Below are 115,343 nucleotides of genomic sequence, written 5' to 3' on the forward strand. Positions count from 1 at the left end.
CCGGATGGTCATTTTTTACCCGCTATGCAAATGAACTGTGTAGAAAAAGATGTATCTGATCGTATCAAGAAGCATTATAACAATACACGTCACATGATTATTGGGCGTTCGGCTAATTTAACGGCACCGATACCAGGACGTACGCAATGTCAGTTCCGTAACCGTTGCTGGGAAGGATGCCCTTTTGGCGGATACTTTAGCACGCAATCATCTACCTTGCCTGCAGCAATGGCAACAGGAAATTTAACTGTGAGACCGTTCTCTATCGTTACTAAAATACTATATGATAAGAATACTCAAAAGGCTACCGGAGTAGAGATATTAGATGCCGAAACAAATCAAACTTATGAGTATCATGCTAAAGTTGTGTTCGTAAACGCTTCGGCATTGAATAGTGCCTGGGTGTTGATGAATTCAGCCACCGATATCTGGCCTGATGGTTTAGGAAGCAGCAGTGGCGAATTGGGCCATAATATTATGGATCATCATTATAACCTTGGTGCATCCGGCAGGGTGGAAGGTTACGAGGATAAATATTATTTCGGAAGAAGGCCAAATGGAATCTACATACCCCGGTTTACCAACCTGTTTGGTGATAAACGGGATTATATGCGTGGGTTTGGATACCAGGGGGCTGCAGGTCGTGATGGATGGAGCCGCAATATAGCCGAATTGAGCATCGGTGGTAAATTTAAAGATGAACTTAGCGAACCAGGCGAATGGTCTGTAGGTATAGGGGGATTTGGTGAATTACTGCCATATCATGAAAACAAGATCACCCTTGATCATAACAGAAAAGACAAATGGGGACTACCTGTTTTGGCCATGGACGCCGAAATAAAGGACAATGAGAAAAAGATGCGTATCGATATTGTAGCCGAAGCAAAAGCCATGCTGGAAATTGCAGGAGTCAAAGATGTAAAAACGCACGATTTTGGTCACCATGTTGGCGATGGCATACACGAAATGGGAAGTGCACGTATGGGTCGCGACCCTAAAACATCGGTGCTAAATATGCATAACCAGGTTTGGGATGCCAAAAATGTGTTTGTTACTGATGGGGCAATGATGGCTTCATCAGCCTGTCAAAACCCTTCATTAACTTATATGGCAATGACGGCGCGCGCGGCAAATTTCGCTGCGGATGAATTAAAGAAAGGGAATATTTAAATTTAGTTGATTAGGTGAGTGGTTGATTAAGTTTATTCGTTACATCATCAGTCATAATAACTTAATCAACTAACTTAACTTAATCTAACTCAATCAACTTAAATAATATGAAAAACCTATCTAACTACTTTAAAGTAATAATTGTACTGGTTGTATTGGTACAATTCCCGTTCAGCCGTCTATTGGCCAAGCCTAAAGTTTTGATCTTCAGCAAAACGGCTGGATTTCATCATAATTCTATCGCTGTGGGTATACCTGCTATTATTAAATTAGGGCAGGAGAATAATTTTGATGTAGATACAACTACTAATTCAGCCAAATTTACCACGGAAAACCTAAAACAATATGCTGCTGTGATCTTCCTGAGCACTACAGGCGATGTGCTTAACGATGAACAACAAAAAGCTTTTGAACAATATATTCATTCAGGTGGTGGGTTTGTAGGCGTACACGCCGCAACGGATACGGAGTACGGCTGGCCATGGTATGGTGATTTGGTTGGTGCCTATTTCAAAAGTCACCCCAAACAACAGGAGGCAACACTGCATGTTGTTGACCGCAAGTTTATTGCGACCAAACATTTACCTGAAGAATGGAAACGTTTTGACGAATGGTACAATTATAAATACATCGCAAAAGGTTTGCATGTGCTCGTCACTATCGATGAAAAAAGCTATACCGGCGGAGAAAATGGAGACAATCATCCAATGGCTTGGTATCATGAATATGATGGTGGCAGGGCATTTTATACCGAGTTAGGGCATACAAATGAATCTTATGCTGATCCGCTTTATTTGAAACATCTGCTTGGCGGTATTCAGTACGCAATTGGTGATCACAAGTAAAAGATTTAAAATATTTTTAAAAAGTTTGTTACACTTATCTAAAATATTTTGTTTCTCGCTTTAAAATATTAATTTGCGGACTAAACACCAACTATAAATCTTTTCAAACTTAGTCCACAATGAAGAAACTTTTAGGATTGCTATGCTTAAGCTTCATCGCTTTGCATTCACTCGGCCAAAGCCACAGGGATGGCAATATTGCTATTATCCCTGAACCAGTATCGCTCACACAAAAAGAAGGGGAGTTTACCTTACCCAAAAGAGTGATTATTGAAACCAGCACCAGCCCCGAAATGAAGCAGGTGATTACCACGCTTCGTCAGCGGTTTTCGGTACCTACAGGATCAAAAGTAGTTATTTTAGGCAGTTCGCCAACCGCAACTATAAAGCTGATTTTAAATAAAAAGGCAGATGAAGCATTAGGTAAAGAGGGATACAATTTAGCTGTTACTCCTAAGGGTATATTCATAAAAGCTAACGGGCCTGTAGGTTTGTTCTATGGCGTTCAAACTTTGGTGCAATTGTTTCCTAAAGAGATTGTTAGCGAAAAGTATGAAGCTAATATAAAATGGGTATCACCATGTGTTGAAATTACCGATTATCCCCGCTTTAAATGGAGAGGGCTTATGTTTGATGTATCACGCCATTTCTTTACCAAAGCTGAAGTGGAAGAGTACATCGACAACATGGCAAAATATAAATTCAACCTGCTGCACATGCATTTGACAGATGATGAGGGCTGGCGCATTGAGATAAAAAGCCTGCCACGTTTAACTACTGTTGGCGCTTACAACGTAAAGAAGGTTGGTTATTTTGGATCATTCACGCCTCCAGGCCCTGATGAGCCGCGTGATTATGGAGGTTTTTACACACAGAACGATATAAGAGAGATAGTTAAGTATGCTAAAGACAGGTTTGTAGACATCCTTCCCGAAATAGATGTGCCCGGCCACAGTTTGGCTGCGGTTGTAGCCTATCCCGAATTGTCATGCACACCAGGTGCCGATAAATACCAGGTAAGATCAGGCGAGCATTTTATGAACTTTACTAAAGAGGGCATCAAAGCGGGTATTGATAATACACTGTGCCCCGCAAACGAAAAGGTTTATGATTTTTTGGATAAAGTGCTGACCGAAGTAGCTCAATTATTCCCATTCGGTTATATCCACATGGGTGGTGACGAATGTGCTAAAAACTTTTGGGAGCAAAGTGATGCTGTAAAGGCCCTTATGCAAAAAGAAGGATTGAAAACACAGGAAGAAGTGCAAAGCTATTTTGAGAAACGTGTTGAAAAAATTGTTGAATCAAAGGGGAAGAAATTTTTAGGCTGGGACGAGATATTGGAAGGCGGGTTGGCTCCTGATGCTATTGTTATGAGTTGGCGCGGAATGAAGGGCGGTATCCAGGCAGCGAAAATGGGTCATGAGGTAGTAATGAGTCCAACCACATTTGCTTACCTGGATTATATGAATGGTGATCCGGCAATTGAGCCACGTGTTTATTCTACTTTGCGTTTAAGTAAAGCTTATCAATTTGACCCGGCACCAGACAGTGTCGATTCTAAACTTATTATTGGCGGTCAGGCAAACTTGTGGACCGAACAGGTTTACAATGTCCGTCACCTTGAGTATATGACCTGGCCACGGGCGCTTGCCATTGCAGAAGCAGTATGGTCACCTAAATCAGTACGCGATTTTGATGACTTCTTCAGCAGGGTTGAAAAGCATTTTGACAGGTTTGATGAAGCGGAGATCAAATACGCGCCAAGTGTATATGACCCGATATTTACTGCAAAAACTTCCACAGATACTACAAAAATAGAAGTGGAACTAGCAACAGAAGTGAAGGGACTGGACATCCGCTATACCTTTGATAATTCGTTCCCCGATCAGTTTTATCCAAAATATACCGCACCGCTACTCATACCGACGGACGCGGCAATGCTACGCGTAATTACTTACAAAGGTGATAAACCGGTTGGACGCATGATAACCTTAACCGTTGATGAGTTGAAGAAACGGGCAATACGTAAGCGAAATTATCCGAATAATGATGATTAAATTCAAAAGCCCCATAGCAAGAAACGAGGCCACTGAAAAAGTGTCTCTTTAATTAGGAACATTTAAGGAGGCTGTATTATAAATAAAATCGACGCTCTGAGAATCGTCTATACGAAAACGCTCTCCACCAGGAATCCGAACAGAGCAAAGAAAAAGAGGCTGATCATGATCTATGATACAGCCTCTTTTTTATTCTTTAGACTTTTTCAGTGCCCTCGCAAGAAACTATGGGGCTTTCTTTTTAACTTTTATTTTTACTTTTTGTCTTTCGGACTGTCTCATTAAAACTGGGTCAATTGCCAGCGCAACTGGTCTATCTGGTTACCTATAAGTTGAACATTTTCGGCAGTAAGTTCGGCTTTTGAATATTCTTCCAGTTGCCAGCCGCCACTTACCTTGCGGATGTAGCCGATAAATGAATGATCGAGACTTACCCGGTAATAGTCTTTTTCTATCTGTTTTACTTTCATCAGTTTATTGCTGCTAAAAGGTATGATATGTTCATCCATCGATTATTCTATTACCAGGTTATATTTTATCAAAAGGCCGCTTAAAGCGTCAGCACTAAACTTTGCTTTTGTTATTGTATTATTTTCCGGGTCGATATTAAAATTATAAGCTGTTCGCATATCAACCCCTTTAAGTATAGTGCGGTTAAAGATTGTCCGGTTTAAATTGCATTTTTCAAATACAGCGTTTGTAAAATCAGTTTCACTAAAATCTGCTTCCTCAAAAGAACACTCATTAAATACAACTCCTTTTAGTTTCTTTTTGTGCCATACCGTGTAATCGAGCACGCATTTGGTAAAACTTACTTCGAGCGAGAAATTACTACTCTCACCAAAATTCACTCCTGTTATTTTGCAATCTTTAAAATCAACACTTTGCAACCCGGTATCTGTAATTTTCACAAGCGACAGGTTGCAGGTATCCATCACACAATTAATAAAGGTAAAATGAGATAAGTTGGCGTATGACAGATCACAGTTGATAAACTGACAACCCTCAAAAATGCGTTCATGCCCGGCAAGGTCTGCAGCTTTTATATTTTTGTAAGTTGTATTCTCGTCGAATTTTTGTTCCATTGTAGTTATCGGACTCATCCAAATAGTGTGTCGAAAATAGGAAAAGTATGCATGTTATCTCTCATCAAAAAATAATATATCCTGTCTGATTTCTTATCCTACATTAAGTGTCCGCGCTCATTTAAGCGGTAACTTTGAGTAACAAATCACAAACAAAACAATTTTAATTACTGATTTAAAACTTATAAAAATGAACGATACAATAAAAGGCATACATCATATTACTGCGATAGCCGGCAATGCAAAAAAGAACTATGATTTTTACACACGGGTACTTGGCTTACGCCTTGTAAAGAAAACCGTAAATTTTGATGATCCGCATACTTACCATTTTTACTATGGTGATAAAGTTGGTACACCGGGTACCATTCTGACTTTCTTCCCATGGGAAGGAATAACTACAGGCCGTAGGGGCGCACGCCAGGTAACAGAAATAGGATATTCGGTACCTGAAGGTAGTCTGGATTTCTGGTTAAAAAGATTTGACGACAATAATGTGATCTATAATAAACCGGCCGAAAAGTTTGGTGAACAATATCTTTCTTTTCTTGACCCTGACGGGTTGAAAATAGAATTGACTGTACCAAAAAATGCTGATAAAAGAGAGCCATGGACTACAAGCGAAGTTAGTGCGGATAATGCAACCAGGGGATTTCATCACATTACTATCACTTCAAACAAAATTGAAGCAACTGCTAAAATACTGACCGATGTATTTGGTTATAAATTATTAGAGCAGCACGTGAACCGTTATCGTTTTATAACTGACGCTGTTGATAACGCAGCTATTGTTGACCTTGTTGAGATACCAGCAGAAATTGCAGGCCATGTGGCAGGTGGATCAGTTCACCATGTGGCTTTCAGGGTAGAGAGCGAAGAAGTATTGATGCAATACCGTGAAAAAATAGTGAACCTGGGTTTACATATCACCGAGAAGATCGACCGTAATTATTTCTATTCACTATATTTCCGGGAACCCGGAGGCGTGTTGTTTGAATTAGCTACAGAAAATCCTGGTTTTGCAACCGATGAAACGGTAGAGCAATTGGGCAGCGGTTTAAAACTACCTGCACAATATGAATCCATCCGTGGTGAAATTGAAGAAAGTCTTCCAAAATTAAGTTAATAATGTACACACATAGTAAACAAATAATAACCGCAGGCACACCAATAGCACAAGCAAAAAAAGCACTTATAATGCTACATGGGAGAGGGGCATCGGCAAACAGCATTATATCGCTATCCGGTCATCTGACGTTGCCAGAGACGGCAATTATAGCACCGCAGGCTAACCAACATAGCTGGTATCCATATAGTTTTATGGCTCCTGTTGAGAATAATGAGCCTGCGTTGAGTTCGGCCCTGGCAGTAATTGATGAAGTGGTGAATGATATTGCAACACAGGGTATTGAAAAGAAGAATATTTATTTTTTAGGCTTTTCACAGGGTGCCTGTTTAACATTGGAATATGTGGCACGTCATGGCGATACTTATGGCGGCGTTATTGCACTTACAGGCGGACTTATAGGTGAGGAATTGGATATTGCAAATTATTCAGGTGATTTGGCAGGTACACCTATATTGATCTCTACCGGAGATCCTGATCCGCATGTTCCATTGAGTCGGGTTGAGGAAAGCGTCGCTCAGCTAAAAACGATGAATGCCAATGTGCTCTTAAAAGTTTATAAAGGCCGTCCGCATACTATAACTGAAGAAGAACTGGAACTGGCCGAACAGTATGTATTGAAATAAAGGGAATAATAATTTTGATTAGAATTCTATAGCGATGGTTTGAACCATCGCTATTTTTTTTTGGCTACGGTTTAAGGTTATCTTTACACCATGGAGGCAAACGATCTTATTTTAAATAACATTTCGGGCTATATCCACCTTAATGAAAAGGAAAAAGAATTCTTTGTTTCCTTATTAAGACCCATGAAACTGAAACGCAGGCAAATGTTGTTAAAAGAAGGCGAGATATGCCGTTATTCATCATTTGTTACCAGTGGTTGCCTCAGGGGATATTCTGTTGATGAGAATGGATTTGAGCATGTGCTCAATTTTGCCCCCCAGAATTGGTGGATTGCCGATATGTACAGCCTGATAACCCAAAAACCGGGTGTATTAAATATTGAAGCGCTTGAGGATACCGAAATATTAACTCTATCCAAAGTAAACCAGGAAGAATTATATGTGAAAGTGCCTGTGTTTGAACGGTTCTTTCGGATCATCATTGAAAATTCGCTGGTTACCTATCAGCAACGCATACTCGATAATCTGAGTCTTACTGCTGAGGAACGTTATAACAATTTCTGCAAACGATATCCTACACTTATTACAAGTCTGCCCTCCAAACAAATTGCTGCTTATATCGGCGTTACGCCTGAGTTTTTTAGCAAGATGAAGCATCACATGCTGATGAAAAAGACTTAGCGGGAAAAACTTTACATATCTATGGTTCTAATCTTAAAGCAGAAATTCATATTTGGCTGAAAATTTTAGAAATCTATTATGAGCACAATTACAACCAATACCGAAAAAGAGCTGTTTATAAAAATGGTTCTGTCAAACTGGGAGCTACAAATAAGCCGGATGAATAATTTACTCGGCAAACTTAGCGATGAAGAATTATCCGCACAAACCGCACCTGACCGTAACACGGGAGTTTATCTGTTAGGGCATCTGGCTGCGGTAAGCGATGGCCTATTTATTTTTCTTGGTCTTGGCGAAAAACTTAACCCTGCAACGGATGACATATTTCTTCGTAATCCCGATAATTCAGGCATTGAAAAACCTTCCATTGCTGAATTGAAGGAATATTGGAATAAAGTAAATGCATTACTCGCAGATAAGATCAGTCAAATTCAATCAGATGAATGGTTTACCCGGCATACTGCGGTATCAGAAGAAGATTTTGCAAAAGAACCGCATCGCAATAAATTGAATATTATCATCAACAGAACCAATCATCTGAGTTATCATTTAGGTCAGTTAGCTTACCTGGATAAGAAATAAATTTTAATGCTGATAATTAATTAGTTGTCAGCACGTTATTCGGGTATAAAACCTATCACAATGAAGCCACCATTACCCGTATTGTTTATTTTGGCGTGCCTAGTATGTTTTTGTGGTTGTAGCCGCACAATTCATACGCAACAAGTTTTGCAAAGTCCGCATACAAAGGATGATGTACTTAAACAATTCGGCCCTCCGGATGAGCGAAAACAAGGTGATGGGATTGAAGAATGGGTTTACACAAGGTATCCTGTTTCTGCATCAAAGAAACAGGATGCTATAAATAGCCAACGCGAAAATAGCAGTGCCGATTCGTTAAAGATTAATCCAACCGGCCCAAATAACAAGTATTTCAAATTTATTATTGATACTAACAACAATGTGGTAGGCTATAAAAATAATGGCGTTGACTTAACCAAAAAGGTAAAACAAAATCCGGCGGTGGCCACATTAAAATTTCTGGGCCAGTTGGTGATAGTTACAATTATAATCGGTTTATACCTCGGTGTTGAAGATTATATAACTTTCTGAGTAATTTATCAGCTGTTGATTGGTAAACAAATTGGTACATTGGTAGCCAATTTATTTTACATACTTAGGCTCTATAATATTCATGAAAAAAGCGTTACGCAGCTCGCTGATACTTACGGCAATAATTTCTTTCTGCGGTTGTACTCAAACCTTATATACTAAAGATGTTGCTAAAAGCTGTCAGACGAAAGACCAGCTTATGAAACAATTTGGTATCCCGGACATCAGAAGAAAAGTGGGTGCTGATGAAGAGTGGATATACAATCGTGATACACTGGCTTCTGTAAAGCAAATAAAAAGAGACACCATAAATAAAATAGCTGATTCTTTAAGGATTGGCCAAAATACCGATCAGAGCAAGTATATCAAATTTATTGTCGACACAAACAATAATGTGATAGGGTACAAAATGAATGGCATTAATACATCCAAAAAGGTAAAAATGTCTGCCGGTACTGTTATCCTAAAAATTCTGGGCAGCGAAATAGTGGTGTCACTTTTGGTTGGAGTTGCTATCGCCTTAACATCCAAAAGCTGATCTGTTTATTCTTCTTTAACATTCCGCATATAAGACAATGCACCGGATGGACATTGTTTAACCTGGTTAACAATAGTTTCAGAATCAGCCCCATCAATGTTTATCCAGGGTTTTGATGCAGTGTTAAATACAGCAGGAAGTCCTTTAACGCACCGGGCAGAATGGATGCATAAACCAGGCTGCCAAACTATCGTTATTTCACCATTATCATATTTCTTGGTAATGTCTTCCATATCAGCTAAATTACAGCATTAAATCCAATATAAACATAGCTGGCATGCCCAATTTTTTTGTCGATCCTGATATTTCTGTGGCTAAAACCCTTAATACCGATTTTTATACCAGCGCAGATGTATTTGAACAATGCAGGGAGAAGATATTTGCACCCTCATGGCAATTTATTGGAAATGAAGAATTGACAAATGATAATGGCGAAGTTTATCCTTTTACTTTATTACCGGGTTATCTTGATGAACCATTGTTGTTAACAAAGGATAAAGAAGGCGAGTTAAACGTTTTATCTAATGTTTGTACACACAGGGGCAATATAGTAGCTGAAAAAGCCTGTAAACAAGCAAATTTAAGATGCCGTTATCATGGCAGGCTATTTAATCTTGATGGAAAATTTGTTTCTATGCCAGAGTTTAAAGAGGTTAAGAATTTTCCTTCCAAAGAAGATGATCTTCCGAAACTAAGACTGTTTAAATGGAGCAAATGGCTGTTCACAGCAGTTAACACGGTATATCCGCACGATCTATATTTCAGAGACATGATAGAACGGGTAAGCTGGATGCCTTTGGATGAGTTTAAATTTCAACCTGAATTATCGAGAACGTTCCATATAAAAGCAAATTGGGCTTTATACTGTGAAAATTATTTAGAAGGCTTTCACATACCATTTGTTCACGCAGGATTAAATTCAGTAATCGATTTCGGCGAATATGCCACTGAATTGTTTTTTCCTTACTCAAGCCTGCAATTGGGGCTATCGAAGACCGATAAAGATTGTTTTGATCTTCCAGTTGATTCACCAGATCATGGAAAAAATGTGGCTGCTTATTATTTCTGGGTGTTTCCTAATATGATGTTCAATTTTTATCCCTGGGGTTTATCGGTTAATGTGGTTGAACCGGTATTAGTTGGAGAATGCCGCGTTAGGTTTTTATCCTATGTGTGGGATGAATCAAAACTCGACAAAGGTGCAGGATCGGGACTCGACAAAGTAGAGCAGGAGGACGAGGAAATAGTAGAAAATGTGCAGCGTGGCGTTCGCTCCAGATTTTATAAACATGGGCGTTATTCCGTAACCCGCGAGCAGGGTACCCATCACTTTCACAGCATTCTTTCAGGATTTATGAATAAACCCTAATGGCGCAACTACAACGTAAGCTGGGTTTATGGGCATCGGTCTCCATTGTAATAGGGGCAGTAATAGGTAGCAGTATCTTTATGAAGCCTGCCACCATGGCTGCTCAACTAAGTTCGCCTTTGTTGTTACTAATGGTTTGGATAGTAGCCGGAGTCGTTTCCTTATTTGGCGGGATGATCAACGCTGAGATTGGTTGTGTACTACCGGAATCCGGCGGGCAATACGTTTATTTCAGACATATGTATGGTAATTTCTTTGCTTACTTGTTTGGCTGGTCGTGCTTTGTAGTAATAAATACTGCATCTATTTCTGGTGTGGCATTCGTATTTGCCGACTATTTAGGGTATTTTTTTAAGTTACCGCATTTTTCGCCAGTGGTTGAACATTCTATTTCAGTGGTAATTCCATTTATCGGGAAGTTTTATTTATTAGCGGATATAGGTGTAAAATTTGTTGCTGTTTTACTGATCATTGCTTTTACATGGATCAATGTACAGAGTTTAAAAGCAGCTGGTGTTGTACAAGTATTTTTTTCAGTATTGAAGGTGGCTGCTCTACTTTTTCTGATTGGAGCTATCTTTTTTTCCGGCAAAGGCAATGTGCTCAATTTAACCCAGGACTCTCCTATATTTGATCATTCCTTATGGAAAATTCTGCCGGCTTTTATTGCAGCAACAACTGGTGCCCTGGCCGCTTATGATGGTTGGAACAACCTTGGATTTGTATCAGGTGAGATCAAAGATCCCCAGAAAAATATCCCACGCGGACTGATCATTGGATTAACCACCTGCATCTTCATCTATGCACTTACAAATGAAGCTTATTTGTATATGCTGCCTATAGATACCATTAAACATTCCTCATTGGTAGCGTCAGATGCTTTATATAAAATAATGGGTGTGGCAGGTGGTGGTTTTGTGGCATTATTGGTATTATTATCAACTGCAGATGCTACCAACGGCAACATACTCCCATCATCCAGGGTGATTTATGCGATGGGTGAAGAACAGAACTTTTTCTCGTTTACGGGTAAGGTAAGCTCAAAATACCACACACCTATAAATGCATTGTTATTACAGGGCATTTGGGCTATAATATTGGTATTTATTGGCTCGTTTGATATGTTGATGGATATGTTTGTTTTCATATCCTGGATATTTTACGGTTTCGCGGCCTATGGGATTTTCATTCTTCGTAAAAATATGCCAACGGTATACCGCCCTTATAAATTAAAAGGGTATCCATATTTGCCTATTATTTTTATCTTTTTCTCAATGCTGTATGTGGGTATTACTTTATACAACGATATAAATGGATACCTTGCCGGCAAAAGCCCGATCATTAATTCAGTATTTGGGTTAGTGCTGGTTGCAATAGGTATACCGTTATACTGGCTATTTAAAAGGAAAGAAGCTGAACAATAATTTATACCATAATTTACTTTAATTTTGAAATATGAAAGTAAATGTGTTGGCGTTTGGTATAGCAAAGGATATTTTTGGTGGGTCATCTGTGGATGTTGAATTGCCGGAATATGGCACTACTCTTAACTTGAAACAATCATTAGAAGATAAATACCCACGCCTAAAACACCTGGTATCGTACATGGTAGCTATCAATAATGAATACGCTTCTGATGAAGGCATACTGACCGAACGTGACGAGATAGCGATTATCCCACCAGTAAGCGGGGGGTGACCGCTTAAATTTTTTATGATTTTAAGATTTCGTTGATTGAACACTCAAATAGAAATATTAGCTCAGCCTTTAAATATTCAATCTTGTATTGATTGGGTAATGTCGCCGCAATCAGGTGGGATAGATGTATTTATCGGAACGGTACGTGATGCAACTAAAGGAAAACCTGTAGTACGTTTGGAATTTGAGGCTTATGAACCCATGGCGCTCAAAGAAATGCACAAAATTGCAGAACAGGCATTCGAAAAATGGCCGGTGCAGAAACTATTGATCCATCATCGTACAGGGGTATTAGAAGTAGGAGAGGTCCCGGTAATTATTGCGGTATCCTGTGCGCATCGTGATGCTGCTTTTGAAGCTTGCAGGTATATAATAGATACGTTAAAGCAAACTGTACCTATCTGGAAAAAGGAGATATTTGAAAATGGAGAAGTTTGGGTAGCAGCTCATCCGTGACCGCTGATTTTTTTGATTAGGTGATTGCGTTGATTAAGATTATTGATCCCAAGCTATTAGTCCACCATCAAGAGAGAAAACATTTGCATCCGGGTACGTTTGTTTGATCACTTTAACTGCATCTGCACTTCTTTTGCCTGTAGCGCAATACAAAACTTTTGTCCCGTTACCTGAAAAATAATCTAAATGATCCTCCAGTTCGATCAAAGGGATATATGTTCCGCCGATATCAAATTCGTCTCTTTCACGCTCCGTTCTTACATCGATCAATTCAAATAAATTTTCCTTTATACCCTTTTTTAGCTCAGCTACGCTGATTGTAGGTGTATTTATGGTCTCCTTTAACCTGGATATCTTAATTTTTGTAACACTGCCTATTTTTATGATCCTGCTTTGTAAAGTTTGGGCATCAAGTATTAATATTTTACCTGATAATAACTCACCCGTTTGGGTGATGTATTTTATCGCTTCATTGGCCTGCATACAGCCAATTATACCCGCAAGTGTAGGAATAACTCCGCCTTCGGCGCAGTTGGGTATTTGCGTTGCGTCTACTTCAGGGAACAGGTCACGATAGTTAGGGGAGAAAGCACCATCTGTATTCCTTACATTCCAGACTGCAACTTGCCCCTCGAACTGGTAAATAGCGCCATAGACCAATGGTTTTCCTAAAAGTACTGCAGCATCATTCAATAAGTAGCGGGTTTCAAAATTATCGGTGCCATCTAATACTAAATCATACTGCTGCAGAATGTCTATTACATTGTCAGATGTGATCTTAATATCATACGGCACCAGTTTTATGTCCGGGTTTTGCTTATGAAGACGTTCACAAGCTATGGCTACTTTCTTTAAACCGGCATCCGCTGGGGTATATAACACCTGTCTGTGTAAATTACTGATTGATATGGTATCAAAATCAGCAATTCCCAAAGTTCCGACACCCGCAGCCGCCATGTATTGTGCTGCCGGGCAACCCAATCCGCCTGCACCTACTATAAGCACTTTTGATTGCTGTAACAGCTTTTGGGTGGATTCGCTGAATCCAGGCAAGGCGATCTGGCAGCTATACCGTGTAAAATCCGCAGACATCAGGCGTTAGCGATCTTTTGATGAATAGTTCTTTTGGCCTTTTCAAGTTCTTCGGGCGTATTCACATTAGTTAATGCATCCGGATTGGAAATCTGCAGTAGATTTACATCACTATTAATCAACACTTTTCGTGGACATGAATAACCCTGAGCTAAAAATGCCAGTAATACCGGATAGCTTTTAGGCTCCCATATAGTGATCAATGGTTCAGGAAATTCATTATCAGGACTATTAAACGCCGTAGCTATTGATGAAACATTCCGCTGACTAACAAGCGATTTAAATGTGTCCGTTTCCAGTAAAGGCAGATCACAAGCTACTACCAGCCATGCCTTATCCGGTTGTTCTCTAAAAGCTGAAAGAATTGCGCCAAAAGGGCCAAGGCCGGTAAAAGTATCTTCCAATACATTGTAATTGATATCGATCTGCGGCTTTTGCTCTGCACGGCAGGATATAAATATCTCCTGGCAAAATGGCTTTAACATATCCGCTACGTGGTAGCGTTGCTCTTTGCCAAACCAACTTACCGCACCCTTATCAAATCCCATTCTCATGCTTTTCCCTCCGGCCAGTACCAATCCATTTAAAATGGGTTTCGCTTGTTGCATTTTGGCTTCAAAAAAGGCGATGATCTTATGGGTTTCGTCCAACTGGTAAATCGGAATATTTTGCCAGTTTGGTAGACCTTCTTTTATAAAATCAAAAACATCATCCACATTTTCGGCTAACAGGATCAGTTCAACATTCGTTAATTGCTTAAGTCTCTTTTGTAATGATGCTTCCTTGTTGCTATAAATGATCACCACCTGAGCTTTTGCCTGTTGATGGTTGCCGTTTACCAATACCAGGTCAGCTTCGCTAAATTGCTGCCTTAGCTTAAATGGGGTTGGAGCATTATTATAATTAAATTGCTGATAATTGATCTGGTCGGTATAATCCAAAACTGCCCCACTGGCAAGTCGACCTGGCGCCAATATGATCTCGTCATTATGCGAAGTATCGGCATAAGCACATTTATAGGTAGCAGATAAAGCACCAATAACTTTGTCGGCTAAAGCTTTTATATACATACAGGGTGCGCCGACAATTGCCCATTCATTACGGCCATAGTTGCCTAACGCGGGCCTCACCAGGTCGGTGTGCTTTTTATGCTCTTTTGAAGTCACGTTTACCTCCCGTTTTTTCTATCAGTTTTGTCTCTTTGATAACGATATCATGGCTCAAAGCTTTGCACATATCATAAACTGTTAATGCTGCTATAGATGCACCTACCAAAGCCTCCATTTCAACACCGGTTTTGGCTGTGATACTTGCCGTGCAGTCGATCACAACTTCTTGATTATCATTTAACAGAATATTTATCTGACAATTGTCTAAACCTAATGGATGACAAAGTGGTATCAGGTCCCCTGTTTTTTTAGCAGCCATTATCCCGGCAATAATCGCTATTTGAAATACTGAACCCTTTTTGGTTTGAATATCGCCATTACTCAATTGCTCTAACACTTCGGATGGTAAGGATACAATACTTCGGGCAGTTGCCGTACGTTGCGAAACTTGCTTTTCGCTAACGTCAACCATGGTGGCCTGGTCTTGTTCATTCAGATGAGAAAAAGTCATATCATAAATTGTTTAAACGGCCATATCCTGAACACTTCACCTTTTTTAAATTCCTCTCTTTGCATGGGTAGTTCAATAAAGGCATCCGTATCTGCTAAGTTAGCAAAATCGCCTGAACCATTTCCTTCAATTGGGTTGGCTAATATTTGTCCTTGTTCACTAAAACTTAATTTTATCTGTAAAAAGTATTGCAGATCGGGTTTAAAAATAAAATCCTGCTCTAAAACAGCATAAACGGATGGCTTTTGACGAAAGCCTTGTGTTGCATTTAACCAGGGCAAAAAATACCTGTGCAGGCACATAAATGTAGCAACTGGGTTGCCGGGAAAAGCAAAAACTAAAGCTTCGTTTTCATGTTTTCCAAACCAAAACGGCTTACCGGGGCGTTGACTTACTTTATGGAATATGGCCTTTACACCCGTTTCCTCTAGTGCTTTGGGTATATAATCAAATTTTCCCATGCTGATACCACCGGTCATTAAAATGACATCGTAATTCTTAATGCAATCACTTATTTTCTGTTTGGTGATGATTGGATCATCAGGAATATGTAGTAAATCAGCCTTTAATTTATATTGGGATAGTACCGCCTTAATAGTATGGCTATTGGATTTCCTGATTTGGGTAGGCGAGGGCTCCTGGTCAACATCTACTAATTCGTCGCCCGAGGAAATAATAACCACACGGGGTAATTTTTTTACTAATAACTCAGCTTTACCGACTGATGCAGCTAAACTAATAATTGCGGGAGTAATAAGCTGGGCTTTCATTGCCATAACTTCACCCTTATGTTTATCCGCCCCTTTTAAATGCAGATTTTGTCCTTTATTTATGCCGGATATAAGGAGTATAGCTACACTATCGTTAATATCAATATCCTCATAACGGATAATTGTATCTACTGATCCAGGCAAGGCTGCGCCTGTCATAATTTCTATACATTCATCGGGATTATCAATGTCAATAGGCTGATCACCTGCGGCTTGTGTAGCCTTGATTTTGAAAGATCGAATTCCTTTTTCCAAAGCAGAATAACTTACCGCAATACCATCCATTGTAACGCGGTTAAATGGTGGTAAATCCCGATCGGCAATAATATCTTCGGCCAGTACGCGACCTAAAGCTAATTCAAAAGCTATGTATTCGGTACCGAAGTTCCGTAATTGTAACTTTATCAATTTTTCGGCTTGTTCAACCGTTATCATATCTGTTTATTTTGGTCATCCGCCAATCGTTGCCATTGATTCATGTGCCGGATGATTCACATTACGATTATGCTCTGCTTCCCATCCGTCTTTCGGTCTGTGAGTAAAGGCATCAATCAGTTTAACCTGCAAGTCCTCATTGCTTATACCCTTACGCATTAAATCCTTAATATTTAATACTCCTGCATCATACAAACAGGTTTTTAATTCTCCTTCTGGCGTTACGCGGATGCGGTTACATGTTCCACAAAAAGTGCGCGAATAGGCTGCTATAATACCTACACTTCCCTTATGACCGGGTATTTGGTAGTTATAGGAAGTAGAGTAAGCTCCATCGGTCAGCTTCTGCATATTTGGAAATTCATGTTTGATCTCATCCAAAATGCGAACATAATCCCACTTTAATCCATCGTAAATATGTCCATCGCCATTAAAAGGCATCTCTTCTATAAACCTTACACTTACAGGCAATTCTTTGGTTAATTGAACCAATGGAACAATATCTTGTGTATTTTTCCCATCCATTACCACTGCGTTGATCTTTACTTCAACATCGTATTTTAGCAATTGCTCCAAAGTTTCCATCACTTTGTGAAATTCATCCCGTTTAGTTATCGAGAAAAAACGATTAGCATCCAACGTATCCAGGCTCAAATTAACCGAATGAACGCCCAACTTTTTTAGCTCGGGTACTAATGGAGCAGTCAGTACGCCGTTGGTAGTTATAGTCAGTTCATTTAATCCTTTCAATTTTGATAAAGAAGAAAGCAATTGCATGATATCCTTGCGTACAAATGGTTCGCCGCCTGTAATGCGTATTTTATCTATACCCATTTTAACCAGCAAGGTACAGGTCTGAAGCATTTCCTCGTAAGTCATTAACTCAGCACGCGAAAGCCAGTTTAGGCCTTCCTCGGGCATACAATAGAAGCAACGCAAGTTACAACGATCGGTTACTGCGAGACGTAAATAATTGATCTTTCTGCCGTGGTTGTCTGTTAACAATGTAATGCTATAATGAACTGTAAATGTAAATATTTCGAATCAGTAGAATGTTTTTTAAATGTCGTTTTTATCTGCACAAAAAATCCTGTTAATTGATAACTAACAGGATTTGAAATACGAGTATGATGTCTTTACTTCGTTTTAAATTTATAGATTGACTGTGTTTTGTAAACCTGTCCGGGTTTTAAAACGGTCGAAGGAAATTGCGGCTGATTTGGCGAATCAGGATAGTGTTGGGTTTCCATGGCAAAAGCCGTACGGTAATCATCTTTCTCACCATATTTCATGGTATTTTTCCCTTGCATAAAGTTTCCGCTATAGAATTGAAGTGCAGGTTCCTCCGTAAATATTTCCATTATGATGCCCGTTTTATCACCCTTCACTAAAGCAATCGGGAGTGTTATATCATGTTTATCCAGCACAAAATTATGGTCGTAACCTTTGCCATTTTTTATTTGTTCATTGGCGTCATTGATCCTTGCACCGATTGTAGTTGGTGCGGCAAAATCAAAAGGCGTTCCTTTTACTGATTCAATTTTACCTGTCGGGATCAATGTGGAATCAACTGGTGTATAATGGCCTGCCCTTAGCTGTACCGAATGGTTAAGTATAGTACCGCTGCCTTCACCATTCAGATTAAAATAGGCATGATTGGTGAGGTTAACAACTGTGGTTTTATCGGTAGTAGCTTCATACTCGCATTTAAATGAGTTGTCGTCTGTTATCGTATAAATTACCTTGATGCTCAAATTGCCGGGAAAACCTTCTTCCATATCTTTCGAAAGATAGGTCAGCTCTAATGTCTGGTCATTAATCTTTTTTGCATCCCAAACTACATCCTGATAGCCTTTTTTGCCACCATGCAATGTATTGGGTGGATTATTGGTAACTAATGTATATTGTTTGCCTTCCAGCGTAAAATGGCCTTTAGCTATACGGTTACCATATCTTCCGATTGTGGCACCATAATAAGGCTCAGTCGATTTTATGTAACCGTCCACACTTCCAATTCCAACAGCTACATCGATCATTTTACCAATACTGTCTGGTACTAACAATGCCACCAAACGACCACCATAATTGGTAATTGCGGCTTCCATGCCATTTTTGTTCTTTAAAATATATAAGTGCGTTTGCTTGCCGTCTACTGTTTTTTCAAATGCTGAATCAGCCGGAAGCTTTCCATAGGTAATAGTGTCTTTCATTGTGGTTGATGTACTTGTTTTATTGTTAGATTGATTGCAGGCCCCAAGTATTGCTATGCAAGCCGATAAAGCGCCCAAAGATAAATTCCTTAAATTCATAATGCTACTATTTTTGTAATTGGTTTTAAGTGCTTTGTCTATTGTTTGTTATTTAATTGCTTGATCAGGTTTACTTCATCCTGTTTATAGGGCGTTCCATCTTTCCTGAAAACATCATGAAACCAAACTTTAGGATCATCACCATTAGGCATAGGAGTATCCCAGGCATAGATCGTATTTGTTTTACCCGAAACCAGTCCCCAGTTAATAGCACCAACATTTTCCTTTTTTAGTATAGGCATGGTGTTTTCGAACGTACTATTACGTAAACGGGCCATATATTCGGTACAGATAACTGGTCGCCCGTTAGCTTTAAGGATTTGCACTACGCGCTCATGTTTGTCCGGATCTTCATAATCATGATAAGTAATTACATCTGAGTGTGTCAGTTGGAAAGTATTCAGTTTCTCCAGGCTCCAATCCCATAAACCAGCACTTATGGGTTGATCTGGATTAACAGTTCGTGCCCATGAAAATATTTGAGTTAACAGGTGTAAGGAAGCATCATTTTTTGAACTATTGCCGGGTTCATTGAAGAGGTCCCATAATAAAATTCGCTTATCATGTTTAAATGTGGTTAAAACATCAGTAACATACTTTTGAAGTAAAGCCACCTCACCAGCATCTTTTATCCGGTTACCAGGGTCCTGCAGCCAACCCGAATTATGTATCCCTGTTTTCGGTTCGGGTTGTTTACCTGGTTTTGCATCAGGGTTCCAGCAATCATCGAAGAACACAAATATGGTTTGGATATGGTGTTTGTCAGCGATGGAAAGATAGCTGCTTACACGTTGTTTAAATCCTTTTGGGTCTTGTTGCCAGGCCATACTATGCAGGAAAACACGCATGGCGTTGAATCCGATGCCCTCAGCATATCCTAATTCACGGTCAATAGTTTTCGGGGCAAAAGTATCGGCTTGCCACATCTCCAATTGATTTATGGCTGTGCTTGGAGTAAAATTTGCACCGTTTATCCATTTATGCTGTGCATACCACGCATTGGCTTTCTCTGCCGACCAAACTCCGGATTTTGTTGTTTGGGCACGGGAAAAAGAAGATAGCAGAAATAATAAAGCAATAATTAACAGGCTTTTTATTTTCATAGTATTAGGTTATTACCGGGTGGTTAAGTTCCGGCGAATGCTAAGATGATAAAAAATGTAATAAATACATTAATTTATTCGATCAAATATGGGCATCAGTTAAAGATTTGAGATTGAATAAATATAGTAAAAGTGCGTCAGGATTCACCGTTTGTTAGAAATCAAGTCCACTTAGGTCTACTACTGCTGAATCGCAAATGTAAGTAGGCATAATACCAGCGGCAGTTATACGCGTTTCATAATCTTTTGCCAGTGTATTGCCTGTTAGTACTAATACGGTATCTAATCCGAATTTATTTCCGCCTAAAATGTCTGTATTCAGGGTATCACCAACCATCACAATATCGCTTTTGCTTATCTGGCGATATTCGCGTATAAGATCATAAGCAAACATGAACATTTGCGAATCAGGTTTACCAAACCGGATAAATTGTTTCCCTACAACGCTTTCAATCATAGCGGCAATACCGCCGATTGCAATAGAAACATTATTGCCTGAAAGGGGATAAGCGCGGTCAGTATTAGCCACAATTGCCGGAATTGTTTTTTTGCGTAAAAGGTTTACTGTCTTATTCAAATCATCGCACCAATCAAAGCCTTCATCATCCAGGAAAATCAGCGCGCTCACTTTATCCATATTACTTTCATTGATCTCGCTCATAGGCAAGGTTTTCAGTCCCGATCTTTCGATGTAATGTGCTGAGTTAGGTGTACCCAGGTAAGCCACAATACCCTCTTCAACTTTAAGATCCAGGTACTCTTTAGTAAGCATACCTGATGAAACAATACGATCGGCAGTTATCGCAGTTAGTCCCATCCGGTGATAAGATTCGGCTAATTGCACCGGGCTGCGGGAGGCATCATTGGTAACTATGTAATATTCCTTCTTTTCACTTTCCAGGTAGGCAAACGTTTTCTCAATACCATGTACTAACCCCGAATAGGTTTTAATAACTCCAAAGGCATCAAAAAAAACGATCTTATATTTATCAATGATGGATTTAAAATTATCTATTCGTTTCATTTACAATTATTTGAGTATACTATACTAAAGTTTTACTTTCTTCTAATTTTAGCGCTTCTATAATGCCATCTGCATTAAAATCACGATCGACAGATGGCAGATAAAGATCAAAAGCCTCTGCCTGTAATTTTTTGGCATACTGCTCATTAAAGAAATACTTGCCATCCTTGATCACGTAATTTAAAATAAAAAAACGATAAGCTTCCTTCATAAAGCGGATCTCATTAGCGGTTAAAGGATTTACTTTATGATATTCTTGTAAAAACAAAATAAAGCGTTCCTCCATTAGGGTATTGATGCCATAGCTGAACACAGTACGATCACCTATATCTGATACTACCCGACTAAAAAAATAAAAATCCAACACACGGTAACTCATCCTGAACCAATCGTAATCCCACCTTGAATAAAGTTCCAGATCTTTAGTGACTGAAAAGTTGCCGATATTCCAATCGATAAAAACGGGTATGATCTCGAAAGAGTTCATATTATATTTCGAGCGATTTTTCAGGAACAAGTCACAATGGTATTTCAGAAAATCGACCTGCATTGCTGAGCCGAATTGCCTTTCGTTTTTCTCTAATTGCTGCTGGAGCGCATAAATATCCGTCCGCAGTGTTTTGGACGATTTAGGCAGAACATTTTTAGCCCGTGAACAGGCTTTATGAAATTTACCGATCTGCTGGCCCAGTTTAATAATGTGATGCTCATCCAAACGACGCGGCATTCTCTCGGCTATGCGTGTAGGATTATAAAAGACCACCCAGGCATCGGCTTTACCGTGTTTGTAACGATAAATATAAACCCGGTTGTTTTTTAGTAATGATTTTGATAATACGTTCTCAAAAGGATAAAGCAGGTTATTGCACAAGCTATGGATGATACGGTGATCTTCCTTAAAGTATTCATATTTACCAAAGTGCGATAGCTTTGCGATAATAATATCCTCGTCATCAAATGTTATTTTAAATACGTGGTTGGTAGATACCATCGCACTGATATCCTCAATATCACGTATCGTTTTCGAAGCATCATAGCCTTCCCAGGCTTTTTTTAGTATAATAGAGTAGTCCATTAAATTATCTCAAAATATCTCTTCAATTCCCAATCGGTTACACTTTTAGCAAATTGCTTGCACTCCCATAAACGCGTTTGAACAAAGTGTTCCACAAAATCATCCCCAAATAACTCTTTAGCTACTTTAGACTCCTTCATAATATTTGCTGCATCAAAAAGATTAGCCGATATTTTTCCATTTTTATCGTCATGATAGCCATTGCCTGATGTGGCAGGTATGTTTAACGATAGCTTGTTTTTTATACCGTATAAACCAGAGGCAAGTGCCGCAGCCATAGCCAGGTAGGGGTTAGTATCGGAACCTGGTATGCGTGTCTCAAGTCGTGTATAGGCTGGCGAGGTGTTGATCACGCGGAATGCAGTTGTCCTGTTTTCAACAGCCCAGGTAATTGTTGTTGGTGCCCATGCACCCTCAACCAAACGTTTATAACTATTGATAGTAGGAGCGTACATTGGTAATATATGCGGCAGGCAATATAATTGACCGGCGAGATATTGCTTGTGTGTTTCACTCATTTTATTGGCATCATTTGCATCATAAAACAGATTTTCAGAGTTGTCCTTATTCCACAAACTTTGATGTACGTGGCCACCGCAACCTGGCAACTTTTCGTTCCATTTCGCCATAAAACTTGCCATGATACCATGTTTATAAGCGATCTCTTTTACAGCGGTTTTTAATAATACAGCCCTATCAGCAGCTTCTAAAACATGATCATGTAAGATAGCTGCCTCATATACTCCCGGACCTGTTTCAGCATGTAAACCTTCAACCGGCACGTTAAATTTCATGAGCAGATCAAAAAGATCGTAGTAAAAATCGCCATTTTCTGAGGTGCGCAGTATGGAATAACCAAACATGCCCGGTGTTAAAGACTCTAAATTTGTAAAGCTTTTTTCCTGTAGGGATTGTGGTGTTTCTCTAAAGTTGAACCATTCAAATTCCTGAGCAAACTCAGGATGGAATCCCATTGATTCACATTCCTTTGCTATTCGTTTTAACAAACTGCGCGGACAAGCGGGCAGGTCATTGCCATCTGCTTTGCTGAAATCAGCCAAAAAGAATGGGATATCATCCTGCCATGGTATTGTGCGAAAAGTAGACAGGTCAATACGGCAAAGTTGATCCGGGTAACCTGTATGCCAGCCTGTAAGCTTGATATTTTCATTACATACATCGCTGCTATCCCAGCCAAAAACAACATCGCAAAAGCCATAGCCGGATTCTAGTCCGTCAGCAAATTTTTTATGATGGATCACTTTGCCCCGCAATACACCATCGATGTCTGCAAAAGCAAATTTTACTTTATCTATGCCTTTTTCTTTTAGGTAGGATAAGATCTGTTGTTTATTCATAATAAGTAATACGAAGAAAACCAGGGCAAGTTAGGGATAATATCGGTTATTAATAAGTATAATTATGAGTGAAATTGTTTGAATTGTTATATTATTGGAGTTATGAATAACCTGCTTTTTGTATATGGAACATTACTTAATGAAGATAATGAATATGCTGTTTATCTGAAAAACAATAGCAGGTTTTATTCCTATGGAAAAATAAATGGCAAACTGTATGATATCGGTGAGTATCCTGGAGCAATATTATCTTCAAAAGATAGAGATTATATTTATGGCACCATCCTCGAATTGGCTCATCCTGAAAGTGTATTTCCTGTGATTGATGATTATGAGGGATATGGAAACGATCAACCTATGCCTAATGAGTTTATCAGGTTAATAGCACCTGTTGAAACCTCATCAACGCTGATTAGTTGCTGGATATATGTTTACAATTTGCCGACTGTGATGCTTAAACTGATAAAAAGTGGCAGATATTTAAAGTAAAAAGCCTCACGGAAACAGATCCGTGAGGCCATATTAAATTAATTAGGGATTAGTTAAAGTTTTACTGATTTTACAGTTTTAATGATACGTGCTGCTACTTTGTATGGATCGGCAGCTGAATTTGGACGACGATCTTCTAAATAACCGCTCCAGCCTTTTTGTACGGTGTACAAAGGGATACGGATAGAAGCGCCACGATCAGATACACCATAGCTATAATCGTTAATTGAAGCAGTTTCGTGCTTGCCTGTTAAACGCAGGTGGTTATCAGCACCATAAACAGCTATATGCTCTTTAACAACCGGGCGGAAAGCTTCAAGAACTTTAGTATAGGTTTCCTGGCTTGCTGCAGTTCTTAATAAAGTATTAGAGAAGTTAGCATGCATACCTGAACCGTTCCAGTCAAGGGCACCTAACGGTTTGCAATGCCAGTTGATAGCAACACCATAGCTTTCGCCAATTCTTTCTAATAAATAACGGGCAACCCAAATTTGATCACCAGCTTCTTTAGCACCTTTAGCGAAAATCTGAAATTCCCATTGACCGGCAGCAACCTCAGCGTTGATACCTTCTACATTCAGGCCGGCATCCAAACAAACATCTAAATGCTCTTCTACTATTTCTCTGCCGTATGCATTTTTAGCACCAACTGAACAATAGTACGGGCCTTGTGGAGCCGGATATCCATTTATAGGGAAGCCTAATGGTTTGTCAGTTTCTGTATCCCACAAAAAGTACTCCTGCTCAAATCCAAACCAAAAATCATTGTCATCATCTTCAATTAAAGCACGGCCGTTAGATTCGTGTGCTTTGCCTGTTGAATCAAGCACTTCGCACATTACCAGGTAAGCATCTTTTCTTTGAGGATCAGGACAAATAAAAACAGGCTTTAAAATGCAATCAGAAGAACCACCTGGTGCCTGCTCAGTTGAAGAACCATCAAAGCTCCAGTTTGGACAATCTTCTAATTTACCGCTGAAATCAGCTTCAATTTTTGTTTTGCTGCGAAGGCTTTGTGTTGGTTTGTAGCCATCAAGCCAAATGTACTCTAGTTTTGCCATTGTTTAGTTGTTTTTGGAATTTGGATCAAGTATTAGTTTTATAACGTGAGTTTAAATTTCAAAGGCGAATTTAAATAATTTTTACAATTTTCATTATAATTGTTAGAAAAAATTAAAAATATTTTCAAAAACAGACATTTTATCTGCCTAAATGAGCAAAATTCATTACAAAAACGATCTGAAATGATAATTCAACTGATTTTTTATAAAAATAGTATCGATAATTAGACATAATGATACAATTTGACCAATACATGCTCTTTTTATTGATTAATTACAGTCATTTTAATAATTCAATAAAAAACAAACTTATTTATGAGTTAAAAAAATGAAAATTGTAAAAATGCAACTAATGTTAGCCTCTTGTTATATTTTCAATTAATTAAAGCCGCTCTTGTAAAATTTTCTTAAAATTGCCTCAATTTTTCCGGTTGGGATTACTTCCTATATATTGATCTCCAACTTAAACAAAAACAATGTTTCCTTCTATAAATTAAATACATTATGAAACCACCAATGAGCAGCCAAAACAAAAAACATAAGTTCATGGTAGCTTCATTACCTTTTAAAAACAAATTAAGAAAATGAAAATTACAGTTGTTGGTGCCGGGGCTGTTGGCGCTACTTGTGCGGATAACATCGCAAGAAAAGAATTAGCCGAAGAATTGATTTTATTAGACATCAGGGAAGGTTTTGCTGAAGGCAAGGCTATTGACATGATGCAAACCTCGGCGTTGCTGGGTTTCGATACCAAAATAAAGGGTGTTACCAATGATTATGCAGCTACTGCTGGTTCAGAAGTTGTGGTAATTACTTCAGGCTTACCACGTAAACCCGGTATGACCCGCGAGGAATTGATAGGCACCAACGCCGGTATTGTAAAAAGCGTTACGGAAAGTATATTAAAACATTCTCCGAACACGATCATAATCGTAGTATCTAATCCGATGGATACTATGAACTACCTTACACTGAAAAGTTCAGGCCTGCCTAAGAATAAAATATTAGGTATGGGTGGAGCTTTGGATTCATCAAGGTTTAAATATTACCTGAGTGTTGAATTAGGCTGTTCACCTGCTGATCTGAATGCTGTAGTTATAGGTGGTCACGGTGATACCACAATGATCCCATTGATCAACCATGCTACATGGAACAGTATCCCTGTAACACAATTATTAAGCAAAGAACAACAGGACAAAGTAGTTGCGGCAACAATGGTTGGTGGTGCTACTTTAACTAAACTGATCGGAACATCAGCATGGTATGCACCGGGTGCAGGTACAGCAGCAATGGTTGAAAGCATTGTACGTGATGAGAAAAAACTGATCAGCTGCGGTGTTGCGTTGGATGGCGAATATGGCCAGAAAGATATTTCACTGGTTGTACCTGTTATAATTGGTAAAAACGGATGGGAAAAGATCCTTGACTTTAAATTGAGCGATGCTGAGCAGGCTGAATTTAACAAGAGCGCTGATGCGGTACGTAATATGAACCAGGTATTGGTTGACAGCAAAATTATATAGTTATTTTCTGTCGATGAGTTTAAAGCTCATCAGCATAATTAATATTAAAATGGCTTCTCTAATTCAGGGAAGCTATTTTTTTGTTTAAACTTTTCGTTTATTCGGGCGTTTGTAGAGCAGGTGTTATTTAAGTTTCATTGTATATTTGAGTATGTCAGCAAATGCTATCGCACATCTGTCGGTTGTAAGAGTGACCGATGACGAAGACCAGAAAACAACTGATGCCCTTGCTATTGAAGAGCCGCTTGAGATACGCTTGGAATATGGCCCTGCCGGTGATCGCAAAAGCCAGAATATTTCTGTCACTATGCGTACGCCCGGTAATGATGCGGAATTAGCATTGGGTTTTCTGTTTACTGAAGGTATTATCAAACACCAATCGGATACGGATTTAATAGCGCATTGCTTTATTGCCTGTGCTGAGAATAAGGAAAATGTGATACAAGTGAATCTTAAAGAAGGTGTAACTCCGATCTTAAATAACACTGAACGTAACTTTTACACCACATCAAGCTGTGGTGTTTGTGGTAAAGCATCTATTAACGCCATTAAAACAGTAAGTGCATTTGAGAACAGCCAAAATGTAAAAAATCATATCAGCGCTGATATGATTTACCTGTTGCCAGCTATTTTGCAAAAGCACCAGGAAGTATTCTCGTATACTGGCGGTTTACATGCTTCGGCATTATTTGACTCTACAGGCGAGTTGATATTGGTAAGAGAGGATATTGGAAGACATAATGCATTGGATAAGTTAATTGGTGTAGCCTTGAACAATGAAATGCTGCCACTAAATCAACACGTGCTATTATTAAGCGGACGGGCAAGTTTTGAGCTAGTGCAAAAAGCAGCTATGGCAGGCATCAATATTATAGCTGCTGTTGGTGCGCCATCAAGCCTGGCTGTGCAGTTGGCTGAAGAATTTAACATTACGCTTGTCGGCTTTTTACGTGGCAGACGATTTAACATTTATACACACCCCAACCGTATTTTATTATCTAAACATGAAGATTCGTATTAAAGGCAATTCGTTACGTTACCGTTTAACCAAAAGTGATATGTACCGCTTATCGCGTGAAGGTTACCTGGAGGATAAAACCGACTTCGGCGACAGGCAATTGGTATATGTAATCCAAAAGACGAATGATAAGGAATTATCGGCTTTCTTTAACGAAAACGTGATTTGCCTGCAAGTACCCGGTAAAATGATCAGCGAACTGGATAGCACTGATCGTACAGGTTTTGATGGTAAACAGGGAGACCTGTATTTATTAGTAGAAAAAGACTTTACCTGCCTTGATAATGTGGACGAAGACCAGAGCGATAATTATCCAAACCCCTTAGCTGAGAAATTGAAATGAGTGAGAAAGAAGAGCAGCCATCAGCTGAAAACCCGGAAGAATTATTAGACCTGAAGGTAACTGAGCCTAAAAACTGGGCGGCAGGTATTCCTGCTGTTTATGAAGCTTTCAAAGATATTTTACATGAAACAGGTCCTTTACGCGGCATGGGGGCATTACTTAAAATGAACCAGAAGGGAGGATTCGACTGCTCAAGCTGTGCCTGGCCCGACCCGGATGATGACCGTTCGCCAATTGCTGAGTATTGTGAAAATGGCGCCAAAGCTTTAGCCGAAGAAGCAACCACTAAAAAATTGACAGGCGAGTTTTTTGAACAGAATTCAGTTGCCGACCTGGCAAAACTTAACGATTATGAAATTGGGAAAAAAGGACGAATAGCACAACCAGTTTATCTCCCGGCAGATGCCACACATTATCAAACTATTAGCTGGGAGGATGCTTTTAAAAAGATTACTGACCAATTGAATAGTCTTAAGTCGCCCAATGAAGCTGCGTTTTATACATCCGGCCGTACAAGCAATGAGGCATCATTTGTTTACCAACTATTTGTGCGGGAGTTTGGTACTAATAATATGCCTGATTGTTCCAATATGTGTCATGAATCAAGCGGAACAGCTCTTACTGAGGTAATTGGGATAGGTAAGGGAACAGTGACTCTTAATGATTTTTACGATACAGATGTCATCATCATTATGGGGCAAAACCCAGGTACAAACCACCCGCGAATGCTTACCTCACTGGAAAAAGCAAAAAAGAATGGTTCAAAAATCATAGCTATTAATCCTTTGCATGAAGCGGGCTTAACAGGATTTAAAGATCCTCAAACAGTAAAAGGCTTTTTAGGCATCAGTGTTAAACTGGCCGATTTATACCTGCAGGTCAATATTAATGGTGACATGGCTTTGTTAAAGGCTATTGAAAAACTACTGCTGGATGCTGAAAAAGAACAACCTGGAAAAATATTCGACCAGGAATTTATAAAAGAATCTACTGTTGGTTATGATACGTTGATTAAAGATCTGGAAATGCAGGATGTCAACAAGCTTTGCGAAGCAGCCGGTGTTCCATTTAAACAGGTGCAGGAAGCTGCTGAATTATTGAAAGATAAAAGCAGAATCATTGTGTGCTGGGCAATGGGTATTACACAACAACTGAATGGTGTGGATACAATTAAGGAGATAGCCAATCTTGTTTTATTAAAGGGCAGTATTGGCAAACCAGGGGCTGGCTTGTGCCCTGTACGCGGGCATAGTAATGTTCAAGGTAACCGTACCATGTTGATTTGGGAAAAGCTAAAAGATGAACCGGCTAAAAAAATAAAAGAGGTTTATGGCTTTGATCCGCCCAAAGAAAATGGATTAGATACTGTTGAATCGATAAAAGCAATGCACGAAGGCAAGCTGAAGTTTTTCTTTGCCATGGGTGGAAATTTTATTTCAGCTACGCCTGATACAAATTATACTGCTGATGCCTTAAGAAAAATGGATATGACGGTGCATGTATCTACCAAGCTCAACCGTAGTCACTTAGTACATGGTAAAGAGGCATTGATCTTACCAACCTATGCACGCAGTGATAAGGATATTATTAATGGAGTAGAACAAATTGTGAGCTGTGAGAATTCGATGGGGGTGATACAGATGTCGAAAGGGGTATTAAAACCTATATCTGATCAATACCTGAGTGAAACACAAATAATTTGCAGGCTGGCCAAAGAAACGATGAAGGATAGAACTGTGGTGGATTGGGATAAATATGCATCAAATTATGATCACATCAGGGATGCTATTGAGAAGGTTATACCGGGTTTTGAAGATTATAATAAAAGAATCCGTATGCCCGGAGGGTTTTACCTGCCCAATGCTCCGCGTGAGAGAAAATTCCAAACAGAGAAATACGGCGATAAAGCTGCATTTTCCGTTACTAAATTGCCGGATAATAAACTCTCTGATGACGAATATATGATGGCAACTATCCGCAGTCATGATCAGTTTAATACAACCATCTACGGTCTTGAGGATCGTTATCGGGGAATCCATAATGAGCGCCGGGTGATATTTATGAACCAGAAAGATATTGATAAAGAAGGCTTCAAAGCAGGGGATAAGGTGGATCTTTATAATTATGGTGATGGAATAAAAAGAGTTGCGAAGCTATTTGTGATCGTACCTTATAACATTCCTGAACGCAATACGGCAACTTATTATCCCGAAACCAATGTGCTGGTGCCGATCAATAGCGTAGCCATAGGAAGTAATACGCCAATATCAAAACGTGTCATCATTAAAATAAAAAAGCACTCAGCTTAAATAACACACCTCTCTTTAATCGAATTTTAAGATTGTTTTTGCATGTCTTTTGGCAACAAATTTTATAGAATTTCTTTTTTCTCACATTTTACAAATCTGTTTTCAGTCTGTCTCTTGAGTTATTTGTGAATAACCTTAATGTTAATAAAGCAATCATAAAACCGCGGTAATCGTTTTAATATCATACAGATGAAAGATAAAGCTTGTTTAAAACTGATTACTTTTTTGTTAAGAAACTGTTTATAAAAAATAAAAAAAACACTTGACAGATATACTTATATACACTATCTTAGATAACATCAAGAACGACGTACTTTGATAACCTTACAGGACGACGGAAAGTGAATCGAGCGAATCTTCGGATGAACTAAAGAACACTGGAAGTCCCTGAGTAACACCAAAGAAGAAAGACGAAAGTCTGAAAAAACTGGGTGTAACTAAAGCAACTGGAAACCAAAATGGCGAAAGCTAAAGAAAACAGAAGAAGCTGAAGGAGGTATTGGGATGATGCGATATTTTACGGAATAACGCATAGAGAACAATGATAAACAAACAGTCAATATTCGCAAGAGTAATGACGAGAGTTGATCGGTCAATTTACACAAAACTTGATGCTTCTGTGTAACTACGGTTAAACAGAAGACAGGAAACGGAAGTCATTCGAAAGAGTGTGCTTCCGTTTTCGCTTTTAGCACCCTTACTATAGTCTCGCGGAAAGGCATCAATGAAAAATTGAAAGATCAGGGATCTTACCATATCAGCTTCAATCCTGCTGATTTATATTGTAAAATATTTTTATCCTTACTTATCAAAATCAATTCCTGTTGGATAGCTTGCCAGATAAGCATTCTATCAAATGGGTCTTTATGCAGTCCGATTGCAGGAAGGTGATGATAGGAGGCACTTTCTACCGGCAAAAGCGGTATTAAATTAAACCCACTTTTTATGGATAATCCAGGCAGATCTTCGGGTAGAAATCCGCTTATATCTAATTTGTTAATAGAGAACTTTAGGGTAATTTCCCAAAAACTAATAGCACTAACCAGGATTGTATTATCGGTATTCTCAATTGTTTTACGCGCTACTGAGGACAGTTTTCCCTTTTCAGTAATGGCCCAGATAAGCGTATGAGTATCCAATAAATAATTCATAGCCCCAAAAACTCTTCTTCAGTTATTTTGAAATTTGAATGAAAATCAACCGATGCTTTTCCCTCTAAAATGCCTAGCTTACGTTTGCCTTTAGGTTCCGGCAGTTCGGGAAGAAAATAGCCTACAACTTGCTTTTTTTTACCGAAAGTAACTGCTATTTTCTCTCCTGACTTTACCTGTTCAATCACATCTGAGAAATGAGTTTTAAATTCGCCCACAGTCATTGTCTTCATTTATCTTAAATTTATCTATATCAAAGATAAATTTTATTTGTCAAGTTGTCAACAATTAATGAAATAAAGTACATATCCCAACAACCTTACAACTTTTCAACCTACTAACCTTACAACAACTAAAAAAATAGCTAAATTTAACCCCTATGGCTGGTAATAAAGCAAACGGGAGAGAAAAGATATTTGTATTAGATACTTCGGTGATCCTTTACGATCACAATGCCTTTGAAAATTTTCAGGAACATGACGTAGCACTGCCCATCCAGGTGTTAGAAGAGCTGGATAATATGAAAAGCGGTAATGATACGCGAAATTTCGAAGCACGTAGCTTTATCCGGTTAATGGATGATATTTCCCGCAAGAGTCTGTTGAATACATGGATACCGCTTAAAGGAAAAGAAAAAGGCAGTTTTAAAGTAGTAATGGACATCAAAACTGCATCAACAGATGCAGAAGCAGTATTTGGAAGTGATAAAATAGATAACCGTATACTGAACGCTGCACTTGGATTAAAGGACGAGTATCCTGAAAAAAAGATCATTCTTGTTTCAAAAGATATTTGCCTCCGGTTAAAAGCTAAGGCACTCGATCTTTATGCAGAAGACTACGAGACAGGTAAGATCAAAAACCTGGACGAGCTTTATACAGGCGAATCGGTTTTAAATAACGTACCTGATAAACTAATTTCACAACTCAATAAACAGGGGACATTAAGTGCTGAGGCGTTTGCCCTAAAACCGCATTCTAATAATCATTTTTACCATCTTAATGGGAAAAAGTTGTCCGCTTCAGGTTTTTACAATAACCAAACCGGTAAACTAGAAGTTATCACTGAACAACCAGTCTTTAATATCCAACCCAAAAACCTGGAACAGGCATTTGCGATACACGCTTTACTGCATCCGGATATTAAATTGGTAACTATACAAGGTAATGCAGGTACTGGCAAAACTTTGCTGGCGCTTGCAGGTGCATTGGAACAGCGCAAATATTACCGGCAGATCTATGTAACTCGTCCTATCGTCCCATTAAGTAATAAAGATATTGGATTTTTACCCGGCGATATTAAATCAAAGATCGACCCTTATATGGCGCCAATATGGGATAATTTGAAATTCATAAAAGATCAGTTTGGTGATGATGAAAAGATGCAGGCTAAAATTGATGAGCTGGTTGACAACGATAAAATATCAATAGCCCCGCTGGCTTTTATACGTGGCCGCACACTCACAAAAATATTTTTTATTGTGGATGAGGCCCAGAATCTGACACCACACGAGATCAAAACCATTATTTCCCGTGCAGGCGAGAACAGCAAATTTGTGTTTACTGGTGATATTTACCAAATAGATACTCCTTATTTGGATGCTGAAAGTAATGGATTGTCTTATTTGATAGATAAAGCAAAAGGACATCCCTTATATGCTCACATTACGCTGCAAAAAGGAGAGCGGAGTGAGTTGGCTAATTTGGCCACGGAGTTATTGTAACGTAAATATGAAGTGATACTTTTATAATTCTTTGATAAATATCTTTTTTAAATTTCGTAATAAATGCTTAAAATGAGAATATGATTGCTTTACCGCTAAAACTAACAACTTTTATTACCGAGTTATATTTGGAAGAAACACCCGTTTCCCAGCTTTTCAAAAAGGAACCTAAATTTATAGACGATTGTTTTACTGATATTCCATGGTTTTTTTTTGAAAATAATGATATTTCAAAACTCGAAAAGGAAAACGAAAACTACACTTTAAGTAGTAGCGCAAAACGCTGGAATGAGATTAAATTAGATATTTATTATTGTTTTTTTTATCAACAAGATATTTTTCGACAAACTGTACTCGGAAAGAGAAATGAACCAACTAAATCGGATTGGGAATACTTTATTCATTTTAATACTAAACAGAGTAAAAAAGCTGATTTATGGACAAATCGTGGTTACCCAAGATCATACAATAGTGATACATATTGGATAGATAAGGAAGTTCAGAATATTTTTTTTGGTGAGTATAATAAAACCATTGATGAGGCATTTATTAATGAACCCAATACAATAGAACGATTACTCTGTTTTGATAAGGACTTCTTTTTTGATGAAGAAAATCTATTTAAATTAATTAATTCTAATCCAAACTATAAATTATCTAATCGTGCGATACTTTGGAATAGTGAAAAGTATAATTGTTGGTTAGAACAAAAAAAAGAAGAAGAAAGACAATCAATGCTGGACTGGGAAAGTAGAAGAGATGCGGAAGAATTACAATACAGACAAGCTGACGAACCCAATAATTATTTAGATGATGAAAATTACTTTAATTTCATGACCGATGGACAGCTTGGTAATTTTCATGACTTCCCTGGAACTATTGATGACATAGATGATTGGGCGGGTCGTTAATTCTCTATAAATTTAAGTCAAACCACCTTTTATTTTTTTCAACTCAGTATATTCTCAGTTACCTTAGCAATATCATAACTGATCTTATTCACAAAGCCCAGCTGTTCATTAAGCAAAGCTTCATCAGTTTTCAAAGGCTGTTTTTGTTCCGGGGCTTCTATTTTTTCAACAGTAAATTCAACCGGGTTGCCGCCAAGTTTTTTGGTGCTATCGTTCAGTATGGCTATACTTTTTCTTAACAGTTTTAAATTTTCGGGCTGGGTTTTATGAAGATTTTTTTCAGATACGCCCGAAGCCAGGTTAGCCAGATAAGAGGAAAGGATATGACTCAACACCACAAACTTATGGATATCTTTTATTTTACGCTGTTTGCTTTTAGGTTCGGATGTCATCCGTTCAAAAGCAGCTGATAAGTTGGCTGATTTTACATAAATATCCTTTCGCGCCAGTTTGTATTCAGTTGTGCTTACTGATCTGCCGGTTATTGTTTCGGCTATTTTTACAAGATAATTTACATTGGCATGGACCACATCGCGAAGATTTTCCTGCACCTGATCAAACTCCCAAGTCGGGAAGATCAGATAAGTGGCAATAAAGGCGATTGATGAACCGATGGCAGTATCAATAATTCGCTCCTCAGCAAGATTTAAATGTCCTACACCCAAAAATTTGAATAGGATTAGCACGTAGGGCGTCATGAAAATAACGCTTACCACATAGTTTAGCCGGGTGAAACTATAAGTACCCAGCATAAATATAATAAAGAAGGCAAATTGTGCGTCGATATTATGTATTAATGTTAACACCAATATACCGATCAAGCCGCCGACAATAGTTCCAATCAGGCGCTGGTAATTACGTTGTTTGGATAAGCTAAAACCGGGTTTAAGAATGACAATAATGGTAAGTAACACCCAATAGCTGTGATGGCCCAGGGCAAATAGTTTTGCTATGGTAAACCCGACAACGCAAACCAGTGATACCCTTAAAGCGTGCTTAAATGAGCCTGATGACAAAGAAAAGTTATCAAAAAATATCCGTGGTGCGTAATCCTGGTGAGTTACAAATTTAGAATACTCTACATCCAGAGGATTTTCGATCAGAGTTTTAGAAGAACGGGAGTTATAATAACTAAAAATATTATGAATGTTTTTATTCAGATCGCGCAAATTGATTAATATTTTTTTTAAAACCAGGTTACTTGTGGCGGATTCAGTCGTGGTTATTTCATCGATTTTCCGTTTTAAATGTTCCAATTCGGCATTAAAATCGTGCGAATGATTATAACGTCTGTTAGATAATACTGCATAACCAATATTTTCGAGTTCATGCGCCATCTGGTATAATACGCGGGCTATTTCGTCCAAAATACCAGTATTGTCAAATCTTTCCCTTACTTGCTTATAATCATAATGGGTGGCTAATATTTGCTCGTACAGGTCAACCAGGTCAATAAAAATAAGTACCAATACCATGCTGGCATTTGTTGATTCCCTAACCATTACTCGGGTTTTAAAAAGCAATTCTCGTATAGTATCCTGATGTTGGCTCACCCGAATTTGATGCGATACTAGCTTACGGTAGTTCTCATCAATATTTGTATCATGTAGGTAAAAATCTGCCTTTATCTTTAGGAATTTCACTATATCCAAAATACTTTCACCTAAAGCCTGCTGTGCCGCACGGTACGGCCTGATGGTAAAAAATAACACACTGAACAGCATATACCATATTCCGCCGGCAGTAACGGTGAGGCTATAACCCAATACCTGATCAGGCGTCGAAGCTTTTTCGATCATGAATACCATCATCAGTAAAGACCCTGTGCCTACTGCGGCTGCACGAGTGCCATATACTGTCAGCATAGAAAAAAGAAAGCTACAGATCGCAATCCAGATACCTAACGTAACTACATTTAATCGCGCAAATCCCGTAGCAATGGCTACTAGAAAAATACATAGGTTACATATCGCCATAGCGTTACGCTTGTGCGATATGGGCCCGGGGATATCCACTACTGATACACACAAAGCCCCGAGTGAAAGCGTTATTCCTAAGTCGAACCTATTTAAATAGTTGAATACGAGGGCGGGCAATAGTATGCCTATACTGGTACGTAAACCGTCAGAAAAATACTGGCTGTAAAAAAAACTTTTTATTTCTCTGGAAGATATTTTCATTATCGGAATAAAACAGGAAAAATGCGTATGCAAATTTACAAAAATTAAATCTTTCCCGTTTGTTTTAACAATTATTGCATTAATACCGATTTAATATTATTAAATATTCAGTTTAAAATGGATTTTATCATTAATATGATTAAATTCACAGCGTTATTTTATAAACCCTTACACCAAGCATCTAAATTTATGTCTTCACCTGTAAAACTCAGTTATAGAGAAACAACTTTTAACCAGGAAGTTGTGACCCGTTTTGAGTTGTATAACAGTTTATTTCAAACATTGCCTTTTTACCAGGTAAAGGACACCGGTATATTATTACCATTTTTTAGTTCGCATTGTGAAAAGGAGACTGCTGCAAATTCATCTCCAACCGAAATTATAGAATCTTTCTTTAAAAAATATGTTCCGGGTATTGATCACCAGGAGCAGATCAACCGCATGTTCCGGTTTATACAGTACATCGAAAGACAGGTAGTATTGTTTGATGCCGTTGAAGATTCATCATTTAATAAAATTGGTCGCACGGATGATAGCGGTTCATTACAAAGCCTTTTGCAATTAGCAGCTCAAAGCGATAAGGTAAGAGATGACATCAGTGATAAATTAAAGAAATTCTCATTACGTCTTGTGCTCACCGCGCATCCTACACAATTTTACCCGGGTACAGTTTTAGGGATCATTACTGATCTGATCGAGGCTTTAAAGCATAACGACCTGAATAATATTGATGTGTTGCTACAACAATTGGGCAAAACACCATTCTTTAATAAAACATCACCTACTCCTGTTGACGAAGCAGCGAGTTTGGTTTGGTTTTTAGAGAATACTTTTTATCATGCGATATCTGCCATTCAATCAAAACTTGAAGAAGAATTCGATATTGATTATGCAAATGACCACCAGATATTGGAATTAGGTTTCTGGCCGGGAGGTGATCGTGATGGTAATCCAAATGTTACTACTGAAACAACAGTTTCGGTTGCCAGCCTGTTGAGGCAGATTATTTTCCGTTGTTATTATCGAGATTTCCGGGTATTGAAACGTCGCATTACCTTCAGAGGTATTGAAAAAACGATCTCAAGGCTCGAAAAGTTGCTTTATCATAACGCTTTTAATAACCAATCTAATCCAAAGGATCTGCAGAGCGAGTTATTATCGCTGCTTAACTCTGTAAAACAAACCCTGATCACAGATCACGATAGTTTGTTTGTGAATATTGTTGATGGGCTTTTGCAAAAGGTACGCTTGTTTGGGTGTTATTTTGCTACGCTGGATATCAGGCAGGATAGCCGTGTATTGCGCAGTGTGTTTACATATTGCACACAGCAATCTCAAATAAAATCGGGGTTGGCAAAAGAGTATGAGGATTTAAGTGAAGAAGAAAAACTAACGACCATACCATTTAACGAGGCTGATTTTCATTGTGATGAAGATGCTGACGATATGACTAAGGATACGCTGAATACCATAAGGCTGATGCAACAAATCCAGTATTCGAACGGAGAAAAAGCCTGTCAGCGTTTTATTATCAGTAATTGCCAGCGTTCATCAGATATTTTGCAGCTGATCAACTTGTTTTTATGGAGCGGGTGGAAAAAGGAATCGCTGAGTGTTGATTTTATGCCATTGTTTGAAACGGTAAACGACCTGACCCATGCTGCACAGGTTATGGAAAGCCTATATGTTCATCCATTTTATAAAGAGCATTTGAAAAGACGCGACAACCGTCAGTCTATTATGCTTGGATTTTCGGACAGTACAAAGGATGGTGGTTATTTGATGGCCAACTGGTCTATCTATAAAGCCAAGGTGGAACTTACTGCAATGGCGAGAAAATACGGCATTGATCTTGCTTTCTTTGATGGACGAGGCGGCCCCCCAGCACGTGGTGGTGGTAAAACACATCGTTTCTATGCTTCAATGGGCACGGAGATCGCAAATGAGCATATACAGCTTACAATTCAGGGACAAACTGTAAGCTCCCAATATGGATCGGTTGAAACTGCACGGTTTAATGTGGAGCAACTGATCAATGCGGGCATTGTGTCTTCATTAAAACCTAATGAAAGCGACTTATTAAACAAAAACAGCAAGGCGCTGATATCAGAAATGGCTGATGAAAGCTATAACCTGTTTATGGCTTTACGGCAGCATCCTTTGTTTGTAGAATACCTTGAGAAATACAGTCCGCTTAAATTGCTTTCTAAAATCAACATCAGCAGCAGACCAACTAAGCGTAATGCCGATGCACAACTTAAACTGGAAGACCTGCGCGCCATCAGTTTTGTTACCTCCTGGAGCCAATTGAAGCAAAATATACCTGGTTTTTATGGAGTAGGAACCTCTTTAAAAAAGGTGAAGGATGAAGGTAAATGGGAAGAGGTAAAACAGTTATACCAGAGTTCTGGTTTTTTTAAGACTATGCTGGATAACTGCAGTATGTCCATGTCCAAATCGGATTTTAGGGTGACGGCTTATCTGGAGCATGATAAAAAATTCGCTGCTTTCTGGAAAATGCTAAAGGCCGAATATGACCTGACCAAAGCTATGCTACTTGAACTTACAGGTACCGAAGTGCTAATGCAGGAATACCCTGTAGAGAGAAGATCTATCGCTATCCGCGAGCGCATTGTATTGCCGTTGGTTATCATACAACATTATGCCTTGCAATGCCTTAATAAAAATGATCACCCTGAACTGAACGATGTTTACAACAAACTGGTGATACGTACGGTTTATGGTATTGTTAATGCCGGGCGGAATTTAGCTTAATTGAGTTTAATGGTTAATCGAGCTGGATTAAGTTAATTGAGTTTAGCTACATTTATAGAAATTCTGCCAATTCTTAAATTCGATAAATTCCGGTTCAGACTATGGCTACAGTTGCACTTAAAAGCGCTGAAGGTAAATGGATAATGAGTTCGGCCATCCTGGCTTCGGCTATGGCGTTTATTGATAGTACAGCGCTTAACGTTGTTCTGCCATCACTCCAAAAAAGTTTGAATGCTACCGGTATAGATCTGTTCTGGTTACTGAACGCCTACTTGTTGATGCTTGCTTCGCTCATTCTCATCGGCGGATCATTAGGTGATAAGCTGGGCCGGAAAAAGATATTCATGGTGGGTATCTTTATTTTCATCATTGGTTCGGCAGCTTGTGGCTTTGCGCCATCGGTATTCTTTCTTATCCTTTTCAGAATTGTACAAGGTATTGGCGGTGCACTGATGATACCCGGCAGCCTGTCGCTCATTTCGTCGTCCATTAATGAAAACGAAAGAGGAAAAGCCATTGGTACATGGTCGGCCATTACCACAGTTGTTACTATGGGAGGCCCTGTATTAGGAGGCGTTTTGGGTGATGCCGGTTTATGGAGATATATCTTTTTTATTAATGTGCCAATCGGATTGGCTGCGCTACTGATATTATGGTTCAAAGTAAATGAAAGTCGCAATGAAGATGCCGACAAGGCCATAGATATTTCAGGCGCAATTGCCATTGCACTGAGCCTGGCATCGCTCACATTTGGCTTTTTGCGTATTCCGGCGGTCGGTCTTCATAGCCCGCAAGTATATATTACATTGGCAGCTGGACTGATATTGCTTATTGTGTTTTTGGTGATTGAAAAGAAGTGCAAACACCCGATGATGCCGCTTACCTTATTTTCAAATCTCACTTTTACAGGAGTAAACCTGCTGACTTTTTTTTTGTATGCCGGGTTGGGAGCTGGAATGTTGTTTCTATCACTTAACTTAGTGCAAGCTCAGGGATATAGCCAACTGCAATCAGGACTTACTTTTTTACCTTTTACTGTGTTAATGATCACTATAGCACGATTTGCTGGTGGTATAGCTGACAAGCATGGCCCGAGGCTGTTATTAATTGTCGGGCCGGCAACAGCAGGTGCAGGCTTATTAATCTTATCCTTGGTAAAACAAACCAATGGCCCTTCGGAATATTGGACAACTTTCTTTCCGGGAATATTAATATTCGGCCTGGGCATGTCATTAACCGTTGCTCCGCTGACCACAGCTGTAATGGGATCGGTGAGTGATCATCTTTCGGGTACTGCTTCAGGTGTTAATAATGCACTGACACGCATATCCAATGTGTTCGCCAACGCAATTTTTGGTGCACTTGCTGTTTTGTTTTTTGCGGGTGCGTTGCAAGAGCAGATCAAGAATGTAAATCTCGATACAAAAGCAAAACAATCTGTAATGGCCGAGGCTGTCAATTTAGGAAATGCTAAGGTGCCTTCCAATATTGATCCCAAAGACAAAGTCACAGTTGAACGATCTTATCATCAGAGCTTTATCCATGCTTACTCCAGTGTTATGAAGATATCTGCCGGACTTGGGTTTTTAGGGGCGCTGATGGGCTTTTTTTTTATCAGAAATCAAGCAGTTAAAAAACAATAACATTTGTAAACCCTTAGACAGATAAAATAGTGCTTAAGGCGAATGGTTGATTAAATTTAGTTATTTCAATCGTTCCTCGAGGTTGATGGTAACTTTATCGCCTGCTTCTTTATTAATCAGTTTTCTCAGATCGTTTTTTATGGGAAGTTTATGTGTGCCATCACCCAAAGCCATAAACGCACTGCGAAATGTTTGTCCGTCGACAGTGCCACAGATTTTTACAAGGCCGCGAGTATGGAAAAAGGAAACAGACTCAGGCCATATTACATAGGTCCAGCCTCCCTTATTGGGGCCTTTTAGCAGTGTTGCGGTAAACTGTTTGTTGATCTTCACTTAATAAAGTTAGGGATTAAATAGCAAACAAGAGTTGCCGGACACATCAAAAATTTGTGTCGGCCGCAAAAAAAGCTTACCTTGAATATTGATTTTTAGGTTTGATATCAAATGAACAAAAAGAAGGAATATACCGCGTTTCACTACTTCTTTGTTGCCAATTCGGGAACGTGGATGCTGATACTAGTTCACGTGATGATCCTGATCTTCCTGATCATTTTGTTTTCTTCGATTATTTCCCGGATGCAGTATTATTGAAGGGATAAGTCGTACTGAATTTATTTCGATATCTTATTTGCCAGATTCATATAATACCGCATTTTTCTCCCTCCCTAATATATTAAACACATCGATATTGATAAACTCAAGAGGTGGTATTTTCTTATATCCCTGTTCAATTTCGGTAATGACATTTGATATCGTTTCAAATACTTCCGGATCGAGTTTAGAATTAATATCTGCCTGCTGGCAATCACTTACGCCAAATGTTTTGAAGATAAAATAATCCAGATCATTATACCTTATACCATATATCAGCTTTGTTTTGATTGGATTAATAATATGGTTAACAGAAAAAAAGAACGGGGGATTAACGGGGAAACTCATTGACACTTATCGCATTACTAAAACGCCAAAGATACAATTAATTAATAAGAATTATTTTAGTAATCAATAATTAAAACAACTTCAACTGCTTGTCTACCGGAGGCTTAGCTTTACCAAAAACCGTTCGCCCACCATATCGCCATGAATCATTTCTTTCCTGTTCGATCACTTTATCAAAATTGGCGTTTGGGATGAAATCCTTTTCGGCGTTCTCGGCAATTTTTGATAGCCGTTTAATGGCTTCGTTCTTTTCACTTTGGCCCAGTTTGGCTTTATAGATGGCAGTCTGTAGCACCCCTAACGTTTCATCATAAATTTTGGTGGGGACGGGGAATGGGTGACCATCCTTACCGCCATGCGCGAAGGAGAAGCGGGCCGGATCTTTAAAACGTGACGGTGCACCGTAGATGACCTCACTTACTAAAGCCAGCGATTGCAGTGTGCGCGGACCCAGGCCTTGCAGCAATAGCAGGTCTTCAAAGTCTGAAGGTTGTTTTTCGTGAGCGAGCCAGAGTACTGCACCCAAACGTTTCAGGTCGACATCTTTTGCTTTTACGTCGTGATGCGAGGGCATTACCAGTTTGTTGATCTCCTTCAGCATCGTCTCCGGATTTTCATGGGCGATCTGCATTACGCCTTTACGGGAACTATCCGCCTGTTTATCGGCCATATTCAATATATAACCGGCATTTTTACCATAAATAGATGTGTGCGGATCATCCACAAAAGAGGTAAGCACATCCGAATGCCAGTGATAACGCCGGGCGGTTTTGCTTTGTGCGTTCATGCCTTGCTGCACTACCGCCCATTTGCCCTCACTGCTTAAAATAAAATTGTGCGTGTATAGCTGGAAACCGTCCTGTATAGCCGTATTATCCACCTTGGCGCTAAGCTTGCTGCATTTTACCAGGTAATTGCCATCAAGCCCGGTACGTTCGCTGATCTTTAAAAGTTCGTTAGGGGTTTCGCGTGAATGATTGCCTTTGCCGCCGCAGATATAAATACCCAACTCGCGGCTATGCGGGTTGATAGATCGCTTTAAGGCACCCATTACTGAAGTGGTAATACCGGAAGAGTGCCAGTCCATACCCATTACCGCACCCAGACTCTGGAACCAGAACGGATCGCTGATGCGTTTCAAAACCTCATCCTTGCCATAGTCCATCACAATAGTCTCCACCACAGCCAAACCCAGCTTTGCCATACGCTCAGCCAACCAACGTGGCACATATCCGTAATGCAAAGGCAGGTCAGCACTTCCCGATCGCTTCATGCTAACAAATTTAGCAAAATGAAATTGAATTGCAAAGGGGGAATTTGTCCGAATCATTGATTATTAAATGATTTATTTGATTTCACAGATTGAATCAGTGTAATCCTTTAATCCGATTAATCAGTGATTCAGACAGCTTATTTTAAACTATCAAATGCATACTTCGCATCGCTCCAGAATTCATCCAAAGCAATAATGCGTGGTTTGAAGAAGGAAATTAAGGTGGGCCAATCTTTTTTGTTAAAAATGCTTACGTTGTCGATCTGCTTAAATATCCGGCTGGTGGTTTTGCCCTGATCGTTAGTGGTATGTAGCTGCCAATCCCAATCTTCCTGTAAAGAGGAGTGGAGCATGGTTTTCAGTTCTTTAAACTGCTCGAAAAATAATTCTTGTATACCGGTGTCCGGATGTGCAATCTCGATGACAATAGATGCTGATCTTTTATCGGCTTCCATTTTAAAATACAAATGTTTGATACCGGTCTTATAATTTATCCAGTTCACTTTTAGGCCTTCGGCCGATAATTGCGGCGAGATGTATTGGCCAAAAGTAGTCCAGAATGCTTGTTTTAATTGCGATGCTTCGTCCTTTGAATACAAAACTGAAAAGTATTTACGTTTATTTAATCGCAAACGCGAAACTCAATTTCTCATCCTGCGAATTGCTCCCTAATACCAACTTATAATTGCCGGGATATGTTTTCCAGCCGTGAGTGTTCATGTCCCATTTTTGAAGGTCTTTAACAGGAATTTTGATAATTACTGATTGCTCACCGCCTTTGGATACGGACACGCGCTTAAATCCTTTTAATTCTTTTATGGGCATCCGGTCAATCTGCGGATACTCAATATAAGCCTGGACTACCTCGTCGCCATTCATTTTACCTGTGTTTTTTACTTTCAGGGTGACTGAAACTGTATCTTTTGTGTTATAGCTTTTTGCAAGCGATTGCTGCGCTTGATAATCAAACGAAGTATAACTCAAACCAAAACCGAAAGGGTATTGAACCGGGCCATTGAAATAGCGATAGGTGCGGCCTTTCATTGAGTAATCACTATAATCTGGTACATCCTTGATCGACCGGTAGAAAGTAACTGGTAAATGTCCTGATGGAGATATTTTACCAAACAACAAATCAGCAAAAGCATTGCCGCCCTGCTCACCGGGATACCATGCAAAAACGATAGCATCAGCATAAGGCTCAATAGCTGAAACATCAATATCACTGCCAGCAGTTATTACTGCGATAATCGGCTTTTTAACGTCGTTTCTCAATTTCTTCATAAAAGCGATCTCACTGGCAGGTAGACTCAGGTCTTTTTTATCGCCACCGAATTTTGACAGGAATGCGTCACCCGCCTCGCCTTCTAAAACAGGAGAAAGTCCAATTACCGCAATAGTAACGGAGCAATTACCCGCTGCCCAGGTACCTCCGAAATGTGTGGTATCAATATAATCTACTCCGAGATCATATTCTATCCGGGTTGATGGATCAACCGCTCCTGTAATACCCTCCACAAAGTTGATCACCTTATTACTTACACCATGATAATTACCCACCATGGCATCAAATGAAGTGGCATTTGGCCCCAGGATCATCATACTTGGATAATCCGTCTTATTTAATGGTAACAGGTTATTATTGTTTTTCAACAGAACCATACTTTGCTGTGCAACCTTACGGGTTAAGGCAACATGTGAAGCATTGTGCACACTGTCTGCTCCATACACATGATAGGGTACAGTATTAGGGTCATCATAAAAGCCGAGTTTAAATTCAGTTCGCAAAAGTTCAAATAGTCTTTGGTCGACTTCTTTTTCAGTAAGTAATTTCTGGTTAATGGCCTTTATGACGTCGTTCTGCAAAATGGTTGAGCAATCCAGATTCACACCGGCCTTAATAGCCGCAGCCGCCGTTTCAACAGGACCGGGCAAGGTTTTATGAGTTTGAAAAACATCATCTAATGCACCGCAATCGGTTACCACATGTCCTTTAAAGCCCCATTCATTTCTCAAAATATCAGTCAGCAAGGTTTTGTTGATAGAATTGGGAACACTATTAACCCGGTTATAAGCACTCATCACTGATTCCACACCCGAATTGACCAGCGCATGAAAAGCATATAAATAAGTTTCCCTGAAATCTTTTTCATCTACAATTGCATCGAAGCGATCACGGGTAGCTTCCGGTCCACTATGCACGGCAAAATGTTTAGCTGTGGCTGACGCTTTTAAATAATGTGGATCATCGCCCTGCAATCCTTTTACAAATGCAGAACCCATTGTTGCAGTTAAATATGGGTCTTCGCCATAGGTTTCCTGTCCGCGGCCCCAACGGGGGTCACGAAAGATATTGATGTTGGGCGTCCAGAAAGTTAAACCCATATATTGCAGATGACGATCTTTTTGTATGGCCATATTATATTTCGCCCGTGCCTCGGTTGAGATAACAGTAGATACCTGTTTTAGCAGATCATCATTAAAAGTTGCTGCCATACCAATAGCCTGCGGGAAGATAGTAGCTTCACCAGCACGCGCCACACCGTGCAGTCCTTCATTCCACCAGTTATAAGCCGGAATGCCTAAACGCGGAACAGCCTGGCTGTTGTAACCTAATAGGGAAACTTTTTCTTCCAAAGTCAATCTCGATACCAGGTCTTTAACACGGGCATCAAGAGGTTGGGTAGCATCTTTATATAAAGGCGTATTTTGCGCTTTTATTGACTGATAATAGAAACACGGAATCAATAATAGTAATAGTGGTTTAAAATGGTTTCTCATAACAGGCTAAACTTAAGCAGAAAAATATTACACCCGTCAAAAATTTAAGCTGATTTTTTAAAAAAGCGTTTACATTCGTAAATAGAATTTTAATCCAACCGTGTGAAGAAAATCATAACAACATTTATTGCTTGCTTAACTATTGTAATAGCGTACAGTCAACCAGCACCTAAACCCTATGGCCCGCTACCTACAAAAGGCCAGTTACAATGGCAGGAAACTGAAATGTATTGCATTATTCATTTCGGGCCGGATACTTATACTGACAAAGAATGGGGTTATGGGGATGAAGACCCAAAAATTTTCAATCCCATTAACTTTGACGCCATGCAAATTGTTGGTGCTGCAAAGGCTGGTGGGTTTAAGGGAATAATTGTTGTTGCCAAGCACCACGATGGCTTTTGCTTGTGGCCGACTAAAACAACGGAACATAATATTTCAAAAAGTCCATATAAAAATGGCAAGGGCGATATTTTAAAGGAATACCGCGAAGCCTGCGTTAAACTAGGAATGAAAATGGGTGTATATTGCTCACCATGGGACAGGAACAGCGCATTATATGGTAAACCCGAGTATGTGACTGAGGTCTATCGTAAACAATTAACAGAATTATATAGCAATTATGGCCCGTTGTTTATTGTATGGCATGACGGCGCAAACGGAGGAGATGGCTACTATGGTGGCGCACGTGAAAAACGCACGATCGACCGTTCCACTTATTATGGATGGGATGAGACCTGGGGAATAGCCCGAAAATTACAACCTAATGCCGTTATATTTGGTGATGTTGGTCCGGATGTTCGTTGGGTGGGTAATGAGAAAGGTCATGCCGGAGAAACCTGCTGGGCAACATACACACCACATGCACCTGATTCCGGAAAGATGCCGGGCAATGGCTATGTGAAAGACTATGAGGGAACCGTAGGTCATCGTAATGGCAAGTATTGGATGCCCGCAGAATGTGATGTTTCATTAAGACCGGGATGGTTTTATCATAAAGAACAGGATGAAAAAGTAAAATCACCAGACACATTGCTTAGTCTTTATTATCAAAGTGTTGGAAGAGGGGCTTGCCTGGATCTGGGCCTGTCACCGGATAGAAGAGGAATGCTAAATGATAACGATGTTAATTCGTTAAAAGAGTTTGGTACAAGGCTAGAAAAAACATTTGCCACGAATCTGGTAAAAGGGGCGACATTTACTGCTAGTAATGTAAGAGGTGGAAACCTGCAAAAGTTTGGGCCGTCACATCTTTTAGATAATGATCGTTATAGCTATTGGGCAACGGATGATAAAGTAAAAACGCCTCAATTAATACTCGATCTTCATAAAAAGAAATCATTTAATGTTATACGATTACGTGAAAATGTAAAGTTGGGACAGCGAATAGATGAGGTTGCTGTAGATGCCTGGCAAAATGGCAAGTGGCAGCAAATAGCTACAGCAACAAGCATAGGAGGCAATCGTTTAATTAATCTACCTAAAAATATTACTACAAACAAAGTACGATTGAGAGTTACCAAAGCATCTGTTTGCATAGCTTTGAGTGATTTTGGGTTATACAATGAAGTCCGTTTCCTGTCACCAGTAGTACCGAAATCTTAATTTTACATTTATGAACCAGAAAATATCAAGTATCTTATTTCTATTATCTGTTGCAGTTACCGCATCAGCTCAACAGCAATTGTATGATACCTTGTCTAAACCGCAATTGATTTCTAAACAATTCAGCTTTACCGAAGGAGCATCAGTCGACAAAAAGGGCAATGTGTTTTTCACTGATCAACCTAATAATAGGATATGGGAATATAGTGCAGACGGAAAACTATCTGTTTTCATGGATAATGCCGGACGCTCAAATGGCACTTATTTTGACAATAAAGGCAATTTGATTACCTGTGCCGATGAGTATGATCAGTTGTGGTCTATCAGTCCCAATAAAAAAGTAAAAGTACTGGTAAATGATTTGAACGGCCATTTATTAAACGGGCCTAATGATGTTTGGGTAACCCCCAATGGTAATCTATATATTACTGACCCTTATTATCAGCGGGATTATTGGACGCGAAAGAAACCGGACCTGGAAGGACAAAATGTTTATTATCTACAAAAAGGAAGCGATAAATTAATAACAGTAGTTACAGACATGCAACAACCCAACGGCATAGTAGGCACACCGGATGGAAAATATTTGTACATTGCTGATATCAGGGCAAATAAAACATATAAATATGTGATCAATCCAGATGGAAGCCTAACTAATAAACAACTGTTTACAGAACAGGGATCAGACGGAATGACGCTGGATAGCGAAGGAAATGTATATCTAACCGGTAATGGCGTAACTATTTATAATCCCAGTGGAGTTAAGATTGCACATATCAATATTGACGAACCCTGGACAGCCAATCTATGTTTCGGAGGCAAGAACAAAGATGATCTTTTCATTACTGCATCAAAAGCCATTTACATTTTGCATATGAAGGTTAGGGGAGTAGAATAATAAAAATGACTCTTTTATTATTGACTTAGCCGATAGAATTTATCAGATTTGCAGAATGGAAAATGTTCAATGCCCGGTCGATTTTGTGTTAATGAATGAAAATAAGGCACGCTTAACAGCTTTCTTTGTTTTAATATTGGGAGCGATCTTTCTGATAACAGGCTTATGGATAGTTATTGCTTTTTTGATCCTTGATTTCTTTTTAAGAGTAAATAACTGGGGTAAGTATAGCTTGTTGGCTATTTTAAGCGATGCCGTTATCAAAAAATTGAATATAAAAAATAAACCGACCGACCGTGCTCCAAAAAGGTTTGCAGCGGCAGTAGGGCTTGTATTTACTGTCAGTATATTAATCCTTACTCTTTTGCACCTCGATGTACCAACTCTCGTAATCACTACAGTGCTGCTCTTTTTTGCTTTCCTGGAATCGTTTTTGGGTTTGTGTGCTGGTTGTTACGTCTATAGTATACTTCATAAATTTAATAAACCATTTAAAAACAAAGGGTTATAAATTATTTTATATTTTTTTCAAATAAATACTACTAAATAGATAGAATTTATATACATTTGTTTCATCAATAAGAATCAATAAAAAAATAGACAGCATGTTAGCAGCATTAAACATACCCAAATATCCCTATTTCGATATGTCTGAGATCATTCAAGAACCCGATTTGGTTTTTAAACCTTATCAATCTCTTAAGCCTGTAAAAGCAGGAGACAGATTGCCGGACTTTTCATTGCAAAAGGATTATGCTAAATGGCAACAATTTTTTAATGGTGCCGAAATACATGGTCCGGTCTTGTTTAATCAACTATTTAACAAGCCACTGGTAATTGGTTTCTATTCCTCTCATTGGCAACAATATGGCCTTGAACTATTAAATAGCCTGAACGCAATTCAGCATGAAATAAAAGCGGGTGGGGGAAATCTGTTGATTATAAGCTCAGAAAAGGAAAGATCACTTGAAAAAATAATATGGGATAATAATTTATCATTAACCTTTTATTTTGACAGTGATAAAGAAATTGCTGAAAAATTTGGAGTATACTCTGAAAGTGACCCCATATGGAATAAATTTTCGGGTATTGATACTAACGTACCTTTATTAGCTACTTATGTAATATCGCCCAACGGGCAAATTGAATATGATTATATCGATCCGGATTTTTCTAAAACGTATCCATCAAAAGCCATTATATCGGCAGTTCAAAAGAGTGATCCGTTAGTAAGAAATATAAATAATAAGTTCAACCGACAGGTTGATTATTATAGGGGCAGGGCCCATTAAGAGACTATTTTTTCAAATAGTGATTTCTAGTTTTTTTGGTTTGATTGACAGGGTATCGAAAGATACCCGTTGATCTTCCTAAATTTATAGTCGGGTGACCGAGCGGATAGGTGATGGTCTGCAAAACCTTTTACGGCAGTTCGAATCTGCCCCCGACGTCTATATCTTATTATACTTAATCCACTCCTGCAATAATTATTACAATTATTGTTAAGCAATAATATATTTTATATTATTTTCCCTTCAAAAAAGATTGTTAGAAAATCTTATTTAACTAATATTGCATTATCTACCTGGCTATTGATCCATCTAGAGGAATTTGCTTATAAAAATTACTTTGATCAGATAAAAAACAAAGCCTTTAAAACACGAGTTAATAAATGTAAGTTCTAACTTTGAGGCCAATATCAGAACTACCGGTCTTGCAAAATTCATCTGTTTGAAAAACCAATAATTACCCCAAATAATACATGGAAAAAAACAACGCTTCCTCCCCAAAATTTCTTTCAATTGATATTGGTGGATCTCATATAAAAGCAACAATACTGAATGATTTAGGTGCCTTGCAAATGGAATACGACAAAACACCAACACCAACACCTGCAACCCCTGAAAACGTTGTTAATACGATAAAAAAGCTTGTTAAATCATTTCCCTCATATGATATGGTGTCAGTTGGTTTTCCTGGTTATGTAAAAAACGGCGTGATCAAAACTGCTCCTAACCTGGGCACCAACTTCTGGAAAGATTTTGATTTAAGTAAAAAGTTAAGTACAGAGTTAGGAAAACCTGCACGCGTAGTAAACGATGCAGATATGCAGGGATTGGGTATAGTTAGCGGTAAGGGCCTGGAAATGGTGATCACCTTAGGCACCGGCTTCGGAACAGCTTTATTGGTAGACGGACAATTAATGCCACATCTGGAGCTAGCGCATCATCCTTTTGCAAAAGGAAAAACATACGATGACTATGTTGGTGAAAGAGGGCTTGAAAAAGAAGGGCTTGAAAAATGGAACAGGCGTATGAAGAAGGTTTTTAAGGTTTTAAAAACTGTAATTAACTATGATACTTTATATATAGGCGGCGGGAATTCTGATAAGCTTAATTTTAAGCTTGATAAAAATATGAAGATCGTTACCAACCAGGATGGCATAAAAGGAGGGTCGCGTTTGTGGCTAAAGGATGCCAGGCAAAACCTGATTACCGCTGTTCCAACTGAAGTAGTATTAAATAAATAAATACATTTTCTATCATTAAAATATGGACTCCACAACAAAAAGCATTGAACAATTAAGTATCGATACTGTAAGGGTATTATCAGCTGATGCTGTGCAAAAAGCAAATTCCGGTCACCCGGGCACTCCTATGGCTATAGCGCCAATAGGCCACGTGTTATGGTCGCAATTTATGCACTATAACCCTAAGAACCCGCATTGGGCAAACCGCGATAGGTTTATCTTATCAGCGGGGCACGCCTGTATGTTCCAATACAGCTTCCTTTATCTTACAGGTTACGATCTTACTATGGATGATCTGAAAAAATTCAGGCAGTTGCATAGTAAAACACCGGGGCATCCTGAATACGGTTTATTGGATGGTATAGAAGTTACCACCGGGCCATTGGGTCAGGGTTTTGCCAATGGTGTCGGCTTTGCAATAGCTCAGAAATATCTGGCTGCACGATACAACAAACCAGGCTTCAATCTTTTTGATTATAAAATATATGCTGTTTGCAGCGATGGTGACCTAATGGAAGGTGTCGCTTCGGAAGCAGCATCATTAGCCGGACATCTTGAATTAGGGAACATTATTTATATCTATGATGACAACCATATTTCAATTGAAGGTGATACTGATATTACCTTTAATGAAGACGTTGCTAAACGTTTTGAATCATATGGCTGGCATGTACAGGTAGTTAATGATGCGAATGACATTAATGCGCTTTCAAATGCCATTAACAACGCAAAAATTGAGACCAGCAAACCTTCTATAATAAAAGTTCGCTCACACATTGCTTATGGAAGCCCGAACAAGGTGGACACTGCAGGTGCTCACGGTTCACCGCTGGGTGCTGACGAGTTAAAATTGGTTAAAAAGTTTTTTGGATTTGATCCGGAGCAGTCTTTTGTAGTGCCTGACGAAGTATTGAAATACTATCGTTCATGCGGCGAAAAAGGTGCCGGCACAGAACAGAAATGGAATGATCTGTACAAAGCTTATAAAGAAAAATTCCCTGAACTGGCTGCCGAATATGAACTGGCCGCTAGCGGAGAATTGCCAAAGGGTTGGGCTGACAACCTGCCTGTATTTAAAGCAGCCGATGGTAAATTAGCTACACGCCAGGCTTCCGGTAAAGCATTAAACGCAATCGCATCAAAATTACCTAACCTGATAGGTGGGGCAGCGGACTTAGCTCCGTCAACGGATACTAATTTAAAGGAATATGCGTCATTTACAGTAGAACGCAGAGATGGTCGTAATTTCCATTTCGGTATCCGCGAACATGGAATGGGATCAGCATTAAATGGTATGGCCTTAACAAAAGGCATCATTCCTTTTGGTGCAACATTCCTGATGTTCTCAGAATATATGCGCCCTCCAATCCGTTTGGCGGCAATAATGAAGATACGTCCGATATTTGTTTATACGCACGACAGTATCGGTTTAGGTGAAGATGGTACAACACACCAGCCAATTGAACAATTAGCTTCTTTGCGGTCTATACCAAATATTACGGTTATACGTCCGGCTGACGCTAACGAAACCGCTCATGCATGGCGTGTAGCTATCGAGCACAAAGATGGCCCGGTGGTGTTGGTATTTACCCGCCAGGCTTTACCTATTATTGACCAGGATAAATATGGCAAAGCATCAGACCTGGAGAAAGGTGCTTATATTTTATCTGAAGCAAGCAAAAATCCAGACCTGATATTAATGGCAACTGGTTCAGAAGTTGCTTTGATCATGCAGGCTCAGGCCAAACTTGAAGAAGAAGGAATATCGACCCGTGTGGTAAGTATGCCATCATGGGAGTTATTTGAAAAGCAAAGTGCTGCCTATAAAGAAAAAGTATTCCCTAAGGCAAACAAAAAACGTTTAGCAGTGGAAATGGCATCACCAATGGGCTGGCATAAATACTTCACAGACGAAGGCGATATGGTGGCTATGCACGGTTTCGGCGAATCAGCACCCGCCGAAGACTTGTATAAAGAATTCGGTTTCACAGTTGAAAACGTAGTTAATAAAGCGAAAGCTCTGTTATAAGATGTTAGATATGAGATTTGAGACGTGAGATTTATTTCTCATATCTCAAATCTCCCATCTCAAATCTAAAAATATGAAAATTGGGATAGCAGCCGATCACGGCGGATATGAATTAAAAAAAACACTCCATTCTTTCCTGGTAGCTTCTGGTTATGAGGTGGTAGATTTTGGCGCTTACGAATTAAACACCCAGGATGATTATCCCGATTTTGTGGTACCGCTTGCACAAGCGCTCGCTGAAAAGCAGGTTGAGAGAGGTATAGCCATTTGTGGCAGTGGGGTTGGCGCTTCGGTTGTAGCAAATAAAGTATCCGGAGTAAGGGCAGCACTAATCAATGATTATTTCTCAGCCCACCAGGGCGTTGAGGATGATAACCTGAATTTACTTTGTCTCGGAGGCCGTATCACCGGCTATATGGCCGCAGAGGAATATGTTCAGGCATTTTTAAATACCAAATTTACCGGCCTTGAAAGGCATATGAGAAGATTACAAAAAGTTCATTTACTTGAAAAATAAAATTTAAATAAAATCATGGCAACTAATAAAGTAAAACAAATACACAGTTTCGGCCAAAGCATATGGCTGGATTTTATCGATCGTAGTATTATCAAATCCGGAAAATTAAAAAAACTGATAGATGAGGATGGCGTAAGAGGCGTTACCTCAAACCCGGCTATTTTTGAAAAAGCTATTACCAGCAGTTCAGATTATGATGCAGATATAGCTGAATTGGCTAAAAAGAGCAGCAGTAATGAAGAATTGTTCTTCGGCCTGGCTGTAACCGATATAAAAAATGCAACAGACCTGTTTAAAGGTGTTTATGATGAGTCAAAAGGCGAGGATGGCTATGTGAGTCTGGAAGTGTCACCCTTTTTAGCGTTAAAAACTAAAGAAACTGCAGATCAGGCTGAAAAGCTATGGAAACAGGTTGATAAGAAAAACGTGATGATCAAAATTCCGGGGACAAAACCTGGCTTGGCGGCCATTCGTCAGTCAATAGGAAAGGGGATCAATATTAACGTTACCCTGTTATTTGGCTTACCACGTTACGAAGAAGTAGCAGAGGCCTATATCTCCGGCCTTGAGGATCATTTAGCAGCTGGACATTCTATCGGCCACATTTCATCAGTAGCCAGCTTCTTTTTAAGCCGTATTGATGTTTTGGTTGATCCTATGCTGGACGAAAAAGGTTTAGGTGATTTAAAAGGTGAGGTAGCTATCGCATCAGCAAAAAAAGCATACGAAATCTACAAAAGAATTTTCAGCGGTCCTCGTTGGGAAAAACTAGCCGCACAAGGCGCAAAACCGCAACGTTTATTATGGGCAAGTACCAGCAGTAAAAACCCGGCTTTCAAAGACACTAAATATGTGGAAGCATTGATCGGTCCGGATACAGTTGATACCGTTCCGTTAGAAACTATTGAAGCTTTCCGTGATCATGGAATTGCAGAGAACACTTTAGAACAAGGTTTGAATAAAGCGACTGAAACTCTAAATAGACTGAAATCAGCAGGCATTGATATCGATAAGATCACACAGCAATTAGAGAATGAGGGCATTGATAAATTCAATAAACCTTTTGAAAAATTGTTGCAAGCGATTGAAGATCAGAAAAATAAAGCCTAATACCGTGGAAACATTAGCTATAAAATTCTTATTCTTTGATATAGGAGGCATATTGCTTACCAATGGTTGGGGTCACGAATCCCGGGAGGAGGCTGCAAGACTTTTTAATCTTGATTATAAGGAAGTAAACGATCTGCATACGTTCATTTTTAATGTTTATGAAGCCAGCGGCGTTGACCTTGATGAATACATCGACACAGTAATTTTTAATCACCCTCGTGACTTTACACGTGAAGATTTTAAAAATTTCATGTTCGAGCAATCAAAAGAACTACCTGATATGCTTGCCTGGTTAAAGGAGTGGAAGAAAGATTGTGGCTTTAGGATCATATCCATTAATAATGAGGGTAAAGAACTGAATGATTATCGTATCAAAAAGTTTAAGCTTCATGAGTGTTTTGATGCATTTGTATCCTCATGCGAAGTGGGTATCCGTAAACCTGATCCTGCAATATTTAAGCTTGCAATGGGTGTTGCAATGGCACAACCTCAGGAATGCGTTTATTTCGATGACAGAAAAATGTTCGCACTTGCTGCTAAAAAGCTCGGCTTACGCGCTTATCAACATACCAGCTTTGAAACAACAAAAAAAATATTAGAAGATTTAAAAAAAGAAAACTCAAAGTAAAATGAGCACAACATCAAATAAATATGCTTTCGGCATGATAGGTCTGGGTACCATGGGCCGCAGCTTATTGCTTAATATGGCTGATCACGGTTATGCTGTGGCAGGTCATGATAAAGACGCTTCTAAAGTAGCTTCACTTAACGAAGAAGGAAAAGATAAAGATGTAAAAGGGTTTGGTGATGTGAAGGAATTTATACAAAGCCTGACTACCCCGCGTGCCATTATGATGCTGGTACCTGCGGGCAAAATAGTAGATAGTGTTATTGAAGAACTAACTCCATTGTTGGATAAAGGCGATATTTTGGTAGACGGCGGTAATTCACACTTTACCGATACAAACCGTAGGGTAGAGGAGTTGGAAGCTAAGGGCTTACACTTCTTCGGCATGGGTGTTTCTGGTGGTGAAGAAGGCGCACGTCGCGGGCCAAGCATGATGCCGGGTGGCGACAAGGACGCATACAATGTAATGAAGCCGATTTTTGAAGCTATTGCTGCAAAGGTGGATGGCGTTCCCTGTGTAACTTATATCGGCCCGGGTGCATCTGGTCACTTTGTGAAAATGGTGCACAACGGCATTGAGTATGGTTTAATGCAACTAATAGCTGAAACTTATGAGATCCTTAAAACAGGATTAAAATTAGACAATGCAGCAATTGGGGAAATATTTACCCAGTGGAATGAAGGCCGCCTTAAATCCTTTTTATTGGATATAACCAAAGATATTTTTGCTTATAGAGCTCCCGGAACAGATCATCTATTATTAGATGATATTAAAGACGAAGCTAAAGCAAAAGGAACAGGTAAATGGACATCACAGGTAGCTATGGATCTGCAGGCGCCAATTCCGACAATTGATACTGCGGTTTCTATGCGTGACTTGTCCAAATACAAAGAACTAAGGGTACAGGCAAGTGAGGTCTATAGCAAAGATGCGATCAGCCTGAATGTAAACACTGATGAATTCTTAGTCGCATTAGAACAGGCTTTCTATTTCAATATGATCATCAGTTATGCGCAGGGTATGCACTTGCTAAGCAAGGCATCTGAAGAGTACAAATATGATCTTCAACTGGGCGATATTGCTAAAATATGGCGCGGTGGCTGTATCATCCGTTCAGAATTCCTGAATGATATATTTAATGCCTACCAGAAAAATGCAAAATTGCCTCACTTATTATTAGATGGTCATGTGGAGGAACTAGTTAAAGCCGCTGTGCCGGGCTCAAGAAAAGTACTGACAGCTACAATCGCTGCTGGTATAGCTACCCCAGCTTATGCATCGTCATTGAGTTATTTTGACGCATTCAGAAGCAAAAGGATGCCATCAAACCTTACCCAGGCCCAACGTGACTATTTTGGCGCACACACATATGAGCTAATAGGCAAAGAAGGCGTTTTTCATACACAATGGACAGCAAAAAGCTAAGATTAATTCTTACTAATATTTAATTAGCCGCTTAAAAATTAAAAAATGAGTTCAAATACAAAAACAGATCCTACCATCTTCGTTATTTTTGGTGGTACCGGTGATCTAACCTCAAGAAAAATTGGCCCAGCTTTATATAATTTATTTTTAGATGGCTGGATGCCTTCTCAATTTTCAATTATTGGTACAGGCCGTACGCAATATACTGATGAGCAATTCAGGAATAATTTAGCAAAAGACATTGACCAGTTTTCGCGCAGCGGTAAGGCCGACAAAGAAAAATGGGATGCATTTGCTAAAAATATCTATTACCAGGTATCAGATGTAAAGGATGCTGAAACCTATAAGGAATTTGGCAAACGGGTAGAAAAACATAGTGCTGACTGGAAAACTAAGCCCAATGTGATCTATTATCTTGCAGTATCACCAAATTTGTTCCCGATCATAGCATCGAACATAGCAAAAGCTAAATTAGCTGAGGATAAGAAGAAGACCCGAATAGTGATCGAAAAGCCTTTTGGTCATGACCTGGAAACTGCAAAAGATCTTAATAAATTGCTATCAGGAATCTTTGATGAATGCCAGATCTATCGTATAGATCATTATTTGGGTAAGGAAACCGTACAGAATATTATGGCGTTCCGTTTTGCTAACTCGATATGTGAACCATTATGGAACCGTAATTATATTGAGCATGTACAGATCTCTGTTACCGAACAGTTGGGAGTGGAAGAGCGTGGTGATTATTATGACGGTTCAGGCGCTTTGCGTGATATGATTCAAAATCACTTGCTGCAGCTACTCTGCCATGTTGCAATGGAGCCGCCTGTTAGCTTTAATGCTGATGAAGTACGCGATCGCAAGGTTGACGTACTAAAAGCTATGCGTAAGTTTAGCCCTGAAGATGTACGCAATTCGGCAGTAAGGGGCCAGTATGGTAGTGGATGGATGAAAGGAAAAGAAGTTCCTGCATACCGCGATGAGCCAAAAGTTGACCCACAATCAAATACTGAGACTTTTGCAGCGATTAAATTTTTTGTTGATAACTGGCGCTGGCAGGGTGTTCCATTTTATTTACGTACAGGTAAAAGACTTCACCAGTCATCATCCGTTATTACTATACAATTTAAGGATGTTCCACATTTGATATTCCCTACTGAAGCCGCCGAAAGCTGGCAGCAAAACAGGTTGATTATCAGCATTCAGCCAGAAATGAGCATCCGTTTGCAAGTACAGGCCAAGCGCCCTGGTACTGATATGGTTTTAAATGCTGTTGATATGGTATTTGATTATAAAGGCACCTATTCCCAGCAAGCTCCTGAAGCTTATGAAACATTAATACTGGATACGATGTTAGGTGATCAGACCTTGTTTATGCGTGGCGACCAGGTTGAAGCAGCATGGGAATTGGTTATGCCAATTTTAAGCACATGGCAAAATAAAAAGAGCCTGAATTTCCCTAATTATTCTGCAGATTCATGGGGACCTGAATCTGCCGAGGCATTAATAGCACGCGATGGCTTTAATTGGTTTACATTACCTGTACAAGGCAAAAAATAATTGTCAATGAGAATAAATGTCTATAATAACGAAAGTGAAGTATTGAATGGCCTGGCCAATTATTTTGTTGAAACTGCAGCAAAGTCTATAGCACATCATGGGCAATTCTCTGTTGCGCTTTCGGGAGGGAATTCTCCCAAAAAATTGTATGAACTGTTGGCCTCATCATCTTATAGAGATAAGGTAGAATGGAACAAGGTTCATTTTTTCTTTGGTGATGAACGGTACGTACCACATACCGATCCTCAAAGTAATTACCTGATGGCTAAAAAGGCCCTGCTTGAGCCATTGGATTTAAGTTATAAGCAAATATTTCCTATTGACACCTCTTTAAGCCCGGAAGAAGCAGCAAAAAAATATACTACAGATATAAATTATTATTTTGCCGGAACGGACGTATGCTTTGATCTGATCTTACTGGGATTGGGCGATAATTCCCATACTGCTTCATTATTTCCACACACCCCGGTTTTGCACGATAAAACAGTATCGGTAAAAGAGGTTTTCCTGGAAGATCAGCAGGTATTTCGTATTACTATGACAGCTCCTTTAATAAATCAGGCGCATCATATTGCCTATCTTGTGTATGGCGATGGAAAAGCAACTGCAGTGCATCATGTAATTGAAGATAAAATTGACATTGAAAATTATCCCGCTCAGTTAATAAAACCCCAAAATGGGGATTTACAATGGTTTCTGGACAAAGGAGCAGCGTCTCAATTAAAAAACAGGTAAAAAAACTTCACAACTTAAAAAGTTCGCGAAACGCTTTAGATAGTCATCTAAGGCGTTTTTTTATTTATTACATACTGATTATCAGACACATATTACAAAACACATAAATAAGAGAAAAATCACAATATAACATGGTATAATAATTGTAAGTTAAAAACTAATTTAAAATAAAATCGTATAAAAGTTGATGCCTCAGGCACAACTTCAATTAATTTCTTAATTTTAATTACTCGTAGCAGAGATTTTTTGGAGGGATATTTTATTAATATGTCGAACCTTACTTTGTCAGAAACTGTGCCTCTTGATCTGGGAATAGATTATTGGAAGGATAGGCTTAGCGGCGTAAAGCCGTTAAATCTTTTCACAGACTATGAAAGATCTGAAAATCAAATTCATAATAATAAAGCCAGTGTCGAATTTCTTATTAACGAAAAATTAAATAAGCAACTTCACCAATTTAGTGATAGGCGAAAAGTGACTTTATTCGTTACGCTCCTATCTGTTTATAAAATACTTCTCTATAGATATAGTGGTCAGGAAGATATTTGTGTTGGTACTACGGTTCTTAAATCTGATAACAACAAAAAAAATGACCTCTTTTTAAATGCCTTAGCTCTTCGCACAGCAATAAATGGCAACGACAATTTTGAAGAGTTGCTGCAACGTATAAATGCAACAACTGTGGATGCCTATAAGCATCAGCATGTTCCTTTTGAACAAGTTGTTGATGCTATAGTAAATGACCTGGATTTGAACCTGAATCCCTTATATCAGGTGATGTTTGTTTTGCAAAATGGGCACGAACTGAATAAAGATCTATTTAACAAGTATACATCTAAATCTGACCTGACATTTATATTAAAAACAAACCAATCTGATATTCAAGGAATTATTGAATATAACGCAGATTTATACCGGCAGGAAACGATACAACGTATTATTGATCACTATAAATTATTACTGGATTCGATTATAGCTAATCCTAAAAAAAGTATAGGTTTATTGCCCATACTTACAAAAGCCGAGGAGCATAAATTACTAAATGAATTAAATAATACTGCGTTTGAATATCCGAAAGATAAATCTCTTATCGATTTGTTTGAGGAACAGGTTACAAACACGCCTGATAATATAGCTGTTATTTACGATGATCTTGAATTAACTTATCAGGAATTAAACGGTCTGGCTAATCAATTTGGAGGTTATTTAAGAAAGACTTACTTAATAAAGCCTGATGACCTTATTGGGATCATGCTCGAGCGCAGCGAATGGATGATGGTTGCAATGCTTGGAGTAATGAAAGCCGGTGGTGCTTATGTTCCTGTAAATGCTGATTATCCGCAGGAGCGCATTAACTATATGATAAAGGATAGTGGCTTCAAAGTACTGGTTAACGAGGATGAGTTAAAGAAATTTAAGAAGTCTCAAAGTAATTACAGTCATAAAAATCAGGCAGCAGGTTTGCTACCGGGTCATCTTGCTTATTGCATTTATACTTCCGGATCGTCAGGAAATCCAAAAGGTGTACTGGTTGAACATAAAAATGTGGTTAATCTGATCTGGTCACAAAAGAAAATATACAATATAACGGCAGACGAAAGAATATTACAATTCAGCACGTTTACATCTGATCCTTCTGTTGAACAAATATGGATAGCATTTTTAACAGGAGCTGCTTTAGTTATTATAAACAAAACAACTCTTGCAGATGTAAAAGCTCTTGAAAATTATATCATTGACAAAAAAGTAAGTCATATTCAAACAGTACCAGCTTATTTAGCTCAATTATCGATAGAAGATTTAAGTAATATAAAAAGGGTAATAACCGGTGGCGAAAGCTGCCCACCACTTTTAGCGGAAAAATGGAAAAGCTGTTGCATGTTCATTAACGAATATGGGCCAATTGAAACAACCATCACTTCCATTGAATATAAAGCAGAGCAATCCGATAATTATCATGTTTTTGTTCCGATTGGTCGCCCCATAGCCAATACTCAAATATATATTTTTGATGATCACCAAAACTTATTACCGTACGGTGCGTTAGGCGAAATATACATCGCAGGAGATGGTGTAGCCAGGGGATATTTAAATCAGCCAAAGTTAACAGCAGAAAAATTTATAGAAAATCCATATAAACCAGGTCAGCGAATTTTCCACACCGGGGATTTAGGCAGATGGCTAACTGACGGTAATATAGAGTTTCTGGGTAGGATAGATGATCAAGTGAAAATCAACGGGTACAGAATTGAATTGGATGAGATCGTAAGTGTATTGCAGAAGCATCCCAGGGTCAATACAGCTGTTGTGGTAGCCCGTGCATTTAAGAGCCATGATAAAGAATTAATTGCGTACACAACTGGCGATGCAGAAGCCTATGAATTAAGAGATTACCTCAGAGAGCATTTGCCTGCGTACATGGTACCTGCGTATTATGTGCATATTGAGTCAATACCATTAACGAGCAATGGTAAAGTAGATAAAAAAATATTACCACTTCCAGAAAGCAGCGGAATTAATAAGATCGAAAATATTAGACCCTCAACAGATACCGAAAAGATATTAACGAGGATATGGAGTGAAGTCCTGGGAATACCTGAACGATCTCTAAATATCAAGAGTAATTTTTTTGCTATGGGTGGCCATAGCATAAAAGCAATACGTTTACGCGGGTTAATACATAAAGAACTTGGTGTTAAGTTGCCCCTAAGGGAAATATTTTTAGACGGTACTATAGAACAACAGGCCCGGTCAATAGCCAATAAAGAGTTAAATGAATATAAGGCTAAAGAATTGGTATTACAGCAACCTGACTATGCTTTATCTGCCACTCAGAGAAGATTGTGGGTGTTACATCAATTTGATATTACCCAAAGTGCATATAATATACCTCGTGTAATTTTGCTGGAAGGAGTATTGGATAAAGTAGCGCTAAAGAAATCTTTTAAAACTATTATATCCCGTCATGAAATACTTAGAACAGTATTTAAAGAAGATCAGGAAGGTAATCCACGGCAGCAGATAATCAACTCGGATGGGTTCGCTTTAAAATTGAAAGAAACCGATCTGAGAAAAAATACTGACAATCAGTCTGCTCTTAATAAGCTGATAAATAATGAAACCAACGGAAGCTTTAATTTAAGTACCGGCCCCTTATTGCGTTGCCATCTTGTTCAACTGGAAGACAATAAGCACATCCTGATAATAGTACATCATCACATCATAAGTGATGAATGGTCAATGTCTGTATTTCTTAAGGAATTAAGTATAATTTATACTGCCTATTCAGAAGAAAAAGACCCGGAGCTTCCATCATTAAAAATACAATACAAAGATTATGCGGCCTGGCATAATCAGCAGATGGAGTCAGACGATATCATTCCGCATAAAAACTATTGGCTCAAGCAATTTGAGGGTGAAATACCAGTATTGGAATTATTAGGTGATAAAGAACGTCCTGCTATGCAAACCTTTAATGGGGCGACACTAAATACCACAATCAATAACCAGGTATTAACGAAACTGAACAAAATCAGTAAAGAATTAGGTGGTACTTTGTTTATGAGTTTGCTGGCGTGTGTAGATACGTTACTTTATCGTTATACCAGCCAGGAAGATATTGTAATTGGTAGCCCAATTTCAGGGCGTGAGCATCCTGATTTGGATGATCAGATTGGCTTTTATATTAATATACTTGCTTTAAGAACCCGTTTCAGCGGATCGGGCAGTTACGAGGATTTATTTCAACAGATAAAAGAAGTTACCTTAAGTGCCGATGAACACCAGCTATATCCGTATGATGAACTGGTTGATGTATTAAATCTTCCAAGAAATGTAAACCGCAATCCTCTGTTTGATGTGATGGTGGTATTGCAGAACCCGATGGAACAGGATAATGAGTTCAAACTAAACGGACTGCAAACAAGCACATACAAGGGAGATAAATATAGAGTAACCCAGTTTGATATCAACTTTGTATTTTCTGAGTCTAAAAAGGGATTAGATCTGCTTTTAGAATATAATACGGATATTTACAGTATTGAGCAGATGCAGAGAATGCTAAAGCATTTTGAAAATATCATAGCATCAGTTACCCAGGATCCTAAACAGAGTTTAGCCGAAATCAACCTCCTTACGAAAGAAGATAAACACCAACTACTTGATGTATTTAACAATACAACGATACGATATTCCCAAAATAAAACTATTGTTAATCTGTTTGAAGAACAAGTTAAAAAATCACCAGGCAACAGGGCTGTTATTTTTGAAGATGTAGAACTCAGTTATCTTGAATTAAATTTCTTAAGTAATCAGTTAGGAGATTATTTAAGAAAGAATTACCAAATAAAACCAGACGACCTGGTTGGAATAATGTTAGGCCGTAGTGAATGGTTGGTGGTAGCGATATTTGGAGTTTTAAAAGCTGGCGGCGCGTATGTTCCAATAGATCCTGAATATCCGCAAGATCGCGTTAATTATCTCATAAAGGATAGCGGCTGTAAAGTATTGATAGACGAAGTAGAGTTAGAGAAGTTTAAAAAATCTCAAACTAAATATAACCAGGAAAATCAATCAACTGGTTTACTACCTGGTAATCTGGCTTATTGCATTTACACATCAGATACCACCGGCAATCCTAAAGGGTGCTTAATGCAGCATACCGGGTTGGTGAATAGGGTAGAGTGGATGCAAAAAATTTATCCTCTTACTTCTAATGATGTAATACTGCAAAAAACAAATTTCTCATTTGATGTATCTGTATTAGAACTTATCTGGTGGGCAATTAAAGGAGCAAGTGTCTGTTTGCTAAAGCCGGGTGGTGAAAAAGGTCAAGAGGCCATAGTCGATGTGATCAACAGGCATAAGATAACAGTAATGCATCTTGTTCCTTCTACTTTGAATGTATTTTTAGAGTATCTCGAAAGCGATGAAACAAGGTTGGATCAACTAAAAGAATTAAAACAAATATTTATAAGTGGAGAATCATTAAAGCTAAATCAGGTAGAAAGATTTGATGGGCTTTTTTCAAATAAGTCTTTAATAAATTTATATGGATCAACTGAAGCTGGTATAAACGCAACCTACTTTGACTGTCAAAAAGGAGATATTACGAATATTGTACCCATTGGTAAACCAATAGCTAATACAAAGATCTATATATTGGATGAATTCAGAAATCTATTACCGGCCGGTGCTGCGGGAGAAATATGCCTGGGCAGTGTAAGTTTAGCTAAAGGTTATCTTAACAGACCAGATTTGACAGCTAAAAAATTTATTGCCAATCCTTTTATAATTGGTGAACGTATCTATTGCACCGGCGATTTAGGCAGATGGCTTGCCGATGGCAACGTAGAGTTTCTTGGAAGAATAGACGATCAGGTAAAGATTAAGGGTTACAGAATAGAATTGGACGAGATAACGTCCGAATTACAAAAACAAGTACATGTAAAAGATGCAGTGGTTGTAGCAAACACTATCAATGACAAGGATATAGAATTGATAGCTTATACGACCGGTGATGCCAAAGCTGCAGAACTAAAAGAATATTTAAAAGAAAAGCTGCCAGCCTATATGGTACCCGAACATTATATAAACCTTGACTCAATACCATTAACCAGCAACGGTAAAATAAACAAGAAAGCTTTGCCACTACCAGAAAGCATTGATATTCGTGAATCAGCTTATGTTGCTCCATCTACAAGTACGGAGAAAGTTCTTGTGAAAATATGGGCCGAAGTACTTGATATGCCAGAAGAAAATCTGAGTATAAAAAGTGACTTTTTTGATTTGGGCGGCCATAGCATTAAAGCGATAAGATTGCTTGAATTACTGCACAAAGAGCTCGGTGTAAAACTGAAATTAAAAGAACTATTTTCAGAAACCACTATCGAAAAACAAGCGATTGCGATAGCCGATAAGGAGTTAAAAGCGTATGAAACGATAGAAGCGGTAACAGAGGAATTTGAATACAAATTATCATCCGCACAGCGCAGATTATGGATATTAAATCATTTTGAAGGAGCACAAAGCGCATACAATTTACCTTATGTAATTTTGCTGGAGGGCAAATTGGATAAAACTTCCTTAATAAAGGCCTTTAAAGATATGGCAACCCGCCATGAGATTCTGAGAACAGTATTTACTCAAGATAGGACAGGTACACCACATCAGAATATAATAAATGAAAAGGCTTATAATTTTAAACTAAAAGAAACTGATCTCCATGGGAATACAACTGACAAGCAATCCGTAATTAACAAGCTAATAGATGACGAAAGTTTTGAAAGCTTTGATTTTATAAATGGGCCGCTATGGAGATGCCATCTGATACACATTGAGAAAGATAAACATATCCTGGTAATTGTGCATCATCACATCATTAGTGATGGTTGGTCTATGGATATTTTCCTCAAAGAATGGAGTGCACTTTATAACGCATATTCTAAAGGAACAGCCCCTCAGCTTCCTTTATTAAAAATACAATATAAAGATTATGCGGCCTGGCACACCAGTCAATTAGAATCAGACGATATTATCCAACATAAAAGTTATTGGATCAAACAATTTGAAGGCGAAATACCTGTATTAGAATTACCCGCAGATAAAGTACGGCCGGTCATAAAGACCTTTAACGGAGCCAGTCTTGATGTAACTATCGATAATCAAGTATTAGCAAAATTGAACCAAACCAGTAAAGAACTGGGTGGTACTTTGTTTATGGGATTGCTCGCATGTGTAAATGCATTACTTTATCGTTATACCAGCCAGGAAGATATTGTCATCGGAAGTCCAATAGCTGGGCGTGAACACCTGGACCTTGATGACCAGATCGGTTTTTATATTAATACTTTAGCTTTGAGAACCCGTTTTTACGGATCTGGCAGTTATGATGATCTATTTCAACAAATAAAAGAAGTTACCCTAAGTGCCTACGAACACCAATTATATCCGTATGACGAACTCGTAGATGCTTTAAAACTTTCAAGAAATGTAAATCGTAATCCACTGTTTGATGTAATGGTGGTGTTGCAAAGTACAATGGATCAGGATGCTGAACTTACACTAAATGGACTGAAAACAAGTATATATGAAACAGGAGAGCATAGAGTGGCCCAGTTTGATATCAACTTTATATTTTCAGAATCTAAAAATGGGCTGGGGCTGTTACTGGAATACAATACAGACATCTACAGTACTGAACAAATGCAAAGAATGCTTAAGCATTTTGAGAACATCATGACATCAGTAGTTCAGGACCCTAAACAAAGTTTAATCAGAATCGACTTCCTGACAAAAGAAGACAAACATAAATTGCTTGATGTATTTAATGATACATTAGTAGATTATCCTAAGGAAAAAACACTTGCAGACATATTTGAAGAACAAGTATTAAGAACTCCTGATGCCATCGCACTGCGCCAGCACGATCAGGTGATGACTTACAGCGAGCTTAATTCACAAGCCAATCAATTAGCCAATTACTTGATTGACAATGGCGTACAAAGAGGTGATAATATCGGTCTTCTGGTTACCAGGAGTTTCAATATGATCATAGGGATGTTCGGCATCCTGAAAGCGGGGGGCGCTTATGTACCTATCGACCCTGAATATCCGATTGACCGGCAAGAATATATCCTACAAAACTCATTAGTTGTAAAAGTGTTGGCCGATGGCGATTATCCGCTAGAGGAATTAACATCGCCAGGAATATTTGTAAGGCTTAAGACACTTGATCTTACATTGTACGACGACGGTAACCCGGGGCTGAAGATAGATAGCAAACAGCTGGCTTATACAATATACACGTCGGGCTCTACAGGCAGGCCTAAAGGAGTTATGATTGAACATCATATGGCTGTCAACCTGGTGCTATGGGTAAATACAGAATTTAACATCGGGCCTGACGATCGATTATTGTTCATCACATCAATGTGTTTCGATCTTTCAGTATACGACATCTTCGGAATGCTATCATCTGGAGGTTCACTTGTGATAGTTGAACAACAGGAACTAATGGATGTGCCTTTATTAAAGGATATGATGATCAAATACAAGATCACATTCTGGGATTCTGTTCCAACTACAATGGATTACCTTGTACGTCAGCTTGAATCACATGATACTTCTTATTTGCAAAAAACACTGAAAGTTGTGTTCATGAGTGGAGACTGGATACCGGTAAATCTACCTGACAGGATCAAAAAGTATTTCCCGAATACTAAGGTGATCAGCCTTGGTGGTGCAACCGAAGGGACTGTATGGTCAAATTTCTATCCTGTAAAAAATGTAGATAGCAAATGGGGTAGCATCCCTTACGGCCGCCCTATGAATAATAATTTCTTTTATATCCTTAATGACCAAATGCAGCTTGCACCAATTGGTGTTGTTGGCGAATTATATATAGGAGGTGTCGGGGTTGCCAGGGGATATGCTAATGATAAGGAGAAAACTGACTATGCATTTGTTAAAGATCCATTTAATGAAAATGCTGGGGGCCGAATGTATAGAACAGGTGACCTTGGAAGGATGCTGCCTGATCTGAATATGGAATTCATCGGCCGAAAGGATGACCAGGTTAAGATAAGAGGATACCGCATAGAATTGGGTGAGATTGAAAGTGTTTTAAGGCAGTGTGAATCAGTAAGCCAGGCAGTAGTACTGGCAAAGGCTGATAAGGATAGAAAAAAACGGTTGGTAGGCTATGTTGTAGGTAAAGAAAGTTATGACCGGACTACTGTAATTACCTTTTTGAAAAGTAAATTGCCAGATTACATGATTCCAACATTATGGGTGGAGCTTGATAATATACCTTTAACGTCGAACGGCAAAATAGATAAGAAAGCTTTGCCCGAATTTAATGCAGAAGAACAGATAAAAGAACAGTATGTAGCTCCACGCACCGAGACAGAAAAGGTACTGGTCGAAATATGGGAGGATATTTTAAAGGTCAACAATGTAGGTATCACACATAATTTCTTTGACCTTGGTGGACATTCATTGCTGGCTGTTCAGATAGTAAATAAAATTAAGAAGAAAACGGGGAAAGTATTGCCTATTTCAATTTTGTTTAAATACAGTAATATTGAATCGCTAAATACGTTCCTGAACGAAAACGACACAGAAAAAGAAACCAGGTCCTTAGTTCCCATAAAGCCATCAGGAAATAAAAATCCAGTGTATTTTGTTCATGGAGTTGGATTGAATGTTATGAATTTTGCTGATCTGGCTATGTACCTTGACAAAGACCAACCTGTATTTGGCTTCCAGGCATTAGGATTAGGTGGAAAGTTTCCTCCGATAAGCAGTATGAGCGAAATAGCTAAGATTTATGTATCCGAAATAATAGAACATAATCCCACAGGTCCTTATTCATTAGCAGGATATTCACTTGGAGGATTCATCGCTACCGAAATGAAGAGGCAGCTCGAGTTAATGAATAAAGAAGTAAACGTGTTAACCATTATTGATACCTTTGCCGACCATACGGATGACTTTATTATGCTCTTTCCTAAAAAAGTGAAACGACGTTTAAATAAATGGCTAAAAGTTTCAGTTTCCTTTATCCGAAATCCAAATAAAACAATTCAACAGCAGAAAAGTATTTACCTGGAAGATAAACAATATCGTTATGATGCTATTAAATTAGCGAAGGAAAGCGGAGACATAGAGTATTACAAGCTATTAAAGCATATTAAGGAAATTTATTACTCTGCTCTTAGAAATTCACGTATGACACCATTCAATGGGTTTGTTTATCTTTTCAGAGCAACTGAATGTTTACACTATACACAGGATAAGCAATTTCTAGGCTGGAGAAAATATGCTCTAAAAGGTGTCAAAGAATATGAAATACCGGGTGATCACAGAACAATGTTATTGAAACCCAACGTTGAAGAATTTGCCCGCATTTTGCAAGATGTTTTGGATAATAATTAGTTTTTGGACAAAATGACGGTCATTGATTGAGTTAGGCTTCTAGAAAAGTAAAAAAATGACACAATAATAGATTGCTCTTTATAATGACTTAAAATTAATTTATGATCATTGTTATTAATAACAGAACTGTACATATCTAAATGAAAATAACTCATATAATAATGAATTTGGATGCTGGTGGTGCACAAACTTTTGTGGCCTCATTAGCTATTGAACAAAAAAAGCTCGGACATGATGTTTCTATTATTATAATTGATGAACTTGTAAATTCAAAATTTCAATCATTGTTATTAAATAGTCTGAAGGATAATAAGGTTAATATATATCTGCTACATAGAAAAGCCGGTAGAAATATTACAATAGTTAATACAGTTAAAGGCATAATTAAAACGCTGTCTTCTGAAAACCCTGATGTTATTAATACGCATATATCTACATCGCACCTTATTGTAAGTATTTGTTTAAGACTAGCTAATCTAAAAAAACTAAGAGATAGGCATATTATTACAATGCATAATGCTCCTGAAAAATGGAGTTGGATGACGCGGTCATTTAACAAACACACACCTACAATACATTGCTCTTATTCTGCATTAGAAATAAATGACAAAAGAGAATGCTTGAACATTGCTATACAAAACGGTATAGCTAATTTTGAAATCGACAACAGTTCAAAACACCTGTTAGATCAGTTTACCGAAAGTAGTCAACGTAAGTTTGTTTTGTGCGTTGGAAGATTATCAAGGCAAAAAAATTACGAAATGGTTTGCAAAGTAGCCAGGCATTTCGAAGATAAAAATGTGGAATTTTTGGTTTGTGGATTGAAACAAGAAACTGCGGAGCAAGACCTTCATAGCTTTAGCGAAATTTCTAATATTCATTATTTGGGAATAAAGTCTCAGGATGAAATATATTCATTAATGGGTAATTGCGATTGTTTCTTCAATGCATCGTTGTATGAGGGACTTCCTATCACAGTGCTTGAAGCATTTTTCTCGGGTATTCCTTGTGTGCTTTCTGACATACCTCCTCATATTGAAATAGGTACAGATATGCCGTATTGTTATATAGCTGACCTTGACTCAAAGGAATCCTTTATAAATAAAATTGAAATAGCACTTAGCCATAATGAAAACAAAGAGGATATTATAAATTCCAGGAAACCCTTTTTAAAGAAGTATTCTATAGTTACGACCGCAAATAACTACGTCGATTTTTACAACCAGGTATTAGATAGTATTGAATAAAAGTAAATCATTATTTAGTTACTACTTAACAAGGCTTTCTGCAATGAGTTTCTATACTACCAAACTTATTTCTGGCTATAATTCAACTATATGATTTTATAGGAATTATTGTATTAAAAAATCCATTTCATAATTATTTGATTGAGGAGTCTGATTGTATATCATCAAGGTATTGTGAATTCCTCTTTCACAATTAAAATAAATATCCTCATATAGGGGACAAATTTTCAAGTATAAGGTCTCATTTTTCATAAAAAAACATCAAAAACATAAAGTACTGAAAATCAAATATTTTACAAAGTACAATTAAAGTATATATTAATTTTATTTCTCCATAATTAATTTTTTCGAAACATCACGGCTAAAATGAGCGTAGAAGATGCCCATAAGTGCTGTTATGATGATTAAAAATTTTACCCCCCCTATAGTAAGTATAATGTTTTCATTAACATTATTTACTGCAACAACTTTCACTTCCTGTAAAAAGGATGATTCTGTTGCCCAAAACTTAAGTAGCGTGAGTATAGACTCTACTGCGAGTAATAATAATGTTGACAAACAAAATCATTCAGGAAGTTATATAAATAATAAACCAGCAACTGGTACCACAACAGGAACAACTACTGGTACTACAACAGGAACAACTACTGGTACCACAACAGGAACAACTACTGGTACCACAACAGGAACAACCGCAGGTACTACAACAGGAACAACTACCGGGACTACAACTGGAGGAACTACTACCGGTGGTACTACTACCGGCACAGGTGTTACTGCGCCAGTTTTTACTTATAAAACGACTGCACCGATTGCCTTAAATAATGTCAGTAATATGACCATCAGTGGTGATCTGATTACCGGTGGAAGTTCAGTTTGTATCCACCTTATGAATTGCAGCAACATACATATTACAAAATGCAAACTACAAAACTCAACCTTACAGGGTATACAACTATATAATTGTACTAACATAACTATTGATAGCTGTTTTATTACTAATGTTCAGGCTGGGGTGGATGCAATAAAATCTACAACTATTAAGGTCATAAATAATCAGTTCCTGAATATGAACGGACCTTTCCCTTCAGGCAATTTCGTACAATTTGATAATGTAAATGGTGGTGGCAACCAGATCAACTATAATAAATGTGAAGATATTGTTGGTGTAGCACAACATCCACAGGATGGATTAAGTGTATATCAATCTAATGGTTTGCCCGGAGATTCTATCCAGGTAATCGGAAACTGGATAAGGGGGGGACAGGTGCAACATGATTCTGGTGGTGCAGCCGGTATAGTTTTAGGCGATGTAGGTGGTTCTTACCAGGTAGCACGTTACAATATAATGGTTAACCCGGGAGCCGTAGGAGCGCAGGTTCAGGGTGGAAATCACATAAAAATTGATCACAACACTATTTATAGCACCAGTACACCGTTCACAGTACTTGGAATAGCCTATGGCAATTACTCACATCTTACGAGCACTGATATAACCATGAGCTATAACAAAGTTAAATACTACAATACTAACGGAAACGAAATTGATGAATGGTGGGATCCAAATACAGCAATTCAGCCAGCAGGATGGGCAACCAATATCCAGAAAGCAAATATTGACGCAACTATCCTACCTGCTACAATTATTACTATGAAATAATAGCAAAAAATCACAAACAAAAAAGATTAAAGGAACTGTCTTTTAATCTTTTTTGTTTCAGCCCTTTTTTACCAACGAACTAAGTATACTTCTGAATTCATGCGTCACCTTAGTTAATGAGTGCTTATCTTCTGCTACTTTAATTGCATTTTGTGCTAATTGTGATCTTTCTTCTTTATTTTGAATTAAAGCAGTAATTGCATCACTAAGAACAGTAACATCATTCTCAGTAATCACTTTGGCCCATTGATATTTTTTTGCATAATTAACAAGTGCTGTTTTATCAGGTGCAAAAATAATAACAGGCGTTCCACTGATCATATATTCAGTTGCTTTAGTCGGCATTGAATAGCCAATAAATTGGATTGATTGCGGCGAGAAGTCATACGGAAGGACCAGGAAGTCAGCACCTGAAAACATTTTCGGTAAATCATCATACCCAACAAAACCACGATGTTCTACACAAGTATAATTTGTACTCCATGCCGGTTTTTCCTTAGTCTGCAATACAAATTGCATATTCAAATCAAGCCTTTCGTTTACGATTTGTATTGAGCTTGCAATTAATTGTAATGACTCATCTATGCCTATCCCAAGTCTTCCAGCGTATAACATGGTAGGGGAGTTTCCGATTTCATAATTATCTCTTTGAAATCTTTTCCAAAAACTAATGTCAATGGGGTTATGAAAAGGTGTAAAATCTTTTCCATATCTAATTTTATAGGCAGCAGACATTTCATCGCTTATGCTCATCAAAAAATCTGATCTATCTAAAAGCATCCTAAACGCTTTTTCATTTCTTTTAAGTTCATTAGATCTTAATAGTGGAGAGCCGGTAATCATCGAAAGCCAATCGTCCATCATATGAAAAACCAATGGTTTTTTAAGATATGCCTGAATGAGGAGAATCAACGTAATATCGGGAACATCATGCGCCTGGGAATAAATGAGATCTGGCTTAAATTCATCCAGCCATTGGCACAATTCTGGTGAAAGTTGAGTTTTGGTTATTTTCTTTATTAGCCCTATATATTCTAAAAAGGGCATTAAATAACCCATAACTATTTTGTGTCTTAAATTAGTTTTGGCAACTTCTACTTCTGGCGCTGGCTTAGTATCCTCAAACTTTACAAGCCCGGAGTAACGCTCTCTGCCAATAATATTAAATGGAAATTTATATCTGCGTTCTTTATTCCCAAGCTGATAATAAGTTTTGCAAATACTTGTATCAACTCCCCCTAATATAAATGGACTGCATACGGCTGCTATTTTATCTGTTTCCCACCCGGAAAAAAGATTTGACATAGTAATTCCACCGCCTGTATGATTATTAAAAGCTTCGTTAATTATTAAAACTTTAGGTAATGGCATATCGATTCGTTATTTTTTAAGAGCTGTAAAATTTGATTGATTTTATTTACAGGTAAGCCAAGTAGTAGATTCACAATAGAATGAACTTATACATTCTTAGGAAGAGATTTAAAGCTTTCAAAATAAAGCTTCATTACATTTTCCGGTATGCCCCTAATATCTTCATTATAACAAATACCTACACATATCCATAATAGCAGATAACTGAATATAAAGGCGACCCCGGTGGTTGGATACAGACTTAGAAGCCACATTAAGATCCAAAATCCCGCAGCCTTTGACAAGATATTTTTCGAATAGAATATTCCTTTTATTGCTGCCGGTACAGTTATAAATAATAAAAGAGACAAACTAATAATACCGCCTTTCAAAATTATATTTAAGTAATCTGTTTCAATTACAGTTCTATAGCCAGTTCTATCATCAGGATCAATCCCCGGGCAATAATATGAGCCATCAATTCCTCTCCCAACAATCCAGTCTGAAGTCTCCATATCCTTTACAAAGCATTTCTCAACTCCACTTCTAGTGTCTTCATCAACTCTAGATTTAAATGAGTTAAACAAACTGCTGTTGTTAACAAATTGCAATCCAAATAAGGCGACTATCAATGCTGAAAACAAGACAATCATAATCATAGAAAATTTCTTTTTGCTTTCTGTTAAAAAAATGATGTAACCAAAAATTATTGGGTTCACAAAACTAAATAGCAGCCCGCGCCTTGCTCTGATAATTGTAAAAAAAACTGTAAGCATGGTCACAAACAGGGCTAAAAGTTTTATGCTTTTTGATTGATAGGAATACGCTAATAACAAAAATGTAATTGGTAATGCAAGGTGTCTGGCAGAGTTTTCCATAACACCTTTACTAACAAGACTTGAGATATCCCTATTCATCAATTCCCGGATAAATACAATATAATATAGTACACAAACAACGGCTAGTATTATGCTAACCGAAAATATCTTCCTGTAAACTATAAGATTTTTAGGGAATAAGAGAACTAGTGGTGCTAAAAACGGGAAAATACCTACATAATCATGAAATAACATGATTTTTATGAAATCCGGTCTCAGATTGAAGCCTCTGAATACTACGGTACTTAACCAAAGCATGTATAAAATAAAAACAAGCTTCAAGTATTTGTTATCAAATTTAAATTCTAAAAGAAAGAAAGATGAAATAACAAATAATACCATGCCCAAAATTTCAATACCCTCACAAACGTTATAGTTAATTTTACTTGTAACCAGAAGAGTAAAACCTATGGTATAAATAATGAACCCGATCCAAAAATAATTTAGCGCCTTTAATTGATTTTGATTTAATAATAAATAATTAGTGTAGCCAGTATTTGACATCAATGAATGTTATTAAATGTTTTTTAGACTTATTTGATTAAATAAATTCAAATGCTTTTTAATTGTATTTTCGGTATCAAAATCTGATGAAATATGACCGGCTATTTTATTAGACAAAACAAAATTAATACCTTCTACAATATCGGCGGCATCCTTATATCTTGCCAAATAACCGTTTGATTTATGTTGTACCATATCTGGTATACCACCGGTATTAAATGCTACTACGGGTGTTCCGCAGCTTAGTGATTCAAAAATAGTGTATGGCAAATTATCTGCTAAAGATGGTGCAATAAAAACATCGGCCGCATTATAAACCAGGGCTGTTGAATATTCATCTTTTAAAGATCCCATAAATTTTGTTTTAAACGGGATTGAATCAGCAATTTGCTTACTGTAACTACTACCAAAAATTAACACCGATATTTTTCTTTGCTGTGGCTCATTATTTAATAATTCCAAGGCTTTCTTCAAATATTCCCAGCCTTTGTATGAACTATTCACCGTGACCGCACCAAAAGCAATAACCGTTTCTTCAGGATCAATGTTTAAAATTTGTTTAGCAATTTTCTTTTCAAATGGTTTAAAGATCGTTCTGTCAAGTACATTAGGGATATGAAAAACAGGCTTATCTTTTGTTAATGCGGATTGTTTTATACAATCAGACAACCATGTACTTGGCGAAACAAAGTATACATTGTTATAAGAAGAAAACAATTTTGATTTCTTCTTAAACTCCATTAGTGCCCAATCTTTAGATGTTTGCTTTATAAACATAGGGCAATCATAACATTGAGTTTTATATTTATCACAATCAAAACTGTAGTGACAACCTCCAGTAATTGCCCACATATCATGCATGAAAAAAACAACAGGTTTACCTAATTTTATGATCCGCTCAATATCGGAAATATTCAAAAATCCAAACAATACCCAATGAAGAATAATAATATCGGCATTTTGGATCTGTGACTTTTGTGAAATGTCTGTCCCTAAGATAGGATAAGAATACAATCCGCGTTCTGGTCTAACATTTTTTCTGATACGTGTCTGAAGGTTTTGATCCCATTCTGCTATCTTACTTGCTCTTGCTCTTAAATATGTGATTCTTTCATCATTAAGGTCTGTATATTTTAATGATAAAATTGAAGAGTCAATGTCTGCTTCCAAAAAAGCTTTTTGTAATCTAAATGCTGCACGGCCAGCGGATTCAATACTATATTGTACCTGAACAATTTTAGTCATTTTATTTAACCCAAATCCCTTTTTTCTTTTTAACAACTATCTGATAATATTGTATTGGAGCAATTACAACATATACATTAGATATAATCGCAGCTATAAAGAGTGCATGCACACCCACTTTAAAATAGCTAATTAATAATATCGCCACGGCGATATATAAAAACGGACTTACCAGGGAAGTCCAAAATTGTAATTTAAGGGCACTGATCCCATTTAAAAAATTCACATATTTCGATCCGAAGATCCAAACACCAACAAACGCGAAACCCCAGAATGACAAAGCAAAATCAATATGCACTTTACCTTTACCAAGCCATAATCTGTATACTTCACTTGAACAAAGCAACATTATAATACTGCCCAGAAAAATTAAAATGTTTAACATGTTATATTTCTTAATACTATTTCTTATCCAATCGAAATCCTTTTTCAGATAAGCTTCTGTTGAAGCTGACCAGAATGGAGTAAGGAAAATGGTGAATAACATAGTGAGCATACCAAAATATTTGTAAACTATGTTATAGGAAGTTACATCGGCGGTGCCAAAATTTCTTGCTATAATAATATTGGCAGATTCGTATTGTATTACAGACGCAATCTGAATAATAAAAAACGTCAATCCTAGATTAAAAAGCCCCTTGGCATATGAAAAATCAATTTTAGATATTTTAGGCCGGTAAGCTTTGTACTTGGTACTAAAAAAAAACACATTCGCACAGATCAATACAAAGATTGGACAAAAACACAGTGCAACTCCAAGATTAATCAATGAGCCCTGAGTTGTTTTTACAAGTATAAATATAGTGATGAGGGATATAAATTGCCCCAGTAAATCTATCATAGAAGATTTTGCCGGCTGCTGATCGGCGATTGTAATAGTGGTAACAATCCTGAAAACAAATTGCATGCAAAAATAAGTGAATACAATAACAGCCAACAAGGACACTTCCGATCGCATGGCCTGCGGAACTTTTAATATATCGGCCCAATTAAGAAAATTGTTAACCACGAGAAAAATCAGCCAAACTGATGTGAAAATTATAGCTAAAACAGCGTAAGTTGTACTAACATAAATTTGAGCACTTTCATGATCGCCTTTTGCCTTAGCCTCAGCAAATTTATTCCTTAAGCCATGAGTTAATCCGATATCAAAAAAGCTGAACCAACCTACTATTGAGCTTAATGTGAGCCATATACCATACCTGGATGCATTGATGTAATTAATAAGTAATGGTACTAAAACAAGGCTGATAGCTATACTGATGCCCTTGATCAGAAATGTAGAAATTATATTTTTTTTTGCTTGAACACTACGATCATGCCCCTTGTTAATAAAATTTTTTATAGAGGATATGGGTGTTAGTACTTTATTGATCATTCTTTATGGCTGAGATAAATTTGAATCTGCTTTAATAATGGAAAATGGAACTATTTATTTATACGAATAAATATCAAAAGCGAATGATAAGTTTTGGATTTTACTTAATTTATCTGAAAATCTTGAAAAGTCATTGCCTCCTCCATTATTTGCGAAAGAAAAAACTATAAGTTGAATGTTCATTTTGAGATAGAATTATTGACGCAATATAGGCATTTTTTCCTCTTCAGCCGCCCCGGGTTTCTTTGAAAGTGTCAACATGTGTCTGCAAATTTCAACTAGTTGAAAAAATATTCTATTAAAAATAGAAATAACGAATAATTTTTGAATTAATGTTTCTGAAATCTTACCGGGGACTAGACGCTTAGGAACCCTATATTGAGACATGGATATTTTTACTTAAAATAGAAATTATACACTTTTAATATAATTAAACGCATTAAATTTCGCATTTTTATCGTACTAATTAATTAAATACTACCATATTTTTAATTATTTACATAAATAAGTCCTATTTGCTAGATTTTTAGCAGTAATTTTTGCGATTATTTAATAAAGTTGAAAAAATGTTGAAAATATAAAATTTAAAAGCCGAATTTTGTGCATAATTTCATGCGTCGTTAGGTCCGTAAGGTTTGATCAGACTAATTGTTTTGAATAGTACGTCTCCGGAAGCACAATTAATTTAACCCATGATTAGAATTGAGCCTGCAAAAAGCCATATGGCTTTTATTAGATATTCGGTTATTTTATTTGCAATTTACCTGACAATTTCTTGCAAAAACACTATAGTTTCGCCCGCACAAGAATCTTCAAACTCACTTAATTCGTCAGGAACTACAACTGGGACTTCTAAACCGGAAACAACCACTGGAAATACCGCAGGAACTACAACAGGTTCTACTACCGGGACTACAACAGGAACTTCTAAACCTGGTACAACAACTGGTGAAACTACTACTGGCACAGGTGTTACTATGCCAGTTTTTACTTATAAAACGACTGCACCGATTGCTTTAAATAATGTCAGCAATATGACCATCAGCGGCGATCTGATTACCGGTGGAAGTTCAGTTTGTATCCACCTTATGAATTGCAGCAACATACATATTACAAAATGCAAATTACAAAACTCAACCTTACAGGGTATACAACTATATAATTGTACTAACATAACTATTGATAGCTGTTTTATTACTAATGTTCAGGCTGGGGTGAATGCAATAAAATCTACAACTATTAAGGTCATAAATAATCAGTTCCTGAATATGAACGGACCTTTCCCTTCAGGCAATTTCGTACAATTTGATAATGTAAATGGTGGTGGCAACCAGATCAACTATAATAAATGCGAAGACATCGCTGGCGTGGCACAACATCCCCAGGATGGATTAAGTGTATATCAATCTAATGGTTTGCCCGGAGATTCTATCCAGGTAATCGGAAACTGGATAAGGGGGGGACAGGTGCAACATGATTCTGGTGGCGCAGCTGGTATAGTTTTAGGTGATGTAGGTGGTTCTTACCAGGTAGCACGTAATAATATATTGGTTAATCCTGGTTCTGTAGGTGCACAGGTTCAGGGTGGAAATCACATAAAAATTGATCACAACACTATTTATAGCACCAGTACACCGTTCACAGTAGTTGGAATAGCCTATGGCAATTACTCACACCTTACGAGCACTGATATAACCATGAGCTATAATAAAGTTAAATACTACAATACTAACGGAAACGAAATTGATGCATGGTGGGACCCTATTACTGTAATTCAGCCAACAGGATGGGCAACCAATATCCATAAAGCAAACATTGACATTAATATCCTGCCTGCTATAATCATTACTATGAAATAATAGTAAACGGTTTACTCCACAAATAATAGTAAACGGTTTACTCCACACTAATTATTCGGAGCAGCCAATCTGGTGCATAAATCATTTGAAAATTTATCCGCTCCGTTTTGATTTAAATGATAGCTATCACTATAAAGCTTATAATCTTCATAGCCCTGATCATTTTCATAATTTAAGAATTTAGTATTTTTATATTTTTGGCAAATTTTTTGAATTGTTGAGGCTGTTAAATCGGTATTAAATGAAAAATATAAGGGCGAAATAACTACTGCTACGGAAATGTGTTTCTTATTCAATTTATATAAAATATCATTTAACAAATCAACTCGTGAATTGATAATTTTCCCTTCAACATACGTTCCTCTTTTTGAATATTGCATTACTTTGTCCAGGGCAACGTAACCGTCAACATCGGATAAACGTGATTTATTGAATGGAAGATTACCTACAATTACATTAGTTAACAATGAGTTATAGATATACATTTTAGACAATAGCTTATATTTTTCGTATTTGCTATTATAGTTTACATAAGACCTGATCGCGGGATTCTGATAATAAGGTAATAACGGGGCCAATTGCCCTTCTTCTGAATGGCATAATTCATCCGGATTCAAATCAATTATAACATACTTAGGACTATACCTGTCTATAACTGCCGAAATAACAGCCGCTGAATACATTAATCCACTACCATCCCTTCCACAATTATAGAAAGTAGTATTCAATTTTTTCTCGATTAGTGGTGATACGTAATGATGATTAGCTCTCGACGATCCAAAAACTAAATACTGGGCTCGTGTATCGTTTATGGAATAGGTTGTTCGGTAAAGTAACCCCGAGCTTTGTTTAAAATAGTAATGTTTAAACACTTCGCCAATTACTGAATCAAGTATTGCTAATGCAAGAACTAATATGATGAATTTTTTAAAGAATCTTTTCAAATCATTCTTTCCAACGTATGTCATTAGCGCTTAAAATTGAAAATAAATAAATTGGCTGCTGTCAAATACGCCAAACAGCATAATAATGATGATAACTGAGTAGTATGTCAGATGTCTTATCAATCTGTTACTATTATTGTACAGACTAAAATTGTTAAATAACTTATATTCTTCAAAAAGCTCAATTATTAATAATAATGAAAGGAAACAAACTGAATAAATTAAGTCCTTATTGTTGCCTATAAATAGCGGACCTTGATCAAACAATATCTTTTTTATAATGTCTAATGCATCTGTAAAACTAGTTGCTCTGAAGAAAACCCACGAAAAAAGTATTAATATAAAAGTGATTAAAATGTTCAAAAATTCATTCAGTTTTTTTAAATGCTGATTCTCCAAATCATGATTAATTTTTGATTTAACTTTGTAAAAAAGCACTCCTATAACTAAGTAAAAGCCATTAAGTCCTCCCCAAATTACGTACGTCCAGTTTGCACCGTGCCAAAGGCCACTCAATAAGAATGTAATTAGCAAGTTAACGCAAACTAATGGCATAATTACCCTGTTTCCGCCTAGAGGAATATATACATAATCCTTAAACCATGTTGACAAAGAGATGTGCCATCTTTTCCAAAATTCTGATATAGATCTAGCAAAGTAAGGCCGATTAAAGTTAGTCATAAGCTTGAAACCCATTACTCTTGCACTTCCTATAGCGATATCTGAATATCCTGAAAAATCGCAATATATCTGAAAAGCAAAAAGAACGGTAGCTAGTAACAAACTAGTTCCATTATGATGTGTGTGATTGTTATAAACAGCGTTTACATATATTGATAGCCGATCAGCAATAACTACTTTTTTAAAATATCCTCTTAGCATTTGTTTTAAACCATGGGTAACATCATCATAATCAAAATGGTGCTTCTCATAAAATTGATGCAATATATTTTGTGGTCTTTCAATTGGCCCGGCAACCAATTGCGGATAAAACATCACATACAGCGCGTAAATTCCAAAATGTTTTTCAACCTTTTGATTACCCCTGTATACTTCAATTACGTAACTAAGACTTTGAAATGTATGGAATGACAGACCTATAGGAAGCAGGATTTTCAACGCAGGTATTGGATAATTCCAATGTGCTACACGTGCCAGCAATTTAAAATTATCATTAAAAAAATTAAAATATTTAAAAACAAACAGCACAAGGCAGGTAGAAATTATGCTGATTATTAAATATATCTTCTTTTTTTTCCCGGTTGATTGGCTGATATAAATTGCGGCGAAATAATCTATTAAAATGGTGACAATTAATATCAGAATGTAGTAAGGCACAAAAAACATATAGAATGCACAGCTAGCTAATAGCAGCAATATCCATCTGAATTTATGAGGAAGTAAAAAGTATAAAATAGTTACAGCAGGAAAGAAGATTAGAAATTCAAAAGAATTAAATAGCATATGATTTAACGTTGCAGATGGCAGTAAAAATAAATCCACATTTTTTGAAAAATTGTGGATTTATTTTAAAGGTTATTCAAACTGGTTCTTAATGGCGTAGCCGTAATCTTTAAGCAACTTTTCTTTCCTAAAGTGTTCAACATCAGCCGAAACCATCTCGCTCACCAGCATTTGCAGATCATATTTAGGCACCCAACCTAATTTTGTTTTAGATTTTGTAGGATCACCAATAAGCAGATCCACTTCGGTAGGGCGGAAGTATTTTGGATCAACTGCCACAACCTGCTTACCTATTTCTAATTGATAATCAGGATTTGAACAAGAAACTACATATCCTTTTTCATCAGCACCTTCGCCTTTGAATTCTACTTCAACACCTACTTCTTTAAATGCCATACGCACAAATTCTCTTACCCTTGTAGTAACACCAGTTGCGATTACATAATCCTCTGGCACTTCCTGCTGAAGTATCAGATACATTGCTTCTACATAGTCTTTAGCATGTCCCCAATCGCGTTGCGCATCAAGGTTACCCAGAAATAATACATTTTGCAAATTCATTGCAATTTTAGCTACAGCCCTGGTTATTTTACGGGTTACAAACGTTTCACCTCGTAATGGGCTTTCGTGGTTAAACAGGATACCGTTGCAAGCATAAATTCCATAAGCCTCGCGATAGTTTACTGTGATCCAATAAGCATACATTTTAGCAACTGCATATGGAGAACGGGGATAAAACGGCGTAGTTTCCGACTGAGGTACTGCCTGCACTAAACCATAAAGTTCAGATGTAGATGCCTGGTATATTTTTGTTTTCTTTTCTAAACCTAAAATACGGATAGCTTCAAGTAAACGCAGCGTTCCGATACCATCAGCATTTGCAGTATATTCAGGTGTATCAAAACTCACCTTTACATGTGACATTGCACCAAGGTTATAAATTTCGTCGGGTTGAACCTGTTGTATGATCCTTATAAGGTTGGTTGAATCTGATAGATCACCATAATGTAATGTAAGTCTGATATTTGTTTCGTGAGGATCCTGGTATAAATGGTCAATACGATCAGTATTAAACAATGAGCTTCTTCTCTTTATTCCGTGTACTTCGTAACCTTTCTTTAATAAAAGTTCTGCCAAATAGGCCCCATCCTGACCTGTTATTCCTGTGATTAATGCTTTTTTCATTCGTAAGTAATTGTTGCTTAATTAAAACCGCATTTAAAAATGCTATTTGTATTAAAAGTTATATTATCAATTTATAAATATTTACCGTTACAGGTAAATGCTTTATCAGAGTTATTTAAACGAAAACCACCCTTATTTGTTCTAAAACGTTTACAGAAATAGCTCTTATGGGGGTATTATTTAAAGTTGATTAACTATTTATTAACCATAAAGCATAATATAGACAAAATCAAATACTTATTGACCCTTTTTTATAAAAAAAGTACCAACAAACAGCGCTATTAACGTAATAAAAATAATATAATGACTTTGCGGGATGTTATAATTTCTGTCTTCGATCTTAAAAGTCACGTTGAAAAGAGTAATGCTTATGATTGGAAACCAAAGAAAGTTCCGAAACATTTGTACTTTTTTCATTTTCTAATCTGCAATTTAAAATACCAGGGTTTTTCGCTTGCTAAGATATTCAATTTATCCGTTCCATGATATTGTGGATATTTAAAATTTTAATTAATAATATTAAAAGTGTCAACCCGTGATCCGGGCATATTATTACTTTTAAAAATTAAATTATTTGTTTGGTAAATAATCAATCTTTTACAAGGTTTGTGCTGTAATTACATCTAACCATACAAGCCTTGAAAATATTACATAGTGTACATCCCGATGATTTCAAATCTTATCAAACAGATTTAATAAGAGAAAGATTCTTAATTGATAACCTGGTAGAGATCGATAAAATTCATAGTGTTTATACACATTATGACAGAATGATCGTTGGTGCGGTTTGTCCGGCAAATAATAAAATTGAATTACCAAATTATACCAACCTGAAAGCTGATTATTTTTTGGAACGCAGAGAGATAGGAATTATTAATGTAGCAGGAGATGGGGAGGTAAATGTTGAGGGCCAAATCTATAACCTAAAAAAACTGGATTGTCTGTATGTGGGTAAGGGGGCCAGGAATATTACTTTTTCGAGTAAAGATTCCAGACAACCTGCTGTGTTTTATATGCTTTCAGCGCCTGCACATATGAATTATCCTACTGTTTTGATGACCAGCACCGAAGCTGCAAAAGTTAATGCCGGTGATGCGTCAACGGCCAACAGACGCACAATAAATAAATACATTCACATGGATGGCATCAAAAGCTGCCAGTTGGTGATGGGATTAACCATTTTGCAAGGGGGAAGTATCTGGAATACTATGCCTCCGCACACACATGACCGCCGAATGGAAGCATATTTCTATTTTGATCTGCCTGCCGGTCAAAAAGTATTTCATTATATGGGACAGGGTAATGAGACCAGGCACATTGCTGTAAATAATTATGAGGCAGTAGTATCGCCACCCTGGAGCGTACATTCTGGCAGTGGTACAGCAACATACAGTTTTATATGGGGCATGGCAGGCGAAAACCTGGATTATACCGATATGGACGTAATAACAATTGAAGATATCAGGTAAAAATGAAAAATAAATATTCTTTAGAAGGTAAAGTCATTATTGTTACTGGCGGTACAGGTATACTAGGTAACTCATTCGTTAACGGAATTGTTGAAGCGGGTGGGGCAGTAGGCATATTAGGTCGCAATAAAGTTGTAGCCAATGAAAGAGCTGATGCAATCAATAAAAATGGCGGCAAGGCCTTGGCACTTGTAGCTGACGTTTTAAATGAAAATGAATTAGTGTCAGCCCGAAAGCAAATATTAGATGCTTTTGGCCGTCTCGACGGATTAGTTAATGCAGCAGGAGGCAACATGCCCCAGGGAGTTTTACAGCCGTATGAAGATATCTTTAAACTGAATCTCGACGGCATGAAACAGGTAATGGATCTGAACCTATGGGGGACTTTATTACCTACCCAAGTATTCGGTGAAGCCATTGCCAAAACCGGTAAAGGAAGCATTGTCAATATATCTTCAATGAACTCAAAGCGGGCTGTGACCAAAGTATTGGGATATAACATGGGTAAAGCAGCTGTAGATTGTTATAACCAATGGTTCGCTGTAGAGTTAGCTAACCGTTATGGCGATGCTATCCGCATGAATGCACTGGCACCGGGCTTTTTCCTGACCGAACAAAACAGGAACCTTTTAACAAAGCCTGAAGGTGGTTATACTACAAGGGGCGAGTCGGTGATCAGGAATACACCTTTTAAACGTTTTGGACACCCTGACGAACTGATAGGCGCCTTAGTTTGGTTGTTAAGCGATGCCTCGGCTTTCGTTACCGGTTCAATGATCTGCGTAGACGGAGGATTTTCTATATTTAGTGGGGTGTAAACAACTTCGAAATAACAATTCTGTTGGAAGTTGTATTTTAATACGCATTTTTATCGCCGGCAATTGATTTCCAGAAAGTTAATACTATGATCTTTAGGTCAAGAATGAAAGTCCAGTTTTCAAGATACCATACATCGGCCTCAACACGTTCCAGCATAGCTTCGGTTGTTTTGGTTTCACCGCGCAATCCGTTTATCTGTGCCCATCCGGTAATGCCTGGTTTCATGAAATGACGTACCATAAACTGATCTATTAATTGCGAGTATTGTTCTGTGTGACTTAACATATGTGGACGAGGACCAACGGTAGACATATTCCCGATTAGTACATTGAAAAACTGGGGTAGTTCGTCGAGACTTGTCTTGCGCATAAAAGTACCAATTTTTGTAATACGTGGGTCGCCTAATGTAGCTTGTAAATGCTCGAACTTGTTGTCAATTCTCATGCTTCTGAATTTATAACATTTAAACGCATAATTGTCACGTCCAGAGCGCATTTGAGTAAAAAAGATAGGGCCTTTTGATTCTAACTTGATCAATATTGCCAAAATTGGGAACAACCAACTAAAAACGAATACAATAATTATTAAAGAGAACACAATATCAAATATACGTTTAATTGCTCTGTGCAGAATATTTTCTAAAGGTTCAGCCCTAACCGACAGAATTGGAATATTTCCTAGATTTTGCAGATAAGAAGTGTTTTTAAAATATTCATGATATTCTGGTACTATTTTAAACCTGATTAGATTTTTATCAGAGTCTGACATTAAACGTTCAATAGTTTTATGTTCAGAATAAGGAAGTGCACAAAAAATTTCTTCTACGTTGTTTTTCAGCACATACTCCATACATAGACTTGTGTCACCAAGATAAAGATGTTTGGGGTTAACCTTTGACGGCTCATCATCAAAAAATCCCAGAAGATTATAACCTTTAAGCACTTTATTGTTAAACTGATTATAAAGTTCATTACCTGCACGACTTGCACCTACTATAATAGCATTTCTGGAATTACTCATTAATACATGATCGCTTTTCCTGATTATAAAAAATATAATCTTCCAGATTCCTAATAATATCCCGAATAAAGACATGGAGTAAAACAGGTAATCCTGTGTAATAAAATATGATTTAGTGCCTATAACTATAAGAATGATAACACAAATTAAGCTAAGGTAAAGAAGGTAAGTCTTTATTGCGCTGTGATAAACTTTTATGTCGATGTCTGAAACTGCATTATATAAACTGGTAACATTGGATGATAAAAGCCATAGCAGGTTGAACACCAAAACTACAGGAAGGTAATTTTTATTGTTCATCCATGAAATTAGAGAGTTATCCAGAAGATTGTAAACAACAATCAACGAAATGTTGAGTAACAGATAATCTAAGGTTAGATTTATTGCATTATAAAACTGTTTGTACCTGTGTACCATATTCTATAGGATTGATGTTTATTAACATGCAATAACTATGCTTTAAAATGAATTCCTCAATATATCATCTCATTTTTTGAGATGATTTGAGTATATTAATACCTTTTCTGTGTAAAATGGCTCCTAATGCTAACTAACTGTAGATAATTATTTTAACATACTTGTATCCATAAGTATTTAACATACTTAGCACCGTGTAATAAAATCCCCATTTGAGTAAAAGTTTATACAAGGGTAATACTAATTCCAACTAATGAATTATTGTTCAGTTTTGAATCTGTAGAGAATATCAGACAAGTGTTGAGAATAAGAGGCAGTTCTACCTACTCAAGCCTGCGAATATTTTTATTACTTTAAAAAAAATAGAGTTTTGTGTAAACAAATGGAAAAATACGATCGCTTTCTTGCAATAATTACAACCTCAATCAGCAATAGCTCAGCAGTTTATTTGTGAATATGACGCTTAAAAAAATGCTTTAATTTCAAGTTTAATCATTGCGATTATAGAATTGAGTGAGAAAAATAATTTGATTTAATTTGTTATATTTAAGTAGTTTAAAAAATTGATTTTTTTTTGATTCAAATGCAGCTTGAAACATTAATTTGAACTAAGTCGTTAAATACAACAGGAAAATTGTTATGTATTCAAACATTTTTTTGGAAAAATAGTTGTTGTTTGTCGAATGGATATGTATATCGCTTAGCTTTTATTTACTTTTGTATTGATTAAAATTATATTCAGAGTGTTGCAAATCTTAGTTCCTTATGGATAAATTGATTATGTCTACCTTGAAAATTTATTAAAATGTATATTTTCAAATCAGATTAGGCATAATTCGTGTAATGACCTCAGTAAAATTAATCATGAAAGAATAAGACTTATCTTATTTCATCAGTTTTTTAATTTATCCAATAATAGAAGCATTTTAAAACAATAATGTATAATTCAACCAACTCTTTTATGAATTTTAAATCAACCAAAGTATCGCTTTTCATAGCAATTATTGTCCTGTTTTGCTGTTCATGTAGTTCGTACGAACATGTTCCATACTTTCAAGATTTAGATCAAAGTAATATCACGAGAGAAGAAATAAATAATTATTCTCCATTAAATATTCAACCCGGTGATTTATTGGCAATTAGTGTCAGCAGTCCATCATCCGGTGCTGAACAGTTTAGTTATAATTTAAACCGGATAAGTGGCTCGCAAGGTGATACCAGCCCGCAAAACTCGGTTATTGGATATCTGGTAGATAATAATGGTAATATTAATTTGCCTTTTGTTGGTCAAATGAAAGTTTCGGGACTTACCACTAATAATTTAACTGATCAACTGCAAAATGCGCTGGTAAAAACTTTTACTAAACCAATTGTTAATGTAAGAATTTTAAACTTTAAAATATCAGTTTTAGGCGATGTGGCACGTCCGGATATATTTACTATTCAGAATGAGCGTATCACCTTACCTGAAGCGTTAAGCCTTGCAGGTGACCTTAACATAACTGCTATTAGAAATAATATATTATTGATAAGAGAAATTAACGGAAAACGTGAGTTTATACCTATTGATCTTAACTCCAAAAAACTATTTGAGTCGCCATATTATTATCTCAAAAATCATGATGTAATTTATGTCACTCCAAATAAGACTAAAGTTTCTAGCAACAATACTGCAGGTTTTCAAAGAGCCAGCTTAATAATTTCGGCACTCTCTGTAGTTGCTCTTTTTGTTGTTTATCATAAATAATTAATTAATCATCCATGGGCATTAATAATAATGAAAATACAAATAAGTTTGCGACTATCACACTTCCGCTATCGCAAACTCAAAGTCAAACATTCGATATCAGTAAACTAATTAAAAAGTACACTTTTTATTGGCCGATATTCTTTTTGTCATTGGTCATATTTCTCGTTTCTGCGTTTCTGTATATTAAGTTTACTAAACCTACATATCCGATAACAGCAACTATTGAGTTTAAAAACACAAACAGTTCCGGATTCAGCAATCCTGATAAAAATAGTTTACAAGGGCTTGATCAAATAAGTAAACCTATTGACTTCAAAAATGAAGTAGAGGTTTTAAAATCCAAAAAAATCATGCTACAGGTTGTCAATGGTTTAAATTTATGGATTAATTATTCCAAAAAGGATGGCTTAACAGTTACTGACCTTTATAAAGCAAGTCCAGTAAATTTTCAATTTATAAAACAACCTGCTTCTATTGACTCTAAAGGCATACAACTTGACATCATTATAAAAGACGGGAATACGTTTATAATAAAAGATAAAGATGGAAAACAAACTGAATTTAAATTCGGACAATACATACAAAGTAATTTTGGATTGTGGAAATTAGAGCGTAACCCATTATTTGCAAGTTCAATCGGATCTAATATTAAAATTGATATATCTGATCCTTCAATTGTAGCCGATGGCTATGCAGCAGGAATAAAGGCCAATTTAGAAGATAAAGACGTTCCCTTCGTTGCATTAATGCTTTTTGATGGAAATCCTGAAAGAGGTGAAGATATTTTAAATAATGTAATCAAAACATATTTAAAATTTGTAATTGACGAAAAAAACAAGAAAACCGAAGCAACAATTAGATTTATAAGTAGAAGAATTGATTCAATTGGCAGAGATTTGCGGGGGGATGAATCACAGTTGGAAAGTTATGCTAGTGGCCAGGGGCTAACTGATATTAATTCACAATCACAAACGTACGTTCAGGATAAACAAACTAATGATAAGGCACTTAATGATATCAATATCCAAATCAGGATTATTAACAATATAGAAAATTATCTCAATTCATCACAAAATTCCGAAAGACAACCTTCTACTCAAGGGTTAACGGATCAGGGATTGAATACTATGCTTGACAAACTCTCTGAGCTACAACTTAACAAACAACATCTTTTAGCAACAAACCCTCCTGGTAACCCTGTATTTGAGCCCATTAATAACGAAATAAGAAGCTTACAGGAAAAAATAAGAGAAAAAGTACGAACCAACAAGGAAGCACTCTTGTTGACAAAGAGTCAACTTGAATCATACGGTTCCAGATCAGCGGGGCAAATAAAAAACGTTCCGGGCCAGCAAATGAAGTATAATGGCATGAAACGCGATAAGGACGTAGAAGAGGGTCTCTACACTTTTTTATTGGAACAACGTGAACAACTTTCACTAAAATATGCATCAACTGTTTCTGACGCCCAGGTAGTAGATGATGCACATGCCGGTCCGCCATCATGGCCAAAACCAACATTATTCTATATGCTTGCATTTGCAATGGGTATTTTTGTTCCAATTGGTATTATTTATGCCATGGATATTTTTGATTTCAATAAAATCACTAATCCTAAACAAATTGAAAATGCAATAGATATTCCTATTCTTGGTGAACTTTCATTTCAAAAATCAAATACTCCGCTTGTAATTTCACAAGGAAAAGAGAACAATGCAATAGGTGAACAATTCAGACTGATACGTACAAATTTAAGTTACCTATATAATAACAGAGATATCAGCAATCTTTCTGTCGGCAAAGTAACCTTATTTACTTCTAGTACAGCCGGAGAAGGTAAAAGCTTCATTAGTTCAAACTTAGCATTGACATTAGCTTACTCGGCAAAAAAAACCATTGTACTTGAGATGGATTTAAGAAAGCCTAAAATTGCAGCGATGTTTGATCTACCCTCTGAAAAATTAGGCATAAGCGATTATCTTGGTGGTGAGAAAATTAGTATTGAGGAGCTTATTCAGCATACCAATGTGCCGGGGCTTGATATAATTAGTTGTGGAACAATTACCACAAACCCTTCTGAATTGCTGGAAAAAGATGAATTAGGATATCTGCTGACTGAGTTACGCCAAATGTATGATCATGTTTTAATTGATAGCCCTCCAATACACCTTGTTACCGACGCCTTAATCATAGCCAGACATGCTGATGTTTCTTTATATATTATAAGGCAGGGATACACACAAAAAGAGGAATTAGACTTTATTAAAGCTGCTAATTTAGATAGCAGGTTACCTAATCTCAATATCATTTTTAATGGGATTAAAAGAGTTAAATACGGGTACGGCTATAATTATGATAGTGGTTACTATGTTGTTAACTAGATTTATTCCTTGAGGTATAGTATATGTAAAGATATATTCTTAACTAATTCCCAATACAGGTAAATCACAAGAAGGCATATTAAGTTAGAATAAAAATTAAAAGATGTAAATATCCCCCGCCTAAGGTGGGGGCTTTATTCTAACCCATGAAAGGGGATGTTCGTTAAAATAGTTTCAGATCAGTACTGCATCTTCTTTCCGATCCTCTGCTTCCTGGTACTTCACATAATTCTTTATTCGTTCTTCATCTACACCTACTGTGCTGACAAAATACCTTCTGCTCCAAAAGTGATTCACCCACAGTACGGGCTCTTACGCAATGTCGGATCACTCTTAAACATCACAATCGCCGTCTTTCCTTTTAATAATCCCATGAACTCACTTACACTCATCTTCGGACGTATACTGCATACTAAATGCGCATGATCTGGTTGAATATTCATCTCCAAAATCTCCACATCCTTCCATGCACATATCGTCCGAATTTTATCCTCCATCGCATCGGCAAGCACATCCCGTAAAATCTTAAAACGATACTTTGGCGTCTAAGCTATGTGATATACACAATAGTAAAAGCTATGAGATAGTTTCCTGTATTTCGTCACTTATCAAAGTTACAAAAACTGGCCTTGCCTTTATTTCTAACCTACCGCCTAAGGTGGTGGTTTTTAGGGGGAATAAAAAAATAGCCTAGCGACAATTGTCGTTAGGCTATTTTTATGATTTAAATTTAAATTTATTTTGAGGTAATTATAGTAGTTGGAAGAATAGCAGCAGATAAACTTGCTTTTAAAATATTAGTACTCCACTGTACTGGCATAACATATTTAGTTGGGTCACACCATTCATCCACTTCCAATCCTGCCTTGTTTAAGAATTTAATTTTGTTATAACCAACTGTTATGCCGCTGCTGCCGACACCAGAATAGTTAGCATAAGCTATACCGCATAAGGCCATGGCTGTGGGAGTACCATAGATAAGATTATGATCAAATTTTATGTGGTTACCGCCTTGTATTTGTATACCTACAGCACCCGGGTTAACCAATATGTTACCACGTGCTACCTGGTAAGAGCCACCCAAATCACCTAAACATATACCAGCCCCACCTCCAGAGTCATTCTGAGCTTGTCCTCCTCTTATCCAGTTACCAATAAGTTGAATAGAATCTCCAGCCAACCCATTAGACCTATACACGCTTAATCCATCCTGTGGATGCTTTGCCACGCCGGCGATGTCTTCGCATTTATTATAATTGATTTGATTACCACCACCATTAACATTATCAAATTGCACGAAGTTGCCTGAAGGGAAAGGACCATTCATATTCAAGAATTGATTATTGTTAACCTTAATTGTGCTAGACATCACAGCAGTAACACCAGCCTGAACATTAGTAATAAAGCAATTATCAACAGTTACATTTTTGCAATTGTATAATTGAATACCAATATTAAGCGAATTGTATACCTTACAATTAGTAATGTGAACATTAGAGCAGTTTTGCAATAGCAAACCTACTTTATTTGCACCGTTACAGTTAATTGAAAGACCACTGATTGTAATATTACTTTTGTTTACATAAGTAGTTGGTGCACTAACAATAGAGGCTGTCGTTGCCAAAGAACTCGATGTATTAGCAATTGTCATGGAGTTTGAAGGTGTAGCTTCGCTTGTTGGTGATGTAACGCTTGCATCTTTTTGACACGACGTGATCATTGATGCTGATAATAGGACTGCTATAGACGAAGCAAGCCCGATCCGGAGTTTTGTGTTCTTAAATTTCATAATAGTTAAATTAATTAGACCTTTTTACGTGAAATTTCTAATATTATTGTGCAACAGATTAATTTTTTTTCATTTTTTTTTCGAAATGTCTTTGTCTAGTTAATAATTATCGACCATTAATATCAATAAATTACTCATTATCAGTATTTTATGTTAAAAAAAGCGATGTTTTAAAATTTATAAAAATTAAATAAAAAATATTAACATTTTGTTAATTAATCTTAAGTTTTACTTCCTAAAGCGCATAACAAATACTCCTGGTTTGAGTAAATTTCATTTGAATGTGCTTATTTTAGAAAACTGATGAAAAAGAATAACCTGGTTGGTTATTTTATTAAATACCTGTGAACCAACTGCTAAATAAGACTTAATTCCCGTTTTTCATTAAATACAGGGACTCAACTATCATTATGTTATCCTAAGTAGTAAAAATGGTCCTTCCCAAATATAAACGTCCTATTTCTGACTACAATTTTATGATTATTTTAATTTTTCATATTCCGGGATTCTTTTTCTCTTGTTTCAGATTTAATTTTTTTCTTTGTAACAAGTAATATTTTATTGGATTGGTACTGATGAGAAGTTTATAAAGCATCAAACCAATTCGAAAATAATACGTTAAGAGGACAAAATAAAGAAACGATAATGATTGCATCCATCAGGAATAAAGAATTCAGGGTGCTTTGAGTGGTTGATCCCAAATCAAATTTTTCCAAATCAAATATCGTTGAGATATGATAATTTATGAACATCACCATTGTCTTGAATGAGGCCTATCCAATTGGGATGGCTGCTACAAATAGGATACACCTATATGCAAAGCGATTTAAAGAATGCGGGCATAATGTAGAGATAATTGTCCCCAGACCGACTGAACGTCATCATACAATTCCAAAGAATCATGAAATAAAAGGTGAGTATGAAGGAATTCCTTTTAAATATCCGTTAAGTCCGGTCAGGAACAATTCCTTTATTAAACGCAGGATAAACGATTTTTTATCCTTCTTTAAAACAACTGGATATATATTCAGAAAAAAACGTAATACCGATGTATTGCTTATAGTCGACAACCGGTGGTATATGATCTTCACTTGCAAGATATTTAGTTTATTTTATAAATGTAAATTTGTTCTTGAGATAAGTGAATTCCCATTTGTGTTCTATGATAACAATTTCTTTAATAACATTTACAGGTCGCTGTATATAAAGAACATTTTCAGGTTATTTGACGGCTTAATAGTAATTTCTGATAGCCTTTTTTCCTATTTCGAGGATAAAATAAATAAGAATGCTAAACAGATAATTATCCCGATCTTAACCAATACCCACAATTTTCAGCCTTCTGCAAACAATAGCGGTGAGATTGTTTATACAGGGGCATTGAATCAATTTAAAGACGGTATAATGGACTTGTTGCAAGGGTATGTCACGTTCAATAAGAAAACACCAGGTAAAAAACTAGTTTTGATGGGGGATTTGAATGTTTCTCCTGATAAAGATGAGGTGATCGCATTTATTGATAAAAACAACATGCGTGAAAAGATCGAAATAACAGGATATGTTGACAGGTCTGTAATGATCCGACGAATGAGTGATGCTGCAGTTTTAGCATTAGCTAAGCCCTCTAATAGACAAGCAGAACACTGTTTTCCAACCAAAATAGCAGAGTATCTTTCTACAGGTAAACCAGTATTGACAACAACCACCGGCTCAATTCCTCAATTCTTAACCAATAGAAAAGATTCTTATTTAACCGAACCCAATAACCCTGATGAGTTGGCTAATACTCTTTCTGATATCTTTTCGGATTATGACCAGGCAAAAATTGTTGGAAAAAATGGGCGTGAACTTGCACAAAATGAGTTCGATTATAACAAACAGGTGGATAAGATCATAACTTTTTTCAATGAATTGTTGAATAAGAAGAATTGATCATCATCTAATAGCACAGTTAATTTATCGTATAAGTATATAATAAATATGGAAAATTTACAAAGTCAAAATCCCCTTAACATACTAATGGTAAATTGGGTATGGTTCCAGATAGGAGGGGATTGGACTTATGTTGATAATGTAAGAAAGCTTTATCAGGGTAAAGGACACAACGTAGTGCCATTTGCTATGAAATCTGATAAGGATTTTGATAGTTACGGATACGACAAATATTTTGTTGATTTTATCGATTATAAAAAGCTAAATGCGAATAAAGGTATGATCAGCGGTGTAAGAGCTTTAACCAAAAGCATTTACTCTAAACAGGCTAAGATGAATATGGAAAGGCTATTGACTGACACCAAAATTGACATAGCACATTTACATAACATTAACCATTACATTACGCCGAGTATATTACCGGTGCTTAAAAAACACAAAGTACCCGTTGTTTGGACGTTACATGATTATACTTTAATATGTCCTGAAAACTCCTTTATTTCACATGGAAGCATTTGCGAAAAGTGCAGAGGGGGGAAGTTTATACAATGTGGTATTAATAAATGTAAAAAGGATTCGTACCTCGCAAGCTCGTTAGCAGGGTTGGAGAATTATGTTCACAGGTATATGCATTTGTTTAAGCACGTGGATTATTTCTTATGCCCATCGGAGTTTTTGTACAAAAAATTCTATGAGTTCAACTTTTTTAAAGACAAGCTAAGGTTGACCAATTTGTGCTTTAATTTTAATAGAGAGGCTTTGGCGTCTCAAGAAAAAAAAGATGACGAAAAATACATACTATATGTGGGTCGGCTTGAAAAAATTAAAGGTGTAACGACGCTCTTAAAGGCAATAAGCGGACTGGATATCCCGCTTAAGATAGTAGGCGGTGGTAATCTGCAGCCAGAAATACAAGCATATATCAACGCCAATAATTTAAACAACGTGCAATTGCTAGGCCATAAAAGCTTGCCCGAAGTTTATAACCTGATCACCAATGCTCAATTTACGGTATGCCCATCTGAATGGTATGAAAATTATCCGTTTTCGGTAATTGAGGCTATGTCCTTTAAAAAGGCTATTGTGGGTGCAAGAATAGGTGGTATACCTGAACTAATACAGGATGGAAAAACAGGTCTGTTGTTTGAATCATTTAATGCTGATGATTTGAGAGAAAAAATTGTTAAGCTGTGGAATGATGACAATTTGAAAAAAGAATTTGGCGAGAACGCCTATCAATTTATTTCTAATCAGGTGAGCTATGACAGGCACTACGGCATTTTAAAAGATATTTACAGTAATTTAAATGTTGCACTCTAACAATCCTGTATGAAAATAATGGTACTGGGTACCCGTGGTATACCTGATATCCCCGGAGGAGTGGAAACACACTGCGAACATCTTTATCCGAGAATGTTAAAGAATGGTGAAAACAGTATTACCGTTATTTGCAGAAGTAATTATGTGGAGGACAAGAGCCGCAAAGAATATAAAGGCATCAACCTGAAGAATATTTACTCGCCAAAAAGCAAATCTTTTGAGGCTATAGTACACAGCTTTCTTTCAGTAATATATATTGCTTTTAAAAGACCTGATGTAGTCCATATACACGCCATTGGCCCTAATTTGGTTACGGGGTTAGCCAGGCTATTCAATTTAAAAGTGGTAATGACCCATCATGGCCCGGATTACAAAAGGATGAAATGGAATGGTTTGGCGAAATTCTTTTTAAAAACAGGTGAGTGGATGGGCGTAAAATTTGGCAATCATGTCATCGTAATATCCCAGGAGATAAAACAACATATTGCTGATACTTATAACAGAACCGATAGCATACTAATACCTAATGGTGTAGACAAACCAACAGTTAGTACCAATACTGATTATTTAGAAACATTAGGCATCACGAAAGATCAATACATTTTTACCTTGGGTCGATTTGTCCCCGAAAAAGGATTTGATTATCTGATTCGCGCCTATGCCCAAACAAACCTATCAAAAAAATACAGACTGGTTATAGCTGGTGATGCCGATCACGAATCGGAATATTCACTAGAACTAAAGGCATTGGCAAAAAAAAACAATGTGGTTTTAACTGGCTTTATAAAAGGGGAGAAGCTGCAACAGCTTTTTTCATACGCTGCTTTGTTTGTATTGCCATCCTTCTACGAAGGTCTTCCAATTGCCCTTTTAGAAGCAATGAGCTATGGATTGCCTATTTTAGCAAGTAATATCCCTGCAAACACACAGGTTAACTTACCACAAGACTGTTACTTTAAAGTCGGTAACGAGGCTATGTTAATATACTATATGGATAGCTTAAAGCTAAGGGAACAGGAAAGGTTTGAATATCAGATGAAGCAATATGATTGGGATTTGATCGCTGATCAAACTTTAGATGTTTACAAAAGTTTAATTTGATTTATTACCAGGAAATTTTAAATCATTTCTTGGTAATAATCACTGCTGGCAAAATGGATTCATTTAAGTCAGCGCTGAAAATATTAGTCGACAGCCCATCTGGTGTATATCTTGCTTTGGGGTCTATCCAAACATTTTGCTCTTTACCTGATGGCGTGATCCACTTTATTTTATTGTAAGAATAGGTAATATCACTTGTTGATTTGCCAGAATAATTGCCAAAGCCCATGCCCACAACACTAAAGGGTGTAGCCGCACAATAAATAATGTTATGATCAATTTTTATATGATCACCACCTTGTGCTTGTATGCCTACAAAACCGGGGTTAACCAATATATTGTCACGAGCCACCTGGTAAGAACCACCTACATCGCCTAAAACTATACCAGCGGCACCACCAGAATCCTTTTGTACCTGTCCGCCCCTTATCCAGTTACCTATTACTTGTATAGAGTCACCAGGCAAACCATTAGACTTATAAACACTTAGTCCATCCTGGGGGTGTTGTGCCACACCGGCAATATTTTCACACCGATTGTAATTGATCTGGTTACCAGCTCCATTCACATTGTCAAATTGCACAAAATTCCCAGCCGGATAGGGCCCGTTCATGTTAAGAAACTGGTTTTTATTGACTTTGATGGTAATACACTGTATAGCATTTACCCCTGCTTTAACATTAGTAATAAAGCAGTTGTCGATAGTTATATTTTTACAATTATACAGTTGAATACCAAATGTAAGTGAGTTGTATATTTTGCAATTGGTAATGTGAATATTCGAACAGTTTTGCAGCAGCATACCTATGTTGTTCGCGTTATCACAATTTATTGAAAGATTACTGATAGTAACATTGTTTTTACCGCTATAATGAATAGGAGGTGAGGGGGTATAGCCAGTATCCGCTAATAATGAGCTTGTTAGTAAAACAAGAACCATTAACAATGTTATTGGCTTAATAATGATAGTACCAATTTCCCAAATCCGTGTATTGCAGTGCACTCTCATTTTATAAAATAAATTAAAACTATCCCTGGTTAATTTGATTAAAAAATCATTGTTTGGTTTAATATACTAATGGTACAATTATTTTAAACTTTGGTTTTAATTCTATTCCCTGCCGAAACTTTATCATGCTTTAGTACGAGTATTTTGGAATATTTTGTAAGCGGGGTTTCTACACATTTATAAAAAATTATACCGCCAATAACTGTTAATAAGAAAATAACGAATAAAATAGATTGTAATACCAGTCCGTTTGTGGTATGGGACACAGAAACAAATTTCTGAAAAATTCTTCCGAATCCTCCAAGAAGAAATGCATGAGATAAATAGATCGAATAAGATGCTTCTCCTATTAGTAACAATATTTTTGAACAATTTATTTTTTTGTATGTATCGATTACCACTACATTGTATAGCAATATTCCGTTAAAACCAGCCAATAAAATTACATTCAAAGAAGTCTTTGTTAAATCAATGTTGCATGCATATGCAGCTATGCCAAATGCCAAAGGAACTGAAATAAGAACTATATAAGAAATCAATTTTGGAATGCGGTATGACTTTTTAAATAAATATGCAACCATGCATCCTGATATAAACTCAATATTTATTGTGTCTAGTATTTTTGGGATAAAAATGCCATGAAAATTGTAAAGTAATCCTTGACCAAATATGAGCAATAGCCATATAATTAAAAGAATTCTGGCTCTTTTAAAGCCAATAATTATAGCAATGAAAAATAATAAATAAAAAATCACTTCATAGCTTAGTGTCCACGCAAGCTCTAAGAAATACCGATTTTCTAGTGGTAATAATAGATAACATCCAATTATGTAAAGCCATTCAGTGAAAGACTTTATGTTCATGTAGTGATCCAGGTGCGGACTTTTTCCATGTAACACAACCACAAGAACAATTAAAGTAATAGTTGCCATGGCCCAATATGTAGGATAAATCCTGACAAATCTTTTTTTCAGAAATCCAAAAGGATTAGATTGATTAACTATGTCTGAGTAATGAACGTAGGTTATGATGAAACCACTCAGCACAAAAAAAAAGTCAACCCCCATAAAGCCATGTGAGAACAAATTATTAAATGCAATTGCACCAAAATAAGATTTTGACGTATCCCCAAGGTGAAAAAGTATCACTGATATTGCCGCAAATCCTCTGCATACTTGTAACAGGTTTAACCTCTGTTTCATAAAATATAATTAACACGATAAACATTGACAGAAGTTGAGGAACAAAAAAACTTCATTGATTGTTTCTTATTTAATTATGTAACCGTAAATCTGGACAATGACCATTGGGGGTAAAAGTGCTAATAATATTATATTAAAAAAAGTAAGTTGCTCTTTGTGATCGAAATTTGCCTGTAAAATAAATATTAAAGGTTTTCCCAATCATTTTGCTTCACTCTTCTACAGTAAGTATATCTGCATGACGGGGGAAATTCGGGGACCAGCGGCTGCTATTTTTTATTCAATTCGATACGCCCTTCCTGGTTGATCTTGTAACCGCTTTTACTGTCGAGTTTTTGCTTGATAGGTCGCAGATCAAGATGAATATGTAGTTTATGACCGTCAGGGCCATGGTTAGGTGCATGAATAATTCGGCCAGTACCAAATTTTTTATTGAGATCAACCGCCAATGGCTTGTCGTTATAAATTGCACGCCATTCAAATTTGCCAGTAGTTGGATCCTCTTCTTCAGCTACGCTATTCAAGTCATCAAAAAAAGTTCTGACTGTTGTACGGTTCCAGAAATCGCCTGAAAATTCATCTGCATCCGGCACCTTTACCAGATTAGCGGAGAGGAAAATATCCACTGAAAACTCACCCCATGAATGCCCGGGATAAGTTCCTGCTTTCCAGCTTGTATTTTTCTTACGCAAACGCTGCAACAAGTTGGTCACATCAGACGCAAAAGCGTGAAATCCCTGTGCCTGCCGGAACCTTTCCCTGGCTTTTACAATTTTTGCCTGTAGTGCCACTTTCTTTTTCTATGTCGCCTCATCATCAGTTCCGGTGCTATTTAATGTATCCAATTCCTGTATCAATTTAGCCAGCTCTTTTTCAGCATTTTTTTCCGCGTCAATCTCCTCTTTAGCACCGGCTGCCATATCCTTCTGTAAAATGGTAGTCTCAACCATCGGATCTAAGGGATTGGGACGTTCCTCCTTCTTATCCAGTGATTTTTTTAAATCCCCAACACCCTTATGTGATTCATTAAATTTATCAAGGTCTGGCTTTTTTGTTTGCATGTTTTTCCTTAACAAATACTCTGGTTCACTAGCCAAAGTGCTAACAAAAATAGGCCTGGTTAATACGTTATAATAGATCATCAGGTCGAGGGTAGCCCTTAGGTCTTCAACCGTCTTAGGTATGGGTTTTAGTTTTTTTATGACCTTTTTATCATTAAACAACTCATCCGCACCAAATGAAAAAATTCCGGGAATCCGTTCTGCGGGATCAACACTAGCACCGGTAGGCGGTACTTTGAATTGTACCCATGTAATGATCACCTGAGCATTATCCATTAGAGTAAGTTCATTTGATACCTGATTAATCATCTCTTTCCTGGGGTCCAGGTTGGCTACGGGCGAAGTTGTTTTGGAGGTGCCGAGTTGAGTTGGCGCCCGCATTAATTGTACAGGAGACGCGGTTAAACGTTTTGGCACATTTATAGGTCCTGTTGAAACGGCTGCATCTGCTATTTTTCCGGCCTCTATTTCTGCCGAGTCGGATGGCTGGCTGATAAAGTTTCCAGAAAGGGTAGGGTGCTGAACCTGTTGTACCACATGGGTAAGCTCATGAGCAATCAGTTTCCTGCCTTCTTTATGCTGTGGCTGATATTCATCGGCACCAAAAACTACATGCCCGTTAGTGGTATATGCCCGTGCGTTCAACTGTTGGGCAGAACTTGCAGCAACAGGGTTATTATGTACTTTGACTGACTCAAAATTAAATTGGAGCATGTTACCCATATGCTCTTTAACCGGTGCAACAAGCATAATTGCTGGTGAAGATAGCGCATGCTGAACTGAAGAGAAGACCTTCTGCTGATCAGCTTCCTGTTCATAAACATCATTGCGGCCATCGGATTTTCGCTGAATGAATAACGGAGCAAATAAAGGCATTTGACCGAAATCATACGAGTGCGTTTCTGGCAATACATTTCGGGAATCATAGCTTGTTGTTTCTGAATTATTTTCAGGAGACTGTTTTAAAGCTTGATTTGCTTTTATCTGTTGCGGATTGGCGATAGCTCGCTGATGGACGTTTCGCATGGCAGTCGTGAATTAAATGGAATGCCGTTCTATAACAAAGGAAATAATAATAATCTGGATCTGCAAGCCACGGAGTGAAGCATATCATTGGTATTCAGAGTCCGGGAGCTCAAATTGCAAATTGATATTGTTCAAGAATATAAGAGTTCATTTCTGGGAATATTAGCCCCCTTAAATAAGAGCCAAAAACCAAGAGCAATTTCATCAATAACGATAGGTCCAAAGCAGGCAGGTATTATTATATTTTCCAAATCAGGGGAAATAATAATAGCAAATTGACTCATCAGCAAAAGCAAAGAAGAAAATATACCCCACAAGGCCAATACTTTAGGAATATATTTTGATTTGAATAACAGGTAATTAAATATTGTTGATCCTAACCCTAAAAATATTGCGACAACAGTAAAAGTCAAAGCATAGGTATAATGCATTATCGATAAAGCTTGTAACTGTCCTGAATCGAATGCTTTCAGGTGATTAGCATCACTTAGGAACTGCATTGCAACAAAGTAATTTATAATAGCAACGCAAGCAATCGTTGTTTCCACTAGTCTGAAAAAAACTGCGAGTAAAGCAAGATTTCTGTTTACGGGCCTGAGTAATACATAAAGAGCCCATATCAGTACCACATCGATAGCAAAAGTGATGATATTATTGGCAATTCCGATACGGTATAGTCGTTCATTCGCCACAATATTACTGGCTGTTTTTACAGCATCTCCCTTTACGATAAGACTGGAGGGGAAGTGTACATAAAATTCAGCAAAGAGTCCGGTTGCCATGGCAATTAGATAGAGTAGCCCAGCGAATCTTGCTGCTTTTGATTGGGATGCAATATTGGCTTGATTTTCCATTTATCAATTAATATAACTTATTTTTTGACATGATACAAAAGCTTTAGCGTATGGTCCGCACCATCAAGATAGCTCAACTTATAGTATTTCCACATATCCGTCCGTTCCATTCACCCGGATTTTCTGTCCGTCTTTGATTAGTCTGGTAGCATTCTCTACTCCGACAATTGCTGGTAAGCCATACTCACGTGCGATAACTGCTCCATGGGTCATCAGTCCTCCAACTTCGGTGACCAGGCCTTTTATGGATACAAACAATGGGGTCCAGCTAGGGTCAGTAAATGAGGTGACTAATATATCCCCATCTTCCATATCAGCATCTTCCATATTTAAGATAACACGTGCCCGTCCTTCTATAACGCCGGAAGAAACAGCCAGCCCCACGATAGCTTCGGCTGGGAGATTTTCCCGTTTGTATTTACCTGCAATGATTTCACCGTCAGACGTGATAACACGTGGGGGTGTTAGTTTTTCATATAATTTGTGCTCGTCTTTTCGTTTGCTGATGAGCTGGTAATCCAGCTTATGTGTGCGTACAATTTCGCGAAGTTCTTCAAAAGTGAGATAGTATATATCTTCCTTTTGAAGAATAACGCCCGCTTGCACTAGTTTTTCGGTTTCTTTCGATATAGCCTGTTTACAAACAAAATAGCGACTTATTATACTGTATTTTGGATATTCGCGATAACCAATAAAATTCCGGAGCAGGCTGATCATTTGTTTTGTCTCCTGTACTTTTTGTTCACCATCCGGTAATTGCTTCAAGCGGTCTGATAATTCTTGTTCTTTTTCCAGGGCTTTCTGCCGCCCCTCCTCAAATTTCTGCTTTCCGGTACCAGGTTCAAGGTTTTTTATGTTACCGAGGATCATCGGAACAAGTGTTAACGGTGTCTCGCCCCAGCGGATTCTTGTAATATCGATCTCACCGGCACACCGCATTCCATATTTGTTGAGATAAGCATAGATAGCGTCCCGGGTCTCCTGTCCACCATCAAACTTAACAAGGTCATCCAAAAAGTTATCATCTTTAACGTGCTGTAAATACTCAATTACTTCAGGATAAGGCCGGATCACATCTGCGACATCCAATAGCTCCAGACCCATTTCCGAAGTAACGTTGTTCGGTACAGATTGAGAAAGCGTGTCTGCTACAGTTTTTTCGCCCAACCACTCGTTCATTTTTTCATTGATCCATGCTGAAGCATTTATAGCAGCCAGGAGCACACCCATGTTCTTTGACTCAAATAAGCTCTTTTTTAATTGCTGGATATCTTCCAGGATAAAATCAAACAGATCCGTTCCTGATTTCGCCTGGATGTTTTGTTTTAACTCATCTATCGATGTTTGACTACGCTTAATCAGATCAGAAACGATTGCCGGATCGTTTTCGATTTGTGCCAAGATATCAGCAGACGATTTGCCTTTACTGCTTTTAATAGGAAGCAGATCTTCTTTTTCATTCGGTAACGATTTTATAAAATCTCCCCGATCTATAATGGTCATGAGCGCGTCTTTTATGAGCGGATCATGTTCTCCCATAACATCTATGAGCGTTTTTCTGCTAATGGGCGAAGCCAGGCTTTGTGTTACGTCAATAAACAGCCGCCCACCAGCTTTAAACATAGGTCGAAAAGCTGTTAATTGCCATAAAGATAGGCCCAATGGCTTCATGGCGTCGGTCATCATTTGTTGATGGCCTACAGATACATAGACGTGATTTCCTTGGTCATTCGCTTCAGGGGTTGGGAATAAAGTAGTGATTGGCCGGCTCTGGACAATATAGAACGTATCATAATCCCAACACCATTCAATATCTTGCGGGCAGCCAAAATGTTCTTCTATCTCTCTTCCTATAAGAGCAAGCTGTAAAATTCGCCCGTCTGTTAGCGCTTGTCTTCTCTGCCGATGCGGGTCCACCTCCTGTTCTTCTGTACCGCCATCTTTTAAAGCAACAATAATCAGCTCTTTAATTGGTATTTGCTTACTGATAATCTCACCACCTTGCACTTTATAGTTATCAGGATTTACCCGGCCGGAAACCAATGCCTCACCAAGGCCGAAGCTGGCATCAATAGATACCACTTTCCTGCTTCCTGTGATGGGATCGGCAGTAAACAAAATTCCTGCCGCCAGCGGGAATACCATTTTTTGAACAACCACAGCCAAGTAGACTTTGCGATGGTCGAAGCCGTTTTGAAGGCGGTAAATTACTGCACGATCCGTAAACAGGGAAGCCCAGCACTTGCTGATATGCTTCAAAACTGTCTCTTTCCCGATAATATTCAAATACGTATCCTGCTGTCCTGCAAACGATGCCGTGGGCAAATCTTCCGCGGTAGCACTAGACCGCACTGCAAAGGCATCGTTTTCACCAAACTTTGTGAAATACTCTGCAATCTCTTCCGCCATATCCTCAGGAATGGGGGCGCCTTCGATGACCATACGGATCTTTGCACTGATTACGCTGATTTTTTCCCGCTCTTCTGCCTTAAGACGCGATAATTCATTTAGCAAGCTGTTAAGTTCCTGATTATTTTCGGTTATCTTTTTATACGCTTCGGTGGTAACGCAAAAACCCTTGGGCACCCGTATGCCCTTGATTTTGGACAGGTCGCCCAGATTGGCGCCTTTACCTCCTGCAAGCATAAACTTTGATCTGTCGATCTCCTGAAAAGGAAGTATATATCCTTTTTTTGTTACAGCTTTGAATTTGTTTTCCGGTGTCATACTGATGGCTTTTTAGGGATGTGCAAACCAAAAATATAAGGTATAATGTATCAAAGCACAGTTTTTTAACTATATTTTTTTGTACGCAATATGATGGAAGTAAGGGCGTTATCCATACAAATAGAGTGATCGAGGGAGTGTTTTATTTGCAATAAAATCGCCCGAGATTCCATCCTATTAGAGTCCCTAATAGGATGGAAAGTTTTACGAGATGAATGGGCAGGTATCGCCTAATTGAGAACCTAATTATAACAGGGTTATTGATTATCTAAATACATTGATAAAGCTTCTAAACCGCCGCCAAGCACATCTGTAGAAAGAAAATACTCCTGTCCATTTTTCCAATATACGGGTTTGTCAACAGTGGATATTTCACTGCCCACAAAATAAATATCAGTACCCAAAATGGTCATACTGTAAACGTTTCCAACATTATTAGTTGTAGGAAGTACATATTCTGTCCCGTTTTTCCAATATACCGGGTTACTTGAGCCAATATTTCCGTCTGATCCGGCAATATATATATCTGTGCCCGCAAATGCCATAGCTGAAACCGCCCCATAAGTATTTTTTAGCGTGAGAATGTTTTCTATACCATTTTTCCAGTATACGGCAATACCGGTTTCAGAGCCTCCAAAATATATATCGTTTCCGACAATCACCATAGCGGTGACCGATGCATTACCACCGGTTATTGGCAATATATTTCTTGTTCCATTTTTCCAATATACGGCTTTATCACCATCATAACCTGCGAAGTAAATATCTGCCCCCTGTATTGCCATTGTATTAACCAGCGCACCGGCACTAATGTAGGGCAGCGGGTTTTCTACACCGTTTTTCCAATACACAGGCACATTACCATCATATCCAGCAAAATATATATCTGTACCTGATATAACCGAAGTAGTAACCTCTCCCTGATTACTTGTAGTGGGCAGCATGCTTTCGACGCCATTTTTCCAATATACAGGATGCCGGCTATCCGGCACATCACTCCCACCCAAATATACATCTGTCCCCGATGTCAATATGGTTTTGATTAACGCGTACGTTCCAGTCCTTGGGAGAACGCTTTCGATTCCGTTTCGCCAGTATACATCATCACCCGCAAAATATGTAGTAAGTGTAAGGTTATATGTAAAAACAGGTCCGGTTTGAACAGTTGACATTGTAGTTGCAACACTTACAGGGCCTGTACCGGGACCGACTGGTACCACTGCTTTTAAGGAGGTAGGTGTAGCGCTTTGAACTACCGCTGACATTCCATTGAATTTTACAATATTATCACTTGTCACATTGCTAAAATTAGTACCCGTTATAGTTACTACCGTATTGTACCCGCCAGAAGTAGGGGAAATAGAATTGATGGTTATAGCTGGGGGTGGTGTATTTGGCGGTATATAGGTAAAAACAGGCCCATTAACAGCCGCCAAAGTAGCTGTTCCCACACTAACCGGCCCTGTTCCTGCCCCTAAAGGTACCACAGCTTTTATGGTTGTGAGGGTAGCGCTCTGAACGACAGCCTTAACGCCGTTAAATTTTACAATATTGTTGCCGATGGTCGTGCTAAAATTAGTTCCCGTTATAGTAACAATTGTGTCGGCGCTTCCTGAGGTTGGAGATATCGAATTTATGGTGATAACAGTGGGGATGGGGGTGGGGGGTGGATTGTTTTTCTTGCTACAAGATATTGCAAATAGAGCACCCACAACAAAAACGATAAAATTTAGGTTCTTCATTAAGAGATAAAGTTTAGATTCTTTACTAAGATGTTTATACAGATGTAACCGTTTTCGAGTAGCTACCTGCCAATTGAGGCGAGCGACTAACCGAGGTTAACACGTTATAAATATCAGCATTTCATTGTACTGCCGCAATACTTTTTATTTTAAGCGTGGGCGCCAAAAAAACCCTATTATGTTTTGAAGCCATAAATATCCCTTCTTTAACTCTCTTTATAAATATGTTTCATAACAAAATTAGGGAAAGGCATTTCTTAGTCTTATCTTTAACCAGCATTACTTTTCTTGGAGAAGCAAATGACAGCATTCCAATTCATTCCAGTGACGCCACATCCTTTGTTAAGCCCATACATTGCGAAAATGTGTGTGTTTGAAAGCAGCGGCCGTCTTCCTGCCGCGGAAAGAAAACTAATCGTCCCAAATGCAAATTTCAAATTAACGCTTACTTACCACAACGGAATTGAAGCCTGCATAGGTGACAAGGTCTTTATTCAAGGCGAAAGCAAACTAAGTTTAACGGGCCTTATCGATTTGCCTGTCATCCTTGATTCCCATGAAGACAAGCAGACTGGCACGATAATTATCGAATTCAACCCGCTTGGAGTTTATCGGTTTTTTCGTTTATCATATGCTGAGGTCAAAAATCAAATTGTGGAGCTGGAGGATCTTATAGGCAACCATGCAAGGACCTTTCAATTGCAACTTGCCGAAGCAAGCTCGGTGACGTTGAAATTACAGATCCTGCAGGGTTTTCTAATCAAACTGCTGGAGAAAACCGAACCTGACCCGATATACGACTATTGTATCAATCGTATATCGGACTCCAAAGGTCTTCTCACCGTGGCGCAACTTGAAAAAGAAACCGGCTATAGCTCAAGATGGCTTCATATAAAGTTCTCGGAGCATCTGGGTACGGGACCCAAAAACCTATCCGAGATAGTCCGATTCAAACAATTTTACCAGGTGTATTCAACCGGTATTAAATTACAAAGCATAAAAGAACATATTTATCATTATTATCACGATCAATCCCATTTCATCAGGGCATTTAAAAGGTTCACCGGATCTACCCCAACCGACCTTCAAAATAGCATGAATGAACTAGCCACTAAACATTATACGAGTTGACTTCCGATTTGTACAATACACTAATCTATCATCGGCCGATCTTTGTTTAAAAATTAAATGAAATGACAAAGAAAGATTTTACGAGCAGTATCTCTGCAAAAATTAGCGCGGGCGAGGCGATAAAAAAGATTAGCAATGTAACGGAGTGGTGGGGAATAACCTTTAATGGAAATTCTGAAAAACAAAATGACAAGTTTATAGTAAAGATGGGAGGTGATTCTTTCTTTAACTTTATTGTGGAAGAATTAATTCCAGGTAAAAGAGTTGTTTGGTTAATTACAGATTGTAACATGCCCTGGTATTCGGACAAAAAAGAATGGGCTAACACCAGGTTGATTTTTGATATTACTGAAAATAATGGCATAACAGATCTGAATTTTAAGCATGAAGGCCTTACGCCGGACGTGGAGTGTTACAAGGACTGTGCACCAGGCTGGACTCATTGGATCAAAACAAGTTTATTGTCCTATTTTACTATAGGGAAAGGCGTTTTCCGTGAGCCGTCGATTTAACACTCGCGAGACGTTTCACACATATAGTAAATAGTAAAACATTTAAACCATGACGAACCAAAGTTATAATACTAACATCGAAGTCACAGTCGATCCGACTGATGTTTTCGATCGCATCAACGATGTTCCGAAATGGTTTAAAAACAAAGGATTTGAAGGCCCCCAGCACAAAATTCAATGATGAATTCATCTTTTGCTATGGAGATGGAGGTAATGCCCATTATTCAAAACAGAAGTTGATAGAATTTATTCCGAGTAAAAAAGTGGTGTGGCTGGTTACGGATAGTAAGATCAATTGGATTAAAAACAATAAGGAAGAATGGACAAACACACAAATGATTTTTGAGATATCCACCAAAGGCGATAAAACCATATTGCATTTTACTCACGAAGGGCTCGTCCCTGAATTGGAGTGTTATTCTGACTGCAAGCAGGGGTGGAATATGATCATTAAGGAATGGCTATACAACTTTATCACTGATTAGCCTGACGGAGGTTTCTTATGACCCTTGCAAATGCGATTAAATCTGATGTGGTAAATAAGCAGTATAAGGTCGGAATTTCCACCCATACTGCTTATTTAGTGAGTTTAGATCCTTTCTGCTATGTATGCTGCAACTTCTGCCAGTCTGCTGCTGAAACCCCATTCATTATCATACCAGGATGCGACGGAAAGCAGGCCCTCCTGTTTTACGGTAAGCTTCATGTCCATGAGCGACGAATGGGGATCTCCTACGATCCTTGCTGAAGTCCATTCATCTTCCAGAATGTCCATTACGCCCAGAAGCTCTCCCTTGGCAGCTTTTCTAAATGCTTCATTAACTTCTTCAGCGGAGCAGGCCTTAGTGGTGATCAGGTTAAGTTCTGCTATACTTCCTGTCCTGGTTGGAACACGGTATGCTTTCCCTGTAACTTTGAGATCGTTCCAAATAAACTTTAAGGCTTTCGCAGCGCCTGAAGATGAAGGAATAATATTTTCAGCTGCCGCCCAGGAGTCGCGCCGGTCAGACATTGGCTGATCAGTCAAAGATTGTGAATTGGTATAGGAGTGAACGGTGGAAAATAAACCATACTCAATGCCAAACGCCTCCCGGATAACCTTTATCGGAGCTGCCAGTGCATTCGTCGTGCAGCTGCCCATACTAATGATATAATGCTTTTGAGGGTCAAAATGATCTAAATTTATTCCCTTGAGCAGGACGGCATCGCAATCTTCCAGCGTTTTGCTGGGTGCGCTGACTAAAACATACCTGGCTCCATGATCCAAATGAGCCTGAGCGCCTTCGCGCCTGGTAGCGCGGCCCGAACAGTCAACAACCAGTTCGACACCCAATTCCTTCCAGTTCGGAATGCCATTTGCAGAGTTTACATAGGCGATTTTATGTTCATCCAATACTAACCCATGTTCGTTGGTGCTTACAGCCCCCTGCCAGCGGCCATAGTTAGTGTCTACGCTGAATAATGCGGAGAGCGTTTTTACATCTTTTATATCTGCAACTGCTGTCGGCACGGAAAGCTTCCGGTCCAGGCTGATACGCAAAAATTGACGGCCAATCCGGCCAAATCCGTAAACTGCGATTTTTTTCATAGTTTTTTTAATGTTATCGGTTCCTAAAATAAGGTCAAATTAGAATTTATGTTTGCATGTATCGCGGACATTTATCAAGAATTGTTAATACTTTAGCAGTGTCTCTCCTAAGATTGGAGATAGAATGGTTGGGAAGTTTAAAGCTTGTCGATTTTCTTTTGAATCGTCTGTTTATCAGCCTGATTCCTTGCAAGCAAGATTGCTTTTTGAAAATTCTGCCTGGCTTTTTGATTATCGATATCTGTATACAATTCGCCAAGCAAGGCAAAATAAAACTGATTATCGGCGAGGTTTAGTTTTTCCGCTTCAATAATAGCTTCCTGTTTTCCGTTCGCTTTTGCAAGTGCATATGTTCTGTTAAGCGCGGCTATCGGTGAATATTCGATCTGTAAATACCTATTGTAGAGTTGTAGAATGTTTTCCCATTTATCTTTTGCATCTGTCTTTTGAGTACTCCAGTAAGCTATTGAGGCTTCCAGGTGATATTTCGAAACCGTGTTTCCGCAAGCCGACCGGTTTAAAAAATATCCACCTTTACTTATCATATCCGAATTCCATAAATTAACATCCTGATCATCATAAAGTACAATTTCGCCGTTCTGATTTACCCTGGCTTCAAATCTTGAAGCATGGAAATACATTAATGCCAGCAATGCGTTGGCTTGTGGTTTATCTGTACCTTCATTATCAATAAGCATATTGCACAACCGCATAGCCTCAAAACATAACTCTTTTCTAAGTACCTGATCCTGGCTAACAGAATAATATCCTTCATTGAATAATAAATATATCGTTGTCAATACATTTTCCAACCTTCGATCTATTTCTGACGGACCGGGGAATTCAATTTTTGTTTTTTCTTCCCTGAGTTTTTCCTTTGCCCTGAATAATCGCTTATTGATGGTTTCTTTATTTGTCAGGAATGCCTCTGCAATTTCCTGTATACCGAAACCACAAAGGATGCGAAGTGACAAACCGATCTGAGCTTCCGGGGAGATGGATGGATGACAAATAGCAAACATCATCTGCAACTGGCTATCATTTATGTTTTCTGTCGACAGATCGATCTCAAATTCATAAAGTTCAGTAGAATTATTTCTGACCTCCGGACTAATCTTATTTTCAAAAACCGAGTTGTGTTGTAAATAATTCTTCGCTTTATTTTTAGCGACATTATAGAGCCAGGCAGTTGGATTTTGGGGAAGACCATTATATGGCCAGCTTTGTGTAGCCGTAAGAAAAGTATCACTTGCAATATCCTCGGCCGTTTCAATCTGTTCAAAGCCGAAACGCCTGCAAAGCACAGCAACTATTTTTCTGTACTCTGACCTGAATAAATGCGGTATTAACTCCTGCTGTCCCATAACGAAAAGCCCCTGATAAATATAATATTTCCAGGGGCCTTTATACTTTTAGTGAGCGTCATCTCTTTTGGCAATTTTGCGTACTTCCATCGTGTTGCCTTCTCCCTGCAAAACAGGGCAACCCTTTGCAAATTCAGCTGCTTCATCAGCAGAGTTTGCTTTGACTACTATAAAACCGCCAATTGTCTCTTTTATCTCGCCAAAAGGCCCATTGGTAACCACCTTATTGTGGTGTACAGTTTTAGCGTCATCAAACAGTAGGCCTGTGCCGCTTACAAATTTGTTTTGGGCAGCAATACCGCCAATCCAATCCATGGTTTGTTTCATCCAGATTTGCATTTGCTCTGGCGAGGCTATTTTGGTGCCATCTTCATGTCTCATAATTAATGCGTACTCATCCATTTTTTTAAGATTTATGTCTGTTATCAGCAGACGGTTATTGAATTTATGAATTATAACCTGATATCAAGTGAGTATTTTGAAATTGGACATCGATGTTCAAATATATTAATCTGTATCCGGGGTTTTCAATATAATCCGGCTAACTAAAAGAGAAGTGAAATTTAAGACTAATACAGGAGAGAGTGCCGATAAACCAAACTCGGCACAGCAAAAAATCCCACTATTGTGGGACTTATTTTTTTCAGAACGAGTAATTTTTTATTGGAGAAAAAATCAATCAAACATTGAGACGCGCGAACACCCTATTGACTTTTTCTTTAAGATAAATTAGTCCAGCTTTCCGTTTCCGTTTCTCCGCTTCCAACTCTGCATGGATTTCGTTTATGCATTCCCCGAATAAGGTAACACCTGGGTGAAGGGCACGCGCAGCTTCTGCGACTTCCAGGGCGAACCCGTACTGCTGTTCCAGCAAAGCAAAGACGATCAGCATCAGATATTCACGGGGTTGAAGGTCTTTTTTCATCTCCCGGAGATATGTGACCTCGGCCCAACCAGGGCTGGTCCGCATGATCCCGCGGTCGATATATGATTTCATGTTGGCGGCGTAGCCGGAATTCAGCCGTTGCACTCCCTTCACGACCATTTCAGACATCCAAAATCCCTTTTCCTTCATCTGGGACATGACGGAATGGAGTTTATCTTCTTCTTTGTAAGCATCCATAATGCCCGGTTCCAGCTCGGCGGCCAGAATTCCGTCCTGCAGCGCAGGAGAAAGACTGTTCATCAGTCGCATATCGGTACCTTGCGAATCGGTTTTGAACCAATCGATATAGTCGACATTGGCTTGTTTTAATGATTCCATCAGTGTTATCGCCCGCAACTGTACCTTTTTTACCACGGAAAAGAGGCCACTATGAACCCAGGGCTTTAATTTTTCTTGCTCCGGCTCCAGCAAGCTGGAACAGTAGGGCGAGGAAGTCAGATAAAAGTCAGTCAATTCTATCGGTTCTGCAGTCACGATCCGGTTGAAGATGATCAGCTTTTTGTAAGCACTATTCGTCTGCTCCGTAACATTAAACTCACGGTCATCAGCATCGAAAGCCAGGCAGACGCAATAGGCTGCGATCTGTTTCCATTTAGCATTGATCTCTCCGGATGCGCCAATATCTAACAAAACAGGAGGCCGGTTGGCGAAATATTGGGACTCCAGCATTTTACTTATAATTTTCATAGATCTTTTTTTTTATTAGTACTAAGCCGTGTAGATATATTTCTTGGTAAGTTATAGAAAAAAGCACAGTTAAGCAATCTTTCACTTTTTTTTTAACCGACCGGGAATTAACAATTGCTTATCAATGTGGCTGTTACTGGACCCAGCCCTCCGAAAATTAGTTAGCATTAACTATTTAAGGGGGTGGCAAATTGGCCGAATTTTGCGGACCCGGTCTCGATCAGATAGAGAAACTATGGTCAAAATTGGTTAGGCTAAAAGGTCAAAAACGCCTAAAATCAGCGATGTTAATCGTTTTTGACCTTTTTGCTTGGCGGAGAGCTATCGTTTAAACACAGTATGATATAGTCTTGTAGATCAATAATTTATGTCATTTTTAAAACTATTTGGAAATGATATAGGCAAAACTACTTTAGCGGCTGTTTAAGATATTCAGCCTATATTTTGAAGAGAGTTTTTATACCGGTTGCAGCGATTTGCAAACCGACACAAAATGTGAGGAACGCAATCATACGATTAACAATTTTTTCTCCGTGAGAGCCAAGATAACTGATGACTGTTTTGGTATTGAGAAAAACCAGATATATGACCAGACACAGAATAATTATCGATAAAAATATGGCTCCGGTGTTAATCAGGTACTCGCTTATATCAGGGGAAGTACTTTCCGCGCTTAATGTAAATAAAACGGATATAGTACCGGCACCAGTCGTAACGGGGAAGGTAATAGGGTAGAAGAGTTTATCCTCTATATTCTTGTATCCCGACAATTTCATTGCCTCATCCGGGCCTTCTTCCTGTTTGTCAGACGACAGAAATTCCCAACCCATTTTACAGATCATGATACCACCCGCTATCCTGACAACAGGAATGGAAATACCAAAGAATTCCAATATCCAATGGCCGGCAATCAAGGAAACCATACATATAAAAAATGCATATATTGAGATTTTTCCAACTGCCTGCCGTTTTTCAATTGTGCTAAGATGAGAAAAATAGGGAGCAACCATAAAAGCCGCGCCAATAGGATCGGCAACCGGCAACAGAGCAATGATGCCGATAAAAAGTAAATGGACAAATGAATGGAGGAAAAGTGACATAATATGATCATTAATGGCTTACATTATTATTCAGGGCATGATCGATGGCTTTTGATCTCCTGGATATAATTTTATCCGCTCACCTCTTTGCCTGGCTAACATTAGAAGTGGTAGTTTGAGCGCCGGCGCCCAAACCAATAGCAGCCAGCGCCAACCTCAACAACAAATATCTTTTCATGATCATTCATTTGAGTTATTCATTATAGACTTGATTAAAATCTGCAGTGTTGATATCAGTTATATAAATTGTCGGATGATGTTCATTGAGTTCACAATAAATTTTTAAAGCTGCAATTATCAAGAACTAACTATTGAATTTAATTTTGGTGCTGAACTTCGATATGCCAGGGGGGTAGTTCCGGTACATTTTTGAAAAAAGGTTGAAAAATTATTGGGGTCGTCAAAACCCAGTTTATAGGCTATTTCTTTAATGATAAAGCTGGTATAGGAAAGTAAAAATTTAGACTCAAGAATGATGCGGTTGTTTATACTTTCCTTGGCATTTAATCCGCTATGCTTCTTTAGAATGAAATTGAGATGGTTTGGATGAATATTAAGTGCTTCTGCATAATATTGAACGTTACGCTTTTGATTATAATGAAATTCAACCAGTTCTGTAAATTTTTCTACAGTAGGGTGAGACCTCTGGTCTTCCTGGATCAGCTTAGCATTCGAAAAAAATCGGTCGCAGTCAATCAACAATTCGAGAAGTTTTATCGCAATCATCTCTTTTTTCTCAGGACCACCGTTAATATGCTCTGAAATGATCGATTCGAAAATTTCAGAAAGCGCATTTGCCTGCTGATCGTCCAGGTACATATAAGGCCGGATACCGTATTTTAATATCCTGCGATTGCTGATGTATTGCTTCGGAAAGGCACTACTCAGGAAAAAATCCAGATCAAAATTTAGCATATAACCGGAACATTCCGCCATTAGTAATTTACAGGAATGAACCACTCTTTTAGGTACAATAAATAAGGTGTTATCTTTGACGGGGAAATTAAATAAACCAATACGTTTTTCTCCTTGCCCTTTCTTAATGAGTGTGATCATATAAGGAGACTGCCGGGACGGCGATATCTCTCCATCAATTTTTGTCATTAAATCTTCCAGCCTGTAAACTTGAAAGGGCGAAGAATGCTTCATATGCTTGTCCAGATCGATCACTCCATTTCTGCGGTTTTTGCCATAAATTACTTCATAATTATGGAGGGTACTTTGATCGCCACAATTGGCCGATGTAAATGATGTCGATGCAATTTCCATTTCTTTATTGTATTTGATTACAATAAGCCAAGTGATGTGCCATGCTATAATTTACTTATTATCAGATTGTTGATAAAAAACAACATCAAATACCTGAACGAAATAATGAAGATTTGCGATTACTATTATCTAAATACAAATAATCGAGGAATACTAAAATAGATAGGCTGGTGCGTATGATATATAAATTTATTACTGGTGGTATAAATTAGATAGAGCCAACCATTTTTTAAAAGCATAGTAAGTATACCCCACGTTGATCATTGCATTTGCTGCCTCCGGCTCGCCCTCGATTTTTGCATTCACTGCATCGATCATAGCAGCTAACAATGCCTGTTGGTTATAATATTTCCTTTCTGCTACCTTGTAATTTTCTTCAGTTGAACCGAGGTCATGTTCATCTGTTTTTGTAGTTCATAAAGAGCTTCGCTTCATGATACTTTATATAGCTCGCTTTCACATTTACGTCAAGCGTTTGCCTCGTGGGGGTTTTGTTGTGCAGAGATTCTTCAAAATGGACTTTTTCGGACCTTATTTTTCCTGGTGCCTGATATATTGAAGAAATATGATAGCGTACATCGATTCCTGTCTGCCATATATTGTAAAACACGTCATAACCTTAGGACGCTATTTCTGACCTCATTATACCTTTGAATAATGCCTTAACTGCCATCGTCGATAATTGGATATATTGGCACCCTAATCGTCTCAGGTAATTGCTTTCATCTTTTACTTAACTATTTAATTATTGCAGGTCCGAAATACTG

At 37.8% G+C, this 115,343-nt stretch carries 93 protein-coding genes, 1 tRNA gene and 1 pseudogene (1 of these 95 running past the window's edge); 50 read left to right on the plus strand and 45 right to left on the minus strand.

What is annotated here, in order from left to right; translation table 11 throughout:
* The 3 genes from ACPPVU_RS14810 to ACPPVU_RS14820 all read left to right on the plus strand — a co-directional run.
* Window positions 1–1,170 carry the 3' portion of a GMC oxidoreductase gene (locus ACPPVU_RS14810; RefSeq protein ID WP_426667293.1) on the plus strand. The gene continues 546 nt to the left of window position 1, outside the view, so 1,170 of the gene's 1,716 nt are visible here — the last part of the coding sequence; its start codon lies off the left edge, out of view; it ends in the stop codon at window positions 1,168–1,170.
* Between the two features lie 107 nt (window positions 1,171–1,277).
* The gene (locus ACPPVU_RS14815; RefSeq protein WP_426667294.1) at window positions 1,278–2,015 is read left to right on the plus strand and encodes a ThuA domain-containing protein; all 738 of its coding nucleotides are present in this window, start codon (window positions 1,278–1,280) and stop codon (window positions 2,013–2,015) included.
* Window positions 2,016–2,134: 119 nt separating this feature from the next.
* Window positions 2,135–4,075 (plus strand): beta-N-acetylhexosaminidase, encoded by a 1,941-nt coding sequence (locus tag ACPPVU_RS14820; protein WP_426667295.1) that lies wholly within the window; start codon window positions 2,135–2,137, stop codon window positions 4,073–4,075.
* Between the two features lie 281 nt (window positions 4,076–4,356).
* On the opposite strand, the gene ACPPVU_RS14825 is transcribed toward ACPPVU_RS14820, so the two are convergent.
* Together ACPPVU_RS14825 and ACPPVU_RS14830 are read right to left on the minus strand one after the other, a co-directional pair.
* A complete protein-coding gene (locus tag ACPPVU_RS14825; protein ID WP_426667296.1) occupies window positions 4,357–4,584 on the minus strand; it encodes a hypothetical protein in 228 nt (75 codons plus the stop codon).
* Window positions 4,585–4,587: 3 nt separating this feature from the next.
* Window positions 4,588–5,160, minus strand: a complete 573-nt coding sequence (locus ACPPVU_RS14830) for a pentapeptide repeat-containing protein (protein WP_426667297.1) — start codon at window positions 5,158–5,160, stop codon at window positions 4,588–4,590.
* 190 nt (window positions 5,161–5,350) lie between these two features.
* Here ACPPVU_RS14830 and ACPPVU_RS14835 point away from each other — a divergent pair, with 190 nt between their 5' ends.
* The 6 genes from ACPPVU_RS14835 to ACPPVU_RS14860 all read left to right on the plus strand — a co-directional run bounded on the left by ACPPVU_RS14835 (window position 5,351) and on the right by ACPPVU_RS14860 (window position 9,244).
* Window positions 5,351–6,286, plus strand: a complete 936-nt coding sequence (locus ACPPVU_RS14835; protein WP_426667298.1) for a ring-cleaving dioxygenase — start codon at window positions 5,351–5,353, stop codon at window positions 6,284–6,286.
* A 2-nt stretch (window positions 6,287–6,288) separates the two neighbouring features.
* Window positions 6,289–6,912 carry an alpha/beta hydrolase gene (locus ACPPVU_RS14840; RefSeq protein ID WP_426667299.1) on the plus strand — a complete coding sequence of 208 codons (624 nt, stop codon included), beginning with the start codon at window positions 6,289–6,291 and terminating at the stop codon, window positions 6,910–6,912.
* Window positions 6,913–7,002: 90 nt separating this feature from the next.
* On the plus strand, window positions 7,003–7,593 hold the full coding sequence (locus ACPPVU_RS14845; RefSeq protein ID WP_426667300.1) for a Crp/Fnr family transcriptional regulator: 591 nt from the start codon (window positions 7,003–7,005) through the stop codon (window positions 7,591–7,593).
* A 78-nt stretch (window positions 7,594–7,671) separates the two neighbouring features.
* Window positions 7,672–8,175, plus strand: coding sequence for a DinB family protein (locus ACPPVU_RS14850; RefSeq protein WP_426667301.1), 504 nt, complete (start codon window positions 7,672–7,674; stop codon window positions 8,173–8,175).
* A gap of 60 nt (window positions 8,176–8,235) precedes the next feature.
* Window positions 8,236–8,706: a hypothetical protein gene (locus ACPPVU_RS14855; protein ID WP_426667302.1), complete on the plus strand. Its 471-nt coding sequence runs from the start codon at window positions 8,236–8,238 to the stop codon at window positions 8,704–8,706.
* An 82-nt stretch (window positions 8,707–8,788) separates the two neighbouring features.
* Window positions 8,789–9,244, plus strand: coding sequence for a hypothetical protein (locus ACPPVU_RS14860; protein WP_426667303.1), 456 nt, complete (start codon window positions 8,789–8,791; stop codon window positions 9,242–9,244).
* Between the two features lie 5 nt (window positions 9,245–9,249).
* On the opposite strand, the gene ACPPVU_RS14865 is transcribed toward ACPPVU_RS14860, so the two are convergent.
* Window positions 9,250–9,477, minus strand: a complete 228-nt coding sequence (locus ACPPVU_RS14865; protein WP_426667304.1) for a (4Fe-4S)-binding protein — start codon at window positions 9,475–9,477, stop codon at window positions 9,250–9,252.
* A gap of 44 nt (window positions 9,478–9,521) precedes the next feature.
* Here ACPPVU_RS14865 and ACPPVU_RS14870 point away from each other — a divergent pair, with 44 nt between their 5' ends.
* Genes ACPPVU_RS14870 through ACPPVU_RS14885 form a run of 4 tightly spaced genes read left to right on the plus strand, consistent with a single transcriptional unit; the run spans window position 9,522 to window position 12,767 of the window.
* On the plus strand, window positions 9,522–10,613 hold the full coding sequence (locus ACPPVU_RS14870; protein WP_426667305.1) for an aromatic ring-hydroxylating oxygenase subunit alpha: 1,092 nt from the start codon (window positions 9,522–9,524) through the stop codon (window positions 10,611–10,613).
* The gene (locus ACPPVU_RS14875; protein ID WP_426667306.1) at window positions 10,613–12,037 is read left to right on the plus strand and encodes an APC family permease; all 1,425 of its coding nucleotides are present in this window, start codon (window positions 10,613–10,615) and stop codon (window positions 12,035–12,037) included. The genes ACPPVU_RS14870 and ACPPVU_RS14875 overlap by 1 nt, the downstream gene beginning before the upstream one ends.
* A gap of 31 nt (window positions 12,038–12,068) precedes the next feature.
* Window positions 12,069–12,311 carry a MoaD/ThiS family protein gene (locus tag ACPPVU_RS14880; protein WP_426667307.1) on the plus strand — a complete coding sequence of 81 codons (243 nt, stop codon included), beginning with the start codon at window positions 12,069–12,071 and terminating at the stop codon, window positions 12,309–12,311.
* Between the two features lie 36 nt (window positions 12,312–12,347).
* Entirely contained in the window at window positions 12,348–12,767 is a 420-nt protein-coding gene (locus ACPPVU_RS14885; RefSeq protein WP_426667308.1) for a molybdenum cofactor biosynthesis protein MoaE, read from the plus strand.
* 39 nt (window positions 12,768–12,806) lie between these two features.
* Here ACPPVU_RS14885 and ACPPVU_RS14890 read toward each other — a convergent pair whose 3' ends face one another.
* The 10 genes from ACPPVU_RS14890 to ACPPVU_RS14935 all read right to left on the minus strand — a co-directional run bounded on the left by ACPPVU_RS14890 (window position 12,807) and on the right by ACPPVU_RS14935 (window position 23,553).
* Window positions 12,807–13,859 carry a ThiF family adenylyltransferase gene (locus ACPPVU_RS14890; protein ID WP_426667309.1) on the minus strand — a complete coding sequence of 351 codons (1,053 nt, stop codon included), beginning with the start codon at window positions 13,857–13,859 and terminating at the stop codon, window positions 12,807–12,809.
* Window positions 13,859–15,025 (minus strand): NTP transferase domain-containing protein, encoded by a 1,167-nt coding sequence (locus tag ACPPVU_RS14895; protein ID WP_426667310.1) that lies wholly within the window; start codon window positions 15,023–15,025, stop codon window positions 13,859–13,861. Before ACPPVU_RS14895 ends, ACPPVU_RS14890 begins: the two co-directional genes overlap by 1 nt.
* Window positions 15,006–15,479 (minus strand): cyclic pyranopterin monophosphate synthase MoaC, encoded by a 474-nt coding sequence (moaC, locus tag ACPPVU_RS14900; protein WP_426667311.1) that lies wholly within the window; start codon window positions 15,477–15,479, stop codon window positions 15,006–15,008. Before moaC ends, ACPPVU_RS14895 begins: the two co-directional genes overlap by 20 nt.
* Window positions 15,476–16,684, minus strand: a complete 1,209-nt coding sequence (locus ACPPVU_RS14905) for a molybdopterin molybdotransferase MoeA (RefSeq protein ID WP_426667312.1) — start codon at window positions 16,682–16,684, stop codon at window positions 15,476–15,478. Before ACPPVU_RS14905 ends, moaC begins: the two co-directional genes overlap by 4 nt.
* 15 nt (window positions 16,685–16,699) lie before the next feature.
* A complete protein-coding gene (gene moaA, locus ACPPVU_RS14910; protein ID WP_426667313.1) occupies window positions 16,700–17,689 on the minus strand; it encodes a GTP 3',8-cyclase MoaA in 990 nt (329 codons plus the stop codon).
* Window positions 17,690–17,820: 131 nt separating this feature from the next.
* Window positions 17,821–18,993: an aldose epimerase family protein gene (locus tag ACPPVU_RS14915; protein WP_426667314.1), complete on the minus strand. Its 1,173-nt coding sequence runs from the start codon at window positions 18,991–18,993 to the stop codon at window positions 17,821–17,823.
* Between the two features lie 38 nt (window positions 18,994–19,031).
* Window positions 19,032–20,096: a 1,4-beta-xylanase gene (locus ACPPVU_RS14920; protein WP_426667315.1), complete on the minus strand. Its 1,065-nt coding sequence runs from the start codon at window positions 20,094–20,096 to the stop codon at window positions 19,032–19,034.
* 154 nt (window positions 20,097–20,250) lie between these two features.
* Window positions 20,251–21,120 (minus strand): HAD-IIA family hydrolase, encoded by an 870-nt coding sequence (locus ACPPVU_RS14925; RefSeq protein ID WP_426667316.1) that lies wholly within the window; start codon window positions 21,118–21,120, stop codon window positions 20,251–20,253.
* A gap of 19 nt (window positions 21,121–21,139) precedes the next feature.
* Window positions 21,140–22,195: a hypothetical protein gene (locus ACPPVU_RS14930; protein WP_426667317.1), complete on the minus strand. Its 1,056-nt coding sequence runs from the start codon at window positions 22,193–22,195 to the stop codon at window positions 21,140–21,142.
* Complete coding sequence (locus tag ACPPVU_RS14935) at window positions 22,195–23,553, minus strand: glutamine synthetase family protein (RefSeq protein ID WP_426667318.1); 1,359 nt, start codon at window positions 23,551–23,553, stop codon at window positions 22,195–22,197. Before ACPPVU_RS14935 ends, ACPPVU_RS14930 begins: the two co-directional genes overlap by 1 nt.
* A gap of 102 nt (window positions 23,554–23,655) precedes the next feature.
* On the opposite strand from ACPPVU_RS14935, the gene ACPPVU_RS14940 reads away from it, so the two are divergent.
* A complete protein-coding gene (locus tag ACPPVU_RS14940; RefSeq protein ID WP_426667319.1) occupies window positions 23,656–24,042 on the plus strand; it encodes a gamma-glutamylcyclotransferase family protein in 387 nt (128 codons plus the stop codon).
* 53 nt (window positions 24,043–24,095) lie between these two features.
* On the opposite strand, the gene ACPPVU_RS14945 is transcribed toward ACPPVU_RS14940, so the two are convergent.
* Window positions 24,096–25,103: a glutamine synthetase beta-grasp domain-containing protein gene (locus ACPPVU_RS14945; protein ID WP_426667320.1), complete on the minus strand. Its 1,008-nt coding sequence runs from the start codon at window positions 25,101–25,103 to the stop codon at window positions 24,096–24,098.
* Window positions 25,104–25,687: 584 nt separating this feature from the next.
* Between ACPPVU_RS14945 and mdh the strand changes: the two genes are divergently transcribed.
* The 4 genes from mdh (at window position 25,688) to ACPPVU_RS14965 (ending at window position 30,296) form a co-directional block, all read left to right on the plus strand.
* Window positions 25,688–26,626 carry a malate dehydrogenase gene (gene mdh / locus ACPPVU_RS14950; RefSeq protein ID WP_426667321.1) on the plus strand — a complete coding sequence of 313 codons (939 nt, stop codon included), beginning with the start codon at window positions 25,688–25,690 and terminating at the stop codon, window positions 26,624–26,626.
* Window positions 26,627–26,777: 151 nt separating this feature from the next.
* Window positions 26,778–27,647, plus strand: a complete 870-nt coding sequence (gene fdhD / locus ACPPVU_RS14955) for a formate dehydrogenase accessory sulfurtransferase FdhD (protein WP_426667322.1) — start codon at window positions 26,778–26,780, stop codon at window positions 27,645–27,647.
* Entirely contained in the window at window positions 27,631–27,987 is a 357-nt protein-coding gene (locus ACPPVU_RS14960) for a DUF7009 family protein (RefSeq protein ID WP_426667323.1), read from the plus strand. Before fdhD ends, ACPPVU_RS14960 begins: the two co-directional genes overlap by 17 nt.
* Window positions 27,984–30,296 (plus strand): FdhF/YdeP family oxidoreductase, encoded by a 2,313-nt coding sequence (locus ACPPVU_RS14965; protein WP_426667324.1) that lies wholly within the window; start codon window positions 27,984–27,986, stop codon window positions 30,294–30,296. Before ACPPVU_RS14960 ends, ACPPVU_RS14965 begins: the two co-directional genes overlap by 4 nt.
* A 749-nt stretch (window positions 30,297–31,045) precedes the next feature.
* Here ACPPVU_RS14965 and ACPPVU_RS14970 read toward each other — a convergent pair.
* Window positions 31,046–31,447 (minus strand): type II toxin-antitoxin system VapC family toxin, encoded by a 402-nt coding sequence (locus ACPPVU_RS14970; protein WP_426667325.1) that lies wholly within the window; start codon window positions 31,445–31,447, stop codon window positions 31,046–31,048.
* Window positions 31,444–31,680 carry a type II toxin-antitoxin system Phd/YefM family antitoxin gene (locus tag ACPPVU_RS14975; protein ID WP_426667326.1) on the minus strand — a complete coding sequence of 79 codons (237 nt, stop codon included), beginning with the start codon at window positions 31,678–31,680 and terminating at the stop codon, window positions 31,444–31,446. Before ACPPVU_RS14975 ends, ACPPVU_RS14970 begins: the two co-directional genes overlap by 4 nt.
* 146 nt (window positions 31,681–31,826) lie before the next feature.
* Between ACPPVU_RS14975 and ACPPVU_RS14980 the strand changes: the two genes are divergently transcribed.
* Both ACPPVU_RS14980 and ACPPVU_RS14985 read left to right on the plus strand, forming a co-directional pair.
* A complete protein-coding gene (locus tag ACPPVU_RS14980) occupies window positions 31,827–33,170 on the plus strand; it encodes a PhoH family protein (protein ID WP_426667327.1) in 1,344 nt (447 codons plus the stop codon).
* Between the two features lie 80 nt (window positions 33,171–33,250).
* Window positions 33,251–34,081: a hypothetical protein gene (locus tag ACPPVU_RS14985; RefSeq protein WP_426667328.1), complete on the plus strand. Its 831-nt coding sequence runs from the start codon at window positions 33,251–33,253 to the stop codon at window positions 34,079–34,081.
* 38 nt (window positions 34,082–34,119) lie between these two features.
* On the opposite strand, the gene ACPPVU_RS14990 is transcribed toward ACPPVU_RS14985, so the two are convergent.
* Window positions 34,120–36,261 carry an FUSC family membrane protein gene (locus tag ACPPVU_RS14990; RefSeq protein WP_426667329.1) on the minus strand — a complete coding sequence of 714 codons (2,142 nt, stop codon included), beginning with the start codon at window positions 36,259–36,261 and terminating at the stop codon, window positions 34,120–34,122.
* A gap of 189 nt (window positions 36,262–36,450) precedes the next feature.
* On the opposite strand from ACPPVU_RS14990, the gene ACPPVU_RS14995 reads away from it, so the two are divergent.
* Window positions 36,451–39,036, plus strand: a complete 2,586-nt coding sequence (locus ACPPVU_RS14995; RefSeq protein ID WP_426667330.1) for a phosphoenolpyruvate carboxylase — start codon at window positions 36,451–36,453, stop codon at window positions 39,034–39,036.
* A 101-nt stretch (window positions 39,037–39,137) separates the two neighbouring features.
* Window positions 39,138–40,679, plus strand: coding sequence for an MFS transporter (locus ACPPVU_RS15000; RefSeq protein ID WP_426667331.1), 1,542 nt, complete (start codon window positions 39,138–39,140; stop codon window positions 40,677–40,679).
* A gap of 60 nt (window positions 40,680–40,739) precedes the next feature.
* Here the strand turns inward: ACPPVU_RS15000 and ACPPVU_RS15005 are convergent, their stop codons facing one another.
* Window positions 40,740–41,012: a DUF1905 domain-containing protein gene (locus ACPPVU_RS15005; RefSeq protein ID WP_426667332.1), complete on the minus strand. Its 273-nt coding sequence runs from the start codon at window positions 41,010–41,012 to the stop codon at window positions 40,740–40,742.
* 111 nt (window positions 41,013–41,123) lie between these two features.
* Between ACPPVU_RS15005 and ACPPVU_RS15010 the strand changes: the two genes are divergently transcribed.
* Entirely contained in the window at window positions 41,124–41,270 is a 147-nt protein-coding gene (locus tag ACPPVU_RS15010) for a hypothetical protein (RefSeq protein WP_426667333.1), read from the plus strand.
* Between the two features lie 33 nt (window positions 41,271–41,303).
* Here ACPPVU_RS15010 and ACPPVU_RS15015 read toward each other — a convergent pair whose 3' ends face one another.
* From ACPPVU_RS15015 to ACPPVU_RS15030, 4 genes are all read right to left on the minus strand, one after another.
* Window positions 41,304–41,618: a hypothetical protein gene (locus tag ACPPVU_RS15015; protein WP_426667334.1), complete on the minus strand. Its 315-nt coding sequence runs from the start codon at window positions 41,616–41,618 to the stop codon at window positions 41,304–41,306.
* Window positions 41,619–41,688: 70 nt separating this feature from the next.
* On the minus strand, window positions 41,689–42,891 hold the full coding sequence (locus tag ACPPVU_RS15020) for a DUF763 domain-containing protein (RefSeq protein ID WP_426667335.1): 1,203 nt from the start codon (window positions 42,889–42,891) through the stop codon (window positions 41,689–41,691).
* A gap of 137 nt (window positions 42,892–43,028) precedes the next feature.
* Window positions 43,029–43,490, minus strand: coding sequence for a DUF4268 domain-containing protein (locus ACPPVU_RS15025; protein WP_426667336.1), 462 nt, complete (start codon window positions 43,488–43,490; stop codon window positions 43,029–43,031).
* Window positions 43,491–43,509: 19 nt separating this feature from the next.
* Window positions 43,510–45,672 carry a glycoside hydrolase family 3 N-terminal domain-containing protein gene (locus ACPPVU_RS15030; protein ID WP_426667337.1) on the minus strand — a complete coding sequence of 721 codons (2,163 nt, stop codon included), beginning with the start codon at window positions 45,670–45,672 and terminating at the stop codon, window positions 43,510–43,512.
* Between the two features lie 102 nt (window positions 45,673–45,774).
* On the opposite strand from ACPPVU_RS15030, the gene ACPPVU_RS15035 reads away from it, so the two are divergent.
* The 16 genes from ACPPVU_RS15035 (at window position 45,775) to ACPPVU_RS15110 (ending at window position 71,553) form a co-directional block, all read left to right on the plus strand.
* A complete protein-coding gene (locus tag ACPPVU_RS15035; RefSeq protein WP_426667338.1) occupies window positions 45,775–47,277 on the plus strand; it encodes an alpha-L-fucosidase in 1,503 nt (500 codons plus the stop codon).
* A gap of 10 nt (window positions 47,278–47,287) precedes the next feature.
* Complete coding sequence (locus ACPPVU_RS15040) at window positions 47,288–48,175, plus strand: SMP-30/gluconolactonase/LRE family protein (protein WP_426667339.1); 888 nt, start codon at window positions 47,288–47,290, stop codon at window positions 48,173–48,175.
* 55 nt (window positions 48,176–48,230) lie between these two features.
* Complete coding sequence (locus tag ACPPVU_RS15045; protein ID WP_426667340.1) at window positions 48,231–48,686, plus strand: DUF4395 domain-containing protein; 456 nt, start codon at window positions 48,231–48,233, stop codon at window positions 48,684–48,686.
* A 94-nt stretch (window positions 48,687–48,780) separates the two neighbouring features.
* A complete protein-coding gene (locus tag ACPPVU_RS15050) occupies window positions 48,781–49,467 on the plus strand; it encodes a redoxin domain-containing protein (protein WP_426667341.1) in 687 nt (228 codons plus the stop codon).
* Window positions 49,468–49,555: 88 nt separating this feature from the next.
* A tRNA-Cys gene (locus ACPPVU_RS15055) sits at window positions 49,556–49,626 on the plus strand.
* A gap of 311 nt (window positions 49,627–49,937) precedes the next feature.
* Window positions 49,938–50,705, plus strand: a complete 768-nt coding sequence (locus tag ACPPVU_RS15060) for an ROK family protein (RefSeq protein ID WP_426667342.1) — start codon at window positions 49,938–49,940, stop codon at window positions 50,703–50,705.
* Window positions 50,706–50,727: 22 nt separating this feature from the next.
* Window positions 50,728–52,734 (plus strand): transketolase, encoded by a 2,007-nt coding sequence (tkt, locus tag ACPPVU_RS15065; protein WP_426667343.1) that lies wholly within the window; start codon window positions 50,728–50,730, stop codon window positions 52,732–52,734.
* A 73-nt stretch (window positions 52,735–52,807) separates the two neighbouring features.
* Window positions 52,808–53,251, plus strand: a complete 444-nt coding sequence (locus ACPPVU_RS15070) for an RpiB/LacA/LacB family sugar-phosphate isomerase (RefSeq protein ID WP_426667344.1) — start codon at window positions 52,808–52,810, stop codon at window positions 53,249–53,251.
* A 15-nt stretch (window positions 53,252–53,266) separates the two neighbouring features.
* Complete coding sequence (tal, locus tag ACPPVU_RS15075; RefSeq protein WP_426667345.1) at window positions 53,267–54,361, plus strand: transaldolase; 1,095 nt, start codon at window positions 53,267–53,269, stop codon at window positions 54,359–54,361.
* 4 nt (window positions 54,362–54,365) lie between these two features.
* Window positions 54,366–54,989: an HAD family hydrolase gene (locus tag ACPPVU_RS15080; RefSeq protein WP_426667346.1), complete on the plus strand. Its 624-nt coding sequence runs from the start codon at window positions 54,366–54,368 to the stop codon at window positions 54,987–54,989.
* Window position 54,990: 1 nt separating this feature from the next.
* A complete protein-coding gene (gene gndA, locus ACPPVU_RS15085) occupies window positions 54,991–56,415 on the plus strand; it encodes an NADP-dependent phosphogluconate dehydrogenase (RefSeq protein WP_426667347.1) in 1,425 nt (474 codons plus the stop codon).
* A 45-nt stretch (window positions 56,416–56,460) separates the two neighbouring features.
* Complete coding sequence (zwf, locus tag ACPPVU_RS15090) at window positions 56,461–57,975, plus strand: glucose-6-phosphate dehydrogenase (protein ID WP_426667348.1); 1,515 nt, start codon at window positions 56,461–56,463, stop codon at window positions 57,973–57,975.
* Between the two features lie 6 nt (window positions 57,976–57,981).
* Complete coding sequence (gene pgl / locus ACPPVU_RS15095; RefSeq protein ID WP_426667349.1) at window positions 57,982–58,710, plus strand: 6-phosphogluconolactonase; 729 nt, start codon at window positions 57,982–57,984, stop codon at window positions 58,708–58,710.
* Between the two features lie 267 nt (window positions 58,711–58,977).
* Complete coding sequence (locus ACPPVU_RS15100) at window positions 58,978–68,646, plus strand: amino acid adenylation domain-containing protein (RefSeq protein ID WP_426667350.1); 9,669 nt, start codon at window positions 58,978–58,980, stop codon at window positions 68,644–68,646.
* Between the two features lie 140 nt (window positions 68,647–68,786).
* Complete coding sequence (locus ACPPVU_RS15105; RefSeq protein WP_426667351.1) at window positions 68,787–69,893, plus strand: glycosyltransferase family 4 protein; 1,107 nt, start codon at window positions 68,787–68,789, stop codon at window positions 69,891–69,893.
* A gap of 436 nt (window positions 69,894–70,329) precedes the next feature.
* Complete coding sequence (locus ACPPVU_RS15110) at window positions 70,330–71,553, plus strand: right-handed parallel beta-helix repeat-containing protein (protein WP_426667352.1); 1,224 nt, start codon at window positions 70,330–70,332, stop codon at window positions 71,551–71,553.
* A 57-nt stretch (window positions 71,554–71,610) separates the two neighbouring features.
* On the opposite strand, the gene ACPPVU_RS15115 is transcribed toward ACPPVU_RS15110, so the two are convergent.
* From ACPPVU_RS15115 to ACPPVU_RS15130, 4 genes are all read right to left on the minus strand, one after another.
* Entirely contained in the window at window positions 71,611–72,924 is a 1,314-nt protein-coding gene (locus tag ACPPVU_RS15115) for a glycosyltransferase (RefSeq protein ID WP_426667353.1), read from the minus strand.
* 86 nt (window positions 72,925–73,010) lie between these two features.
* Entirely contained in the window at window positions 73,011–74,285 is a 1,275-nt protein-coding gene (locus ACPPVU_RS15120) for a hypothetical protein (protein WP_426667354.1), read from the minus strand.
* Between the two features lie 12 nt (window positions 74,286–74,297).
* Window positions 74,298–75,530: a glycosyltransferase gene (locus tag ACPPVU_RS15125; RefSeq protein ID WP_426667355.1), complete on the minus strand. Its 1,233-nt coding sequence runs from the start codon at window positions 75,528–75,530 to the stop codon at window positions 74,298–74,300.
* Between the two features lies 1 nt (window position 75,531).
* On the minus strand, window positions 75,532–76,908 hold the full coding sequence (locus ACPPVU_RS15130) for a lipopolysaccharide biosynthesis protein (RefSeq protein ID WP_426667356.1): 1,377 nt from the start codon (window positions 76,906–76,908) through the stop codon (window positions 75,532–75,534).
* 692 nt (window positions 76,909–77,600) lie between these two features.
* Between ACPPVU_RS15130 and ACPPVU_RS15135 the strand changes: the two genes are divergently transcribed.
* Window positions 77,601–78,767 (plus strand): right-handed parallel beta-helix repeat-containing protein, encoded by a 1,167-nt coding sequence (locus ACPPVU_RS15135; protein ID WP_426667357.1) that lies wholly within the window; start codon window positions 77,601–77,603, stop codon window positions 78,765–78,767.
* 47 nt (window positions 78,768–78,814) lie between these two features.
* On the opposite strand, the gene ACPPVU_RS15140 is transcribed toward ACPPVU_RS15135, so the two are convergent.
* The 3 genes from ACPPVU_RS15140 to gmd all read right to left on the minus strand — a co-directional run bounded on the left by ACPPVU_RS15140 (window position 78,815) and on the right by gmd (window position 82,360).
* Window positions 78,815–79,495 (minus strand): hypothetical protein, encoded by a 681-nt coding sequence (locus ACPPVU_RS15140; RefSeq protein ID WP_426667358.1) that lies wholly within the window; start codon window positions 79,493–79,495, stop codon window positions 78,815–78,817.
* Window positions 79,496–79,741: 246 nt separating this feature from the next.
* Entirely contained in the window at window positions 79,742–80,872 is a 1,131-nt protein-coding gene (locus ACPPVU_RS15145; RefSeq protein WP_426667359.1) for an MBOAT family O-acyltransferase, read from the minus strand.
* A 375-nt stretch (window positions 80,873–81,247) separates the two neighbouring features.
* A complete protein-coding gene (gene gmd, locus ACPPVU_RS15150; RefSeq protein WP_426667360.1) occupies window positions 81,248–82,360 on the minus strand; it encodes a GDP-mannose 4,6-dehydratase in 1,113 nt (370 codons plus the stop codon).
* Between the two features lie 638 nt (window positions 82,361–82,998).
* Between gmd and kduI the strand changes: the two genes are divergently transcribed.
* Together kduI and ACPPVU_RS15160 are read left to right on the plus strand one after the other, a co-directional pair.
* A complete protein-coding gene (gene kduI, locus ACPPVU_RS15155; RefSeq protein WP_426667361.1) occupies window positions 82,999–83,829 on the plus strand; it encodes a 5-dehydro-4-deoxy-D-glucuronate isomerase in 831 nt (276 codons plus the stop codon).
* A gap of 2 nt (window positions 83,830–83,831) precedes the next feature.
* A complete protein-coding gene (locus ACPPVU_RS15160) occupies window positions 83,832–84,647 on the plus strand; it encodes an SDR family oxidoreductase (RefSeq protein ID WP_426667362.1) in 816 nt (271 codons plus the stop codon).
* A 37-nt stretch (window positions 84,648–84,684) separates the two neighbouring features.
* Here the strand turns inward: ACPPVU_RS15160 and ACPPVU_RS15165 are convergent, their stop codons facing one another.
* Entirely contained in the window at window positions 84,685–86,085 is a 1,401-nt protein-coding gene (locus ACPPVU_RS15165) for an undecaprenyl-phosphate glucose phosphotransferase (protein WP_426667363.1), read from the minus strand.
* Window positions 86,086–87,046: 961 nt separating this feature from the next.
* Here ACPPVU_RS15165 and ACPPVU_RS15170 point away from each other — a divergent pair.
* Both ACPPVU_RS15170 and ACPPVU_RS15175 read left to right on the plus strand, forming a co-directional pair.
* On the plus strand, window positions 87,047–87,832 hold the full coding sequence (locus ACPPVU_RS15170; protein WP_426667364.1) for a polysaccharide biosynthesis/export family protein: 786 nt from the start codon (window positions 87,047–87,049) through the stop codon (window positions 87,830–87,832).
* A 14-nt stretch (window positions 87,833–87,846) separates the two neighbouring features.
* Window positions 87,847–90,216, plus strand: a complete 2,370-nt coding sequence (locus ACPPVU_RS15175) for a GumC family protein (RefSeq protein ID WP_426667365.1) — start codon at window positions 87,847–87,849, stop codon at window positions 90,214–90,216.
* A gap of 174 nt (window positions 90,217–90,390) precedes the next feature.
* Here the strand turns inward: ACPPVU_RS15175 and tnpA are convergent.
* A pseudogene (gene tnpA, locus ACPPVU_RS15180) lies at window positions 90,391–90,821 on the minus strand (IS200/IS605 family transposase).
* Window positions 90,822–90,952: 131 nt separating this feature from the next.
* A complete protein-coding gene (locus ACPPVU_RS15185) occupies window positions 90,953–92,005 on the minus strand; it encodes a right-handed parallel beta-helix repeat-containing protein (RefSeq protein ID WP_426667366.1) in 1,053 nt (350 codons plus the stop codon).
* 744 nt (window positions 92,006–92,749) lie between these two features.
* Between ACPPVU_RS15185 and ACPPVU_RS15190 the strand changes: the two genes are divergently transcribed.
* The 3 genes from ACPPVU_RS15190 to ACPPVU_RS15200 are packed head-to-tail and all read left to right on the plus strand — an operon-like array spanning window position 92,750 to window position 96,358.
* Window positions 92,750–93,937, plus strand: a complete 1,188-nt coding sequence (locus tag ACPPVU_RS15190; protein WP_426667367.1) for a glycosyltransferase — start codon at window positions 92,750–92,752, stop codon at window positions 93,935–93,937.
* Window positions 93,938–93,985: 48 nt separating this feature from the next.
* The gene (locus ACPPVU_RS15195; RefSeq protein WP_426667368.1) at window positions 93,986–95,257 is read left to right on the plus strand and encodes a glycosyltransferase family 4 protein; all 1,272 of its coding nucleotides are present in this window, start codon (window positions 93,986–93,988) and stop codon (window positions 95,255–95,257) included.
* Window positions 95,258–95,266: 9 nt separating this feature from the next.
* Window positions 95,267–96,358 (plus strand): glycosyltransferase family 4 protein, encoded by a 1,092-nt coding sequence (locus ACPPVU_RS15200; protein WP_426667369.1) that lies wholly within the window; start codon window positions 95,267–95,269, stop codon window positions 96,356–96,358.
* Window positions 96,359–96,380: 22 nt separating this feature from the next.
* Here ACPPVU_RS15200 and ACPPVU_RS15205 read toward each other — a convergent pair whose 3' ends face one another.
* From ACPPVU_RS15205 to ACPPVU_RS15235, 7 genes are all read right to left on the minus strand, one after another.
* Window positions 96,381–97,367, minus strand: a complete 987-nt coding sequence (locus tag ACPPVU_RS15205; RefSeq protein WP_426667370.1) for a right-handed parallel beta-helix repeat-containing protein — start codon at window positions 97,365–97,367, stop codon at window positions 96,381–96,383.
* Window positions 97,368–97,450: 83 nt separating this feature from the next.
* A complete protein-coding gene (locus ACPPVU_RS15210) occupies window positions 97,451–98,569 on the minus strand; it encodes an acyltransferase family protein (RefSeq protein ID WP_426667371.1) in 1,119 nt (372 codons plus the stop codon).
* Between the two features lie 269 nt (window positions 98,570–98,838).
* On the minus strand, window positions 98,839–99,360 hold the full coding sequence (locus ACPPVU_RS15215) for a hypothetical protein (RefSeq protein ID WP_426667372.1): 522 nt from the start codon (window positions 99,358–99,360) through the stop codon (window positions 98,839–98,841).
* A gap of 9 nt (window positions 99,361–99,369) precedes the next feature.
* Window positions 99,370–100,656, minus strand: coding sequence for a DUF4157 domain-containing protein (locus tag ACPPVU_RS15220; RefSeq protein ID WP_426667373.1), 1,287 nt, complete (start codon window positions 100,654–100,656; stop codon window positions 99,370–99,372).
* Window positions 100,657–100,787: 131 nt separating this feature from the next.
* Window positions 100,788–101,510: a DUF4386 domain-containing protein gene (locus ACPPVU_RS15225; RefSeq protein WP_426667374.1), complete on the minus strand. Its 723-nt coding sequence runs from the start codon at window positions 101,508–101,510 to the stop codon at window positions 100,788–100,790.
* Window positions 101,511–101,588: 78 nt separating this feature from the next.
* On the minus strand, window positions 101,589–104,237 hold the full coding sequence (gene ppsA / locus ACPPVU_RS15230) for a phosphoenolpyruvate synthase (RefSeq protein WP_426667375.1): 2,649 nt from the start codon (window positions 104,235–104,237) through the stop codon (window positions 101,589–101,591).
* 257 nt (window positions 104,238–104,494) lie between these two features.
* Window positions 104,495–105,979, minus strand: a complete 1,485-nt coding sequence (locus ACPPVU_RS15235; RefSeq protein WP_426667376.1) for an IPT/TIG domain-containing protein — start codon at window positions 105,977–105,979, stop codon at window positions 104,495–104,497.
* A 300-nt stretch (window positions 105,980–106,279) separates the two neighbouring features.
* Here ACPPVU_RS15235 and ACPPVU_RS15240 point away from each other — a divergent pair, with 300 nt between their 5' ends.
* The 3 genes from ACPPVU_RS15240 to ACPPVU_RS15250 all read left to right on the plus strand — a co-directional run bounded on the left by ACPPVU_RS15240 (window position 106,280) and on the right by ACPPVU_RS15250 (window position 108,107).
* A complete protein-coding gene (locus ACPPVU_RS15240; protein ID WP_426667377.1) occupies window positions 106,280–107,110 on the plus strand; it encodes a helix-turn-helix domain-containing protein in 831 nt (276 codons plus the stop codon).
* Between the two features lie 62 nt (window positions 107,111–107,172).
* Complete coding sequence (locus ACPPVU_RS15245) at window positions 107,173–107,622, plus strand: SRPBCC domain-containing protein (RefSeq protein WP_426667378.1); 450 nt, start codon at window positions 107,173–107,175, stop codon at window positions 107,620–107,622.
* Window positions 107,623–107,774: 152 nt separating this feature from the next.
* Window positions 107,775–108,107 (plus strand): SRPBCC family protein, encoded by a 333-nt coding sequence (locus ACPPVU_RS15250; RefSeq protein ID WP_426667379.1) that lies wholly within the window; start codon window positions 107,775–107,777, stop codon window positions 108,105–108,107.
* A 104-nt stretch (window positions 108,108–108,211) separates the two neighbouring features.
* Here the strand turns inward: ACPPVU_RS15250 and ACPPVU_RS15255 are convergent, their stop codons facing one another.
* From ACPPVU_RS15255 to ACPPVU_RS15280, 6 genes are all read right to left on the minus strand, one after another.
* Window positions 108,212–109,210 (minus strand): type I glyceraldehyde-3-phosphate dehydrogenase, encoded by a 999-nt coding sequence (locus ACPPVU_RS15255; protein ID WP_426667380.1) that lies wholly within the window; start codon window positions 109,208–109,210, stop codon window positions 108,212–108,214.
* A 137-nt stretch (window positions 109,211–109,347) separates the two neighbouring features.
* Window positions 109,348–110,574 (minus strand): RNA polymerase sigma factor, encoded by a 1,227-nt coding sequence (locus ACPPVU_RS15260; protein ID WP_426667381.1) that lies wholly within the window; start codon window positions 110,572–110,574, stop codon window positions 109,348–109,350.
* 48 nt (window positions 110,575–110,622) lie between these two features.
* Entirely contained in the window at window positions 110,623–110,976 is a 354-nt protein-coding gene (locus ACPPVU_RS15265) for a YciI family protein (RefSeq protein WP_426667382.1), read from the minus strand.
* Window positions 110,977–111,253: 277 nt separating this feature from the next.
* Window positions 111,254–112,207, minus strand: a complete 954-nt coding sequence (locus tag ACPPVU_RS15270) for a hypothetical protein (RefSeq protein WP_426667383.1) — start codon at window positions 112,205–112,207, stop codon at window positions 111,254–111,256.
* A 437-nt stretch (window positions 112,208–112,644) separates the two neighbouring features.
* On the minus strand, window positions 112,645–113,307 hold the full coding sequence (locus ACPPVU_RS15275) for a MarC family protein (RefSeq protein WP_426667384.1): 663 nt from the start codon (window positions 113,305–113,307) through the stop codon (window positions 112,645–112,647).
* Between the two features lie 297 nt (window positions 113,308–113,604).
* Complete coding sequence (locus ACPPVU_RS15280) at window positions 113,605–114,576, minus strand: helix-turn-helix domain-containing protein (RefSeq protein WP_426667385.1); 972 nt, start codon at window positions 114,574–114,576, stop codon at window positions 113,605–113,607.
* Window positions 114,577–115,343: the final 767 nt, after the last annotated feature.

The sequence above is a fragment of the Mucilaginibacter sp. McL0603 genome, assembly GCF_049992945.1.
Classification (GTDB): Bacteria; Bacteroidota; Bacteroidia; order Sphingobacteriales; family Sphingobacteriaceae; genus Mucilaginibacter.

Bases quoted from the DNA above. Each gene is read 5' to 3' on its own strand.
- ACPPVU_RS14925 (WP_426667316.1), bottom strand. From the start codon at position 21,120: ATGAAACGAATAGATAATTTTAAATCCATCATTGATAAATATAAGATC.
- ACPPVU_RS15160 (WP_426667362.1), top strand. From the start codon at position 83,832: ATGAAAAATAAATATTCTTTAGAAGGTAAAGTCATTATTGTTACTGGC.
- ACPPVU_RS14985 (WP_426667328.1), top strand. From the start codon at position 33,251: ATGATTGCTTTACCGCTAAAACTAACAACTTTTATTACCGAGTTATAT.
- ACPPVU_RS15115 (WP_426667353.1), bottom strand. From the start codon at position 72,924: ATGCCATTACCTAAAGTTTTAATAATTAACGAAGCTTTTAATAATCAT.
- ACPPVU_RS14920 (WP_426667315.1), bottom strand. From the start codon at position 20,096: ATGAAAATAAAAAGCCTGTTAATTATTGCTTTATTATTTCTGCTATCT.
- ACPPVU_RS14845 (WP_426667300.1), top strand. From the start codon at position 7,003: ATGGAGGCAAACGATCTTATTTTAAATAACATTTCGGGCTATATCCAC.
- ACPPVU_RS15015 (WP_426667334.1), bottom strand. From the start codon at position 41,618: ATGAGTTTCCCCGTTAATCCCCCGTTCTTTTTTTCTGTTAACCATATT.
- ACPPVU_RS14865 (WP_426667304.1), bottom strand. From the start codon at position 9,477: ATGGAAGACATTACCAAGAAATATGATAATGGTGAAATAACGATAGTT.
- ACPPVU_RS14875 (WP_426667306.1), top strand. From the start codon at position 10,613: ATGGCGCAACTACAACGTAAGCTGGGTTTATGGGCATCGGTCTCCATT.
- ACPPVU_RS15170 (WP_426667364.1), top strand. From the start codon at position 87,047: ATGAATTTTAAATCAACCAAAGTATCGCTTTTCATAGCAATTATTGTC.
- ACPPVU_RS14965 (WP_426667324.1), top strand. From the start codon at position 27,984: ATGAGTGAGAAAGAAGAGCAGCCATCAGCTGAAAACCCGGAAGAATTA.
- ACPPVU_RS15040 (WP_426667339.1), top strand. From the start codon at position 47,288: ATGAACCAGAAAATATCAAGTATCTTATTTCTATTATCTGTTGCAGTT.
- ACPPVU_RS15105 (WP_426667351.1), top strand. From the start codon at position 68,787: ATGAAAATAACTCATATAATAATGAATTTGGATGCTGGTGGTGCACAA.
- ACPPVU_RS15100 (WP_426667350.1), top strand. From the start codon at position 58,978: ATGTCGAACCTTACTTTGTCAGAAACTGTGCCTCTTGATCTGGGAATA.
- ACPPVU_RS14825 (WP_426667296.1), bottom strand. From the start codon at position 4,584: ATGGATGAACATATCATACCTTTTAGCAGCAATAAACTGATGAAAGTA.
- ACPPVU_RS14960 (WP_426667323.1), top strand. From the start codon at position 27,631: ATGAAGATTCGTATTAAAGGCAATTCGTTACGTTACCGTTTAACCAAA.
- ACPPVU_RS14840 (WP_426667299.1), top strand. From the start codon at position 6,289: ATGTACACACATAGTAAACAAATAATAACCGCAGGCACACCAATAGCA.
- ACPPVU_RS14930 (WP_426667317.1), bottom strand. From the start codon at position 22,195: ATGGACTACTCTATTATACTAAAAAAAGCCTGGGAAGGCTATGATGCT.
- ACPPVU_RS14975 (WP_426667326.1), bottom strand. From the start codon at position 31,680: ATGAAGACAATGACTGTGGGCGAATTTAAAACTCATTTCTCAGATGTG.
- ACPPVU_RS15195 (WP_426667368.1), top strand. From the start codon at position 93,986: ATGGAAAATTTACAAAGTCAAAATCCCCTTAACATACTAATGGTAAAT.
- ACPPVU_RS15275 (WP_426667384.1), bottom strand. From the start codon at position 113,307: ATGTCACTTTTCCTCCATTCATTTGTCCATTTACTTTTTATCGGCATC.
- ACPPVU_RS15210 (WP_426667371.1), bottom strand. From the start codon at position 98,569: ATGAAACAGAGGTTAAACCTGTTACAAGTATGCAGAGGATTTGCGGCA.
- ACPPVU_RS15070 (WP_426667344.1), top strand. From the start codon at position 52,808: ATGAAAATTGGGATAGCAGCCGATCACGGCGGATATGAATTAAAAAAA.
- ACPPVU_RS15175 (WP_426667365.1), top strand. From the start codon at position 87,847: ATGGGCATTAATAATAATGAAAATACAAATAAGTTTGCGACTATCACA.
- ACPPVU_RS15205 (WP_426667370.1), bottom strand. From the start codon at position 97,367: ATGAGAGTGCACTGCAATACACGGATTTGGGAAATTGGTACTATCATT.
- ACPPVU_RS15260 (WP_426667381.1), bottom strand. From the start codon at position 110,574: ATGGGACAGCAGGAGTTAATACCGCATTTATTCAGGTCAGAGTACAGA.
- ACPPVU_RS15185 (WP_426667366.1), bottom strand. From the start codon at position 92,005: ATGAAATTTAAGAACACAAAACTCCGGATCGGGCTTGCTTCGTCTATA.
- ACPPVU_RS14970 (WP_426667325.1), bottom strand. From the start codon at position 31,447: ATGAATTATTTATTGGATACTCATACGCTTATCTGGGCCATTACTGAA.
- moaC (WP_426667311.1), bottom strand. From the start codon at position 15,479: ATGACTTTTTCTCATCTGAATGAACAAGACCAGGCCACCATGGTTGAC.
- zwf (WP_426667348.1), top strand. From the start codon at position 56,461: ATGAGTTCAAATACAAAAACAGATCCTACCATCTTCGTTATTTTTGGT.
- ACPPVU_RS14835 (WP_426667298.1), top strand. From the start codon at position 5,351: ATGAACGATACAATAAAAGGCATACATCATATTACTGCGATAGCCGGC.
- ACPPVU_RS14850 (WP_426667301.1), top strand. From the start codon at position 7,672: ATGAGCACAATTACAACCAATACCGAAAAAGAGCTGTTTATAAAAATG.
- ACPPVU_RS15225 (WP_426667374.1), bottom strand. From the start codon at position 101,510: ATGGAAAATCAAGCCAATATTGCATCCCAATCAAAAGCAGCAAGATTC.
- ACPPVU_RS14905 (WP_426667312.1), bottom strand. From the start codon at position 16,684: ATGATAACGGTTGAACAAGCCGAAAAATTGATAAAGTTACAATTACGG.
- ACPPVU_RS15030 (WP_426667337.1), bottom strand. From the start codon at position 45,672: ATGAGAAACCATTTTAAACCACTATTACTATTATTGATTCCGTGTTTC.
- ACPPVU_RS15135 (WP_426667357.1), top strand. From the start codon at position 77,601: ATGATTAGAATTGAGCCTGCAAAAAGCCATATGGCTTTTATTAGATAT.
- ACPPVU_RS15235 (WP_426667376.1), bottom strand. From the start codon at position 105,979: ATGAAGAACCTAAATTTTATCGTTTTTGTTGTGGGTGCTCTATTTGCA.
- ppsA (WP_426667375.1), bottom strand. From the start codon at position 104,237: ATGACACCGGAAAACAAATTCAAAGCTGTAACAAAAAAAGGATATATA.
- ACPPVU_RS15020 (WP_426667335.1), bottom strand. From the start codon at position 42,891: ATGAAGCGATCGGGAAGTGCTGACCTGCCTTTGCATTACGGATATGTG.
- ACPPVU_RS15165 (WP_426667363.1), bottom strand. From the start codon at position 86,085: ATGGTACACAGGTACAAACAGTTTTATAATGCAATAAATCTAACCTTA.
- ACPPVU_RS15130 (WP_426667356.1), bottom strand. From the start codon at position 76,908: ATGATCAATAAAGTACTAACACCCATATCCTCTATAAAAAATTTTATT.
- ACPPVU_RS15280 (WP_426667385.1), bottom strand. From the start codon at position 114,576: ATGGAAATTGCATCGACATCATTTACATCGGCCAATTGTGGCGATCAA.
- ACPPVU_RS14935 (WP_426667318.1), bottom strand. From the start codon at position 23,553: ATGAATAAACAACAGATCTTATCCTACCTAAAAGAAAAAGGCATAGAT.
- ACPPVU_RS15265 (WP_426667382.1), bottom strand. From the start codon at position 110,976: ATGGATGAGTACGCATTAATTATGAGACATGAAGATGGCACCAAAATA.
- ACPPVU_RS14940 (WP_426667319.1), top strand. From the start codon at position 23,656: ATGAATAACCTGCTTTTTGTATATGGAACATTACTTAATGAAGATAAT.
- ACPPVU_RS14990 (WP_426667329.1), bottom strand. From the start codon at position 36,261: ATGAAAATATCTTCCAGAGAAATAAAAAGTTTTTTTTACAGCCAGTAT.
- pgl (WP_426667349.1), top strand. From the start codon at position 57,982: ATGAGAATAAATGTCTATAATAACGAAAGTGAAGTATTGAATGGCCTG.
- ACPPVU_RS15190 (WP_426667367.1), top strand. From the start codon at position 92,750: ATGAACATCACCATTGTCTTGAATGAGGCCTATCCAATTGGGATGGCT.
- ACPPVU_RS14980 (WP_426667327.1), top strand. From the start codon at position 31,827: ATGGCTGGTAATAAAGCAAACGGGAGAGAAAAGATATTTGTATTAGAT.
- gndA (WP_426667347.1), top strand. From the start codon at position 54,991: ATGAGCACAACATCAAATAAATATGCTTTCGGCATGATAGGTCTGGGT.
- ACPPVU_RS15200 (WP_426667369.1), top strand. From the start codon at position 95,267: ATGAAAATAATGGTACTGGGTACCCGTGGTATACCTGATATCCCCGGA.
- ACPPVU_RS15125 (WP_426667355.1), bottom strand. From the start codon at position 75,530: ATGACTAAAATTGTTCAGGTACAATATAGTATTGAATCCGCTGGCCGT.
- ACPPVU_RS14880 (WP_426667307.1), top strand. From the start codon at position 12,069: ATGAAAGTAAATGTGTTGGCGTTTGGTATAGCAAAGGATATTTTTGGT.
- ACPPVU_RS14860 (WP_426667303.1), top strand. From the start codon at position 8,789: ATGAAAAAAGCGTTACGCAGCTCGCTGATACTTACGGCAATAATTTCT.
- mdh (WP_426667321.1), top strand. From the start codon at position 25,688: ATGAAAATTACAGTTGTTGGTGCCGGGGCTGTTGGCGCTACTTGTGCG.
- ACPPVU_RS15240 (WP_426667377.1), top strand. From the start codon at position 106,280: ATGACAGCATTCCAATTCATTCCAGTGACGCCACATCCTTTGTTAAGC.
- tkt (WP_426667343.1), top strand. From the start codon at position 50,728: ATGGACTCCACAACAAAAAGCATTGAACAATTAAGTATCGATACTGTA.
- ACPPVU_RS14815 (WP_426667294.1), top strand. From the start codon at position 1,278: ATGAAAAACCTATCTAACTACTTTAAAGTAATAATTGTACTGGTTGTA.
- ACPPVU_RS14830 (WP_426667297.1), bottom strand. From the start codon at position 5,160: ATGGAACAAAAATTCGACGAGAATACAACTTACAAAAATATAAAAGCT.
- ACPPVU_RS14915 (WP_426667314.1), bottom strand. From the start codon at position 18,993: ATGAATTTAAGGAATTTATCTTTGGGCGCTTTATCGGCTTGCATAGCA.
- ACPPVU_RS15000 (WP_426667331.1), top strand. From the start codon at position 39,138: ATGGCTACAGTTGCACTTAAAAGCGCTGAAGGTAAATGGATAATGAGT.
- ACPPVU_RS14870 (WP_426667305.1), top strand. From the start codon at position 9,522: ATGCCCAATTTTTTTGTCGATCCTGATATTTCTGTGGCTAAAACCCTT.
- tal (WP_426667345.1), top strand. From the start codon at position 53,267: ATGGCAACTAATAAAGTAAAACAAATACACAGTTTCGGCCAAAGCATA.
- ACPPVU_RS15245 (WP_426667378.1), top strand. From the start codon at position 107,173: ATGACAAAGAAAGATTTTACGAGCAGTATCTCTGCAAAAATTAGCGCG.
- ACPPVU_RS15110 (WP_426667352.1), top strand. From the start codon at position 70,330: ATGTTTTCATTAACATTATTTACTGCAACAACTTTCACTTCCTGTAAA.
- ACPPVU_RS14945 (WP_426667320.1), bottom strand. From the start codon at position 25,103: ATGGCAAAACTAGAGTACATTTGGCTTGATGGCTACAAACCAACACAA.
- gmd (WP_426667360.1), bottom strand. From the start codon at position 82,360: ATGAAAAAAGCATTAATCACAGGAATAACAGGTCAGGATGGGGCCTAT.
- ACPPVU_RS15270 (WP_426667383.1), bottom strand. From the start codon at position 112,207: ATGAAAATTATAAGTAAAATGCTGGAGTCCCAATATTTCGCCAACCGG.
- ACPPVU_RS14995 (WP_426667330.1), top strand. From the start codon at position 36,451: ATGTCTTCACCTGTAAAACTCAGTTATAGAGAAACAACTTTTAACCAG.
- ACPPVU_RS15120 (WP_426667354.1), bottom strand. From the start codon at position 74,285: ATGTCAAATACTGGCTACACTAATTATTTATTATTAAATCAAAATCAA.
- ACPPVU_RS15010 (WP_426667333.1), top strand. From the start codon at position 41,124: ATGAACAAAAAGAAGGAATATACCGCGTTTCACTACTTCTTTGTTGCC.
- ACPPVU_RS15060 (WP_426667342.1), top strand. From the start codon at position 49,938: ATGGAAAAAAACAACGCTTCCTCCCCAAAATTTCTTTCAATTGATATT.
- ACPPVU_RS15045 (WP_426667340.1), top strand. From the start codon at position 48,231: ATGGAAAATGTTCAATGCCCGGTCGATTTTGTGTTAATGAATGAAAAT.
- ACPPVU_RS15050 (WP_426667341.1), top strand. From the start codon at position 48,781: ATGTTAGCAGCATTAAACATACCCAAATATCCCTATTTCGATATGTCT.
- fdhD (WP_426667322.1), top strand. From the start codon at position 26,778: ATGTCAGCAAATGCTATCGCACATCTGTCGGTTGTAAGAGTGACCGAT.
- ACPPVU_RS14855 (WP_426667302.1), top strand. From the start codon at position 8,236: ATGAAGCCACCATTACCCGTATTGTTTATTTTGGCGTGCCTAGTATGT.
- ACPPVU_RS15220 (WP_426667373.1), bottom strand. From the start codon at position 100,656: ATGCGAAACGTCCATCAGCGAGCTATCGCCAATCCGCAACAGATAAAA.
- ACPPVU_RS14820 (WP_426667295.1), top strand. From the start codon at position 2,135: ATGAAGAAACTTTTAGGATTGCTATGCTTAAGCTTCATCGCTTTGCAT.
- ACPPVU_RS15255 (WP_426667380.1), bottom strand. From the start codon at position 109,210: ATGAAAAAAATCGCAGTTTACGGATTTGGCCGGATTGGCCGTCAATTT.
- ACPPVU_RS14890 (WP_426667309.1), bottom strand. From the start codon at position 13,859: ATGTCTGCGGATTTTACACGGTATAGCTGCCAGATCGCCTTGCCTGGA.